A 113,862-nucleotide genomic window follows, 5' to 3' on the forward strand; every position below is an offset into this window, starting at 1 on the left:
CCCCCCCCCCCCCCCCCCAGGGGGTCATGAGCACGTCGGCGGCGGAATGACGCCGCGCTGCGGCAGCGGCGCTCGTGGATCTGGCTGCTGCACTTTCCTGCGTTACTGCACTTGCCCGCGCTTGACGCCGAAGCCGGGAATGTCGCACCGGCATGGCGATCCGCTGCGCAGCGGGCCCGCCGGGCAGGCCCCGCGCGAGGTCACGCACACGCCGCCGCGCGGCGGCCCCTGCCGCCAGCCTTGACGCGGCGGAGGCGGTCCGCCCCAGCCCGGAGGCGGGGGCGGAGGCGGGCGCCCCCAGCCGGGAGGAGGCGGAGGGGGCCGTCCCCAGCCGGGCGGCGGCCTGTCGTCCCAGCGATCGCCGCGGCGATCACCGTAATATTGCGCATCGGCGACGCCGGCCGACAGCAGGACGACAGCCGCTGCCGCAACAACAAACAATACAGAACGATGTCTCAACGGATCCCCCTGTGGCAATCCTTCGGCACAATACCTCGAACAACCAATGCGGATACCTGCCTGCCTGTTCCAAATAACACGTTCCGCCCGCATTATGACGTTTCCGGGGCGGACGCAACGTTTGGCGGAGTTTCCCCGCGCGAAAGCGACCTCGCGCGCGGGCGGCGACCGGCGCCCACCATAGCGATGCGCGCTTGCCTGTAGCTAACGCGCCCGATAAATCATAAGCATGGAAGCGTGAAAGCAAGACGATGAGCGACAAGGAAATCCCCCGTCAAACGGATGCCGCCGGCGAGGTCGCGGGTCCCGATCTGGCGCGGGGCGATCGGCTGCTGCGGCTGCTCGCGCTCGACGAAAACGACCTCGACGTGATCTCGGCCCATCTGCAGGATGCGCTCGTGCGGCGCGCCGACCTGCATTATTTCCCCACCGAGCGGCGCTTCGTGCTGGCCGTGCAGCGCTTCGACTGGGAGCGCGAGGCGAAAGCCCAGCCGCAACGGCGGCTGACCGCGCTGCATTTCGAACAGGTGCGTGCCGTGCGCCATCGCCATCTGGGCAAGGCGCCGGACGCCCTCCACACGCTTCTCGCCGTCTGTTTCGTGGAAGGCGAGAAGCCCTCGGGCGCCATTCTGCTGGAATTCGCCGACGGCGCGGCGATCATGCTTGACGTCGAGTGCATCGAGGCGCAACTGAAAGACCTTGGCCCGGTGTGGAACGTCGAGGCGCGACCGTCGCACGGACAAGTGGAGGGTGAGGATGCCGGTGAGGCTTGACACGCGCGCGGACGGGTTCGAGACGGCCTTCAGGTCATTGCTGGCGGCGAAACGGGAAGTCTCGGAAGACGTTGACGCCGTCGTGCGCGACATCATCGCCGATGTCGCCGCGCGTGGCGACGCCGCGCTCATCGACTACACCGCGCGCTTCGACGACCAGACGCTCACGCCCGCAACGCTCCGCATCGCGCCGGCCGAGATCGAGGCGGCGGTCGCCGCCTCCCCGCCCGAGGCGCTGGCGGCGCTCGAACTCGCCAGGGCGCGCATCGAGGCCTACCACCTCAGGCAGAAGCCGCAGGACGAGCGCTTCACCGATGCGGCGGGCGTGACCGCCGGCTGGCGCTGGACGGCCATCGAATCGGTGGGGCTTTACGTGCCGGGCGGCACCGCGAGCTATCCCTCGTCCGTGCTCATGAACGCCGTGCCGGCGCGCGTCGCCGGCGTGCCGCGCATCGTCATGGTCGTGCCGACACCCGGCGGGGCCGTCAACCCGCTGGTGCTGGCGGCGGCGCATGTCGCGGGCGTCGACGAGATCTACCGCATCGGCGGCGCGCAGGCGGTGGCCGCGCTCGCTCACGGAACGGAGACGATCGCGCCGGTGGCCAAGATCGTCGGACCAGGCAACGCCTATGTCGCCGCCGCCAAGCGGCGCGTGTTCGGGCTCGTGGGCATCGACATGATCGCCGGCCCCTCCGAAGTGCTCATCCTGGCAGACGCAGAAGCCAATCCAGAATGGGTCGCGGCCGACCTGCTCGCCCAGGCGGAGCACGATACCGCCGCCCAGTCCATCCTGATCACCGACAGCAAGGCGCTGGCGGAGGCGGTCGCTGAAGCCGTCGAGGGCCAGTTGCACACCCTGCCGCGCGCGGCCATCGCCCGCAAGAGCTGGGAGGATTTCGGCGCGATCATCCTCGCGCCCTCGCTCACTGATGCCATTCCGCTCGTCGACCGGATCGCGCCCGAACATCTCGAGATCGAGGCGCGGGACGCCGAGGAGCTGGCGGCACGGGTGCGCAATGCGGGCGCGATCTTCCTCGGCCAGTACACGCCCGAGGCGGTGGGCGACTACGTCGGCGGCCCCAACCACATCTTGCCGACGGCGCGCTCGGCGCGGTTCGCCTCGGGGCTCGGCGTGCTCGATTTCGTGAAGCGCACCTCCATCCTCCACTGCACCGCCGAGGCGCTGCGCGCCATCGGGCCGGCCGCGATCGCCCTGGGTGAAACGGAGGGGCTGCAGGCGCATGCCCGTTCCGTCGGCATCCGGCTCAATCTCTGACGGCCGGCACATGCGAACGGACGAGCCCATGAACCGAAAGGCAGGGTCGTGACCAGCGCGGACGACGACAATCGCCGGCGCCTCGTCGCCGTGACGCTCGACGAGGCGTCTCTGGGGCGCGGCAATCCGGATCAGGAGCACGAGCGCGCCATCGCCATCTGGGACATCGTGGAGGAGAATTCCTTCTCCGTCACCGGCCACGAGGGCGGCCCCTATGCGCTGCATCTGTCGCTCGTGGACCGCAAGCTGCTGCTGGAGATCCGGCTGGCCGACGGCTCGCCGGTGGTGGCGCATTTCCTGTCGCTGACGCCGTTCCGGCGCGTCATCAAGGACTACGAGCTGATCTGCGAAAGCTATTACGCCGCCATCCGCACCGCCACGCCCTCCCAGATCGAGGCCATCGACATGGGACGGCGCGGACTGCACGACGAGGCGTCGGAACTGCTGCGCGAGCGGCTCGCGGGCAAGGTCGACGTCGATTTCGACACCGCAAGGCGCCTGTTCACCCTGCTGTTCGCCCTGCACTGGAAAGGCTGACATGGGGGACGGGGACAAGGGCGGCGACGCCGTAGGATCCAAAACCCCTCCCGGCAACACGGCAGCAGCGCCGCGCCGCGTCCAGTCCGTCCTCTTCATGTGCGCGCTCAACGCGGTTCGCTCGCCCATGGCCGAGGGCCTCGCCCGCCACTACTTCGGCCGCTCGCTCTACGTCGCCTCGGCCGGCGTGCGGCCGGAGGAGGTCGACCCCTTCGCCCTCGCGGTCATGGAGGAGATCGGCATCGACATGAGCGGGCACAGGCCGCGGACGCTGCAGGAGCTGGAGGACACCGGCTTCGACCTCATCGTCACCCTGTCGCCGGAAGCCCATCATCAGGCCATGGAACTGACCCGCACCCTCGCCGTCGACGTCGAATACTGGCCGACCTTCGATCCCACCGCCGTGCAAGGCTCGCGGGAGCAGCGCCTCGACGCCTACCGCTCGGTGCGGGATGGGCTCACACAGCGCATCACCGAGCGTTTCGGCGGCTGAGGCACGGACGATCGGCAGAACGATATAAATATATCTTTATATACCGACTTGACCGGCCGATTTTATCTGCCATAGTGCCGCAGTCGTGGTTCTTCACGGCGGCGGACGTCACGCCTCCGCGGCCGTGGAGCCAAGAGGGAATCCGGTGAAGCAGCCTGTCGGTCAGGCGCTGAACCCGGAGCTGCACCCCGCAACTGTAAGCAGTGAGCATACGCCCAATTCGTGTCACTGATGGTTCCATCGGGAAGGCCGGGCGCGTGCGTTGACCTGCGAGCCAGGAGACCTGCCATGACGCAGCAACGTCCTCGGGCGGGGTCCCCGGTGGTCGCCGATCGCGGTGCTTCGCGGGCCTGTCCCGTGGAGTCGCTGCGCGCGTCCGCTCGGCCTTTTGCCCCCCAATTGAAGGGGTTTAGCCGATGTCTTCTTCTCCTGTTTCCGTGGGCGCCCTTGGCGTCCCCCGCATTGGTCCGCGCCGCGAGCTGAAAGCAGCGCTGGAAAACTACTGGTCCGGCAAGATCGGCCAGGATGACCTGATCGAAGCCGCCTCCGGCCTGCGCGCCGCGAGCTGGGCGCGCCAGCACGGCGCCGGCGTCACGCTCATTCCGTCGAACGACTTCTCGTTCTACGACCAGGTGCTCGACACGGCGGTCACGGTCGGGGCCATTCCCGAAGCCTATGGCTGGAAGGGCGGGCCGGTCGCGCTCGATACCTATTTCGCGCTCGCGCGCGGCACGCAGGGAGAACCGGAAGCCTGTGCCGTGCATGGAGAGGCGCACGCGCACGGCAGCTCTGCCGGCGGCCTGCCGGCGCTGGAGATGACCAAGTGGTTCGACACCAACTATCACTATCTGGTGCCGGAATTCGTGCGCGGCCAGACCTTCGAGCTCGCCTCGACCAAGGTCATCGACGAGTTCCGCGAGGCCAAGGCGCTCGGCTACCACACGCGCCCGGTGCTGGTCGGGCCGGTGACCTTCCTCAAGCTCGGCAAGAGCCGCGTTGAGGGCGTCGATCCGCTCACGCTGCTGCCGGGCCTGCTGCCGGTCTATGCCGAGATCCTGCGCCGCCTCTCCGCCCATGGCGCGGACTGGGTGCAGATCGACGAGCCGATTCTCGCGCTCGATCTCGACGACGCCGCCCGCGCGGCGATCGCCTCGGCCTACGAATTCTTCGCCCGCGCCGTGCCGGGCCTCAGGATCCAGTTGACGAGCTATTTCAACGCCTACAGCGACAACCTCGCCACCGCGCTCTCGCTGCCGGTGGCGGGTCTCCACCTCGACCTCGCGCGCGCGCCGCAAGAGCTCGACAGGGTGGTGTCGCAGGCTCCCGCCGGTCTGGTGCTGTCACTCGGCGTCATCGACGGCCGCAACGTCTGGCGCGCCGATCTGCCGGCGATCCTCGACCGCATCGAGCCCGTGGCGGCGCGGCGCGGCACCGATCACCTGATCGTCTCGACCTCGTGCTCGCTGCTGCACGTGCCCTACGACCTCGCTTACGAGACCGGCCTCGACGACGAGCTGAAGAGCTGGCTCGCCTTCGCCGCGCAGAAGCTCGACGAGCTCGTCGTCCTCGGCCGGGCGCTCTCGGAAGGCCGCGACGCCGTCAGGGACGAACTCGCCGCCGCCGGCGCCGCTGCCGCCTCACGGCGCACGTCGGCGCGTATCCACAACCCGCAGGTTGCCGCCCGTCTTGCCGCCGTCAGGCCCGAGGACAGCCGCCGCCAGCACCCCTTCCACGAGCGCCGCGAGGCGCAGCACCAGGCGCTGAACCTGCCGCTGTTCCCGACGACGACCATCGGCTCCTTCCCGCAGACGAGCGAGGTGCGCAAGGCGCGCGCCGCCCATACGCGCGGCGAGCTGGACGACGCCGGCTACGAGGCCTTCCTGCGCAAGGAGACGGAAAGCGCCGTGCGCTGGCAGGAGGAGATCGGCATCGACGTGCTGGTGCACGGCGAGTTCGAGCGCAACGACATGGTGCAGTACTTCGGCGAGCTGCTCGACGGCTACGCCTTCACCCGCAACGGCTGGGTGCAGAGCTACGGCTCGCGCTGCGTGCGGCCGCCGATCATCTTCGGCGACGTCTCGCGCCCGAAGCCCATGTCGGTGGAATGGACGGCCTATGCCCAGTCGCTGACGGACAAGCCCCTGAAGGGGATGCTCACCGGCCCGATCACCATGCTGCAATGGTCGTTCGTGCGCGATGACGTGCCGCGCGAGACGGTCAGCCGCCAGATCGCGCTGGCGCTGCGCGACGAGGTGGCGGATCTCGAGGCCGCCGGCATCCGGGTCATCCAGATCGACGAGCCGGCGATCCGCGAGGGCCTGCCGCTGCGCAAGGCCGACTGGCCGGCCTATCTCGCCTGGGCGGTGGAGAGCTTTCGTCTGTCGTCCTCGGGCGTGCGCGACGAGACGCAGATCCACACCCACATGTGCTACTCGGAGTTCAACGACATCATCGACGCCATCGGCGCGCTCGACGCCGACGTGATCTCCATCGAGACCTCGCGCTCGAAGATGGAGCTGCTCGACGCCTTCGTCGACTACCGCTATCCGAACGAGATCGGGCCGGGCGTGTACGACATCCACTCGCCGCGCGTGCCCACCACCGCCGAGATCGAGGAGCTGCTGCTCAAGGCGAGGGAAAGCCTCGCGCCAGAGCAGATCTGGGTCAACCCGGACTGCGGCCTGAAAACCCGCAAGTGGGAGGAGGTGCGCCCGGCGCTGGTCAATCTGGTGACGGCGGCCAAGCACCTGCGGGCGCAAGCGAGCGGGTAAAACTGCGCCGCAAGCGGGGCCGCCGGGCTACTCGGCGGCCTGTTCGCGCAGCTCGCGCGGGAGCGGGAAGAACACGCTCTCGTCGGCGGTCGAGACCTGCTCGACCGCCACCTCGAAGCGCTCGGCGAAGGCGTCGATGATCTCCTCGACCAGGATCTCGGGCGCGGAGGCGCCCGCCGTGAGCCCCAGCCGGCGGATGTCGCCGAACAGCGACCAGTCGATGTCCTCGGCCCGCAGGACGAGACGAGCGACCTTGCAGCCGGCCCGTTCCGCCACCTCGCGCAGGCGCTGGGAGTTGGAGGAATTGGGCGAGCCCACGACGATCATCGCGTCGACCTGCGGCGCCACCCGCTTCACCGCCTCCTGCCGGTTGGTGGTGGCGTAGCAGATGTCCTGCTTGTGCGGCGACACGATGTCCGAGAAGCGCTCCTTGAGCGCCGCGACGATGCCCGCCGTGTCGTCGACCGACAGCGTCGTCTGGGTGACGTAGGCGAGTTCCCTGCCGTCGGGCGGGACGATGCGGGCCACGTCCTCCACCGTCTCGATCAGCGTGATCGCGCCCTCGGGCAACTGGCCCATGGTACCGACGACCTCCGGATGGCCGGCGTGGCCGATGAGCACGATATGGCGGCCGCGCTTGTGGTGGATCTCGGCCTCGCGATGCACCTTGGTGACAAGCGGGCAGGTCGCGTCGATGGCGAAGAACCGCCGTTCGGTCGCCTCGGCCGGCACCGCCTTCGGCACGCCGTGGGCCGAAAAGATCACCGGCGCGTCCGTGTCCGGGATCTCGTCGAGCTCGTCCACGAAGACGGCGCCCTTGCGGCGCAGGCTCTCGACCACGTATTTGTTATGGACGATCTCGTGCCGGACATAGACGGGCGGGCCGTAGATCGCGAGCGCCTTCTCGACCGCGTCGATGGCGCGCACCACGCCGGCACAGAATCCGCGCGGGGCGCAGATCAGCACGTCCAGCGGCGGCTTGTCCGCGCTGCGGGCCTCGACGGACGAGATGTTGGCGACGGGCATCGGTCACTCTTCCCATTGACGCGGCGCAGTTCCGGAAGCTCAGGATGTGTGCGGCGATTGCGGGTTTCTGTCAAGTCGCTTGCGGATCCGCCCTGCCGGCCGGTACGGCGGGGAGCACGGCCGTCGTGCCGGATCGCAGGTCGCCGCCGGTGTAGACGCGCACGCAGTTGCGCCCTTCGTGCTTCGCCCGGTAAAGCGCGGCATCGGCGGCGCGCATCAGATCCTCCAGATCATAGCCGACGCGTTGCGTGGAGGCGACGCCGGCGCTGATGGTGACGTCGCGGACCGCCTCGCCCTCGCCCAGGCGATAGTCCTTCATGGTCCGCCTGATGCGCTCCATGATGCCGACGGCGTCGCGCTCCTGCGCCGTCTGCAGGATGCACAGGAACTCCTCCCCGCCGACGCGGAACAGGTGGTCCGTGGGGCGCAGCTTCAGCGTCGCGCGCTCGGCGAACACGCGCAGCACGGTGTCGCCGATGAAATGTCCGAACGTGTCGTTGATCTGCTTGAAGTGATCGAGATCGATGACGGCGACGCACACCGGCTGCCCGGTCATCGCCTGACGCCGCAGGATGCGCTCCGCATGCATGTTCAGCGCCCGCCTGTTGCCCAGCCCCGTGAGCGGATCGATCAGCGTCTGGGCCCGCTGCTCACCCTCGAGCCGCTCCTTGGTCAGCGAGAGCATGAGATAGGTTGCCGCCACATGACCCATGGTGCTCAGCAGCGTCAGCAGCGGCACCCACTCCGCGCCCGATGCATGCCCCATGCCCACCAGGGCGGCGACGTCGATCAGCCGGCGCGTGACGACCAGTATGCTGTTGACGCATATGATCGTGAACAGCGCCATGCGCGAGGGCAGATATTCGCCCCTGCCGCGCCACAGCTCCAGCGCCGCCAGCATCGAATAGATGAAGGGGATGAGCCCGACGGCCAGCACTCGCGCCTCGCCGCTGTCGTTGAATACCGTGACGATGACGAGCCAGACGACGCCGCCTGCCGCCGCGCGTCCCGCCAGCAAGGGCCGCCTCTCGAACAGGCGCATCGCCATCCAGGCCAGGCCGTAGGAGAAGAAGATCACCGTGTAGCCGAGATCGACGTATAACGGGTCGGCGTGGCGCGCGCCGCCGCCCATCAGGCCAAGCCCCAGCGCCCCCCCGGCATAGCTCGCGCCCAGGAACAGCAACTCGCGGTTGATGCGGTTGTTGAACCACGAAAACAGCAGCAGCAGGCCGAGCAGCAGGCCGAAAAGGACGACAACGACCCGCAGCGTGGTATCATCCAGTTGCATCGCACGCGTATCCTGCACGAAGAGGAAAGTACCAGTCTGCCCCGCCAAACCGAATCGTATATATCGCGCCAATGATGGCAACACGAAGCCATAAATGTCGCAACGTTATGACATTTATATCGCATCCGGATCGACCCGCAGTCCGGTGCGGCAGGTTCCGGAGACGATGCATCGGCCTACTCGCCCGCCTCCGACTGCGCGTGACGGAAGGGATGCGCCGGATAGACGCCGAGGATGCGCACCTCGCGGGAGAAGAACGCCAGTTCCTCCAGCGCCAGTTTCAGCGGCCGCTCGTCGGGATGGCCGTCGACCTCGGCGTAGAACTGGGTCGCGAAGAAGCGCCCTCCCACCATGTAGCTCTCCAGCTTGGTGAGGTTGAGACCGTTGGTGGCGAAGCCGCCCAGCGCCTTGTAGAGAGCGGCGGGCACGTTGCGCACGCGGAAGATGAAACTGGTGATGATCGGCCCCGCCGCGGGCGACGCCCACCGCGCGTCGCGCGCCAGCAGCACGAAGCGGGTGGTGTTGTTGCTTTCGTCCTCCACGTCCCGCCCCAGATTGACGAGGCCGTAGATGTCGCCGGCAAGCTGCGGCGCGAGCGCGGCCTGTGTCGGATCGTTCCACTCCGCCACCATGCGCGCCGCCCCCGCCGTGTCCTGGGCCACGACCGCCTTGAGGCCGAGCGAGCGGATGATCTGGCGGCACTGCCCGAGCGCGTGGATGTGGCTGTGCACGGTGGTTAGGGTTTCGCGCGTCGCCCCCTTGGGCGCGAGAAGCTGGAAGCGGATGGGCAGAAAATGCTCGCCCACGATATGCAGCCCCGATTCCGGCAGCAGATGGTGGATGTCCGCCACGCGCCCGGCGATGGAGTTCTCGATCGGGATCATGCCGAGCCCGGCCTCACCGGAGGAGATCGCGGCGAGCGCGTCCTCGAAGGTCGCGCACGCGAGCGGCGCCCAGTCCGGAAAGACCTCGTGAGCGGCGATGTGGGAGTTCGCCCCCGGCTCGCCCTGATACGAAATGACTTTGGGCGCCAGGTCGGCTTGCAGCACCTGATCGATCGACACGGTCATGAGAGATTGTTCCCTGTCAGAATGGCGCGGGCGCGGGCGCGGTCGAGGTCGGCGGGCGTGTCGACGCCCAGCGGCACGTCGTCGACGATCGCGACGTCGATGCGCATGCCGTTCTCCAGCGCCCGGAGCTGTTCGAGCTTCTCGCGTTCCTCCAGCGCGGAGGGTGCGAGCGACACGAAGCGGGCCAGCGCCGCGCGGCGATAGGCGTAGAGACCGATGTGGTGATAGAGCGGCCCCTCCCCCCACGGCGCGGTGGCGCGGGTGAAGTAGAGGGCGCGCAGCCGGCCGCCGGCCAGGGGGCTGCCCACCACTTTGACGACGCTCGGCGCGGTCCGCTCCTCCTCGCGCGTGATGAGCGCGGCGAGCGTGGCGATGTCGACGGCCGGGTCGCCGAGGGGGCCGAGCGCCGCACCGATGATTTTTGGATCGATGGTCGGCAGATCGCCCTGCACGTTGATGACGACATCGTGAATGCCGCGCGGGTCGATCGCCGCCACCGCCTCGTGAATCCGGTCGGAACCGGAAGGGTGATCGGCGCGCGTGAGGACCGCGCGCCCGTCCGCCGCCTCGACCGCATCGGCGACCGCCTGCGAATCAGTCGCCACGACGACGGGGCCGATGTCCGCTGCCTCGGCCCGGCGCAGCACGTGGACGATCATTGGCAGACCGCCGATATCCGCCAGCGGCTTGCCGGGCAGGCGGGAGGCTTCGAGGCGGGCGGGAATGACAACCAGGGGGGAGGGCATCGAACACCTTATGGATGCGGCAGCAGCAAGCTTGCCGCGCTTGCAGCGCAGAAACACCCTTGGCACACAATAATCAAGTGCCGCGAGGATTTTGTCGTTTATACGAGTTGCAAAGTAGCGGGCAAAACGGGTAAGCATGCGCTGTTGCGCGCGTGCGGGACCGGCAGGCCCCCGACGCCTATTGACATGTCGACCGGAGCCGTAGACCGATGGATTCATTCGAGCTCAACAAGATTGCCGGGGCGGTGCTCGGCACCCTTCTCTTCGTGATGGGCCTCGGCGTGCTTTCAAGCATCATCTTCAACCCGGTCATTCCGCTCGTTCCGGGCTACGATCTGCCGGGCGGCGAGGAAGGTGGCGCGGGCGCAGGCGCTCCCGCCGCTGCCGCGGTGGAGCCGATCTCGGTGCGCCTCGCCAGCGCCGACCCCGCGCGCGGCGAGAGGGCCATCGCCAAGTGCAGGGCCTGCCACAACTTCGCCGAGGGCGCCGGCTCCAAGGTCGGTCCGGATCTCTACGACGTCGTCAACCGCGACATCGGCTCAGTCGGCGGTTTCGGCTATTCCAACGCGATGAAGGCCCATGCCGAAGCGGGCGACAAGTGGACCTACGACGCGCTCGACCACTTCATCCAAAGCCCCAAGGCCTTCGCGCCCGGCACCATCATGGCGTTCGCCGGCGTGCCGAAGGCCGAGGAACGCGCCGACATCATTGCCTACCTGCGCACGCTCTCGGAGAGCCCCGCGCCCCTGCCCGAGCCGGAGGCCGCAGCACCTGCCGAGGGAGAGGACGCAGCCCCCACTGATGGCGAGCAACCGCAGCCGGCGCAGTAAGCCGGCGCCCCGGCGCCGACGACAGGGACGATGCTCCGGCCATGCCGGAGCATTCTTTTTTGGACAGGATCAGAAGCGGTCGAGCAGGCCAAAGCCGATCATCGCCGCCGTCAGCAGCGGGCGCCGCAGCCATCGCCCGCCCGGCAGCGGCGGCACCGGCAGGGCGGCGAGATGCCGGAAGCGCTCGTCGTCGCCCATGATGGCTTGGGCGACGATCCGCCCGGTATAGGGGCCGAGCATCACGCCCTGGCCGGAGAAGCCGGATGCGGCATAGAGTCCCACCTCCGGCCGACGCACGAACGGCAGGCGGGTCGCGGTGATGCCGAGCCGGCCGCCCCAGCCGTGAGCTATGGGCGCGTCCGCGAGCTGCGGATAGAGCCCGAGCATGCGACCGCGCACCCGGCGGGCGAAATCGTCGGGCAGGCTGTCGCCATAGCTCTCGCCGCCGCCGAAGATAATGCGGTCGTCGTCCGTGCGGCGGAAATAGTTGACCACGTAGCGCGTGTCGGACGCCGCGATCCTGCCGGACAGGACCGATCCCGCCAGCGCCGCCTCCAGCGGGGCGGTCGCGATCATGAAATTCACCAGCGGCATGACGTGGGCCGCCACGAGCTCCGACAGGGCGCCGAGCGATCCGTCGCCGGTCAGCAGCACCGATCGCGCCCGCACGGCACCGGCATCCGTGACCACGCGCCAGCTGCCGCCCTCGGGCGCGACGCGCACCACGCGCGAGCCCTCGTGAAGGCGCGCGCCCGCCTCCTCCGCCGCCCGCGCCAGACCACGCGTCAGCGCCAGCGGGTCGAGATGCCCGCCGTGGGGATTGAACACACCCCCGAAGGCGCCGCGCATGCGGGTGTACTTTTCGATTGCCGCCCCTTCCAGCACTTCGAGGCCGGCGACGCCGTAGCGGCGCGTCAGGTGCCCGGCCTCCTCTGCCAGCGCGCGGAAGTGGCGCGGCCGGTGGGCGATGGCGAGCAGCCCCGACCGGAAGCCGCAATCGATGGCATGCGCGCCGATCACCTCGTGCAGCCACAGCCGCGCCTCCTCGGCGATGTCCCACAGGGCGCGGGCGCGCTCATGGCCGACGCGCGCCTCCAGCCATGCCTGATCGCGCCGCTGGCCGGGATGCACCTGTCCGCCGTTGACGCCCGACGCGCCGCCGCCGACCTGCGCCGCCTCGACGACGCGCACGTCCGCGCCCGCCTGCGCCAGGGTCAGCGCCGCGCCGAGACCGGTGAAGCCCGCGCCGACGATGCAGACGTCGGCAGCGAGGTCGCCGGCGACGGCCGGCCGTGGCGCGGCCGTGTCCGGGCGCACCGCATAGAGGTTCGTGAGGGAGGAAGGGGCCATCGGCCGTCGGTCCGGAATGGGAGGGGCAGAAGGAAGGTATGCGTACCGGATGCCGGAGAAAAGGACCGGGGGCGACCACACCCCCTGCCCGGCTTACACGTTGAGCAGCAGGTATTCCCGCTCCCACGGGCTGATGACCTGCATGAAGGTCTCGTATTCGGTGCGCTTGACCGCCGAATAGGTCTTCACGAAGCTCTCGCCCAGGATCTCGATGAGCGGCTCGCATTCGCCGAGCTCGATCACCGCCTCCAGAATGCCGCGCGGCAGATCGAAGTCGAGGTTGTAGGCGGAGCCGGTGACCGGCTCGCCGGGCTGCAATCCCGCCTCGATGCCGAGATAGCCGCAGGCGAGTGTCGCCGCGACAGCGAGATAGGGATTGGCGTCCGACGAGGGCACCCGGTTCTCGACGCGCCGCGCGCCCGGATCGGACGGCGGGATGCGCAGGCCGGTGGTGCGGTTGTCGTAGCCCCAGCGCACGTTGATGGGCGCGGTCGAGTTGCGGGTCAGCCGGCGGTAGGAATTGACATAGGGCGCGAGCATCGACATCGCCGCCGGCAGATAGGTCTGCAGCCCGGCGATGAAGGAGAAGAACGCCGGCGAGGGCGTGCCGTCCTCGTTCGAGAACAGGTTGCGGCCGGTCTTCGTATCGATCACCGAGGTGTGGATGTGCATGGCGGAGCCCGGCTGGCGCGCGATGGGCTTGGCCATGAACGTGGCGTACATGTCGTGCTGCAGCGCCGCCTCGCGGATGGTACGCTTGAACAGGAATACCTGATCGGCGAGATCGAGCGGGTGGCCGTGGCGCAGGTTGATCTCCATCTGCCCCGCCCCCTCCTCGTGGATGAGCGCGTCGATGGCGAGGCCCTGCGCCTCGGAATAGTCGTAGATGTCCTCGAACAGGTCGTCGAACTCGTTCACCGCCGAGATGGAATAGGCCTGACGCCCGATCTCCGGCCGGCCCGAGCGGCCGATCGGCGGCTCCAGCGGATAGTCCGGATCGGTGTTGCGCTTGACGAGGTAGAACTCGATCTCGGGCGCGACCACGGGCTCCCAGCCGTTGCGGCGGTAGAAGTCGAGCACGCGCTTCAGCACCTGCCGGGGGGCGTTCTCCAGCGGGCGGCCGTCGCGGTGGTACGCGTCGAGAATGACCTGCGCCGTGGGGTCCGAGGCCCACGGCACCGCCGTGAGGGTCGAGAAATCCGGCCGCAGCACGAGATCGCCGTCGGCGGGCATCTCCTGCTGCAGCACCTCGTCCGGGTAGTCGCCGGCGATGGTCTGGTAGAAGATCGCGCCCGGCAGGCTCATCATCGGGTTGCCGAGGAACTTTTCCGCCGGCATCACCTTGCCGCGCGCCACGCCCGCCTGATTGGCGACGAAGCACTCGATCTCCTCGATGCCGCCGCGTTCCATGAAGGCGCGCGCCTCCTCGAGATCGGCCGCGCCGCGCAGCTTGCGGCCGAGCCTCTGTGATGTTTTCTTCCTCGTCATCCCTCACCCGATCCGCTCGTGTCGACAACCGCCGCTCCGCTCTTGCCGACAACCGCCGCGCAGCAGTAATCGCCGCGACGGCGGATCTGTCAATCATCTGACATCGATTCGCATGATCGTATGAAGGGAAGATGCACACACGATGCGCTTGCGACGAAAACGCAACACCAGTACCTTTCGGATGTTTCATGGTGGCGACCGGGCTTGTCGGCCTGCGCCCACAAGCTGAGGGCCGGCGCGCCGATGACAGTGGTTCGGACGGATGCACGCAAACGTGATTCGCTTGCGATCGGGGCGGTGCGCCGCGATTTCGCACCCTGGCTCGACCCTGCGGCGAAGCCGCTGATCCGCTACGAGCAGGTCACGAAGCGCTACGGCGATTTCGTCGCTGTGGATAACCTCACCCTCAATATCTACGAGCGCGAGTTCTTCTGCCTGCTCGGCCCGTCGGGCTGCGGCAAGACCACGCTGATGCGCATGCTCGCCGGCTTCGAGGAGCCGAGCGAGGGGCGCGTCATCCTCGGCGACCAGGTGGTGAACGGCATCCCGGCCTACCGGCGGCCGGTCAACATGATGTTCCAGTCCTACGCCCTGTTCCCGCACATGAACGTGGAGAAGAACATCGCCTTCGGGCTGGTGCAGGACGGCGTACCGAAGCGGGAGATCAACGACCGGGTGGCGGAGATCCTGCGCCTCGTCCAGCTCACGCCCTTCGCCGGGCGCAAGCCCGACCAGCTCTCCGGCGGCCAGCGCCAGCGCGTGGCGCTCGCCCGCGCCCTCGTCAAGCGCCCCAAGGTGCTGCTGCTCGACGAGCCGCTCGGCGCGCTCGACAAGAAGCTGCGCGAGGAAACCCAGTTCGAGCTGATGGACCTGCAGGTCAATCTCGGCATGACCTTCCTCGTCGTCACCCACGATCAGGAGGAGGCCATGGTGATGGCCGACCGCATCGCGGTGATGGACAAGGGCACCATCAAGCAGATCGCCCCGCCGGGCCAGGTCTACGAGCAGCCGGCGAGCCGCTATGTGGCCGAGTTCATCGGCGACGTGAACATCATCGAGGGCAAGGTCGCGTCCGCCGCCGACCGGCACCTCACCATCGAGCGCACCGACGGCGAGGGCGTCCTGCTGATCGAGGCGTCGGCCGAGGCGGTGACCGTCGGGCAGGAGGTCGCGGTCGCGCTGCGGCCGGAAAAGCTCGTGCTGCACCGCGAGCCGCCGGCCGGCGCGCCGAACGTGCTGTCCGGCGAGATCTGGGACATCGGCTATCTCGGCGACTGGACGATCTATCTGGTGCAGCTCGCCAGCGGCCAGATCGTGCGCGTGTCGCGCGCCAACGCCAGCCGCTTCGTCGAACAGCCGCTGACCTGGGACGACAAGGTGCACATCACCTTCGCGCCCGAGGCCGGCGTGCTGCTGACCCATTGAGGCGGAGGGCGCGGCCATGAGCGACACGCCAGTGGATGATGCCGGCAAGGCCCCGACGGCCGCCGTCCCGGCCCGGACGACGGCCGATGAAGCGCCCGCGGCGACCAAGCCGGGGCTCGTGGGCGCGCTGGTGCCGGCGCTGCCCTTCCTGTGGCTGCTGATCTTCTTCCTGACGCCGTTCGCCATCGTCTTCAAGATGTCGCTGTCGCAGCCGGCGACGGCGCAGCCGCCCTACGTGCCGGTGTTCGACTGGACACAGGGCCTCGCCGGCCTTCGGGACGCGCTCAGCCAGCTCAACTTCGACAATTTCGCCCTGCTGCTCGACGACTGGCTCTATATCGCCTCGGCGTTCTCGTCGCTCAGGATCGCGGCCATCTCGACCATCCTCCTGCTCCTCGTCGGTTTCCCCATGGCCTACGCCATGGCCAAGGCGCCCGACAGGCACAAGCCGGTGCTCCTGATGCTCGTCATCCTGCCGTTCTGGACGAGCTTTCTCATCCGCGTCTATGCGTGGATCGGCATCCTCAAGCCGGAGGGGCTGCTGAACACCGTGCTGCTCAGCGTCGGGGTGATTGACCGGCCGCTGCAGATCCTCAACACCGATACGGCGATCTTCATCGGCGTCGTCTACTCCTACCTGCCGTTCATGGTGCTGCCGCTCTACGCGACGCTGGAAAAGCTCGACTGGACACTGATCGAGGCGGCGCAGGATCTCGGCTGCCCGCCTTGGCGCGCTTTCTGGCAGGTGACCGTGCCGCTGGCGCTGCCCGGCATCGCGGCGGGCGCGCTGCTGTGCTTCATCCCCATCGTCGGCGAATACGTCATTCCGGAGCTCCTCGGCGGGCCGGACTCGCTGATGATCGGCAAGACGCTCTCGGACGAATTCTTCAGGAACCGCGACTGGCCGCTCGCGTCCGCCGTGGCGGTGGTGCTGCTGATCATGGTCATCGGCCCCGTCATGGTCTATCGCGAACTCGAAACCCGCCGGCTGGAGAAGGGCAGATGACGCGCCGCTGGACATTGTTCGACACCACGGCGCTGACCTTCGGCTTCGCCTTCCTCTACCTGCCGCTGCTGGTGCTGGTGGTCTATTCGTTCAACGCCTCGCAGCTCCTCAACGTCTGGGGCGGCTTTTCCGTGCGCTGGTACGTGGAACTGTGGCACGACACCGCCCTGCTCACCGCGGTGCGCAACTCGCTCGCCATCGCCGTGTTCTCGGCCGCGATCGCGACCTTCTTCGGCACGCTCGCCGCGCTCGCGCTGGTGCGCTACACGCGCTTCTGGGGCCGGCCGCTGTTCACCGGCATGGTCTATGCGCCGATGGTGATGCCGGAAGTCGTCACCGGCCTGTCGCTGCTGCTGTTCTTCGTCTCCGTCAGTGCCGAGCGCGGCTTCTGGACCGTGACGCTCGCCCACACCAGCTTCACCATGTGCTACGTGGCCGTCGTGGTGCAGTCGCGCCTCATCGCCTTCGACAGAAGCCTCGAAGAGGCGGCGCAGGACCTCGGCTGCCCGCCGGTGCGCACCTTCTTCACCATCACCCTGCCGCTGATCGCGCCTTCGGTGCTCGCCGGCTTCCTGCTCGCCTTCACGCTGTCGCTGGACGATGTGGTGATTGCGAGCTTCGTCACCGGCCCCGGCACCTCGACCCTGCCGATCGAGGTGTTCAACAAGGCCCGGCGCGGCCTCTCGCCCGAGATCAACGCCCTGTCGTCGCTGATGCTGCTCATCGTCACCGTGGTGGTGGTGACGTCGTCGCTGATCAGCAAGCGCGCGATGCTGCCGGCACGGTGACGGAACGACGCAAGGCGGCCACGATCCTGACGCAATCGTCGCTCAACATGTCATATTCTCCGCTATCCTGACATATTTTTCTTGACATTGCCCCAAATGTGGCTATTTTGAAGCCGTATTTTGTTTCTATGTCATTTTCATATTGATTGCCGCGATCGGTCTGATGGACCCGCGCGGGGGGCGAGGTTTTCATGAGCCAGACAGACATCGGCGATTCCCGGGTCAGAACATCGCAATGGGCCGATACGGGCATGCCCGGAAACACGCAGCCGGCGCCTGATATTCCGACCGGCACGGCCGAACATCTGTTCGGCGAAACGAAGCTGGTTCAGGTGCTGAAGGCAGCAACCAAGGAGGAGGCTGTCCGTCCTTCCGTCCGGGACCGGTGGCCCAAATGCTTCGGCGGGAAATCCAAGGACGATTTGGGCAAAAAGGCGGAGCATGCCGCGAAGCTCTTCGAGAGCATCCGGTACCACCGCGGCTACAAGGGCGAGACAACCGCCTATAACGCGCTCACGCTGTTGGCGAATATCCTGCGCAGCGCGAAGCCGGAAGCCCTCGCTGTCATCGACGCGAACGTTGATGATGGCGGCTCCAGCCGCACGTTCTCGCTGACAATCAGCGGCGAACGCTTCCAGTACAGCATCCCGGATCCCGGCGGGAACGCTACGGAGCGCGGCTATCTCGATCGGCTCCAAAATCTTGTGCAGGCTCATCGGGAGACTAAAAACGACCGCGATTACGCTTCCGGCAAGGATGCCAGCCAGCTCGCCAGCGCCCGGATGGGCAGGTACACGGCTTTCCATGATAAAAAGCAGCGCGCGTCGCTCAAGAACATAACCTTGTCGGTCCTGCATTCCTACGCGCCGACGCGCGACGTTTCATTGGCGCAAACCAAATTGGCGGAAGTCGACCACAAGCTGAAAACGCTGGTCCCCTGGCTCAACGGCTTGAGCCCGGACAAGAGGGCAAGTGAGTTGCGCGACCTTTTGACAGCGCTGGATCATAGTGGCGGCCCGACAACGACATTTGCAACCGAGGCGGGGAATTGTTTCGTCCGTCACGGCCTGCTGCCCCCCACCTATCGCGGCCCGGGCTCTCGGGACAAGGAGGGGAACGAGATCCCGCCCCCGCCGCCGGAAAGCCATAGTGCCGGCCAGTCGAAAGCTGTGGCGAAGCGCAACCACACGGCAACGCCCCTCGAGGCCTTCGGGCTCGACACGATTGCCGAGGAGACGGACGACGATCTGGACGACGCAGGGCGCTCGAATTCTTTTTCCGCTACCGCCACCACGCTGCCGCTTTCCGACAGCGACGGTTTCTCGTCCTCCGCTTTCGAAACGGACTCGGACACGGACGACGTGCCGCCCCCGCCACCGCTCGACCTGCCCGCCATGATCGGCTTCATCAGCAAAGGCGACGATCCCCATCGCTATACGGCCGCTGTGTTGGCAGAAATAGGCAGTTTGCAGTCCGAGTACGACACGGCGCTGGATGAGGCGCTGGGGAAAGCCCGCCAAGAGGCGGCGACGCGTGACGGCGCCCTGTCCACCGAGGAGGAGGATAATGTCCGGAACGCCGTCAATAGCCGCTTCGAGGACGGGTTCGAGGAGCTGTTCAAGCTGGTCAGCAATAGCCGCGTCAAGCTGCCCGCCGATGTCATCAAGCGTCTGAACGCGCTCTGGGCGCCGGTCGCCCCGCCGCTTCCGCCTGCCGTCCACGCGGAAAAATAGAGCAAAACGCAATAAATCTGAATCGCCATTTTGCTCTATCTATTTGTTTATGCATCATATTTATCCAAGAAACGGGACCCGTTTCTGGTTCGATGCAGTAATGCTGCCCCGCGACGGCGGACCGGAGCAGGGTTCGTCGTCGCGGAGCAACGGTCTCCCCTTCGTCATCCCGCACCATGACGGTTGCGGTTGCTGTCATGACGACGGCCGCATCGCCCGTGTGCCCCTGCGGCGCGCGGGCGATCGCGCTTGAAAGGGCATGCCCATGCGGCCTCCACCGGCCGACCCTCCGCCACAGGTGACGCAGCTGGATGGCGAATACGTCACTGAATTAACATAATTGGCGCATATCACGCAGTATTATTGCCGCATCCGGTTTGACTTTGGCGCGAATGTGGCTATGCTGCATTCATACTCTGTCTATCGTTTGATTTTTAATGTTCTTTTTGCGTCAGAATTGACGATCCGGCTGCGGCCGGGGAGGATGTTATGTCTATTGCAGGAACGGACCGTCATCTGTTTGGCCCGCAGTCGCTTTTCACGACGCTTGATGAGAGCCGTCCGGAAATGGCTTGGAAAACGCACTCGGGCCTTGGGCTATGGGACCGCATCCGGAAGTCGCCGGACCAGCAGCAGGCCAAGGAAAAGGCTCTCGGCGCGTTCCGGGCAACCGTGGTGCAGATGCAGGAATCGCCATTGTCCCTGATGCGGGCGGTGCTGGAGCACGCCAAAGTCGATGCGCTGCCGCTCATCAAGGCATCCTACGGTGATCTCAAGATCAAAATCGGCGATGAACTGTACACCGCGGGCGAGAAGCTCGCCTTCTCCATCGACGACAAGCCGGTATCGTTCGAGTATCCCGAGCTGGTGCTGTCCAGTCCCGCGACGGACGCAGCCGACAGGGCCGACGCTGAAAACTATGCGCTTGCCCACGCGATTTCCGCCCAGGCGGTGAAGCATGCGAAAAAGCCGGACATCGTGCGGATCGGCGCGCTTCGCGAGGCGATCTTCGGCGCTCTGCAGAGCACCGATGCAAAGGCTGGCGGCGCAGCGCGCGCGGACGCCATCGGCTTCGATCCCGCTGTCAGGCAGGCGCTGAACGACCTCGGGCTGACCACCTTCGTTGTCGGCATGCAGACCGACAAGACCGGCAGCAAGACCTTTGTCCTCGCGGATCTGTGGGACGATATGAAGGAGCATATTCCGAAGGCGCGCAAGGACGATGTGGCGCAGGCGATGGACAAGCTCGTGTTCCGCTACGCCCCCGGCGAACGCCTCCTCAATCTGACGGCCGCCTTGCGGGGGCTTGCCGATCCACAGAAGAGGGCCGATTTCCGCGCCGGCTACCGGACGGACGGCGGCAACACCTCCTTTCACTTTCGCCTCGGCAACAGGAAGATCGCGCTTCCTGCCGTTCCGGCGGATACTCAAACCAATGCCATCGTCCGCAAGATCGCCATCGACAGCATACGGGAACCGCTGTCCCGGTCGCCATTCGGGTCCGCGAGCCGTGATCTGATTTCCCGGCTGACCGATGCCGCCTTCCCCAAGGGGACATCGCCGGCGCCCGAAGCGCTCAGGGCGTTGAGCGACCCGTTGCAAGCGCTTCTGGAACTGGCCCGCACCCATCCGAAGAACGATGCGTGGGAGCAGGACGCGCGGCGGACGATCCTCGCGGTGGAACAGTTCATTGCGGAAAACATGCAGGACGGCCCGCAAAAGAGGACGCAGCTCGCGGCGCTGGAGGCCATTGCCGATCCCGATACCAGGCGGCCGAACCTGTTCGCCGGCTCGGAACACGGCAGGGCCGTGGACGCCGAAAGGGAAAAGGCCAGACACGCCCTGGCGAGGCAGATCGCCGAAAGCCATGCCAAAGCAAGCGGCATCACGCTCGCAGCGTCGGTGGACCATGTATCCTACGTCGCAAAGGATCGCGAGCTCGCCGGCAAACTTGCCGAAAAGCTCGGTGAGGCCGAATGGGGCATAAGGACGCGGGTCAACAGTGTCGCTCCGCAAGTGCAGATACAAAAGGTCCGCACCTCGATCCGCGATCAGACGGCCGCCCTCAGGAACGCCGACGCCACAACCGTGCCGACCGTCACCTTCGTCCGAAGGTTCGTCGGCAACGAACATGACGGCCGCGCCGGCCTCTTCGTGAACGGCGTAGCCGTCGCGTGGGCGCCCGCTTCCGACGCCGGCGCGCGGGACAGGGCTCCGTCGCCATCGACGATATCGGGGGCATCGAGGGCGACAACGGTTCCGCTCGGCGACGACGACAAAAGCCGGTCATCGTCGATCGCCGGTTTCACCGGCACGTCGGACCTTTCCGGAGGGCAGTCTCCGTCCATTTTCCGGGGCGTCTCGGGGGGATACGCCATCAGATGGGACAGCGAAGACGAGGATGAGGAACTGCCGCCCCCTCCTCCGCCACCCTCGCGGCCGTCGCTTCCGGAGTGAGCGCCATGCCTATCATCGGTGCTTCCCGGGGCCTTGGCTGACGAAATGTTAACGAGGCATGGACATTTCTGGTTGCTACACTGATAGAGTTGGATTCGTTCAGTGCCGTCAACCGGGAGACCGCCCTTGGTCCGTCGTTCTCGCACGCTCCTGCCGCCACCCGGCGCGCCGTCCCCGCTCGCGCCCGAGGCGCTGCGCCGCGCCGCCATTCTCGCCACCCGCCGCGACCTGCTCGGCCTGGGCGCCGGGATCGCCGGCGCGGCGCTCGTCGCCCACCTGCTGCCGGGCGCGGCCTTCGCGCAGGCAGAGGCGCCCGAACCGCCCCCGCCCGGCGAGGCGTTCGAGGCCCACGGCCTTTCCGCCTTCGGCGATCTGCAATTGCCGCCCGATTTCCCGCACTTCCCCTATGTCAACCCCGACGCCCCCATCGGCGGCCGGCTGGTGATGCGGGTGACGCAGGGCAGCTTCGATACGTTCAACACGCTCAACGCCTATGTTTTGCAGGGCGATGCGGCGGCGGGCATGGGCATGACCTTCGATTCGCTCATGGCCGGCTCGGGCGACGAGCCCGACGCCCTCTACGGCCTCGTGGCGCAATCGGTCGAGGTCAGCGCCGACCGCAGGCTCTACCGCTTCCGCACGCGCCCGCAGGCGCGTTTCCACGACGGCACCCCGATCACCGCCGCCGACGTCGTCTTCTCCTTCGACATCCTCAAGGAGAAGGGCCATCCCTCCTATCGCGCGATGCTGGCCGAAGCCGAGAGGGCCGACGCGGAGGCCGACGACGTCGTGGCCTTCCACCTGTCGGAAGAGCGCGGCCGCGACCTGCATCTCCTGATCGCCGCGCTGCCGATCTTCTCCAAGGCCTACTGGGAGGGCCGCAATTTCGCCGCCTCGACGCTGGAGGCGCCGCTCGGGTCCGGCGCCTACAAGGTGGGGCGCTTCGAGGTCGGCCGCTTCATCGAGTTCGACCGCGTCGACGACTACTGGGCGCGCGATCTCAACGTCAACGTCGGGCAGAACCGCTTCCGCACCGTCCGTTACGAATATTTTCGCGATGAGCAGGTGATGTTCGAGGCGTTCAAGTCCGGCATCATCAACTTCCACGAGGAATATACCGCGAGCACCTGGGCCAACGGCTACGACTTCGCCGCCTTCCGCGAGGGCCGCGTCCAGCGCGAGAAGATCGAGACCGAAGCCGCGCCCAACATTCAGGGCTGGTACTTCAACACCCGCCGCGAAAAATTCGCCGATCCGCGCGTGCGCGAGGCCATCGGGCTGGCGTTCGACTTCGAGTGGACGAACGCCAAGATCATGTACGGCTCCTACCGGCGCACGACATCGTTCTTCGAGCACACGCCGCTCAAGGCCGAGGGCCCGCCCTCGCCGGAGGAACTCGCCCTGCTGGAGCCGTTCCGCGGCGAGGTGCCGGACGAGGTGTTCGGCGAGCCGTTCGTGCCGCCGGTCTCCGACGGCTCGGGCAACGACCGCAACCTGCTGCGCCGCGCCTTCCAGCTGCTGACGGAGGCCGGGCTGAAACGCGAGGGCAACGCGCTGCGCCTGCCCGACGGCCGGCCGCTCGAGATCGAGTTTCTCGATTTCGCCACCCGGCTTCAGCCGCACGTCCAGCCGTTCCAGGCCAATCTCGACCGGCTCGGCATCAAAGCCACGTCGCGCATCGTCGACGCGTCGCAATATCAGGAACGGCTGAAGAACTACGACTACGACATCGTCAGCGTGGCGCGGCGCGGCAGCCTCTCGCCGGGGCCGGAGCTGCGCATCTTCTACGGCTCCCAGTCCGGCAAGACGCCGGGGGGCATGAACCTTGCCGGCATCGACAACCCGGTCATCGACGCGCTGATCGAGCGCATCGTGCGCGCCCAGACTCGCGACGAGATCACCGTGGCCGCCCGCGCGCTCGACCGGGTGCTGCGGGCCGGCCGCTACTGGGTGCCGGCCTGGTTCCGCCCCGACGACTGGTATGCCTTCTGGGACATCTTCTCCCGCCCCGATACGAGCCCACGCTTCGACTCCGGCGCGCCGGGCACGTGGTGGTTTGACGCCGACAAGGCGCAACGCATCGGCTGGAGGCGCTGAGCCGTGTTCGCCTATATCATCCGCCGCCTGGCGCTGATGGTGCCGACGATCTTCGGCATCATGCTGATTTCGTTCGTCATCATCCAGTTCGCGCCGGGCGGGCCGGTGGAGCGCATCATCGCCCAGTTGCAGGGCGCGGACGGCGGCGTGGCCGCGCGCATCGGCGGCGGGGGTGGCGACGGGGGGAGCGTCGGCGGCGGCGAGGGCGGCGGCCGCTATCGCGGCGCGCAGGGGCTCGATCCCGCCTTCATCGCCGACCTCGAGAAGCAGTTCGGCTTCGACAAGCCGGCCCACGAGCGCTTCGTCAAGATGATGACGGACTACGCCACGTTCAATTTCGGCAAGAGCTATTTTCGCGATGTCTCGGTGCTGCAGCTCATCGGCGAGAAACTGCCGGTGTCGATCACGCTCGGCCTGTGGATGACGCTGCTTTCCTACGCCGTCTCCATCCCGCTCGGCATCGCCAAGGCGGTGCGCGACGGCTCGCGCTTCGACGTGTGGACGTCGGGCGTGGTCATCGTCGGCTACGCCATCCCGTCCTTCCTGTTCGCGATCCTCCTGATCGTGTTCTTCGCCGGCGGCTCGTTCTGGCAGATCTTTCCGCTGCGCGGCCTCACGTCCGAGAATTTTTCGGAGCTGTCGCTCGCCGGCAAGGCGGCGGACTACCTGTGGCACATCGCGCTGCCCGTGCTGTCGATGGCGATCGGCGCCTTCGCCACCTCGACCCTGCTGACCAAAAACTCGTTCCTCGACGAGATCCGCAAGCAATACGTGCTCACCGCCCGCATGAAGGGGCTGACCGAGCGGCAGGTGCTTTACGGCCACGTGTTCCGCAACGCCATGCTGATCGTCATTGCCGGCTTTCCGGGCGCGTTCATCGGTGCGTTCTTCGCCGGCTCGCTGCTGATCGAGACCATCTTCTCGCTCGACGGGCTGGGGCTCCTGTCGTTCGAGTCGATCGTCAACCGCGACTATCCGGTGGTGTTCGCCAACCTGTTCATTTTTTCACTCCTTGGACTGGTGGTGAACCTCCTCTCCGACCTCACCTACACCTGGATCGATCCGCGTATCGATTTCGAGACGCGGGAGGTCTGAGATGACGGAAACCGTCACTCCCGCCGCCGCTCCCCCACCCCCGCCCCCGCCGACGAGGGGCGTCCTGCGCCTGTCGCCGCTCAACCGGCGCCGGCTGCGCAATTTTCGCGCCCACAAGCGCGGGTTCTGGTCGCTATGGATCTTTCTGGCGCTGTTCTTCGTCACGCTGGGCGCGGAGTTCATCGCCAACGACCGGCCAATCATCGCCGCCTACAGGGGCGAGATCCTGTTTCCGGTGTTCGTGGACTATCCGGAGGAGAAGTTCGGCGGCTTCCTGGCGCGCACCGACTACCGCGACCCCTTCATCGCCGACGAGATCGAGGCCAACGGCTGGACCGTCTGGCCGCTGATCCGCTTCTCCTACCGCACGCACAACCTCGCCATGCCGGTGCCCGCGCCCGCACCGCCGACATGGCTGTTGACCGACGAGCAATGCGGCGGCTCGTGCCGCGACATCGAATGGAACTGGCTCGGCACCGACGACCAGGGCCGCGACGTGCTGGCGCGGCTCATCTACGGCTTTCGCCTCTCCGTGCTGTTCGGCCTCATCCTCGCCGGCGTGTCGTCCGTGATCGGCATCTTCACCGGCGCCATCCAGGGCTATTTCGGCGGCTGGACCGACCTCGTGCTGCAGCGGGTGATCGAGATCTGGAACTCGATCCCCTCGCTCTACCTGCTGATCATCGTCTCGTCCATCATCACGCCCGGCTTCTTCGTGCTGCTCGGCATCCTGCTGCTGTTCTCGTGGGTGGCGCTCGTCGGCGTGGTGCGGGCCGAATTCCTGCGCGCGCGCAATTTCGAGTACGTCAACGCGGCGCGCGCGCTCGGCCTCTCCGACGCCACCATCATGTTCCGCCACGTGTTGCCCAACGCCATGGTGGCGACGCTGACCTTCCTGCCCTTCGTGCTCAACGGCTCTATCACCACGCTGACCTCGCTCGACTTTCTGGGCTTCGGCCTGCCGCCGGGCTCGCCTTCGCTGGGGGAACTCCTGGCGCAGGGCAAGGCCAACCTGCAGGCGCCGTGGCTCGGGCTCACCGGCTTCTTCGTCATCGCCCTGATGCTGTCGCTGCTGATCTTCATCGGCGAGGCGGTGCGCGACGCGTTCGATCCGCGCAAGACCTTCAACTGAGGAGAGACAGGCATGAGCACCCCGCTTCTCTCCGTGAAGAACCTTGCGGTCAACTTCCGCCAGGACGGGCGCGAGATCAAGGCCGTCCGCGGCGTATCCTTCGATCTTGCGGCCGGCGAGACGCTGGCGCTCGTCGGCGAATCCGGCTCCGGCAAGTCGGTGACGGCGCTCTCCGTCCTCAAGCTGCTGAACTATCCGGCGGCCTATCACCCGTCGGGCGAGGTGCTGTTCAAGGGCCGCGACCTGCTTCCCGCCACCGAGGACGAGCTGCGCCGGGTGCGCGGCAACGACATCACCATGGTGTTTCAGGAGCCGATGACCTCGCTGAACCCGCTGCACGTCATCTCGCGCCAGATCGGCGAGATCCTGAGCCTGCACAAGGGCATCACCGGGCAGGCGGCGCGCCGGCGCACGCTGGAGCTTTTGGAGCTCGTCGGCATCCGCGATGCGAAAAGCCGGCTCGACGCCTATCCGCACCAGCTCTCCGGCGGCCAGCGCCAGCGGGTGATGATCGCCATGGCGCTCGCCAACGAGCCCGACCTGCTGATCGCCGACGAGCCGACCACGGCGCTCGACGTCACCGTGCAGGCGCAGATTCTCGACCTCCTGGCGGAACTGAAGGCGCGGCTCAACATGTCGCTGCTGTTCATCACCCACGATCTCGGCATCGTGCGCAAGATCGCCGACCGGGTGTGCGTGATGACCGGCGGCGAGATCGTCGAGACCGGCCCCGTGGCCGAGGTGTTCGACCATCCGCAGCATGCGTATACGAAAAAACTGCTCGCCGCCGAGCCGAAGGGCGAGCCGCGGCCGGTGGCGGCCGATGCGCCGGTCGTGATGGAGGCGGGGCCGGTGAAGGTGTGGTTCCCGATCAAGACGGGCCTGTTCCGCCGCACCACCGGCCACGTGAAGGCGGTCGACGGCGTGTCGCTGACCGTGCGCGAGGGCGAGACGGTGGGCATCGTGGGCGAGTCGGGATCGGGCAAGACGACGCTGGGCCTCGCGCTGCTGCGCCTCATCCGCTCGGAAGGGCCCATCGTGTTCCTCGGCCAGCGCATCGATGGCCTCAAGCGCAAGGCGGTGAAGCCGCTGCGCCGCTCCATGCAGATCGTGTTCCAGGACCCCTACGGCTCGCTGTCGCCGCGCCTCTCCGTGGCCGAGATCGTCGCCGAGGGGCTCGGCGTGCAGCACGGGCGCCTCTCCGAGGACGAGCGGCGGGAGCGCGTGGCACGGGCGCTCGCCGATGTCGGGCTTGATCCCGCCAGCATGGACCGCTACCCGCACGAGTTCTCCGGCGGTCAGCGCCAGCGCATCGCCATCGCGCGCGCCGTGGTGCTGGAGCCGCGCTTCATCGTGCTCGACGAACCGACGTCCGCCCTCGACATGTCGGTGCAGGCGCAGATCGTCGACCTGCTGCGCGAGCTGCAGGGGACGCGAAAGCTCGCGTATCTCTTCATCAGCCACGACCTCAAGGTGGTGCGGGCGCTCTCCAACACCGTCATCGTGATGCAGAACGGCCAGGTCGTGGAGCAGGGGCCGGCACGGAGCCTCTTCGCCGATCCGCAGACGGAGTACACGCGCACGCTGTTCAAGGCCGCCTTTTCCACATCGGCGCGCGCGAATGGGCTGCCCGCGGCGCAAGCCACCTGACAGCAAGCGCAAAAAGGTTTATCCAACGCCGGACGATCAATCTCGAAGGAACTGTCATGGACGGCGTCACCCTTGTCGACCATCCGCTGGTGCAGCACAAACTCACCCTGATGCGCGACAAGACGCGCTCGACCAAGGGATTCCGGCAGTTGCTGCACGAAATCGGCATGCTGCTGTGCTACGAGGTGACGCGCGACCTGCCCACCGAACTGATCGATGTCGAGACGCCCATCGCCACCACCCGCTCGCCGGTGCTCGCGGGCAAGAAGCTCGTCTTCGCGCCGATCCTGCGGGCGGGCGTCGGCTTTCTCGACGCCATGCTCGACCTCGTGCCCTCGGCGCGCGTGGCGCACATCGGCCTCTACCGCGATCCCGAGACGCTGCAGGCGGTGGAATACTACTTCAAGGCGCCGGCCGACGTGGCGGACAGGCTCGTCATCGTCATCGACCCGATGCTCGCCACCGCCAATTCGGCCATCACCGCCATCGACCTGCTGAAGAAGCGCGGCGCGCGCGACCTGCGCTTCGTCTGCCTGCTCGCCGCGCCCGAGGGCATCCGGCGGCTGAGAGACGCGCACCCGGAAGTACGCATCTGGACGGCCGCCGTCGACGAGGGGCTGAACGACCACAGCTACATCGTCCCCGGCCTCGGCGACGCGGGCGATCGCATGTACGGCACGCGCTGACCGGTTTCCGGGCAGATCCGGATCGGACAATGAACACGATCGTTTATTCCAGAGAAAAATGCATTGAATCTGAATGGCTCTCTTTCTCGATCCATTTGTTGACGCATAAAATTGTTCCAGAAAGTGCACACTTTTTGGTTTGATGCTGTAGGCGAGTTCTGATCGAAATGAGATTGACACGCGTTAAATTAGATGATGCGACGGCAAAGTTTGGTCATCGCCCAACAACCGTCACGATTACGGTATCTGTATCGGGTCCCGATCTGTGCGGGTACTTGCCTGTGCGCGGCGATCGTACAACCTCCGGCCAACTATCCTTAGCCTTGTAAGGAATGCCATGTTTCCGAAGCCCCTGCCCCAGCTTATCCCCAACACCTACGACTATGAATCGCTGCCGCTGGTGAAGCCCACCGGCTTTCGCGAGTATGACGCACGCTGGCTGTTCCAGAAGGAACTCAACCTCATGGGCGTGCAGGCGCTGGGGCTCGGCCTCGGACAACTGCTCCACGAACTCGGCGTGAAGCCAGAGATCGTCACCGGCCACGATTTCCGCGGCTACTCGTCGTCGATCAAGTATGCGCTGATCGCCGGCCTGCTCGCGTCGGGTGTGAAGGTGAAGGACATCGGGCTTGCGCTCTCGCCCATGGCCTATTTCGCCCAGTTCGATCTCGACGTGCCCGCGGTGGCCATGGTCACGGCCTCGCACAACGACAACGGCTGGACCGGGGTGAAGATGGGCGCGGCGCGCCCCCTCACCTTCGGCCCCGACGAGATGAGCCGCCTCAAGGACATCGTGCTGAACGCGCGCTTCGAGACGCGCCCCGGCGGCGGCTATGAATTCGTCGAGGGTTTCGCACAGCGCTACATCGCCGATCTCACCAACCGGCCGAAGCTCACGCGCCAGCTCAAGGTCGTCGCGGCCTGTGGCAACGGCACGGCGGGCGCGTTCGCGCCGCAGGTGCTCGAGGGCATCGGCGCCGAGGTCGTGCCGCTCGATGTCGAGCTCGACCATTCCTTCCCGCGCTACAATCCCAACCCCGAAGACCTCAAGATGCTGCACGCCATCGCGGACGCCGTGCGGGAATCGGGCGCGGACGTGGGGCTCGGCTTCGACGGCGACGGCGACCGCTGCGGCGTCGTCGACAACGAGGGCGAGGAGATCTTCGCCGACAAGATCGGCGTCATGCTGGCGCGCGACCTCTCCACCCTGCACCCCGGCTCCACCTTCGTCGTGGACGTGAAGTCGACGGGCCTCTTCATCACCGATCCGGTGCTGCAGGCCAACGGTGTCGAGGCGGATTACTGGAAGACCGGCCACAGCTACATCAAGCGGCGGGTGAAGGAGCTCAACGCGCTGGCCGGCTTCGAGAAATCGGGCCACTTCTTCTTCAACGCCCCCGTGGGGCGCGGCTACGACGACGGCCTCGTGACCGCCATCGCCGTCTGCGACATGCTCGATCGCAATCCCACGAAGTCGATGGCCGACCTCTACCGCGACCTGCCGCGCACCTGGGGCACGCCGACCATGTCGCCCCATTGCGCCGACGAGATCAAGTACGACGTGGTCGAGCGCGTGACGCAGCGCTTCAAGGCTCTGCAGGCGCAGGGCGGAGAGGTCGCGGGCCAGCGCATCCGCGATCTCGTCACTGTGAACGGCGTGCGGGTGACGGCAGAGGACGGCACCTGGGGCCTCGTGCGCGCCTCCTCCAACAAGCCGGAACTCGTCGTGGTGATCGAAAGCCCGGTGTCGGAAGCGCGCACGCGCGAGATGTTCAAGGCCGTCGACGAGATCCTGCGCGAAAATCCGGAAGTGGGCGCCTACAACCAGACGTTCTGACCCCGCGACACGCGATGAACAGGGGGCGCGGGCGCAACACCCGTGCCCTTTTCATATGTGTCGGATCGCGTGTCATATCTTTCTGCAGCAACTTTTCATAAACTATCTGGACAAAATCGCGATTTGGGATTCTCATGGTCATGATTCGGAAAGATGCGGCACGTCTTGCGGATCATGCGTATCGTACCGGTTTCCCGAGGCTGGCCTTCTTGCAGGGCACGGCCTTTTCGGATTCCGGCGAGTCCGGGCAGCGCGGGCGCGGCATCGCCGCGACGCGCTCACAGGGGCCGGCCGGCTCGACGCCGGCGCGTTGTGGTCAGACGTTGGGGACTCCGAAGGGAGCATTGCATGGCGCGCGCGGAAGCGGCGAGCGTGCCCGTGCGCGCGGGCACGGTTCTGGGAGTGACGCGGTCAAGCGGGCACGCCGGCCATCACCATCTGGCGGTGATGGAACCGTGGCTGCGGCGGGCGGTCCCCATGCTGCTGACCGTGTTTCTCGGCTCCCTGCTCGTCGGCGCGATCCTGCACGGCGTCGACACGCGCAACGCCGCCCTTTCCGACGCCACGACCGAAATCGACCTCGTCGCAGCGCTTGCCGCGAGCGACATCACGCTCGGGATTGCCGCCCGGCAGCCGGAGGGGCAGGGGGGCGACGCGCCGACCCTGGCAGCCGTCGCCCGCGGTGTGATCGAACGGGCCGTTCCCGCCCGCTCGTTGGTGGGCAATCGCCTGCTCGCGGTGGCCGATGCGTCGGGCCGCATTGTCGCCGCCCACGCGGGCGAGTTCGTGGGGGTGCGGCTTGGCGAGATTCTGGGCCACCGGCAGCCGCTGACCACCTTCGCCGACCGTGCAGGCGTGCTGCGCATCCCGCTGGCGGGCGGCGAACCGGCGCTCGCCACCGTACGCAACCTGCCGGGCGGCGGGCAGGTCGCCGTCGTCCAGACCGAGGCCGACGCGCTCGCCAAATGGCGGGCCGACATCACCGGCCAGACCACCCTGCTCGCGGCTGCGGCCTTCGTGCTCATCGCCATGGCGATGGCCTATTTCATGCAGACGCGCCGGGCTCGGGCCGCCGAAGAGGTGTGCGAGCGGGTGCGCGAACGTGTCGACGCCGCGCTCGACCGCGGCCGCTGCGGGCTGTGGGACTGGGACATCGCCCGCGGCCGCCTCTACTGGTCGGACTCGATGTACGACATCCTCGGCTACCAGCGCCACGACGAGTTCATGTCGTTCGGCGAGATGAACCAGCTCGTCCACCCGGACGACGCCGACCTCTACGCCATGGCCGACATGATCGCCAGCAACCGCGCCGCAAGCATCGACCACGATTTCCGCATTCTCAACGCCGACGGCAAGTGGGTGTGGATCAAGGCGCGCGCGCAGCTTGTCGAGGACCGGGGCGACGGCCCGCACCTCGTCGGCATCGCGGTCGACATCACCGAGCAGCGCCGGCTCGCCGAGCAGACCGCCACCGCCGACATGCGCCTGCGCGAGGCGGTCGAGACCATCTCGGAAGCCTTCGTGCTGTGGGACGCGAACAACCGCCTCGTCACCTGCAACACGAAGTTCCAGCGCCTGCACGGCCTCTCGCCCGATGCGGCTGCGCCCGGCACGCCCTATGAGGAGCTGATGCGGCTCGGCACGCTGCCCCCGGTCAAGACCGAGCTCATGGACCAGCCCCGCCCGGCGACGGGGCGCGAGAGCGGCGCGCGCACCTTCGAGGCGCAGCTCACCGACGGACGCTGGCTGCAGATCAACGAGCGGCGCACCCGCGACGGCGGCTACGTGTCGGTCGGCACCGACATCACCACGCTCAAGAACCACGAGGAGAAGCTGCTGGAATCGGAGCGGCGGCTGATCGCCACCGTCGCCGATCTCAAGCGCTCGCGCCAGAAGCTCGAGACCCAGGCGCGCCAGCTCGCCGACCTCGCCGAGCGCTACCTCGAACAGAAGGCCGAGGCCGAGACGGCGAACCGCGCCAAGGCCGAATTTCTCGCCAACATGAGCCACGAGCTGCGCACGCCGCTCAACGCCATCATCGGCTTCTCCGAGCTGATGGAGAGCGGCATCTTCGGCGAGCTCGGCAACGAGAAATACCACGAATACTGCCGCGACATCCGCAGTAGCGGCAAATACCTGCTCGGCGTGATCAGCGACATCCTCGACATGTCGCGCATCGAGGCCGGGCGCATCAACCTGGAGCGGGAGGCGCTCGCCGTCGACAACGTGATGAGCGAGGCCGCCCGCGCCGTCGCCCGCGACGCCGAACTGAAGGGGCTGACGCTCACCGTCGAGACGCTGCCCGACACCGCCATCAACGCCGACGCCAAGGCGGTGAGCCAGATCCTGGGCCATATCCTGCGCAACGCCGTCAAGTTCACGCCCGAGGGCGGGCGCGTCACGCTGCGCGCACGCATCTCGGGCGCCAACGTGCACCTTTACGTGGAGGACACCGGCATCGGCATCCCGGCCGAGGCGTTGAAGAAGCTGGGGCGGCCGTTCGAGCAGGTGGAGACGGAGTTCGCCCGCAGCTACAAGGGGTCAGGGCTCGGGCTCGCCATCGCCCGCTCGCTGGCGGAGCTGCACGGCGGAGCGCTACGCATCCGCTCCAGCGTCGGCCATGGCACCGTGGTGATGGTCAGCCTGCCGGCGCATGCCGCCCGGCGGGCGGCAGCGTAGTGGAACGTCACGACAGAACCAATGCCCGAGATATATCTTGATTCAGATCCGGTATGTGTTAGTATTGTCTGCAGTGCTTTCTGAAAACTGAAAGAATATTATTTTTGTTTATTTATGATTCATATTTGGAGAATTAAGATGGGTGTTTTAAGTCTCCCCAAGCATGATCCTTTTATTTCCTGCGAGAGGTCTTATTTAACTTCAGATCCATCCGATACTATTGGAGTTCCCACGAAAATAGCCCGGTCCTTGCTGGATACCAGCGACGCATACAGCGCCTTCGGCGAGTCGATCATGGGCGGCGTGGCTCTCGCCCCTCTGGAAACGAAGGCCGCATACCGCACGGCCGCGCAGGACGGCCAGGTGATCGGCGCGACGATCCTGGGCATCGGCCCCGGCCTCGCCACCCGTGTGGTCGGGAAGGTGGGCGAGCTGGCGGGCAGCATCGCGGGTGCCGTCGCCGGTCTGCTTTTCGGCACAATAGCCTCGATCGCCAGCAAGGTCACGGGCGAGAACTACGGCAGCTTCAAGGAAGTCTTTCTGGACATGGTCAAGATATTCCGGGAGGGCACCGGACAGCTCGCCGGTATTCTTCCGGCCCTGGCGTCGGATGTGGTGATGCTGGTCGGCGCCGCCATCGGCTGGTGCGTCGGCAAGCCGATCGAGATGTACCGCGCGCGGCAACAGCCTTACACGGCCTGAATCAGCCTGAGCCGGTCGTAGAGCGGTCCACCGCCGAATGGTTCACCGCGCCGCGGGCGTGCGGATGTCCAGCGGGGCCGAGGCGCCTGCGGGTGCCGCCGGGCGCGGCGCCTGGGGCGCCGGAGACGGCACCGGCGCCACGGGCGCCTGCGGGGCGGGCGCCACCACGTAATACGCGCTCGATTCGTCGAAGCCGGCGACGCGCTCATTGGCGGCGGGCACGTTCGGGATGGCGTCGCCGGGGATGGTGACGGATTGTCCGCCCCGGCCGCCGCCGAGGCAATCGGCGCAGATGCCGCCCACGGCCTGGCGGGCGTTTCTTTCCCATTTGTCGAAGCGGCGCTGTTCCTCGTCGAGCGCTTGCAGGTTCGCCTCGCGATCGCGAATCTTCTGCTCGCGCCATTCCGGCGAGAACATCTCCGAACCGGGAGCGGCCGGAGAACCCGCCGGCACGCCATCCCCCGCGGCATGAGCCGCACCCGCCAGCAACACCACCGTCAGAACAGCGATAACCCTCACAATAGATCCCCCACCGTCACAAACGACATCAAGCTGCCGCCGGAACATGCGTCCGGCGAAAGCGCCTTTTCAATCCCTATTCTGGATAAACCCGCCATCATTAAGGCGCAAGGACCGATGTCCAGCACCTTATGCTACTATTAACGGCAGAGATGGCGGGGAACGACGCGAAATCCGTCAGACCGAAGGCCGCGTGCGGTCGGCGAGCAGGTCGCGGATTTCGGCGAGCAGCTTGATGTCGGCGGGATCCTCGGGCGCGGGTTCGGGCGCCTTGTTGCGCTCGGCCTGACGCTTCAGCTCGTTGATGGCCTTGACGACGAGGAACAGCACCCACGCCACGATCAGGAAGTTGATGGCCTGGGTGATGAAGCTGCCATAGGCGATCACCGCGCCTTGCGCGCGCGCCGCATCGAGCGAGGTTGCGGTCACCTCGCCGGAGAGGGGCAGGAAGTAGTTGGAGAAATCGACGCCGCCGCGCGTGATCCAGGCGATGATGGGCATGAACAGATCGCCCACGACCGATTCGACGATCCGGCTGAAAGCCGCACCGATGATCACGCCGATGGCGAGGTCAACAACATTGCCCTTGAGGGCGAATTCCCGGAATTCCTTCAACATTGACGACGCTCCTCGTGGCTCCCAAGAAAACGATGCTTCAAGAAAACGATGCTTCGATCAGTAGAGATAGATCCGAAACATCAATAATTGATAACGTTTTCCATGCGCTCGCGGCCCGTCAGTCTCCGAAGCGGGCGGCGATGGCGCGCGTGAGCCGCTCGCCTTCCGCGAGATAGCGGGCGATGGCGACCTCCGCGGCCGGCGTGCAGGTCCGGTAGGTGACGGCGAAGGCGCGATATCCCTGGTTGAAGGCGCCCGCTATCCGGGCGCGCGTCTCGGCGTCGCGCGCCTCGCTGTCCATCAGCGCCGCCATGCGCTTGCGCCACTGCGCCGCGTCGCCCGCGCCGCAGAGCGTGCGCAGGAACGCCAGCGAGCCCATCACCTCCGACAGACGCAGCAGCTCGCGCTCGTAGCCGGGCGGCGGCGTGCGGCCGGGTGTCCCGGCATCGGGTCCGCTTCCGGCGGAGGGCTGCTCGCGCGCGGGCGGCAGCGGTATCGGCTGGGCCGCCACCGCCACGGACCACAGAAGCGCGGCGAGCGGCGGCACCAGCCGCAACCGCACGGCGCGGCCGGCAAGATGCGAGCGCCGCGTGCAGCGGACGCGCGCATCCGCCGGTCGGGGAACGATCGGGGACAGGGGCGGGCTCAAACGTGCTGCCCGCCGTTGATGTGCAGCTCCGCCCCGGTGACGTAGGAGGAAGCCTCGGTGCACAGAAAGTAGATCGCCTTGGCGACTTCGTCCGGCGTGCCGAGGCGGCGCAGAGGGAAGGTCTCCGCCATCCGCTCGGTGCCCGGCGACAGGATGGACGTGTCGATCTCGCCCGGCGAAATGGCGTTGACGCGCACGCCGAGCGGGCCGAAATCCGCCGCCATCTCGCGCGTGAGCGCGGCGAGCGCGGCCTTCGACGTCGCGTAGGCGGCGCCGGCATAGGGGTGCACCCGCGATCCGGCAATGGAGGTGACGTTGACGACCGAGCCGCCCGCCCGGGTGAGTTCATCGACAAGGCCGCGCGCCAGCAGGGCGGACGAGAAGAAATTCACCTGGAACACGCGCTGCCAGTCCTCGATCGGCGTATCGAGGGTGTTGAGGCGCTGCCCACCCTCGCCCTTGGGCGAGATGCCGGCGTTGTTGACGAGCGCGTGCAGCACCCCGCCTTCGTCGGCGAGGCGGCGCTTCATCTCCGAAATGGCGGCGAGCGTCGACGAGACGTCGCCGAGATCGACCTGGATATGGTCCTCGGGCCCCATCTCCCACGGACAGGCTTCCGGAAAGGGATGACGCGAGCTGGTGATCACGCGCCACCCCGCGGCGGAGAAGCGCTTGACGGTGGCATGCCCGATGCCCCGGCTCGCGCCGGTGAGCAGCATGATGCGACGGCGGGCGTTGGTGTTCTGGGTCACGATCGACTCTCGAAATGTTCTGCGCGCGTGCGGCGGCGGATACACTACGCCCTCAAGGGCGCAGGGTCCACACCCGCCGCGAGCCGGCGCACGGCGAACTCGTCGACGGTCCTGCCCCGCAGCCCATGACGACGGGCCTGCGCCGCTGCGACCCCTTGTAATTATGCCGCTCCGGCGCGATAAGGACAGCCATGACGAAAGCGCCCAACACCCCCTCCTCCGCGGCCGCCGGCACCCTCGACGGCCTCCCTTTCGAGCAGGCGCTGGCCGAGCTCGAACAGATCGTCTCACGCCTCGAGCGCGGCGACGTGCCGCTTGAGGAATCGATCGCCATTTTCGAGCGCGGCGAGCAGCTCAAGAAGCACTGCGACGCCCTGCTGAAGAAAGCCGAGGCGCGGATCGAGAAGATCGCCGTATCCGCGTCGGGAGACGTGTCCGCGACCCCGCTCGACATCGAGGAATAGCGCCGTGCCGGCATCGGGCCGCTGCGGCATCAAGCCGAACAGTGTATACGCTGTTCGGAGAAACGGGATGCGAGGACAAGGAGATAGAGCGGCGATCCGATTCAGTTCGACCATCCGCCGCTCTATAATCTTTGACGAATGCGGACTGAAGGCTTATGCCTTGACGTTGCGCAAACCGGCGTCGGCGCAGGGGCGCCCCCCGTTCCCCTGCCCCGCGCGTTCGACGCGGCGCGTGTTCCCGGTAGCGCCGCGGTTTCGAGTGCGGCGTTTTGGAGTCTTGCGTTTTCGCGTTCTGCCGAGGTTGTCTCATTGTCCGTCCCTACGCCGCTTCTCGACACCATCCTGACGCCCGAAGACCTGCGCGCGCTGCCGGAGGCGTCGCTGCCGCAACTGGTCGACGAACTGCGCGCGGAGGTCATCGACGCGGTATCCGTCACCGGCGGACATCTCGGGGCGGGGCTTGGCGTCGTCGAACTGACGGCGGCGCTGCACTACATTTTCGATACGCCGCGCGACCGGCTGATCTGGGACGTCGGCCATCAGGCCTATCCGCACAAGATCCTCACCGGCCGGCGCGACCGCATCCGCTCGCTGCGCAAGGGCGGTGGCCTGTCGGGCTTCACCAAGCGCGGCGAGAGCCCCTACGATCCCTTCGGCGCGGGGCATTCCTCGACCTCGATCTCCGCCGGCCTCGGCATGGCGGCGGCGCGCGATCTGTCGGGCGGCGATCATCATGTCGTCTGCGTCATCGGCGACGGCGCCATGTCGGCCGGCATGGCCTACGAGGCGATGAACAACGCCGGTGCGCTCGGCGCGCGGCTCATTGTCATCCTCAACGACAACGACATGTCCATCGCGCCGCCGACCGGCGCGCTGTCGGCGCATCTGGCGCGCATCGTCTCCAGCGGCACCTACCGCTCGCTGCGCGAAACCGGCAAGCAGATCGTCAGCCGCCTGCCGCGCTTCTTCTACGAGAAGGCGCAACGCGCCGAGGAATACGCGCGCGGCTTCTGGGCCGGGGGGACGCTGTTCGAGGAGCTCGGCTTCTACTACGTCGGCCCCGTGGACGGCCACAACCTCGACCACCTGCTGCCCGTGCTGCGCAACGCCCGCAACGCCGAGAGCGGCCCCATCCTTGTGCATGTCGTGACGCAGAAGGGCAAGGGCTACGCCCCGGCCGAGGCGGCCGCCGACAAGTACCACGGGGTGAGCACGTTCGATGTCGTCACCGGCGCGCAGGCGAAACCCAAGGCCAACGCGCCCACCTATACGCGGGTGTTCGCCGACGCCCTCATCCGCGCCGCCGAGAGCGACGACAGGGTCGTCGCCGTCACCGCCGCCATGCCCTCCGGCACCGGGCTCGACCTGTTCGGCCAGGCGTTTCCCGAGCGCACCTACGATGTCGGCATCGCCGAGCAGCATGCGGTGACCTTTGCCGCCGGCCTGGCGACGGAAGGCTACAAGCCGTTCTGCGCCATCTACTCGACGTTCCTGCAGCGCGCCTACGACCAGGTGGTGCACGACGTGGCGATCCAGAATCTGCCGGTGCGCTTCGCCATCGACCGCGCCGGGCTCGTGGGCGCGGACGGCCCGACGCATGCGGGCTCGTTCGACATCGCCTATCTCGGCTGCCTGCCCAACATGGTGCTGATGGCGGCCGCCGACGAGGCGGAGCTCGTGCATATGGTGGCGACCGCCGCAGCCTATGACGCCGGCCCCATCGCGCTGCGCTATCCGCGCGGCGAAGGCGTGGGCGTCGAGCTGCCCGAGCGGGGCGAGATCCTGCCCATCGGCAAGGGCCGCGTGGTGCGCGAGGGCACGCGCGTGGCGCTGCTGTCGCTCGGCACGCGGCTCGCCGAGGCGCAGGCGGCCGCCGACCAGCTCGAGGCGCGCGGCCTCTCCACCACGGTGGCGGACGCGCGCTTCGCCAAGCCGCTCGATCTCGGCCTCATTCGCCGTCTGGCGCGCGAGCACGAATGCCTCATCACCATCGAGGAAGGCTCGCAGGGCGGCTTCGGCGCCTTCGTGCTGCACGCGCTGGCGCAGGAGGGGCTGCTCGATCAGGGCCTCAAGGTGCGCACCATGACGCTGCCCGACACCTTCATCGAGCACGACAAGCCCGAGCGGATGTACGCCGATGCCGGGCTCAATGCAGCCGGGATCGTCGACATGGTGTTCGCGGCACTCGGCAATACGGCCGCCGCGCCGGCGCTCAGGGCGTGAATGTCCGACAAGCGCAGGGCGGATATCGTGCTGGTGGAGCGCGGTTTCTTCGATAGCCGCGCCCGGGCGCAGGCCGCCATCGAGGCGGGCGGCGTCACGGTGGACGGCACGCCGCTGCGCAAGGCGTCCCAACCCATCGCGCCCGACGCCGTCATCGCGGCGCAAGCGCCGCACCCGTGGGTGTCGCGCGGCGGCGTGAAGCTTGCCGCGGCGCTCGACGCCTTCGGCATTGATCCGGCGGGCGCACGGGCGCTCGACGTCGGCGCCTCCACCGGCGGCTTCACGCAGGTGCTGCTGGCGCGCGGCGCGGCGCATGTGCATGCCGTCGATGTCGGCCACGGGCAATTGCATCCGCTGGTCGCCGGCGATCCGCGCGTGACCGTGCTGGAGGGCACCGACGCGCGCCGTCTCGCGGAACGCGGCCTCGGGCCGTTCGACGTATTGACCGTCGATGTCAGCTTCATTTCGCTGAGGCTGGTGCTGCCGCCGGTCGCGCCCCTGCTCGCGCCGGGCGCGGCGCTGGTCACGCTCATCAAGCCGCAGTTCGAGGCCGGGCGCGACCATCTCCACAAGGGCATCGTGCGCGACGAGGCGGCGCACGTGCGTGTGTGTACGGACATCCGCGCCCATGTCGAGAGCCTCGGCTTCACCGTCGCCGGCGTGATCCCCTCGCCGATCGCGGGCGGCGACGGCAACCGGGAGTTTCTGCTCGGAGCCCGCCTGTCATGATGCAGGAAGGCACACGGACCCTGACCATCGACCGGCTCGGCGCGCGCGGCGACGGCATCGCCGACACGCCGGCCGGCCCCGTCTACGTGCCTTACGCCCTGCCCGGAGAGGTCGTGCGCGTGGGCCTGCCCGCGCCCGACCCGCTCGATGGGCGCGCGGCGCGCTCGTCGCACGGACGGGTGGAAGCGCGCGCCGCCTTCATTGCCGTCGAGACGCCCTCACCGGCGCGGCGCGAGCCCGAATGCGCGCTCTTCATGCGCTGCGGCGGCTGCGCCACCCAGCACATGGCTGAGGCGGCCTACCGCGCATGGAAGCGCGACAGCGTCGTCACCGCACTGGCGCGCGCGCATGTCGACGCCGCCGTCGCGCCGCTGGTGGACGCGCACGGGACGGGACGCCGGCGGGTGACGTTCCACGCCAGGCGCAAGGACGGCTTCGACGCGGTCGGCTTCATGGCCGCGCGCAGCCACACCCTCATTCCGATCGACCATTGCCCGGTGCTCGATCCGGCGCTCGGCCACGCGCCGCCGGCGGCGCTCGATCTGGCGCGCCTGCTGCTGCCCAAGGGCAAGCCGCTCGACATCCAGGTGACAGCGACCACCGGCGGCCTCGACATCGACGTGCGCGGCTACGGCCCGGCGAGCGAGGCCGACCGCCGCGCCCTGACGCGGGCCGCCGAGCGCCTCGATCTGGCGCGGCTCTCGCTGCACGGCGATCGGATCGTCGAACGGCGCGCGCCCGCCATCTCCATGGGCAATGGGCTCGTCGTGCCGCCGGCCGGCGGCTTCCTGCAGGCGACGGCGCTGGGCGAGGAGACGCTGGCGCGCCTCGTCATGGAGGCTTGCGCCGAGGCGCCGCGGCGCATCCGCCGCGCCGCCGATCTCTTCGCCGGCTGCGGCCCCTTCACGCTGCGGCTCGCCGAGATCGCCGACGTGCACGCGGTGGAGAGCGCCGCCCCGGCGCTCGCCGCGCTCGACCGCGCCTTCCGGTCGACGCCCGGCCTGCGCCGCATCACCACCGAGACGCGCGACCTCTTCCGCCGCCCGCTGCTGCCGCTCGAACTCAACACCTACGACGCCGTCGTGTTCGACCCGCCCCGCGCGGGCGCTGAAGCGCAGGCGCGCGAACTCGCCAAATCGACGGTGCCGCTCGTGATCGCCGTCTCGTGCGATGCCGGCGCGTTCGCGCGCGACGCGAAAATCCTGCTCGACGGCGGCTACGCCCCCGCGCGCATCACCCCGGTCGATCAGTTCCGCCATTCGGCCCATGTCGAGACGGTGGGCGTGTTCGTGCGGCCGGGCACGGGAAAGCGGAGGCGGTAGGCGGAGACCGCAAAGGAAATGGCGGACCCCGTGATCCGCCATCGACATTCAGGATGCGGCTATAGAGCATGTCATCGTTTCACGGAAACGCTGACATGCTCTTTCGGATTCTCTTTCGGATTTTGGACGAATTCTGATCAATCAGATGATTCCATCTGATCGGAACGCACTCTAGAGCGGGATGCGATCAGGTTGAATCGTCATCCCGCTCTAAAATCTATATTTTACCGCAACTTGCGTTCAATTCGATGGATCGACTTGAACGCAAACTGCTCTAGAATCGCCCGCCGCTGAACAGCTTGCTGATCCACGAGCCCGTGTCTTCGCGCGGCTCCAGCCCCCTGCCGGCGAGCAGCGTGTAGGCGTCCTTGTACCAGGGGCTGTCCGGGAAGTTGTGGCCGAGCACGGCCGCGGCCGTCTGCGCCTCGCTGAAGATGCCGAGCGCGGCGTAGGCTTCGGTCAGGCGCATCAGCGCCTCCTCCACCGAACGCGTGGTCTGGTACTGCGCCACGACCGTGCGGAAGCGGTTGATGGCCGCCGTGTAGTTGCGGCGCCTCAGATAGAAACGGCCGATCTCCATCTCGTGGCCGGCGAGCTGGTCGCGCACGACCTGCACCTTGAACTTGGCGTCGGCGGCGTATTCGGAGCTGGGATAGCGCTGGATCAGGGTATCGAATGCCACGATGGCGCGCTGCGTCGCGGCCTGATCGCGGGTGACGTCCGGCACCTGCTTGTAATAGGACATCGCCAGCAGATACTGCGCGTAGGCGGCGTCCTGCGTGTTGGGATAGAGCGTCGTGTAGCGCATGGCGCTGTTGGCCGAATCGTCATACCGGGCGCCCTCGTAGGCGGCGTAGGTCTGCATGATCAGCGACTTCTGCGCCCATTGCGTGCCGGGATTCTGCCGGTTGATGGTGTCGAACGCCTTGTAGGCGCCTTCGAAATCGCCCGAGGCCGAGCGCGCCAGCCCGTCGTTGTAGAGCTCTTCGGCAGGGGTCACCGGAACGATCTCCGGCTTGTAGGTCTCGCTCCTGTCGAAGGGGTTGATCGATTTCAGCGTGTCGCAGCCCGCCACCCCGCCGAGGCAAACGGCGACCAGCACAAGGCGCGGCCAGGGTGCGGCGAAGTTCGCAGCCGCGCTTCTCGCTTTACCTGCCATGCCGCCTGCGGAAGACAAATGCGAAACGACCCTGGTGGAACACAGCATGGAAGGAAAACGCATCCCTCGTCAGTCCTCTCAGATGGCGCGAGGGACGACATTACCCCCAACCACAGGCTGTTTACCCCAAACACCCCCGATCGGCCAAGCACCTTGTGTGCATAGCCATCCATCACGCATGGTATTTCAGGTCAGGTCTGGCGCGTAGGCCGGAACCGCAACGCCCGTACCGAGTTCGGCATAGCCGAACTCGCGGCGCGGGGCATGCGCATCCACGATCGCATAATTCGCCCGATCGCGGAACAGCGCCTCGAGCACCGCCACGTTCATGCGGTGACCGGCGCAATAGGAACGGTATTCGCCCTGCAGGGGGTATCCGGCGAGGGCGAGGTCGCCGACGGCGTCAAGCATCTTGTGGCGGACGAATTCGTCGGCATAGCGCAGCCCGTCCGGGTTGACGATGCCGTCGTCGGCGATGGCGACGGAGTTCTCCAGGGACGAGCCCTGGGCCAGCCCCATCTTGCGCAGCTTCTCGACGTCGCGCAGGAAGCCGAACGTGCGGGCGCGGCTGATCTCGCCGCAGAAGGTGTCCGCGTTGAGGTCGACGATCTTGCGCTGGCGGCCGATGACAGCCGAATCGAAATCGATCTCGACATCGAGCCGCAAACCGCGCTCGAACGGCCGCAGCTCGGAGAAACCGCGCCCGTGCTCGATGCGCACGGGACGCAGCACCTTGACGTAACGCCGCGCGGCCTGCTGCCGGGCGATGCCGGCGTTCACGATGGCCTCGACGAAGCAGGCGGCGCTGCCGTCCAGGATCGGCATCTCGGGGCCGTCGACCTCCGCCAGGACGTTGTCGACGCCCAGGCCCGAGAGTGCGGCCATCAGGTGCTCCACGGTCGATACCGAACCGCTCTCCTTGTCGCCGAGGACGGTGCACAGTTCCGTGGTGCTGACATGGACGTAGCGGGCGTCGATCAGACGCTGGCGGTCGCCGGGCAGGCCCGTCCGCAGGAAAACGACACCGTGGTTGGCGCGCGCGGGATGAAGAACGAGTCTCGCAGGTTGGCCGGAATGAACGCCCACCCCGGTGAGCGCAATGGCCGTGCGTAGCGTCGTTTGCCTGCTGGCCTTCATCGATGTCTGTTCCCGGACCGTGTACTGCATGGCGGCGTCGACCCGATCCTGCCCGACGTGCCCTGAGCCGGGGATCCGGCGCCCGCAGGCACTGGCGATCTCGTTTCCGACTCACTGTGTGTGGCCAAAATAGTCACCTCACTGTATGGGCGCCAATCACGCTTTCTTACCGTCTGTTACATTGCACAAAATCAGATAAACCATTTAAAAAACAAATATTTACTCTTCATTAACACTTTCCGGCCGGCCCCATCCCGCTGGCGTCAATTATGGCGCAAAAGTGTCTTCTTGCCTCCTCTTCCGGCATTTTGTGCGCGGTTTTGGCGCTCTTGCGCCGTCCACCCACAGGAACATCCGCACAAATGGCAGCGGGGCCTTACGGCCCCGCTGTGGACAACCTCGGAAATTGTGAACGGATGGGCCTGTTCAATTCGCTTGACGGCGAAGAAACGCCGGAATCTCAAGCTGTTCGTCGTCGATTGTTGCATTGCGAAGAGACGCGGCGGCAGGCCGCTGCGGCTGTGATTCGGGACCCGGCTGGCGGAATGCCGGCGGCTGGGCCGGGGCCTGCTGCTGCACCGGCACCTGGGCGGGCTGCTGCGGGCGCGCTTCCGGCGCGCGTTGCGGCTGCGGCTGCGGCGCTGGCTCGTCCCGGCGTCCGAGGCCCACGGAGGCGAGCCGCTGGAGCAGCGACAGGCGCTGGCGCGGATCGTTGCTCCCCTGTCCCTGCGGCGCGTGCTGCGGCGCCTCGCCGCGGCTGGCGCGGATCTGGTTCTGCGCCGGCAGGGGCAACTCGTCGACGCGCGGCATCCGGGCAGGGCGCACAGTCTGCTCGGCACGCGGCGGCAGGAAATGCTCGGGCATCGGCTCGTGCTGGGCCGGGGCGGCGTGCACCTCGGCGACGGGCGCAGCGGCGACCCCCGGACGCGGCGGGGCCTGCTCGAACACAACGTCGTGCCGGCCGACCGCCGGCGCCTGTCCGGGCACGGCGGCGTAGGACGCGGCCTGCGCGGCGGCCGATCCAGCCGCATGCACGGGCGCGGCAATGGATGCGCCAGCCTGCGGTGCAGCCTGCTGCGCGGCCAGAGCCGGCGCGCCCGCGCCTTGCACGGCCCGCAGGCGCGCTTCGGAGCGCAGGCGCTCGGCGACTTCCGCGATGCGCTGTTCGGTCGCAGTCACGTCCTGGGTGCTGCCGGCGACGATCGGCTCGATGCCCGTCGCGACCACGGAGACGCGGATGATGCCCTCGAGCGCCGGATCGAAGGTGGCGCCCAGGATGATGTTGGCGTCGGAATCGACTTCCTCGCGGATGCGGGTCGCGGCCTCGTCCACCTCGTAGAGGGTGAGGTCGTTGCCGCCGGTGATGGAGATGAGCAGCCCGCGCGCGCCCTTCATGGACACGTCGTCGAGCAGCGGGTTGGCGATGGCCGCCTCAGCCGCCGTGAGCGCACGCTTCTCGCCCGAGGCCTCGCCGGTGCCCATCATCGCCTTGCCCATGCCGCGCATGATCGAGCGCACGTCGGCGAAGTCGAGGTTGATGAGGCCCTCCTTCACCATCAGGTCGGTGATGCAGGCGACGCCCGAGTAGAGCACCTGGTCGGCGAGCGAGAAGGCGTCGGCGAAGGTGGTTTTTTCGTTGGCGACGCGGAAGAGGTTCTGATTCGGGATGACGATCAGCGTATCGACCGCCTTCTGCAGTTCCTGGATGCCGACGTCGGCCACGCGCATGCGGCGCGCGCCCTCGAACTGGAACGGCTTCGTCACCACGCCGACGGTGAGGATGCCCATCTCGCGCGCCGCCTGGGCGATGACCGGCGCCGCGCCCGTGCCCGTGCCGCCGCCCATGCCGGCGGTGATGAACACCATATGCGCGCCCGAGAGGTTGTCGCGGATCTCCTCGATCACCTCCTCGGCGGCGGCGCGGCCGATGTCGGGCTGCGAGCCCGCGCCCAGGCCCTCGGTCACCTGGGTGCCCATCTGGATGATGCGCTCGCAGCGCGAGCTGGTGAGCGCCTGGGCATCGGTGTTGGCGCAGACGAACTCGACCCCTTGCAGGCCGGATTCGATCATGTTGTTCACGGCGTTGCCGCCGGCTCCGCCGACGCCGAAAACCGTGATGTGGGGCTTCAGTTCCCGGATATCCGGAGCTTGCAGGTTGATCGCCATGTTCCTTGGCCTCTTCTCATCAATCGGCGCCCGGCTGCGCGCCCCTCCAAAAATTCAAGACAAGGCGGCCGCCGCACCGCCGCCTACTCTTAATGCCGACGCTCCCGGTCTTCGGCCGGTCGCGTGCGGGCTTTGCTCACACGCCGCACGGGCTTCCGTTTCTCAATGAGCCACGCTCATCGGGAAACGGCATCAAAAACTATCGCGGATCCAGCGCCCGACACGGGTGAAGTATCCGTCCGTGCCCGTCCTGAGGCCGTAGCCCGAGGAGCGCGGCTCGAAGTGCTCCACATGCGCCATCTGCGGATAGACCAGCAGGCCGACGGAAGCAGAGAACGCAGGCCCCTTCGCCGCTTCCGGCAGACCCTTGATGCCGAGCGGCCGGCCGATGCGCACCTGGCCGGTGCCCTTCTCGCCGACGAGAATGCGCCGCGCCAGTTCGGGAAGCCCCGTCAACTGGCTGGCGCCGCCCGTCAGGATGACCCGCCGTCCGGCTTCCGCCGCAAACCCCGCCTCGCGCAGTCGCCCGCGCGCCAGTTCGAGAATCTCCTCGACCCGCGGCTTGATGATGCGCACCAGGTGCGACTTCGGCACGTGGTTGGGCACATCCTGCTCGCTGTCGTCGACCTGCGGCACGGAGATGATCTCCCGCTCGTCGGACGGTGACGAGATCGCCGCGCCGTAGAGCGTCTTCAGCCGCTCCGCCGCCGACACGCGCGTGGACAGCCCGCGCGCGATGTCCATGGTCACGTGGTGGCCGCCGACCGCGAACGCGTCCGCATGCACGAGATGGCCGCCGGCAAAAACGCCCATGCTGGTCGTCCCCCCGCCCAGATCGATCAGCACCGCGCCCATCTCCGCCTCGTCGTCCACGAGCGCCGACAGGCCGGAGGCGTAGGGCGTCGACACCACCGCCTCGATGTCGAGATGGCAGCGCTCCACGGCGAGCATCAGGTTGCGCACCGCGCCTGCATCGGCGTTGACGACATGCATGTCGACGCCGAGCTTCTCGCCGATCATCCCGGCGGGATCGAGCAGGCCGCGCTGGCCGTCGAGCGAGAAGCCGGTGGGCAGCGCGTGCAGCACCGCCCGCCCCGGACGCGTCGCGTGGGCGGAGGCAGCGTCGAGCACGCGCCCGACATCGCCCGTAGTCACCGCGCCGCCGCGCACCGCGACATGGGCCGCGAAGCGCTGCGAGGCGAGACGCCCGCCGGTGAGGTTGACGATGACCGACTGCAGCTCGACCTTGGCCATCCGCTCGGCCGCGTCCACCGCGTGGCGGATGGCGCGCTCGGCGGCGTCGAGATCGACCACGATCCCGCCCTTCAGGCCCATGGAGCGCTGGTGGCCGATGCCCAGAACCCGCGCCAGATGGGTGCGGCCGCGCAGCACCTCCGTCTCGTTGACCGGGTTCAGCTGGGCGATCAGGCACACGATCTTGTTGGTGCCGACATCGAGCACCGACAGGGTGGCGCTCTTGCGCGCCGACAGCGGCCGCATCCGCGGCGTCAGCCCTGGGGTCAGGCGATTGCCGAAGGAGCTCATGTTTCGGGTGCCTTCCGCTTGGCAGTTTTCTTCCGGGCTTCGATCATCGCCGCCGCGCCCTCCTCGGAAAGGCGCATGGCGATGCGGTCGCTCTGGCGCATGTCGATGGCGATCAGGTCCTTGTTCAGCACCTTCTCGCGCCGCTCCAGATCGATGAGCCGCGCCATGGCCACGACCGGCTCGATCTCCGGCAGGCGCACGATCAGGTCGTTGTCGAACTTGATGTCCCACCGTCGGCCGGACACCAGAATGCCGGCGCGGATGCGCGGGGCCAGCGGCCCCGCCGCCGCCACGATGTCGATGTATTCCTGCGCGCGTGTGTTGGCGCCCTCGCCGGCCACGAAGGGCAGGCGCGAGAAGCGGGGATCGGTCATCAGGTCGATGACGGTGCCGTCGGCGGCGATCACGAACACCTCGCCGTTGCGCTGCCACAGCGCCTGCGGCTCCCGCTCGACGATGGCGATCGAGAGCGCGTCGGGATAGAGCTTGCTCACCGAGGCCTGGCGGATCATCGGCACGGATTCGAGACGCCGGCGCACCTCGCCCGCGTCGAGGAAGGCGAGCGAGCGCAGCGGGCCGACCCCGGCCGCCGCCAGCACCTCGCTCTCGCGCAGCTCGACCATGCCGGCGATATGCACCTCCTTGATGCCGAGCCCGAAGAAACGCGCCACCGCGTCGTGCGGCTCCCCGTAGGCGGCGCGGAACGCGTCGAGGTGCCCGCCGCGCGAGGCGCCGTAGACCGCGACCACCGCGAAGAACGCCACCATGAGGCCGGACCCCGCGCCGCGCGGCAGGTATCGCGCCGCCCGGTCAAGCGTCGTCTGGCGCAGGGCGCGGCGCTCACTGGCGGCGGCGCGCTGCGCCTCCGTCCGTTTCCGCGAAAAAAACTTGCCACCAGCCATCGATAAAGCCCGAAAATGGAACCCCGGCCAATGCCGGCATTGGGGAAGTGCTCCGGTGACGCGGCGCTGCGGCGAAAGCCCCTGAAAACAGTTCCACGACGCAGCGCGCACCGTTAACGATGACTCTTCCGCCTTTTGGTAAATATTTGGTTTAAGGAGAGCCCCGCAGCGCCCTCGCAGCGCGATTTTCTGCAGCCCGAGGGCGGTTCGCCCCTCCGTTCGCCAGCGCGAAAACGGGCGCTATCTCAAAATGTTGCCGGCCGGCCCTTGCAGCGGGCCGCAAGCCCTGCGCGCGCACTGCCCGCTGACGCCGCAGCGCCGGCCGGTTAACGGGCGATATTATCCCCAGCGTTAAGATCGGACGCGGCAGCGGGGATGCCGACGCGGCGGATTTCCCATTGCAGGCTTATTCCCGAATGCTCACGGACCCTTCGGCGGACTTCTTCGCCCAACGCCTCAATATCGGCCGCGCTCGCGCCGCCCAGGTTGACGAGGAAATTGCAATGCATTTCGGACACCTGCGCGGCGCCGATTCGCAGGCCGCGGCAGCCGGCGGCGTCCACCAGCTCCCACGCCTTGGCGCCCGGCGGATTGGTGAAGGTCGAGCCGCCGGTGCGGGTGCTGACGGGCTGCGTCGCCGAGCGGGTCTCGGTGATGGCGTTCATGCGCGCCAGGATGTCCGCCGGATCGCCCGGCGCGCCGCGAAACAGCGCCTCGGTGAAGATGAGATCGTCCGCCGCCGTATGGCGATAGGTGAAGCCCATGTCGGCGTGCGTCAGCGTCACGCGTTCGCCCGTGCGGTCGAGTGCCTGCGCCCCCACCAGCACCTGCGCCACGTCGCCGCCGTAGGCGCCGCCGTTCATGCGCAGCGCGCCGCCGACGGTGCCGGGAATGCCGCGCAGGAACGCCAGCCCGTCGATGCCCGCCTCCGCGGCCGCGCGCGCTACCTTCACATCGGCGGCCGCCGCACCGGCACGCACATGATACGCCGGCTCGACGGCAATCGCCGAAAATCCCTTGCCGAGCCGCACCACCGCGCCGGGCACGCCGCCGTCACGCACCAGGAGGTTCGAGCCCAGCCCGATGGTCAGCACCGGCACGTCCGCGGGCAGATGGCGCAGGAACAGCGCCAGGTCATCGGCATCATGGGGCGTGAACAGCAGCTGCGCCGGCCCGCCGGTGCGGAACCACGTCAGCGGCGCGAGCGGCGCGTTGGCGGCGAGCACCCCCCTGAGCCCGATGCCGGCGAGCGCCGCGCCGATGTCGGGAAAGGTCATGCGGGCTCGTCCAGCGCCGCGAGTTCGCCCGGCAGCGCGTAGGCCCAGGCCGTGATGCTGCCCGCGCCCAGAAACACCACGTAGTCGCCGGGCGAGACGACTTCCCGCACGCGCGCGGCGAGGCCCTCCGGCCCGTCGATGGCGATGACCTCGCGATGGCCGCGGGCTCTGAGGCCGGCGACGAGATCATCGCGCGAGGCGCCTTCGATCGGGGCTTCGCCCGCCGCGTAGACCGGCGCCACGAACACCGTGTCGGCGTCGTTGAAGCAGGTGCAGAAGTCGCTGAAGAGCGACTGCAGGCGGGTATAACGATGCGGCTGCATCACCGCCACCACCCGCCCCTGGGTCGAGGAGCGCGCTGCCCGCAGCACGGCGGCGATCTCCACCGGATGGTGGCCGTAATCGTCGAAAACCGCCACGCCGTTCCACTCGCCGGTGCGGGTGAAGCGCCGCTTGACGCCGCTGAAGCCGCCGATCGCCTTGACGATGGCGTCGGGCTGCATGCCGAGCTCGAAGGCGACGGCGATGGCCGCCGTGGCGTTCAGGGCATTGTGCAGGCCCGGCATCGGCAGCACGAGATCGTCGATGACGGTCGCCGCATTCGACTGCCGGTCGCGGATCAGCACCGTGAAGCGGCTTTTCCCGCCGGAAAGGTCGAGGTCGAGCAGGCGCACGTCCGCCTGCGGGTTCTGGCCGTAGGTGATGACGCGCCGGTCCTCGATGGCACCGACGAGGCCCTGCACCACCGGATGATCGATGCACATCACCGCGAAGCCGTAGAACGGCAGGTTCTCGACGAAAGCGCGGAAGGCGTCCTTGACCGCCTCATAGGTGCCGAAATGGTCGAGGTGCTCGGGGTCGATGTTGGTGACCACCGCCACATCGGCGGGCAGCTTGAGGAAGGTGCCGTCGGACTCGTCCGCCTCCACCACCATCCAGTCGCCGGCGCCGAGCCGCGCGTTCGTGCCATAGGCGTTGATGATGCCGCCGTTGATGACGGTCGGGTCGAAGCCGCCGCCGTCGAGAAGCGTCGCGACGAGCGATGTCGTCGTGGTCTTGCCGTGGGTGCCGGCAATCGCCACGCAGGTCTTGAGGCGCATCAGCTCGGCCAGCATTTCGGCGCGGCGCACGACGGGCAGACGGCGCAGACGCGCCTCGGCGAGTTCGGGATTGTCGCGCTTGATGGCGGTCGACACCACCACGACCTCGGCCTCGCCCAGATGCTCCGGCGCGTGGCCGACGAAGACGTTCGCACCCTTCTCGCGCAGGCGCCTGACGTTGGCGTTGTCGCTGGCGTCCGACCCCTGCACCGTGTAGCCGAGGTTGAGCAGCACCTCGGCGATGCCCGACATGCCGATGCCACCGATGCCGATGAAATGGATGGGGCCAAGCTCGCGCGGCAGTTTCATGAACCGCTTTCCTTCATGTCTGTGACGCCGACTAGAGCATATCAGCGTTTCACGGAAACGCTGATATGCTCTAACTCTTTGATTTTGAGCGAATTCTTATCGATCAAATGATTCCATTCGATCGGAAAGCGCTCTGTTGCTTTTGCCCGTCTTGCGCGTCCGTTTCAACGATTCGCGGGCGACCATTCGCCGCGCGCGACCTTGAAGACCTGATCGGCGAGCCGCTCCGCCGCGTCGGGATAGCCGACGGTGCGTGCCGCGATCGCCTCCCGATGCAGCGACGCCGGATCGTCGAAAACCGCCTTCAGCGCGTCCGCCAGCCATTGCGGCGAGAAATCCTTCTGCGCCACGGCGGTGGCGGCGCTGACGCGCGCCAGCACGGCGGCGTTGGCCGCCTGGTCCTGATCGAGCGAACCCGGCAGCGGCACCAGGACGGAGGGGCGGCCGATCACGGCGAGTTCCGCGACCGTCGAGGCCCCGGCACGGCCGATGACGAGCTGCGCCGCCGCGATCCGCGCCGGCAGGTCGATGAAGAACGAATCGACCTCCGCCGCCACGCCGAGCCGCGCATAGGCCGCGCGCACGCGCTCCAGATCCTCCTTGCGCGCCTGCTGCACAATGGCGAGCCGCTGGCGCAGGTGATCGGGCAGCAGTTCGACGGCGTCGGGCACGACATCGCTCATCACCCGCGCCCCCTGGCTGCCGCCGGTGACGACGAGATGCAGCACACCGCTTGCGTCGAGCGGCTGGAAGGGCGCTTTCGCCGCCTCGATCACGGCCGGGCGCACCGGATTGCCGACATGGGCCACGCGATCCTTCGCACCCTTCGGCAATTTGCCGACATGCGGAAAGCCGGTGGCGATCAGCGTCGCCCAGTTGCTCAGCAGCAGATTGGCGCGCCCCAGCACGGCGTTCTGCTCGTGCACCACGATGGGCACCCGCAGCATGCCCGCAGCGAGCAGCGGCGGGACGGTCGGATAGCCGCCGAAGCCCACGATCACCACCGGCCGGCGCGCCCTGATGGCGCTGTAGGCGGCGAAGAAGCCGCGCGCCAGCGTGAAGACCGCCTTCACGGCGGTGAGGGGCGAGCGCCCCGAAGGGGTCGCGGCCGGAAATTCGATGATGTCGTCGGCGGGGAACCGGTCGGCGAAGCGGGCGGCGCGCGTGTCGGTGGCCAGCACCACGGAAAGGCCGCGCGCCCTCAGCGCCACGGCGAGCGATTCGGCGGGGAACAGGTGGCCGCCGGTGCCGCCGGCCGCGACGATGACGAGCGGCGGCTTCGCGGGCGCGTCAGCCATTATAGCCATCCGCCGGAATGCCGCGATCGAGGATCGCCGCGCGGGGACGCTTGCGGGTGAGCGCGATCAGGAAGCCCATGGCCAGCGCCAGTGACCACAGCGACGAGCCGCCGTAGGAGACGAACGGCAGCGTCATGCCCTTGGCGGGCAGCAGGTGTACGTTCACCATCATGTTGATGCAGGCCTGCACGCCGAACAGCGTCACGAGCCCGGTCGCCGCCAGCCGGCAGAACGGGTCCTCGTTGCGTTGCGCCAGCGACAGGCTGCGCAGCACGATGACGGCGAACAGCAGCACCAGCCCGATGCATACGGCGATGCCGAATTCCTCCGCCGTGGCGGCGAAGATGAAGTCGGTATGCGCATCCGGCAGGATGCGCTTGACCGTGCCCTCGCCCGGCCCCTTGCCGAGCCAGCTTCCCTGCGCGAAGGCGTCGAGCGCGGTGTTCACCTGGAAGCTGTCGCCCGACGCGGGGTCGAGGAAGCGCTCGATGCGCGCCCGCACGTGGCCGACGAACTCATAGGCCGCGACGAGCCCCAGCAGGCTGACGCCGCCGATGCCCAGCACCCAGAACATGTGCAGCCCCGCCGTGAAGAACAGGCAGGCCCAGACGATGGTCACCAGCATGGTCTGGCCGATGTCGGGCTGGAGGATGAGCGGCACGATGGTGACGGGCAGCATCAGCATCGCAAACCACGTGCCGGGCATGTCCTTGCGCCGGTTGCCCTCGGCGAACAGCCAAGCGGTGAGCACCACGAAGGCGGGCTTGACGAATTCCGACGGCTGCAGGGTGAACCCGCCGAGCACGAACCAGCGCCGCGAGCCCTTGACCTCGGGCCCCATGTAGAGCGCCAGCAATATCAGGACCATGCCGCCGACATAGGTGAGCAGCGCCACCCGGCGTACGTAGCGCGGCGGCAGCATCGATATCCCGATCAGGATGAGAATGCCGGGAATGAGATAGAACACCTGCCGGTTGACGAAATGGAAGTCCGGCAGGCCGAGCCGCTCGGCGACCGGCGGGCCGCCGCCCATCAGGAAGACGAGGCCTGCGACCATCAGCACGCCGATGGTGACCAGCGTCAACCGGTCGACGGTCCACAGCCATTCACCCGCATAAGTGCGTTCCGCGCGCGATGCCATCGTCAATCCCCGTAGCATCAAACCAAAAAGCGTGCGTGCTTCTTGGAAAAGTTTGATGCGTTAAAGCGCGTTCCGATCAAATGGAATCATTCGATCGATCAGAATTCGCTCAAAATCAAAGGATTAGATCGTGTCAGCGTTTCCATGAAACGATGACACGGTCTAACATACAGACAGAGCGGCATGCCGCTCAAACCGGCGTCACCTCAGGCAACGCCCGCACGGCCTCGCGAAAACGATCGCCGCGCACCTCGAAATTCGGGAACTGGTCATAGGATGCGCAGGCCGGCGACAGCAGCACGACTGCTTCCTCCTGCGCCTCACCCACACCGTCGCCCCCCGCCGCCCGCGCCGCGTCCAGCACCGCCTGATCGAGGGTGCCGCTCACGGTGTAGGGCACCACGCCGTCGAGGGTGCGGGCAAAGTCGGCACTCGATTCACCGATGAGGTAAGCATGGATGATTTTTGGGAAATATTCCGTTAACGGGGCGATGCCGCCCTCCTTCGCACGTCCGCCGGTGATCCAGAAGATGCGCTCGAACGAGCCCAGCGCCTTCGCCGCCGCATCGGCGTTGGTGGCCTTCGAATCGTTGACGAACAGCACCTGCCCGGCGCGCCCCACCGCCTCCATGCGGTGCGCCAGGCCCGGAAAGGTGGCAAGACCGCGTGCCGCCACGTCATCCGCCACGCCGGCAGCCGTCACTGCGGCGAAGGCGGCCGCTGCGTTCTGCGCGTTGTGGCGGCCGCGCAGCGAGCCGATGCCGGCGAGGTCCGCCACTTCCGCGCCGTCGCGCAGAAGACGCGTACCCGCGACGGAAAACCCCCGGGCGAGCGTGCGCTCGGCGCTCAACGGCACCACGCGCCCGCCCGCCTCCTCGATACGCCGGGCGATGCGAAGGGCGATTTCCCGCGACCAGTCGTCGTCCACGCCGACGATGGCGATGCGGGAGGCGGCGACGAGCCGCTCCTTGATGCTGGCGTAGTGCGCCATCGAGCCGTGACGGTCGATGTGGTCCGGCGTCAGGTTCAGCAGGATGCCCACCGTGGGATCGAGCGAGGGCGCGAGGTCGATCTGGAACGACGAGCACTCCACGACATGCACCCGCCCCGCGGCCGGCGGCGCCAGCGACAGGATGGCGGTGCCGATATTGCCGCCGAGCTGCACGTCGTGTCCGGCCTCGCGCAGGATATGCGCGATGAGCGCCGTCGTCGTGGACTTGCCGTTGGTGCCGGTGATGGCGACGAGGGGCGCGTCGGGTGCGACGAGCCGCCGCTCGCGGACGAACAGCTCGATGTCGCCGATGATCTCGATGCCGGCCGAGCGGGCGAGGAATACCGACCAGTGCGGCTCGGGATGGGTGAGCGGCACGCCGGGCGACAGCACCAGCGCATCGACGCCGTGCCAGTCGGCCGCGCGCAGATCCGCGACCGCGACGCCCGCCGCGCGGGCGGCCTCGCGGCCTTTCTCGCCGTCGTCCCAGGCGGTCACGCTCGCGCCGCCGGCGATGAGCGCCTGCGCGGTGGCAAGGCCCGAGCCGCCGAGGCCGAAAACGAAGACGCGCTTGCCCTTGAACGACGTGACGGGGGTCATCTCATCTCAGCTTCCGGATTTATCTCAACTTCAAAGTGGAGAGGCCGACGAGCGCCAGCACCACGGCGATGATCCAGAAGCGGATCACGACCTGCGGCTCGGTCCAGCCCAGTTGCTCGAAATGGTGGTGGATGGGCGCCATCTTGAACACCCGCTTGCCGGTGAGCTTGAAGGAGGCGACCTGCACGATCACCGAGAGCGCCTCCAGCACGAAGAGGCCGCCGACGATGGCGAGCACGATCTCGTGCTTCACCGCCACCGCGATGGCGCCGAGCATGCCGCCGAGCGCGAGCGACCCGGTGTCGCCCATGAAGATCTGGGCCGGCGGCGCGTTGAACCACAGGAAGCCGATCCCCGCCCCGATCACCGCGCCGCACAGCACCGCGAGCTCGCCCGCGCCGGGCACGAAGTTGATCTGGAGATAGTTGGAAAAGATCGCGTTGCCGACGAGATAGGCGATGAAGCCGAAGGTCGCGGCGGCGATCATCACCGGCACGATGGCGAGCCCGTCGAGGCCGTCGGTGAGGTTCACCGCGTTGCCCGCGCCCACGATCACGAAAGCGCCGAACACCGCGAAGAACAGGCCGAGATCGATCAGGAAATCCTTGAAGAAGGGAATGGCGACGGAGGTCGCGAGCAGTTCGCGCGCCGGCGGCAGCGCATCGCGGCTGATGAGGATGATGGCGATGGTGGCGGAAAGACCGATCAGCCCTTCGATCGTCAGCCGGATGCGGCCGGAAAAGCCCTTGTGCGACTGCTTCGTGACCTTGAGGTAATCGTCGTAGAAGCCGATGGCGCCGAAGCCCAGCGTCACGGCGAGCACCACCCACACATAGGCGTTCGAGAGATTGGCCCACAGCAGCGCGGAGACGAGCACGCCCGAGAGGATCATGAGCCCGCCCATGGTCGGCGTGCCCTTCTTGGCGAGGTGCGACTGCGGCCCGTCCGAGCGGATGGGCTGGCCCTTGCCCTGCCGCACCCTGAGCGAGGCGATGATGGCGGGCCCGAACAGGAAGACGAAGAACATCGCCGTGGCGGTCGCCGCGCCCGTGCGGAACGTGATGTAGCGAAACACGTTGAGCGCAGGCACGGAGGCGCTCAATTCCGCGAGCCAGATAAACATGCTCTTCTCGTCTCCGAAGTAGCCGCAAAGCAGCCGTACGAACGATCCGGGAGCGGATCACGGGCAGGATCAGTCGGCAGCGCCGACCGCCGGGAAACGGCTCTTGAACGCGGCGACGATGCGCGAGACCCTCGTGCCGTTCGAGCCCTTCACCATCACGACGTCGCCCGCCCGGATCGCGCGCAAAACCTGTTCCTCCAGTCCCTGCGCGGTCTCGGCATACGCCCCGCGCACCTCGGGCGCAAGGGTGCGCCACAGATGATGCATGCCGGACCCGGCCGCGAACACGAGATCGATGTCGTTTTCCACAATCGGTGCGTTGAGCGAGGCATGCAGCTCGCCGCTGTCAGGCCCGAGCTCGAGCATGTCCGCGAGCACCGCGATGCGCCGCCCGCGCAGGCCCACCGCCGCCTGCCCCAGCGTGTCGAGCGCCGCCGTCATCGAGGTGGGATTGGCATTGTAGCTCTCGTCGATGAGCAGGAACTCGCCCCCCGGCGCGCCGAGGCGCACGCGCTCGCCGCGGCCGACGGGCGGCGTCAGTTCACCGAGCGCCAGCGCGGCGAGCGCCAGATCGCCGCCCACGGCGTGCACCGCCGCCAGAACCGCAAGGCTGTTCAACGCGATATGCCGGCCCGGCGAGCCGATGCGATAGACCACGGGGGCGCCGAACACCTGCGCCTCCACCACCGACAGCTCGGGCTTGAGCACGATCTTGATCCCGCGCACGTCCGCCTTCGGATGCTCGCCGAAGGTGATGATTCGCCCCGCGCGCGAGGCCAGCACATGGGCCTTGAGGCGCTCGAACTGATCGTTGTCGCGGTTGAGCACCGCGACGCCGCCGGGCTCCAGTCCCGAGAAGATCTCGCCCTTGGCGTCGGCTATCGCGGCGACCGAGGGGAAATATTCCAGGTGCACCTGCCCCACCGTGGTGACGATGGCCACCTGCGGGCGCACGAGGTGCGACAGCGGCGCGACCTCGCCCGGCGCGTTCATGCCGATCTCGAAGATGCCGAAGCGCGTGCCGCGCGGCATGCGCGCCAGCGACAGCGGCACGCCCCAATGGTTGTTGTAGGAGGCGACGGAGGCATGGGTGCGCCCCTGCCGCCCGAGCGCGAGCCGCAGCGCCTCCTTGGTGCTGGTCTTGCCGACCGATCCCGTGACCGCGATCACCCGCGCGCGGCTGCGCGCCCGCGCCGCCGCGCCGAGACCGTGCAGCGCCTCCAGCACGTCCCGGACCACGTAGAGCGGGCCGCCGTTCACCAGCGAGGCGGCGTGCGCCTCGTCGATGACGGCCGCCGCCGCGCCCTTCGCCAGCGCCTGCTGGACATAGGCGTGGCCGTCGCTGTTCTCGCCCCTGATGGCGAGGAACAGGTCCCCCGGCGCGAGCGTGCGCGTATCGATCGACACGCCCGTCACCCGGTCCGGCAGCGCGTTGGCGACGCGGGCGTTGAGCGCGGTGACGAGGTCGAGAGGCGACCAAAGCACCTCCGCCTGCCGGTCGACAGGGGGCGGCGCGATGGAGGAAACGGATCCTGTGGCCGGTATCGTCATGATGTCAGCTCCGCGGCTGCGGCGAGCACCGCCTCGTGGTCGGAAAAGGGAAGAGTGGTCTGGCCGACGATCTGGCCGGTTTCATGGCCCTTGCCCGCCACCACGAGGACGTCCCCGGCCGCGAGCAGCCGGACGGCGTGGCGAATCGCCTCGAACCGGTCGCCGATCTCGCTCACCTGCCCCCTGCCCGCGACCGCCCCGGCGCCGGCGAGCACCTGCGCCCGGATGGCGGCCGGTTCCTCGGAACGCGGGTTGTCGTCGGTGACGATGGCGATGTCGGCCTTGCTTGCAGCGATCGCGCCCATCAGCGGGCGCTTGCCCGCATCGCGGTCGCCGCCGGCGCCGAATACCGCCACGAGCCGGCCGGAAGCATAGCCGCGCAGCGTGTCGAGAACGGAGGCGAGCGCATCCGGCTTGTGCGCGTAGTCCACCACGACGAGCGCGCCGTTGACCTCCGCCACCCGTTCGAGCCGTCCCTTGACGCCCGCGAGCGTCTCGAGCGCATCGAACACGCGGCCGGCCTCCCCGCCCGCCGCCAGCGCGAGCCCCGCCGCGACGAGCGCGTTCGAGGCCTGGAAGTCGCCCGCGAGCGGCAGCAGCACGTCACGCGTGCGCCCGCGATGGCGGATGCGCAGACGCTGGGCGAAGCCCTCGCGCGCGGCGCTCTCCAGCGTGATATCCGCCCCGGCCGTGCCGATGCTGACGAGCGGCAGGCGCCGCCGCGTCGCGATGTCCGCCACGCGCGCGGCCTCGGGCGAATCGGCGTTGATCACGGCCGCTGCGCCGTCGGGCAGCAGCTCCGAAAACAGCCGCAGCTTGGCCGCGAGGTAGGATTCGACGTCCGGATGATAGTCGAGATGGTCGCGGCCCAGATTGGTGAACGCCGCAGCCGTGAGCCGCACGCCGTCGAGGCGATGCTGGTCGAGACCGTGGGAGGAGGCTTCGAGCGCCAGGTGCGTGATGCCCTCATGGGCCAGGCCGTCGAGCGTCCGGTGCAGGCTGATGCTGTCCGGCGTCGTCAGCGAACCGTAGACCGCCCCCGACGGCGCGACGACGCCGATGGTGCCGAGGCTCGCCGCCTGATGGCCGAGCACTGAAAAGATCTGACGCGTGAAATCGGCGACGGAACTCTTGCCGCTGGTGCCCGTCACCGCGACGAGCGTTGCGGGCTGGCGCGGGAAAAACCGGGCCGCCGCCAGCGCCACGCTGGCGCGCACGTTCGCAACCCGCACGAAGGCCACCGTCTCCGGCAGGTCGTCCGGGCGAGGCCCCTCGCCGACGATCGCGACCGCCCCGCGCCGCGCCGCGTCCTGCGCGAAGGCAAGGCCGTCGAGCCTGGCGCCGGGCACGGCGAAGAACGCATCGCCCGGCCCGACGCGCCGCGAATCGAGCTGCAGGCCGGACACCGCGATATCCGGCGCGCCCGCTTCAGGCAGCAGGCTGGCCAGCGAGACCGGCGAGGACAGGGTCATGTCAGCGGCATCCCTCTGCCTGTAGTGCGATCCACCTCGTGCCCATTCTACCGCATGCCCCAAGATTTACCGTGTGCCCCAGACCTACCGCGTGCCCCAGACCTACCGCGTGCCCCAAGCGCCGAGCCGCGCCATGGTGGGGAACGGGTTGACCGGCTCCTCGAAGCGCGGCGGCAGGCCGAGCAGCGGCGCCACGCGCGTCATGATCTTGCCCGTCGTCACGCCGGCGTTCCAGGCAGCGGTCGCGTAACCATAGCTTTCCGGCGTTGCCTGCGGTTCGTCATAGACGGTGAGGAACAGGTATTTCGGATCGTCCGCCGGCATCACGGTCATGAAGGTGGTGAAGTTCTTGTTCTTCGCGTAGCGGCCGTTGATGACCTTGTCCGCGGTGCCCGTCTTGCCGCCGATGAAGTAGCCCGGCACGTCGGCCTTGCGCGCCGAGCCCTTCACCGCGTTGAGGCGCATGACGAAGCGCATGGCCTCGCTCGTCTCGGGCTTGATGACCTGCGGCGCGTTCGCCCGCGCCTCCTGCTCGGAACGCCTGAGGAAGGTCGGGTTGACGAACTGCCCGCCGTTCAGCAGCGCGCCCACGGCCGCCGCCGCCTGCATCGGCGCCACCGCGAGGCCGTGGCCGTAGGAGATGGTGATGGTGTTCAGCTCGCCCCAGTTGGGCGGCAGCAGCGGCGCGGAGCTCTCCGGCATCTCGGTGCGCATGCGGTCGAGCTGGCCCATCTTCTTGAGAAACGCCTTGTGCGCCGGCACGCCCTGCTGCAGGGCGATGCGCGCGGTGCCGATGTTCGACGAATAGATGAAAATTTCCGGCACGTTGAGAATGCGGTTCTTGCCGTGATAATCCTTGATGGTGAAGCGGCCGTAGCGCAGGCCGCCGCGCGCGTCGTAGGTGGAGTTGATGGTCGCCTTGCCCGAATCGAGGCCCATGGCGATGGTCAGCGCCTTGAAGGTCGAGCCCATCTCGAACACGCCGACGATCATGCGGTTGATGCGGTCTTCCTTGAGCGCGTCGACGGGGTTGTTGGGGTCGTAGTCCGGCAACGAGACCAGCGACACCACCTCGCCGGTGTTGACGTCGAGGATGAGCGAGGCGGCCGCCTTGGCCTTGAAGTAGGCCATGCCCTTCATCAGCTCGTCCCGCGCGGCCGCCGTGGCGCGCAGGTCGAGCGAAAGCTGCACCGGCTCCAGATCGTCGGCCGAACGGGCGAAGCCGTAGCCGGCGAGCGCCTTGAGGCCCTGGTTGTCCATGTATTTCTCGATGCCGGCGATGCCCTCGTTGTCGACGTTGGCGAAGCCCAGCACGTGCGCGCCCACCGGCCCGTTGGGATAGACGCGCTTGTTCTCCGGCACGAAGCCGACGCCGGGGATGCCGAGCCGGTGCACCTCCGCCTGCTGGCGCGGCGTGATCTGGCGCTTGACCCACACGAAGCCTCTGTTCGTGCTGAGCTTCTCGCGCAGCTCGCGCGCGTCGAGACCGGGCAGCACCGCCGTCAGCAGCTCCGTCGCCTCGTCGGCGTCGATGATGTTGCGCGGCTCGGCGAAGACGGACACGGTCTTGATGTCGGTGGCCAGCACGACGCCGTTGCGGTCGAGGATATCGGGCCGCGCGGCCGCGACCGTGTTGCCGCCGCGCAGTTCGCCCGGCAGCTTCGGATGCATCGCCATCCACGACAGGCGGCCGATGAGGGCCGCGAACAGCACCACGAAGAACACCCCGACCAGCGTCACGCGCTGGGCGGAGCGATCGGCGCGCATGCGGAACAGGTCGCGCACGAAGTGCCACACGCGGGCGCGGCGGGAGGGCCGAAGCTGCCCCTCCTCCTCATGCACGGGCGCGTATTCCGGCAACGCGCGCCCCGCCGCATTCTCCGTCCTGTTCCCGTCTTCGCCGTTCATCTCGCCCATCCGCCACTCCCGTCCCGGAATGCCCGCACCCGCGGATCACTGCCGTGATCGCTCCTTCTCCTCAAGGGATCGCTCCTCAAGGGGTTGCCGTCGCCGACCGGCTGACACCGGCCGCCGGCGTGTTGGTCGGGGCCCCGAGGCCCAGCGCCTCCAGCTTGGCGCCGATAGAGTCGACCTTCGGCTGGCGCTCGGGAATGTCGCCGAAACGCACGATCTGATTGATCTTGAGCGGCTGCAGATCGAGATACTGGTCCGACAGCACCGCGATCCTATCCGGGCGCACGTGGAACTGCCAGTCGGCGCGCGAGGCGGCGATGGCGTCCTTCTCGCGCTGGATCTGCGCCTTCAGCTTCGACAGCTTCTCGGCATAGAAGATCGACTCGTACTTGATCGAGTAGGCGTAGCCGGCCGAACCGAGCAACGCCACCACGGCCAGCACATGCAACAGACGCACCAGCATCAGCGCCCCCTCCTGCGCGTGCGCCGCTCGGGCAGCGCCGCGAGCGACATCACGGTTTCATCCACTTCCCGCGCCGGCGCGGCGAGGCGCTCGGCCGCCCGCAGCTTGGCGGAGCGCGCGCGCGGATTGCGCGCGCATTCGGCCTCCGTCGGCGTCACCACGCCGCGCGACACGAGCCTGAAGGTCGGCGCCTGCGTCCCCTCCTCGGGCAGGTGGCGCGAGCCTCCGCCCGATCGGGCGGAGCGGCGCGCCAGAAACTGCTTGACGATGCGGTCCTCCAGCGAATGGAACGTCACCACCACGAGCCGTCCGCCGGGCTTGAGGAGGCGCTCGGCCGCGTGCAGCGCCCGGGTCAGCTCGCCCAGCTCGTCGTTGACGTAGATGCGCAGCGCCTGAAACGTCCGCGTCGCCGGGTGCGGGCCGTGGGGGTCGGCGCGCACCACGCCCGCCACCAGCTCCGCGAGTTCGGCCGTCGTCGCGATGGGCGCCTGCGCGCGCCGCTCCACGATGGCGCGCGCCACGAAGCGCGAGCGGCGCTCCTCGCCGAAATTGTAGATGATGTCGGCCAAAAGCGCCTCGTCGGCCGTGTTGACCACGTCGGCGGCGCTCTCGCCGGCCTGCTCCATGCGCATGTCGAGCGGGCCGTCGAAGCGCAGCGAGAAGCCGCGCTCGGCCTCGTCGATCTGCATGGAGGACACGCCGATGTCGAGCACCACGCCGTCGACGGCGTCACAGCCCTGCGCCCGGGCGGCGGCTTCCATCTCGCCGAAGACCGTCTCGACCAGTGCGAGGCGCCCGCCGGACGCCGCCACGAGCTCCCTGCCCGCCGCGATGGCGGAAGGGTCGCGGTCGAGCGCGATCACCCGCGTGCCGGCCCGCTCCAGGATCGCCGCGGTATAGCCGCCGGCGCCGAACGTGCCGTCGAGATAGACGCCGCCGGCGCGCGGATCGAGGGCGGCGAGGACCTCGTCCAGAAGCACGGGAACATGACGGGCCGGTCCGCCTGCGACGCCGGCCGGGCCGTCGTCGCGACCCGTCATCGTTCCCGTGCCTCCGAAGCCAAACCTCGCGAAACCATGCCAGCCTCTCCCAAAGACCGTTTCAGGGCACGCACCCGCTCGCGCGCCTCCTCCAGATGCCCGCGGAACGCCGACGGCTCCCAGAGCTGGAACTTGTGGCCGAGCCCGACGAAGGTCACCGAGTCGCCAAGCCCCGCATGGGCCTTCAGCCCGTCGGTCAGCGCCACGCGCCCTTCCGCGTCCACCTTCAGGATCTCGCTCGTGCCGAGCAGCGCCGTCGACAGGAAATCGCGCTCGTCCGAATAGGGCGCGAGCCGCGACAGCAGCCCGTCGATCTCCCGCAGCAGGGCGTTGCCGCCCGCATCGAGCGCCGGCGCATCGAGCGCCGGATGCACGTAGAGCCCCTCGAACCCGTCCCGCGCCAGGACCGCCCGGAACGGCGCCGGTATCGACACCCGCCCCTTGGCATCCAGCCGGTTGGTGAAGTTGGAAACGAACCGATCCATCGCACCCAGATCCGCCGATATCCCGACCCGCCGCCGCGCGCCCGAACGCCGCAAGCTCAGGCGCCGCAACGGCACCGGCCTGGCCGCCCCCGGTCCGGCCGCCGCCGGCTTTCGGGTGCAGACGCCGGATGGGACCCGCCGGAAATGGGACATCTTGGGATATCATGGGACAATATGGCCGTCAATGGAATCACGGCCACCATGGCCGGTGCTTCCGCCTCCATCTCAACCGGGTTAGGGTTAACGAACCGTTCAGGCAGCGTTCATTTCGGCGTGATCCCGAGAAATAAAAAAATAAAGCCGCGGCGGGCCGGGAAGTGTTCCGGATGCCCGCCGCGGCTTTCGATGTCAGTCGGCCTGTAAGCCGGGTTCTGTATGGCGGAGGCCTCGCGGCCCCGCGTGACGGCCATTCATCTGGGACGGCTGTTGCCAGCCGCCTCTAGCAACCAACCCGGACGACCGGCGCGGAAACGCGCCTGACCCTGCTGCCGAGGCCGCGGGGTCCGTCGTCCCTATTCGGTTTTGCTCCCGGTGGGGTTTACCCTGCCGCTGCCGTTGCCGGCCGCGCGGTGCGCTCTTACCGCACCCTTTCACCCTTGCCCCGGACGCATCCGGGGCGGTTTGCTTTCTGTGGCACTTTCCCTGGGGTCGCCCCCGCCGGACGTTATCCGGCACCGTGTTTCCGTGGAGCCCGGACTTTCCTCTGCCCTCACGGACAGCGGCCGTCCGGCCGGCTGACGATCTCGGGATAAGGTCGCGCGCCGCCGTGGTCAAGTGCGGCGCGCGCGGCGCATCATTCGACGCGGGTCTTGCCGTCGCCGGCGGGCGCTGCCGTCGCCGCCAGCTCCGTGCCGAGGCTGGCGATGATGGTGCGCACCTTGGCGCAATAGGCCAGATTGGCGCGGCTGGGACGCTTGGCATAGTGGCCGCTCTGGTAGCGCATCACCGTGCCGCAGGTATCGCCGTTCGCCAGCCGATACGCCTGCCCGAGATATTTCATGCCGTATTTGATGTTGGTCTCGGGGTTCATCAAGCCCTTGGCCGATCCACTGTAGCCGACGCCACGCGCCGTTCTGTGCTTGATCTGCATCAGGCCGAGCGCGCCCGCGTTGCTCACGTGCGGCTGGTAGCGGCTCTCGACGCGCACCACCGCGTCGCCGAGCGCGAAGGGGATGCCGTTGGCGGCGGCGTGCTGGGCGATCAGCGCCCGGTAGCGCTCGCGCGAGGCGGCCTGATAGCCGAGCGCCTGGCGGGAGCGGGGGGAAGAGGAGCGCGCGGAGGAGGAGCGCGCGGAGGAGGAGTGCGCGGCCTTGCCGGCGTTTTCCGCCAGATTCGGCGGGGCGATCGTGTCAGGGGCAATGCTGGCCGGCTTCTTGCGCACGGAGCGCTTGCGGGGCGCCTTCGCCGCCCCGGTTTGCGCGCTTTTGCCATCCGCGGGCTTGACCGCATCGGCCGGCGCCGGCGCGGATGTGGCCGCCCTGGCCCGCTCGCTGGCGAAAAAACTGTAGATATCGGTATTGGCCAATGCCTGAGTGGAAGAGGTTCCCAGCGCGCCGGCCATGACGGCGGTCAACGCGATTATCCGTACACTTCTCAAACGACTGCTCCTCGACCGGACCGCCGCTGCGACCTTTCCGGCCCCGCGGCGACGCCGGCATAACCCGCCGCCAGCACGCGCTCGCGCCGGCATGACTTCTACCCAACCACCGTGGAGACAACGCTTTCGAACCGGTCCCGCACCCGCCGTCGACATTCCGCTGGCAGGCAAAGCAGTGCCGTCGCCGATTCCAATATCGATGCCATCGCGCCCAGAAGAGCGCGCAACGAAACCAATCGACGCCGAATCCTCGACAGTCTCCACAGGCCCCCAGGCCGCTAGGGGTGGCACTCTCATAGGGGAAATAAGGCAAACTTCTGACGAAATAACTATTCGCGTATTCGCGTAGACTTAATCCGTTATCGATATAGCCGACTACATGAAATTTAGGATTTATTATCCATTAGTTTCTTGTATTTTTCATGTGAATGAAGAATTGGGTATGCGGCAAAAAATTGACGAGCCGCATATCCTCCCTCGGACAGGTCGAATAAGCTCCCCATATGGTCGATTTCCGCTGCCGGGCGTCTCGCGGCGCGGGGCGGGAACCGTCTTTTCAAGCATAGAGGTGATGGCGATGAAGGGAATTCGGCTCGTGAGTCTCGCCGCCGCCGGCGCGCTGGCGTTCTCGCTCGCGGCGTGCAGCACGACGAATCCGCGTGACCGGGCGGTCGGCGGCGCACTCATCGGTGGCGCCACCGGCGCCGTGGTCGGCGGCGTGGCCACCGGGCGGGCCGGCGGCGCGCTGGCGGGCGGCGCGATCGGTGCGGCGAGCGGCGCGATCATCGGCCACGCCACCGCGCCGCGACGCTGAACACCGCAGGCAGGTGAGGCCGCGGCGCTTGAAGAAACCCGCACGCTCCCGGTCGAAGACCGCGAGCGTGCGTATGGCGCGGCCGTTTGCGGCCCTGCGGCCGAGGCGGTATAGGAAAACTCCCGTATCGCACAACGGCCAGCAAGCATGAGCGCCCGCCTCGTCCCGGACAGTCCCGTCGCCTCGAAGGTGTTCCCCTCGCCCAACCACGGCGAAAGGCGCGGCGCGACAGAAGGCGCCGCGCGCCGGCCCGACATCCTGTTGCTGCACTACACGGACATGGCCGATTCGGGTGAGGCGCTGAACCGGCTGTGCGATGCGACGTCGCAGGTCTCGGCGCATTACTTCGTGTTCGAGAACGGCCGCGTGCTCCAGCTCGTGCCCGAATCGCGCCGCGCCTGGCACGCGGGCGAGGCGGTGTGGGACGGCGAGCGCGACATCAACTCGGCCTCCATCGGCATCGAGATCGCCCACCCCGGCCATTTTCGCGATGCCGCCCCGCCGGAGTCCATGCCGCCCTTTCCGCCGGCGCAGATCGAGGCCGTGATCGCGCTGGCGCAGGACATCATCGCCCGCTGGGGCATCCGGACGGACAGGGTGCTGGCCCATTCCGACGTCGCGCCCCTGCGCAAGCGCGATCCCGGCGAGGCCTTCCCGTGGGAAGAGCTGGCGCGCGCCGGCGTGGGCCATTGGGTGACGCCCGCGCCCCTGCGCGGCGGCCGGTTCCTGTCGCCGGGAGAGCGGGGCCAGCCCATCGAGGCGCTGCAGGCCATGCTCGGGCTCTACGGCTACGGCCTCGACGTCGACGGGGTCTACAACCCCGAGACCGAGGCGGTGGTGCGCGCCTTCCAGCGCCATTTCCGGCCGGAGCGGGTCGACGGCATCGCCGACGCCTCCACCATCACGACGCTGCGCGACCTCATCGCTTCAAGGACTTGAGAGCGCTTCGCTTTTTCAGCGCTCACGCGCCGCGCGAGCTCGATGCCCTATCGGAACGGCGGCTCGTCGAAGCTGCGCAGCTTGCGCGAGTGCAGCGAGTGGAGCTGGCTGCGCAGCAGGTCGAGCGCGGCGAGGCCGATGCGCAGGTGCTGTCCCACCGCCCGCTCGTAGAACGCGTTGGCCGCGCCCGGCAGCTTGATCTCGCCGTGCAGCGGCTTGTCCGACACGCACAGCAGCGTGCCGTAGGGCACGCGCAGCCGGTAGCCCTGGGCGGCGATGGTGCCGCTCTCCATGTCCACCGCGATGGCGCGCGACAGGTTGATCAGCCGCCGCTCCTGCGACCAGCGCAGCTCCCAGTTGCGGTCGTCGTAGGTAACGACGGTGCCGGTGCGCAGGCGCCTTTTCAGCGCGTCGCCCTTGTCGCCGGTGACGGTCGCGGCCGCCTCCTGCAGCGCCACCTGCACTTCCGCCAGCGCCGGGATGGGGATTTCCGGCGGCACGGCGCGGTCGAGGATGTTGTCCTGCCGCAGATAGGCGTGCGCCAGCACGTAGTCGCCGATGGACTGCGACTGGCGCAGCCCGCCGCAATGGCCGATCATCAGCCAGCAATGCGGCCGCAGCACCGCCAGATGATCGGTGATGTTCTTGGCGTTCGCCGGCCCCACGCCGATGTTGACGAGGGTCGTGCCGTGGCCGTCCTCGGCCACGAGGTGGTAGGCCGGCATCTGGAAGCGGTGCCACGCCACGCCGGCTGCGAGCGCAATCGCCTCGTCCTCGGGCGTGCCGCGCGCGATGACGGTGTTGCCCGGCAGCACAAGGCGCAGGTAGCGGCCGCTTTCCCGCAGCAGCTCCAGGCCGATGCGGACGAACTGGTCGACATAGCGGTGGTAGTTGGTCAGCAGGATCCAGGGCTGGACCTGGCGCCAGTCCGAGCCGGTGTAGTGCACGAGGCGGCGCAGCGAGAAGTCGACGCGCGCGCCGTCGAAGAGCGACAGCGGCAGCGGGCGGGCCGGGTCGTGCTCCCACAGGCCGTCCGCCACCTCGTCACCCACCTCGGTGAGGTTGGGCACCGGGAAATGGCTGGCCAGCTCCGCCGCGGTCCCGCCGATCCCGGCGAGTTCATCGCCGCGCTCGACGACGTAAGGATAGGGGATCTCCTGCTGCCCGCGCCCCACCAGGACGCGGGCGTCGAAATCGCGCATCAGGTGGCCGAGTTGCTCGGTGAGATAGGGGCGGAACGCCTCCGGCTGGGTGATGGTGGTGGCGTAGCCGCCGGCGCGCTGGAATTTCGCATAGGCGCGCGCGCTGACGGGAATCGATCCCTCCGGCTCATAGACCACGCGCAGTTCGGGATAGCAGAACGCGGCGCGCGCCGCCGCATCGGGCAGAACCTTGTGGCGCACGAAGGCGTCGAGCGCCTGGCGCTGCGCCGCCAGCGCGGCGTCGTGCAGGACGGCGAGCCGGTCCACCGCCTCGTCCGCACTCGCGCAGGGCACGAAATCCGCGCCCGCTCCGGCGCTGACAGTGGCCATTGGCCGCTCCTTCTCCAAATGGCCCCCAGGCGCGGCACGCTCCCCGAGAACGCTCCTCCGGCGCCTCCCTCCGGCCGTGCTCACCTGCTGATGCCTCCGGGCTCTCCCGGCAGCACGAACAACTGGCCCGGATAGATCCGGTCCGGATTGCGAATCTGCTCCTGATTCGCGTCGTAGATGACCGTATAGCGCACCCCGCGTCCATAGACGCGGCGGCTGATGCGCCACAGGGTGTCGCCGCGCTCGACACGCACCGCGCGCACCTCGGGCACGACGACGACGTGCGAGCCGTCATCCGCCTCGCGCGGCCCCGGCGCCCCGGCGGTGGCCGACGGCTCCTCCAGCGGCGCTTCCGGCATCGAGAACGGCACTTCCGCCCGCGACAGCACCTTGCCGTCGTCCGGCGTCACCTGATCGAGCCGGACGTGGTAGTCGCCGGGCGGGATGCCCGAATCGATCCGGAACGACACCCCGGCCCCGTCGGAGGCCGTGCCCTGGGCAAGGAACGTGTCGTTGAGATAGAGCCGCACCGACGAGCCCGGCGGGGCCTGCCCGGATACGTAGAGCCTGCCCGCCTCCGCCTCGACGGTGGCGATCACGACATTGTCAGGCGGCGCGGCGGCCGTTGCGGGCGCGGGCGTTTCGGCCGGCGCGGCGGTGCTGTCGTCCCCCGGCGCGGCCTGGGCGATGACGTCGGCTTCCGGCGTGCCGTTCAGCTCGCGGGCGACGACGCCGCCGCTCGACAGCAGGGCCGTGGGCTTGTCCGGCTCGGTCAGCGCCACCACCGGCGGCGAGGTGCGGTCGGGTGACAGCACCACCGTCACCGACTGCTGCGACACCGTGTCCGCCCCATCCTCGCCGACCTCGCGCAGCGTCAGTTCGTGATCGCCCGGCGGCAGCGCCGGCGGCGTCAGGGCGAACGTGCCCGATTCGGGCACATCGACCTTGTCGTGCACCCGGCCGTCGACGAGCAGTTCCAGCGTCTTGCCGGGCGTGGCGCGGCCGGCGATCACCGAATCGCCCTCCGGGCTCACGCGCACGACGTCGAAGGCGGGCGGCGCCGCGCCGTCCGCCGGAGCGGCGGACGGGTCGCGGGCGGCATCCGCTCCGGTCCCGGAGGCGGTGGCCGGCGCGGTGGCCGCGACGGAGCCCGGCGGCGGGGCCGCCGTGCCGGGGGCAACGGCGGGCCGACCGGCGGGCGGGGCGGAGGTCACGGCGGCATCGCGCGGCGGCAGGCCGAACACAACGACCGCCCCCGTCAGCAAAGCCGCGCCGACAGCGATGAGCGCCAGTTGTATATTTTTCGACGTGGCCATTCCACGCAGCCCTTTCCGCATGAAACAGGATACTACCAGCGGTTATATACCGCCGCCCGACATTTGTCGCGTGACGACGAAAGCCATGTCACAAAAAAGGTTTATCGTGACATCCGCAACATGGGATCGAGCTTCCGGGCCGGGGCCGGGAGAGGACGCCGGGGATCGCGAACATAGCGTCTTGACCCGATCCCGGCGGCAGTTCACATCTTCCGGCATGAGCATGATTCGATCCATCTGCGTCTACTGCGGCTCGTCCAACGGCAGCGACCCGGTCTTCACCGAGGAAGCCGTCGCTCTTGGCACGGCCATGGCCAAATCCGGCATCCGGCTAATCTACGGCGGCGGCAGCATCGGCCTCATGGGCGCAACCGCCCGCGCCGTGCTGGAGGCGGGCGGCGAGGTCACCGGCATCATTCCCGACTTCCTCAAGCAGCGCGAGAGCCTGCTGAAGGACGTTCAGGAAACGATCATCGTCCCCGACATGCACACCCGCAAGCGGCTGATGTTCGAGCGTGCCGACGCGTTCGTCGCGCTTCCGGGCGGGATCGGCACGCTCGAGGAGCTCGTCGAGCAACTCACCTGGGCCCAGCTCGGCCGCCACAAGAAGCCGATCCTCATCCTCGACAGCCAGGGCTTCTGGCGTCCACTGCTGTCGCTGTTCGCCCACATGAATCTCGCGGGCTTCATCCGCCCGGGTCTCGACATCGCCTATCTCGTGGCGGAGAAGGCGCAGGACGTCGTGCCGATGCTCATCACCGCCGCGCGCCGCGCCGCCGAGACCGAGGCCGCCCCGGAAGCAGCCGCCATCGGCCAGCGGTTCTGAATCAGGCGAGAGCACCGGTTCTGATTCCATCGGAACCGGTGCTCTCGATTCCATATTTTTCCGCAACTTGCATTCGATTTGACGGTCAAATTGACTGCAAACTGCTATGTCTCCCAGCTCGTGGTGCCGTCCTTGTTGTCGATCAGGGTGATTCCCTGATCGGCGAGTTCCTTGCGGATACGGTCCGCCTCGGCCCAGTTCTTCTGCGCGCGGGCGACGGCGCGGGCGGCGATGGCCGCCTCGATGGCCGCAGCGTCGGGCGCGTCGCTGCGGGCGGTCTTGACGAACGGCGACAGGTCTATCCCCAGCAGGCCCACGCCGGCCTTCAGCTCCGCCAGCCTGCCGGCCGACTTGAGACCGTGCAGCACGGTGATCGCCTTCGGCGTGTTGAGGTCGTCGGCCAGCGCCTCCAGCAGTTCATCCGGCGGCGCATCGGCGGCGTCGACCCCCGCCAGCGCCTGGGCCCAGCCGCCGAGCACGGCCGCACTCTCCTCCAGCCCCTTCACCGTCCAGTCGATGGGCTGGCGATAGTGGGTGCGCAGCATGGCGAAGCGCAGCACCGCGCCGGGCCACGCGCGGCCGCCGAACACGTCCTTCTCCAAGAGGTCGTTGATGGTGATGAAGTTGCCGAGCGACTTCGACATCTTCTCGCCCTCCACCTGCAGCAGCCCGTTGTGCAGCCAGTAGTTGGCCATGCGCGGCGTATCGAGCGCGCAGCAGGTCTGGGCGATCTCGTTCTCGTGGTGCGGGAACACCAGATCGATGCCGCCGGCGTGGATGTCGAAGGTCTCGGCGGCGGCGGGATCGTCGCAGCGCAGCCGGCCCGAGAAATTCTCGATGAGATGGCGCCAGCTCATGGCCGAGCACTCGATGTGCCAGCCCGGCCGGCCCGGCCGCGCGATGCCGCCGGGGCTCGGCCACGCCGGCTCGTGTTCGTTCGAGGGCTTCCACAGCACGAAATCCATCGCGTCGCGCTTGTAGGGCGCGACATCGACGCGTGCGCCCGCCAGCATGTCGTCGAGCGAGCGGCGCGCCAGCGCGCCGTAGCGCGGCAGCCTGTGGCCCGGCGCCTGCGCCGCCGCCTCCATGGCCGGTACCGAGAACAGCACGTGGTCCTGCGCCACATAGGCGAAGCCGCGCGCGATCAGCCGCTCGATCAGGTCGCGCATCTCGGCGATATGCTCGGTGGCGCGCGGCTCGACGCTCGGCTCGATGACGCCCAGCGCCGCGGTGTCCTTGCGGTACTGCGCTTCCGTCGTCGTGGTGACGCGGCGGATCGCCTCGTTCAGCGGCAGATCGGGGAAATCGCGTCCCGCGCGGGCGTTGATCTTGTCGTCGACGTCGGTGAAGTTGCGCACGTAGGTCACCGCCCCCGCGCCATAGACATGGCGCAGCAGGCGGAACACCATGTCGAAAACGATCACCGGGCGCGCGTTGCCGATATGGGCGTAGTCGTAGACGGTCGGGCCGCAGACATACATGCGCACCGCGCCCGGATCGACGGGAACGAAGTCCTCCTTGGTGCGGGTGAGCGTATTGTAGAACCTCAGTCCCAATGACCTGTCCGGCTCGCGCGACATCCGTCGTTCCTCGTTAGAAGATTTCACGGAAACGGTGAAACCCTCTTCCCTTCCCTTTGAGCGCATTCCGGTCGATCGGAAAGCGCTCCGGCACCGGGACGGCGCGCCGGCCTCCATGAGACAGGGCGGCCCCGGCCGGTCCTCGCACGCGGCCTGTCGCGCTCCCTGTCACAGGACATGCGCCGGGGGCATTCGTATGCGAACGCGGTATTTGCCTTGCGCGCGCGAATCCGTCAAGAGTAGCGGCAAGGCGGCGGGATCCCCTCCCCGCGGCTGCCGGTGTCGCGTCATTCAAACTTTCTTCATCCTCCCCAGCCAATATGGGACCGCGCGCCGGGCGTAGCAGCGGCGATCCGCTCCCGCAATCGATTCCTGAATGCAGCAGACGACCATGATTCGCACGATCTCCGCCTTCGCGCTCGCGTCGGCGCTCATCCTTGCCGCGGCCGTCGCCGGTCCTTCGCTCGCCGGCGGGACCGACCCGGATGGCAAGCCCACTTTCCTGATCTCGGCCCGGGACGGCTACGGCGTGGCGGAGTGCCTGACGCGCGGCGACGCGTGCTCGGTTCAGGTGGCCAACGCCTGGTGCGTGGCGCAGGGCTATCATCACGCGTCCGACCTGCGCGTCATGGAGGCCAAGGACAGCCGGACGCTCACCGACGCGATCGCCATCACCTGCGACCACTGACGTTCTCGGCCCGCTGCGTCCGTCCCGCACCGGGACGGAGCCGCCCGGTTGACGGGAGCGGCGGTTTTGGCGATTTTGCCGCGCTGAATGCGGCCCGATCCGTCACGCGGGTGACGTGTCGTCCGAAGCATGTGTCAGCCATTGTCCGGGGGAGATTTCCGTGAAGCCATCTTCGACCATCCGCGCAGATCTGCGCAGCAAGTTTCGTCGGCCTGCCGCCCGCACCACGGTTGCGCTCGCGGCAGCGGCCGGCGCCGCGCTGACGGTTGCGGCGTGCAACACCACCCAGAACGCCCCTGTCCAGGCCGATGGCACGGTCTACGCCGCGCCGCTCGACACCGCCGCGTTGTCGCAGCATTCCTGCGGCACGCCGATCGTCGCCTATCGCAACCTCATCGACCGTGACGTGCGCACCGGCTTCCTCAGCCAGTCGGTCTACGACCGGATCGCGCCGCAGCTCGCCAGCGCCGCCGCCACCTGCATCGCCGGCAACGATGCAGCCGCGATCGCCTCGCTCAACGCCACCAAGCGCCAGTTCGGCTATCCGGTCTGATCCTCTACCGGAGCATTTTCGCTCGAAAACGCTATGGAGGGAATGCCGCGCGCACGAAGCCGGCGACATAGGCCGGCATGATGTCGGGGTCGACGTCGGCGGGCGACCTCACGAGGCGGACGCCGGCGAGTTCCGGCTCCGCCTCTCCGGCGATGAAGGCCTCGATGCGCTGGCGCAGCACCGGCGCCGGGAGCGGCGAACGCGCCTCCTTGAGCAGCGCCGTGCGCGGACCGTCGATCACGGCGGTGAACCCCGGCGCGAAGGAAACATCGGCCGGCCCGAGGCCTGTCTCCTCCAGCAGTTCGCGGCGGATGGAAGCGCCGACGTCGACGCTGCCGTCGGCGCGCACGTCCTCGAGGTCGAGGCTGCCGCCGGGAAAGTAGGCCCGCCCGCCGTTGGCGGTATGCGCCGCCATCTCGCCGAGCACGATGGTGCCGTCCGCCGCGCGCAGCACGGCCGCGCCGAAGCAGTTGCCGACGTCGGGCTCGGGAAATCCGAAATCCATCATGGCGAGGAAGCTGGCATAATCCGCCGCGCGAAACCGCACGTCGAGAACCTCGCCGTCGAGGGCGCGGCGCGTGCACACCAGCACGACGCCGTTGAACAGCGCGGGCTTCAGCATGCGCCGCCGGTCCCAGTTCGCGGCGATACGGGCGCGGTTGCGCTCGGCCCACGGCCATGGCCCGGCCTCAAGCGTGGCGTCGACGCGCCACACGGGAACGATCCGCACGAGAACTCCGTTCAAAGCACGATCTTTTCCGAAACGGATACCGCCTTTCGGAAAAGATTGTGCGACAGCGGCAAGGCTGGCGGGGATAGACCGGCCGGGATGACGCGCCGGAAGCGAATCCTCCCGCCCGATGGTCACACGGCCTCGGCGCGGAAGCGCTGCGACGGCTCGACGATCTCCTCCTGGGCCGCGATCAGCGCGATCTCGGTCGCGCCGAGCTCCACCGTCCTGCGCAGCAGCCCGTGGATCGATGCCGCCGCAGCCTCCACCGCCGCCGCAGCCGAGCGGCTCTTGAGATAGTGCACGAAGAACAGCGCCGCCGTAACGTCGCCACCGCCGCTGACGGTGATCGGCAGGCGCGGCGTGCGCACGCGATGCAGCTGCCCGCCCTCCGAGGCGATGAGGTCGATGCTGCCCTCCGGCGTCTCGCGGGAGAGGAACGAGGTGACGAGCACCACGCGCGGCCCCCGGTCGTGAACGGCGGCGATGGCCTCGCGCGCCGCGTCCAGCGAGTTCACCGTGCGGCCCGTCAGGTGCTCCAGCTCGAAATGGTTGGGCGTGATGATGTCGGCCGCCGGCAGCGCGTGGTCACGCATGAACTCGGGAATGCCGGGGCGCACGAACACGCCGCGGTCGACGTCGCCGATGACCGGATCGCAGCAATAGATCGCATCGGGATTCGCAGCCCGCACCCTTGTCACCGTCGACAGGATGGCCGCGCCGATGTCGGCCGATCCCATGTAGCCCGACAGCACGCCGTCGCACCGGCCGAGCACGCCGCGCTCGGTGATGCCCTCGACGAGATCCTCGATGGAATGGCCGTCGAACACCCGCCCCTTCCACGAGCCATAGCCGGTATGGTTCGAGAACTGCACCGTATGGATCGGCCACACCTCGACGCCGAGCCGCTGCATCGGGAAGATCGCCGCCGCATTTCCGACATGGCCGTAAGCGACATGGGACTGGATGGAGAGTACGTTCATACTGGTTGGAATCCCTTCTGGTGATGCTCCGTACGCGGCCGGCGGCGGCAACCGCCGGAAAACCGGAGGCAAAGTTTTTACGCCCATGGTCCATTCTTCGCAATCCCCCGGCAATCCCGGGGCAATCCTCCTGCGCAACCCCCCGCGTTTTCCGCCACCATGAGCGCAACCGGCACACGAGACCCGACATCATCGCATCATGACCATCGCTTCCTTCGTCGAGACGATCATCGCCTTCACCCGCGATAATGCCGCCTGGGCCGCACCGGTGGTGTTCGCGGTGGCGTTCGCCGAGTCGTTCGCCTTCCTGTCGCTGCTGGTGCCGGGATGGGCGATCCTGATCGGGGTTGGCGCGCTGATCGGCGCCGCGGGCATCGACTTCTGGCCGGTGTGGGCCGCGGCGGCGGCCGGTGCCGCGGCCGGCGACTGGATATCCTATTGGGTCGGATACCGTTTCAAGGACAGCGCCACGCAGGTGTGGCCGCTGTCGCGCCATCCGCAGATGGTGGAGCGCGGGCGCGCGTTCTTCGGACGCTTCGGCGTCTGGAGCATCGTGATCGGCCGGTTCTTCGGCCCGCTGCGCGCCGTGGTGCCGCTCATCGCGGGCATCTTCGGCATGCGGCAGATCCCGTTCCAGCTCGCCAACGTCGCGTCCGCGCTGGTGTGGGCCTTCGTGCTGCTCGCCCCGACGGCGGCGGTGCTGCGCCATTTCCTCGGCTGACCGGCGGCCCGCCTGCACCCCGGACATACCGCTTCTGCACGAAGTGTTGCTGCGCGTCACTGGCATGACGCGCCGGTTAAGCGTATGGAAGAATGCATCAGGCGCAGGGCGCACGCGGCCCGCGCCGGTCAGACCGTATGGATTTGCGGCCGTTCGCGTGGATCGGACGGCGAGAGCGGATGCGTGCACGCAGGGCTCGAAAGGAGACATGCTCGATGGACGCCAGATCCCCCGCCTCCGGAAAGACCGATCCCGTCAGCACCCCCGTGCCCTGGCGGCCGGACCGTTGCGACCGGGTCGCGCTCGTGCTGCAGGGCGGCGGCGCGCTCGGCGCATACCAGGGCGGCGTCTACGAGGCCCTGCACGAAGCCGGGCTCGAGCCGGACTGGGTGTCCGGCGTCTCCATCGGCGCGGTCAACGCCGCCATCATCGCCGGCAACCCGCCCGGGCAGCGCCTGGCGAAGCTGCGCACCTTCTGGGAACGCATCACGGAACGCCGGATATGGTTCTGGCTGCCGGAAGGAGACATCTACCGGCAGGCCCACAACGCGGCGAACGCGGCGCTCACCTACCTGTTCGGCGTGTCCGGATTCTTCAAGCCGCATGTGCCGGGTCCGCTCTTCAGCCCGGCGGGCGCGCCCACGGCCACGAGCTTCTACGACACCACGCCCCTCAAGGAGACGCTGGAGGACCTGGTCGACTTCTCGCTCATCAACGAGCAGAAGCTGCGCTTCGCGGTGGGCGCCGTCAACGTGCTGACGGGCAACTTCACCTATTTCGACAACGCGTATGAGGAAATCGCCGCCGAGCACGTCATGGCCTCCGGCTCGCTGCCGCCGATGCTGCCGATGGAGAAGGTCGGCACGGATTTCTACTGGGACGGCGGCGTCGTCTCGAACACGCCGCTGCAGCATCTGCTCGACCAGTCCGACCACCTCAACTCGCTGGTCTTCCAGGTGGATCTGTACAGCGCCCGCGGCCCCCTGCCGCGCGACATCTTCGATGTGCTGGAGCGGCAGAAGGACATCATGTATTCCTCGCGCACCCGCTACACCACCGATGTCTACCGCCGGCTGCACGAGTGGAAGACGCGCCTCTACGCAGTGCTCGAAAAGGTGCCGGACGAGTTCCTCACCGACGACGAGCGCTACCTGCGCCACCAGCTCAGCGACCTGCCCGAGATCACCATCCTGCACCTCATCTACCAGCAGAAGGCCTATGAGGGGCACGCCAAGGACTACGAATTCTCCGACACCTCGATGCGCGAGCACTGGAACAGCGGCTATGAGGACACGCGGCGCACCCTGAAACAGCGCGAGTGGCTCGAAATGCCCCCGCCCGGCGCGGGCATCGTGGTGCACGACGTACACCACAAGTACACCGCCTGACCGGAAGCAGAGCAGGCCGGCTGGCGCGGCGGACAGAGAATCCGAGTCGGTGCCGGCGCGCTATCCCTTTGCTTGCGCATCAAATTTATCCAAGAAACAGGACCCATTTCCTGGTTTGATGCTTTAGCGCGCGGCGGGCGCGCTGAGCCCCGACCCGGCGGCGGGCGCGGCCGGCGCGGGGGCGGCGGTCTCCGCCTGCAGGCGCGAGGGCACCCGGTGCTGCTCGGACGGCGGCGGCGGCACGTGCGACCCGCCCTCGAGCACGCCCGGCGGCAGTCTGCGGGCACAACCGGCAAGGGCCGCGGCAGCAAGGATGGCGATGACTAGCGCCGTTCCGGTTCTCTTCATGATGTCTCCTCGACTGCCGGCGGCGCGGTGGGCCGCGATTCCCGATCAATAGATGACGTCCGGCCCGGAATTTACAGCATTTTTCAGCCAAGGCGAGTGCCGGCGTGTCACGTCCGTGTGCGCCCGTGCACCACCGCCGTTCCCGTGCCCGCCCGCGTGGCCTGCATCTATCGCTTGACCATTATTGCTTGACCGTGCCGCGCGCGCGGCGGTAACAGATTTCTTCGGCCCGCGCGGCATCGATCGTCGCACCGCCGGCCGGCACCACCGCCAGATCGCTATGGCAAGATCGCTACGGCAAGATCGCTACGGAAAGACCGCTCATGGCGCGCATCGTGCTCATCGATAACTACGATTCCTTCACCTGGAATCTGGTTCATCTCATCGGCTCGGCCGGCGCCGATATCGCCGTGCACCGCAACGACGCCATCACCGTCGAGGGACTGCACGCGCTCTCGCCCGACGCCATCGTGCTCTCGCCCGGCCCCTGCACGCCGAACGAGGCCGGCATCTGCCTCGACCTCATCGCCCGGCTCGGCGCCGAGATCCCGCTGTTCGGCGTCTGCCTCGGCATGCAGGCCATGGGGCAGGCCTATGGTGGCGCGGTGGTGCGCGCACCCCATCCCATGCACGGCAAGCTCTCGGACGTGCAACACAGCGGCGAGGGCCTGTTTCGCGGCATCAACGGGCCGTTCCAGGCCACGCGCTATCACTCGCTGATCGTGGCACGCGACACGCTGCCCGACACGCTTGCGGTGACGGCGGAAGCGGACGGGCTCATCATGGCGCTGTCGCACAGGGAGCTGCCGGTGTACGGCGTGCAGTTCCATCCGGAGAGCATTCTCTCGGAGCACGGCACGACGATCGTGCGCAATTTTCTGGACCTCGCCGCCAACTGGAACGCCCGGCACCGCGCGCTTGCGCCGGCCTGACCGCCCTCCGGCGCCAATCAACCATCGGGACTGCTGACTCGGGACTGCTGACATGGATGCTTTCAAGCCCTTCATCGCCAAGGTCGCCGCCGGCGCTTCGCTCAGCCGGGAAGAGGCGCGCGCGGCCTTCGACACGCTGCTGTCGGGCGAGGTGACGCCGGCCCAGGGCGGCGGCTTCCTCATGGCGCTCAGGGTGCGCGGCGAGAGCATCGACGAGATCACCGGCGCGGTCGAGGCGCTGCGCGCGCGCATGCTGAAGGTGGACGCGCCGGCGGACGCCGTGGACATCGTCGGCACCGGCGGCGACAATTCGGGCAGCTACAATGTCTCGACGCTCGCGGCCATCGTCACGGCGGCGGCGGGCGTGCCGGTGGCCAAGCACGGCAACCGCGCGGCGTCGTCGAAGTCGGGCGCGGCGGACGTGCTGCTGGCACTCGGCGTCCAGCTCAGCAACGATCCGGCCGCCATCGCCCGTGCCATCCGCGAGGCGGGGGTGGGCTTCATGTTCGCGCCCAACCACCATGCGTCGATGCGCCATGTCGCGCCCGTGCGGGTGGAGCTCGGCACGCGCACGCTGTTCAACATCATCGGCCCGCTGTCGAACCCGGCCGGCGTGCGCCGGCAGGTGCTCGGCGTCTATTCGTCGTCGCTGCTCGCGCCGCTCGCCGAGGTGCTGCGCGCGCTCGGGTCGGAGCGCGTCTGGCTCGTGCACGGCCGCGACGGCCTCGACGAGCTCTCCACCGCCGCCCCTTCCGATGTCGTGGCGCTGGAGAACGGCGGGATCCGCAGCTTCACCCTCTCCGCCGCGGAGGCAGGCCTCGCGCCCGCGCGGCCCGAGGACCTGCGCGGCGGCGACCCCGCCCACAACGCGCAGGCCCTGCGCGACGTGCTCGCGGGCGCCAAGACGCCCTACCGCGACATCGCCGTGCTCAACGCGGCGGCGGCCCTCGTGGTGGCCGGCAAGGCGGACGACATCGCGCAGGGCGCGCGCATCGCGGAAAGCGCGATCGATTCGGGCAAGGCGCGCGCCGCGCTCGACAAGCTCGTCGCCATCACCAACGACGGAACGCCGGCATGAGCGACATTCTCGCCCGCATCGAAGCCTACAAGCGCGAGGAGATCGCCGCCGCCAAGGCCGCCGTGCCCCAGGGCGAGATCGAACGGCGCGCGGCCGCGGCGCCACCGCCGCGCGGCTTCGTCGCCGCCATCTCCCGCCACCTCGAGGACGGGCGGCCGGCACTGATCGCCGAGATCAAGAAGGCGAGCCCCTCCAAGGGGCTGATCCGCGCCGACTTCGACCCGCCCCAGCTCGCCCGCGCCTACGCCAGGGGCGGCGCGACTTGCCTGTCCGTGCTTACCGACGGGCCGTCGTTCCAGGGCGATCCGGCGTACCTGTCGGCGGCGCGCGAGGCGTCCCCCCTGCCCGTGCTGCGCAAGGATTTTCTCTACGATCCCTATCAGGTGTACGAGGCGCGCGCCTGGGGCGCGGACTGCATCCTGATCATTCTCGCCGGCGTCGACGACGCCACCGCGCGCCTGCTCGCCGCCACCGCCCGCGACGTCGGCATCGACGTGCTGGCGGAAGTGCACGACGAGGCGGAGTGTGAGCGCGCGCTCGCGCTCGACACGCCGCTCATCGGCGTCAACAACCGCAACCTGCGCACGTTCGAGACCTCGCTCGCGGTGAGCGAGCGGCTGGCACAGCGCGTGCCCGACGACCGCATCGTGGTGGGCGAAAGCGGCATCTTCACCCATGCCGACGTGACGCGGCTGCGGGCTGCGGGCATCGACACCTTTCTCGTCGGCGAGAGCCTGATGCGCCATGCGGACGTGGAGGCAGCGACGCACGCGCTGCTGTTCGGCGGGCCCGAGAGCCCCCGAAATTGACACAAAGCGTGATCGAAAGTCATCAGCCGCCCGGAAAATGGGCGCGAATCCTGCCGGATGTGTCGGGCGGGGCGCGTATTCGTTGACAATGAATCGGAAACTTCTATGTTCCGCCCGAGGATGTGGGGTGTTCCCCATCCAGGGTTGGGCTGTCATGCCCCGCGCCGCCGTTGGAGATTGCTATTCCATCTCCCGGCGCCTCTTTAACGGAATGCAATGTCGTTTTCGGAACTCGGTCTGAGCGAGAAGGTGTTGGAAGCGGTCGCGGCCGCGGGCTACACTTCACCCACACCCATTCAGGCGCAAGCCATTCCGCCCGCGCTGGCGCGGCGCGACGTGCTGGGCATCGCCCAGACGGGCACCGGCAAGACGGCCGCCTTCACGCTGCCCATGCTCAACCGGCTGGAAACCGGCCGCGCCCGGGCGCGCATGCCGCGCACGCTCATTCTGGAACCGACGCGCGAACTCGCCGCCCAGGTCGAGGAGAGCTTCGTCAAGCTCGGCGCCAACCACAAGCTCTCGGTGGCGCTTCTGATCGGCGGCGTGTCCTTCGCCGATCAGGACGCCAAGATCACCCGCGGCGTCGACGTGCTCATCGCCACGCCCGGCCGGCTGCTCGACCATTTCGAGCGCGGCAAGCTGCTGCTCACCGGCATCGAGGTGCTCGTCATCGACGAGGCCGACCGCATGCTGGATATGGGCTTCATCCCCGACATCGAGCGCATCTGCAAGATGGTGCCGTTCACGCGTCAGACGCTGTTCTTCTCGGCCACCATGCCGCCCGAGATCCAGCGCCTCACGGAGGCCTTCCTCTCGAACCCGGTGAAGGTCGAGGTGGCGCGCCCGGCATCGACCGCGAGCACCATCACCCAGCGGCTCGTCGCGTCCGGCGCCGAGGCGCACAGCAAGCGCGATGTGCTGCGCCGGCTCATCCGCAACGCGCAGGATCTGCAGAACGCCATCATCTTCTGCAACCGCAAGCGCGACGTGGCGATCCTCTACCGGTCGCTGGAGAAGCACGGCTTCAACGTCGTGGCGCTGCACGGCGACATGGACCAGCTCTCGCGCATGCAGGCGCTCGACAAGTTCCGCAACGGCGGCGCATCGCTGCTCGTCGCGAGCGACGTCGCCGCGCGCGGCCTCGATATTCCCGAGGTCAGCCACGTGTTCAACTTCGACGTGCCCTTCCATCCGGAGGACTACGTGCACCGCATCGGCCGCACCGGCCGCGCCGGGCGCGCGGGATACGCCGCCTCCATCGTCACCAGCCACGACGTCAAGGCGCTGGCGGCCATCGAGGCGCTGACCGGCAAGTCCATCGAATGGGACGGCCCGACACTCGACGAACTCCTCGCCGAGCAGCCCGATCTCGACCATTCCGAGCCCCGCCGGGAGCGCAGACGCGGCGCCTCGCGTGGCGAGGGACGCGACAGGCGGGACCGGCGCGAGCCCCGCGCCGACCGGCGCACGCCGCGCGCCGAGGAAGCGCGCGGCAGCAGCAATGCCTCACGGGAGCGGCCGGCCCGTCATGAACCGGTGCGCGCCGGAGACCGCCCCGTTCACAGCCGCGCGCGGCACGACGACGACCTGCCCGTGGTCGGCTTCGGTGATCACATCCCGGCGTTCCTGCTGCAGAAGGTCGTGCTGGGTCCGCCGTCCGACAACCTCGACCCGGACGAGTTCGACGATATCGAGCCGCCGGTGACGGACGACGCCACCGCGCAGGAAGCCTCCGACAAGGCGCAGGCGCGCGAGTCCGGCCCCGCTCGCAAGCGCAGCCGCAAGAAGCGGACCATCGACATCACCACACCCGCGGACAGCCGGGACGCGACCGCGCCGCAGCCCCCCGCGGAGGCGGCAGCACCCGAGCCCAAAGCCGCACCAGAGCCGCAGCCCGAGCCCGCGGCCGAAACGCCGGCGCCCGCCGCCCCCGAGGCGGCGGAGGAGCAGCCGGCGAAGCCGGCGCGCCGCACCCGCAAGAAGGCGGCAGCCGAGGCAGCGCCGGCGGCACAGGAGGCTCCGGCAACGCCCGCGAGAAAGCGCACCAGGAAGGCGGCCCCCAAAGCCGAGGCCGAGGCCGGGGCGACGCCGGCCGCTCCGGAGGCGGGGAACGCGGATGAGCCCGCGCCGGCCGACGACGCGGCGGCCCCGGTGAAACCCGCGCGGGCGCGCAAGCCCAGAAGTACCTCGACCAAGACCACCTCGTCCAAGACCACATCCAAGACAGCGGCGACTTCCGAAGCGGCTTCCGCCGAACCGGCACACGAACCGGCAGCGGAAGCTGCACCCGTCGAGAAGCCGGCCCGCAAGCGCGCGACGCGGCAAAAGGCCGCGACCGCCGAGGCCGGGGCGCAGGAGAAGCCCGCGACCCGCAGGCCGCGCAAAAAGGCAGCGGCCGAAACCGGGCAGGGAACCGCCGACGCAGCCGGCACGGACGAGGGGTCGTCCACGCCGTCGGCGGACGGCCTGTCACTCGCCGGCGCCCAACCGTCGGACGCCTGATCCGGACGGTTGCGATGCGCTTCACCGGTCCCCTCATCGAAGGGCGGCTCGTGCGCCGCTACAAGCGCTTCCTCGCCGATGTCGAGGTGGGCGGCGAAGTCGTCACCGCCCATTGCGCCAATCCGGGCGCGATGCTCGGGCTGACCGCGCCCGGCAACCGCGTCTGGCTGTCGCGCTCCGCCAACATCAATCGCAAGCTGCCGCTCTCCTGGGAGATGGTCGAGGCCCGGTTCGGCAGCGAGCCGCGCATCGTCGGCATCAACACCGCCCATCCCAACACCGTTGCGGCGGAGGCGATCGGCCTCGGCCTGATACCGGAACTGGCCGGCTACGCATCGCTGCGGCGCGAGGTGCGCTACGGCAACGGCCGCTACGGCACGGCGAGCCGCGTCGATATCCTGCTGGAGGCGCCGGACCGCCCGCCCTGCTACGTGGAGGTCAAGAACGTCCACCTGATGCGCCGCCCCGGCCTCGCGGAGTTTCCCGATTCGGTGACGGCGCGCGGGGCGCGCCATCTCGAGGAGCTCGGGGACGTGGTGGAGGCAGGCAGCCGCGCGGTGATGCTCTTCGTCATCCAGATGCCAGCGGACGGCTTCGCGCTCGCGGCCGATATCGACCCCGTCTACGCCGCGGGCCATGCCCGCGCGGCGGCGCGCGGCGTCGAAAGCATCGCCTACGCCTGCCTGCTGGAGCCGGGCGGCGAAGCGGTCGCCGCCGGCATCACGATCGCGGGAGCGGTGCCCTTCGCCGTCTGACCGGCACGGTCCTTCCCGAAAGCAGCTCCGTCAGCCGAGCGTATAGACGGCGTTGAGGCGCGTGCGGGTGATCTCCCGGTAGCGATGGCTTCTCAGCAGCGCATGCAGATCCGTCTGCCAGCGGCTCTCGCTGTTCTCGAGGATGACGAGGCGCGGCAGCAGGCGCTCGGGCGCGGTTGCGAGGAACGGCTCCAGAATGAGGTCCTCCGCCCCCTGCACGTCGAGCTTGATGGCGTCGACATGATCGAAGCGCTCGTCGCGGATGACGTCGAGCATGGTTTTCGCCGGCACGCGCAGGGTCGGCGCATTGGCCGAACCGACGATACGGATGCTCGCCTGGCCGATGTTGGACGGATCGAGGAACAGCGTCACCTCGCCGGCGCGGTCGGCGAGCGCGCAGGCGATCGCCTTGACGGTGCCGAAGCGGTTGACGCCGATGTTCCACACCAGGCGGTCGAAGATCTCCGGCTGCGGCTCGATGGCGAGGATGCGCGCCCGCCCGCGCGCGTGGGCAGCGGCATGCAGCGCGTAGAAGCCGGCGTTGGCGCCGACGTCGAGAAACACGAAATCGTCCCCGATGTAGCGGCGCAGGATCGCCAGTTCCTCGGCGTCGAAATACTGCGGCGTGAACAGCACCTTCTTTTCGGAGATGTTGTTGTAGGGCTTGATGCGCATCTTCGCGCCGAGCGCCTCGATGTCGAGCGGCCGGCCGGCGAGGCTGCGCAGCACGAGATTGCGCAGGAAGAACGCCGCCCGCCGCCCCGTCCAGGTATCGGGCAGGGTGCCCGTCAGCGACAGGGCCGCGCGGACGAAGCGCGAGGGCGCGTAGGCGCCGAAAGGCGCCGCTTCCGAGGGCAGGGCTTGAGAGATCACGTCTGTCACCATGATCCGATCATTACACGGCGCAAGGCGCCTATGCCAGTCCCAGAGCGCCTGTCCTGCGGCCGGAATCGCCGATCGACCGGAATTCGCTCAAAAGACGACGAATCGCGCCGGCCGGTCCGCCGGCGCCCATCGTCATAAGACTTGCATGCTGCGCAGTCTCGCTTACATTGGAAAGCCTGTTTTACGGAGTTCGAACAGGTTTCTCATGAACGAATTCGACGCTGCTGTGGTCTCACGCCGGTCCAGCGACATCATCATCTACGGATCGGACGCCTTCGTTGGCATGCGCAAGGCGGGGCAGGCGGCGGCCGACTGCCTCGATCGGCTCACGGACCTCATCAGGCCGGGCGTGACCACGGCGGAGATCGACGCGTTCGTGTTCGAATATGGCGAGTCGCGCGGCTATCTGCCGGCGACCCTGCTCTATCGCGGCTACCGCTACTCGTGCTGCACGTCGGTCAATCACGTCGTCTGCCACGGGCAGCCCAACGACAAGCCGCTGAAGGAGGGCGACATCGTCAATGTCGACGTGACCTTCATCGTCGACGGCTGGTACGGCGATTCGAACCGCATGTATTTCGCCGGCGAAGTCTCGCGCAAGGCGCAGCGGCTCGTCGAAGTGACCTATGAAGCCCTGATGCGCGGCATCGCGGAGGTGAAGCCTGGCGCCACGCTCGGCGATGTCGGCGCCGCCATCCAGGAGTTCGCCGAGGGCGAGCGCTGCTCGGTGGTACGGGATTTCTGCGGCCACGGCGTGGGGCGCTCGTTCCACGAGGCGCCGAGCGTGCTGCACTACGGCCGGCGCGGCGAGGGCGTGCGGCTGCAGCCGGGCATGATCTTCACCGTCGAGCCGATGATCAATCTCGGCCGTCCGCACGTCAAGGTGCTGCCGGACGGCTGGACCGCGGTCACCCGCGACCGGTCGCTCACGGCGCAGTTCGAGCACACGCTGGGCGTGACCGAGGACGGCTGCGAGGTCTTCACCTATTCCCTGGCTGGCCGGCATCATCCGCCGTTTTCCGCAGGCGGCTGACCACCCCCTGCCGCTTCGGGACGTCCCCGCGGGCGCGCGTACATTCACGACAGACAATGTGTTATTCGGGTATCCTGCTTTCATCCTGATCAGAGCACCTTTTCATGACCGGGCGGGACAAGTCCGACGACGCACCGCATTTCCACGGCCACCGCGACAGGTTGCGCAAGCGGTTCCGCGAGGCAGGCGCCGATGCGCTCGCCGATTACGAGCTGCTGGAGCTGGTGCTGTTCCGCTCCATTCCGCGCCGTGACGTCAAGCCGATCGCCAAGGACCTGATCCGGCGTTTCGGCAGTTTCGCCGAAGTGCTCGCCGCGCCCGAAAACCTGCTGCAGGAGACGGCGAGCATCAGTGCGGGCGTGATCGCCGACATCAAGCTGATCGAGGCCGCCGCCGTCCGCATGACGCGCGGCGCCATCGCGCGCCGCTCGGTGCTCGATTCGTGGACGGCGGTGCTCGACTACTGCCGCGCCAGCATGGCCTTCGCCGAGAAGGAGCAGTTCCGCGTGCTGTTCCTCGACAAGCGCAACCAGCTCATCGCCGACGAGGTGCAGCAGACGGGCACCGTGGACCACACCCCCGTCTACCCGCGCGAGGTGGTCAAGCGGGCGCTGGAGCTGTCGGCAAGCGCGATCGTGCTCGTCCACAACCATCCCTCCGGCGACCCCGCCCCTTCATCGGCGGACATCCGCATGACGCGCGAGATCGTCGACATCGCGACGCCGTTCGGCATCGCGGTGCACGACCACGTAATCGTCGGCCGCAGCGGCCACGCGAGCCTGCGCGGGCTCGGGGTGATGTAGGAGCCGTCAGGCGATCTCGGCCGTTCCGACCAGCGCGCGCGTGACGGGCGCGATTTCCCCTTTGAGCGCTTCGGCGTCGAAATCCGAGGTCGCGACGAGATCGACGATCCGGGAGGCCAGCAGTACGAAGGCGTCCCGCACGGCAGTTTCCGGCTCGCCGTCGATGCCGAGCGTGCGCAGGACATAGCGGCCGCACTGGTCGGGCGCGTTCCAGGGGCCGGTGGCATAGGCTTCCGACGGCACGATGCCGAGGAAAAGATCGTTGAGGCGCCGGGCCTCCTGCGAAAGCCAGTCCGCGAATGTGTCGCGGTTTTCGAGCTGGCCGAGCAAGTCGCGCACAAACTCGTGCACGATACGATCGACAACGCGCGCCGCGTTGAGCCAGATCCGGCCGCTCGCCCCAAGCCGCAGCACCTGCAGGAGCGGGTCCTCCTCCTCGCGGTCCGGATTATCGTTGTGGGTACTCACCATTTCTCCCTTCGTCCGGCCGACGTCATGCGTTTGGCAATACGGCCATATCGACATGGTGCTTGCCATCCTCATCGACGGTTATGCCCAACACCAGAAACCGCGTGTTTGGCGCAAGGATGATCTCATTTTCAGCCGGATTCAGACTGAACGGCTTGGCCGGCACGCCCCTGACGCCCTCCGTGACGTGCAGGTGCAGCTGGATGGGCATGAAGCCGAAACGGCTGGCAGATGCCTCGCCATACGAGGTGCTGGTGAACGGCGGATCCTGCAGCACCGTGCCCGCAAGTTTGTCGAACGCGCCCTCGGGGAAGCTGGAACTCGATTCCAGGGCGCGATGCAGGGTTATGTTCTTCGGCAGCTCGACAGCGACCGCATCGAAGGCTGCGCGCGCCGCCGCAATACGCCGGGTTACGTCGGCAGGTTCAGCATTGGAGCGATCCGCTTTCCAGAGTGTATACACGGCCAATCCGGCGATGGCCTCCGGCGTCTCCGCCCCGGCCCGCAAGGCCGCATTAGCCACACTATAAAGCCCGCCCGTATAGTCCTCAAGTATGCTCACGTGGGCCTCATCCGCTTTGACGGCATCCTCGAAAGCCTTCAGTCTCTGATATTCCGCAGAGTCTCTTTTCGCCGTCGTCAGCTCGGGATGCTCCCCCTTCGTGTCTTTGTATTCGCTGTATTTGTCGAATTCCGCCTCGGTTTTTCCGGCCACCAACCTCTCTTCGAGGTGAGATTCGTCGTAGAGAACGGTAAACGTAGCCGGCGCGTATTCCTCGTTCGTGTCCACAAAACGGCGGGGCTCTCCATTCTCACCCGACACGCCGAGATCGGAAAAACGCCCCTTGACGCCGTCAACCTCCCCCACTTTCAGGTAGAGGCCCGCTTTTTCCTGCCAATCCTTGATCCTGTCGGTCGGAATGGCCCCCGCCCGGCTGGCGATGTCCGATATGAACTGGGAGAACGCCGGCTTTGCCGTCGTCGATGTCGCCGACGTACCGGCTGACCTGTGCGCCGCCATACGCTGCCCGTAAAGTTTCTTCGCCTCCGTCCGCAGGTAGCTCACTTCCTTGTAGTTGAGTTTCGCTTCATTCCCCTCGGCAAAAGCCGCATCTACCCGGCTCAGAAACTCCCTGCATCTGGGGGATTGCGTACCGATACCCTGCTTCAGGATCCGGATGAGATCTTCCTTGCTGCCGGCCAGCCACAACACCTCTCTTTTTGTATTTCCCGGCGTTGCGGCAAGATGGCCGACAGAACCATCCGCCTCGCCTCGGAACCGAACCAGCGTGCGCTCGTCCGATTCCAGGGCTGGTCTCCGGAAGAAAGCCGCATTGGTCGTCCAGGCACTGTCCCTGAAACTGGTCATGACAACATCCGCACGCGAGAAATCTTTGCATAATAAAGATGATTGTATGGCGATCGGTCGTATTTTACAAATTAATATTGTCAAATAAATTCCATATGGATATTATTATTCGCTTATAATTTTCGAATATTTTTATATATTTTGAATTTATACATAGTATAATGCAATCTATGTTAAATATAACTAAGTTCTATTCCATTTTTTATTGTGGCGACTTCACGGCACCGCCGCATTTCAAGACGTGTGTCGTGGCCTGACGGCGGAGGCGAGCCTCACCAATAGGTGCGCTCCCAGAACGCCAACTCGACGCTCTCTTCCCCGCGCCACGGCGCCAGCAGGTCTTCCGCCCGCGTGCGGCGGCTGTCGGCGATAACGTCGAGCGGGTCAAGGTAGCGGGTCTCATCGTTGCCGCACGCGTCATGCAGGCCGCGCGGCAACCCCCGCCCGCGACAGCACCTCAGCTAGGGAGATGGCGAAGATCCACATCCTCGATGACAGCCACACGGCCATCGCTTACCGTTGAGAACGCTTCTCGCCTTTCGATTGCGGTGTCGGGATTGGGAGCGCCGGCCACTGAAGATGAGTTAATGCGGCTAACGTCGTAAACGGCCATCACCACGTTCAGGCGTCAGGCCATTCACGCAAGGTCCCTTTCCTTGGACAAGGAGCCCTTCCGGCGTTTGCTCTGCGGCCCTTTCTTTGGCGTGCAAACTGTTGTGCCACCTTCCACCATTTGCACCGCGGCAACGATCTCTTGGGCCGAAAAGCTGCCTGTTTTTAGCCTGCTGATTATATGCTGTGCCGCCATGTGCCCCAACTCATAAGCCGGCGAACGGATTGTAGTAAGGACCGGTTCTGTATATTTCCAGAATTCGAATGCATTGAATCCGGTTATCTTGATATCCTCGGGCACCCTAATTCCAATGCTCTTGAGGTAAAGCATCGCAGCGATGCCTATCTGGTCCTGCATGGCCATGAAAGCATCCGGCAATTCGTTCTGCTCGATATAGGCCGCCACGGCTTTCTGAGTCGCTTCGAAACGTCCGTCACCGCAGTGGATGATGGGAGGCTGCGGGAGTCCTGCATTCTTGGCGACCGACTTTACACCGGACACACGCTCGGAGTTCGCCGGCCAGTCGGTCGAGGGAACAAGCAAAGCCAGGCGCTCGCACCCGTTGTCTATCATATGCTGGGCCAGCGTTTCCGCCCCACCGTATTCATCGGCCCGCACAATGAGCATGTCGGCCGGTATCCGCTGAAGCCTTTCGTGAAACAGAACAATGGGTTGGCCCACAGACTGGAGCACTTTGATGTCATGCATCCGCTCCTCGTAGGGGCCGGAAAGGATCGCACATATCGCATCGGTCGACCTGTTCTGGATCGACAGGGCGGATGCCAGGTTTCTCTGCATGACGCCTTGAAGGACGATGCTGTAGCCTTCACTGTTCAGGCCATTGCTGAGGCCCGATACGATATGCGCATGGGCCGGATGCATCAGAAACTCCGGCGAGGTATCGACAATGATTAGACCGACGGCAAAATTTGCCGAATGCCGCAAAGCTCGCGCACCAATATTGGGGCGATATTTGAGCTTTGCGATGGCTTCCTCGACGCGGAGCCTCGTCTCCGGGCTCATTTTCGAGTACTTTCCGGTCACGACGTTTGAGACGGTCGTCGCTGATACACCAGCCAACTCCGCCACGTCCAATATGGTCACGGACGGGTCGCTGTCTCGCATGAACAGATTCCACTCCTTGTGAAAATGAAGCGTCCACCGTCAAACCGTTGGGACACGCTCAGCGGCTGGTGGACGCTCCTATTAGGATATCAGCTTGTGTAAAGTCAAACTGTCTGGCCCCACGTTCTGTCAAGCCAAAGACCCAGTCCAGCCGGATCGTGGCGCATCACAGCCTCGGGGTAGAGCTCAAGCTTATCAGCCACCAGAGGCCGGAAGTCCATCATGGGAAAAACATCCCGCTCGAGATCCACGCCGGGCGCGATTTCAACGATCTGCCACCCCTCGCCCGTCAGCTTTAGCACGACACGCTCTGTGATCACGGTAACCGACTGACCACGCGACAGCGCCTGTCTTCCGTTCAGCGTTACCTGCTCGACTGCCGAAACGAACTTCTTGATTTTCCCTTCATTCTCAATGATCAGCTTCCCGTCTTCGACCCTCTCGCGCAGCCCGTGGGCACTGAACAGACCGCAGAAGTGAAGGTTCTTGGTTTTGTGCGTGATATCGATGAAACCGCCACATCCCATGATCCGACCGGAAAATTTGCTCACATTGATGTTTCCTAGCTGATCGATCTGGGCAATGCCCAGGAACGTTGCATCGAGCAATCCGCCATCATACACGTCAAACATCTCGGTGGCGTCCAAGATGGCGTCGGGGTTCTTGTGGGCACCGAAAGACGGCTGCTGATCAGGTAAGCCGTTAAACACACCATGCTCGGTGGTGACGGTGACCGCATTCTCCCGATCGGACTCATGAAGAATCTTCGGCAGGTCAGCCCCCAGACCAACTCCGAGATTGATGAGCCAACCCTTTCGCAGGCACCCGGCGGCACGCTGTAGGATAGCCCGCTCCGGGCCCGGCATATCGAAGCTGCGGGGCAGGATTCCCCTTACCTCTCCGCTGACCGTGGGGTCGTAAATGGAGGCAGCCGATTGCGGGGCGGAGGGCGCCAGGACCACGCCGTCAATGAGGGCGCCTGGAATCTTCACCAGCTTTGGATCGAGCGTGCCTTTGGCAACAACGCGATCAACCTGCACGAACACCTTTCCAGCACTCGCTTTTGTGGCCAGCGCGAGATTGAACGAACCTAGCGTTTGTGGCTCCCGATCAAAGGCTATGTTTCCGATCTCGTCTGCAGTAGAGGCCTTCAGGAAGGTCACATCCAGCGGAATAGACGGATAAAAAATAAAGTCCTCGTCATTGAACTTGATGCGGTGCGCGAAATTTTCTGTTGTAACTTCATTGAGCCGTCCGCCCTCCTCAGCAGGATCGACAAAGGTTCCAAGACCGACCTTGGTCAACAATCCAGGCCTGCCTGCACCGATTTCACGCAGCAGTGCATACAATGCTCCCATCGGAACGTTCCAGGCCTTCACAACGTTTCTTTTCACAAGATCAACGATCGGAGAGCCCTGATAGATCGGGTAGCTTGCGGCCACGATCTCCATCAGAAGCCCCTCATGGGCAAGGCGGTCCAATCCCGTTCCCGGTCCGAGACTCGACGTGCAAGGAAGGAATGCTTTGATGCCGTGGGGACGACCTTCTTCCAGGAATCTTTTCTCGACGCCGCTCAGCAGCACATCCGGAACAAGGATCGAGGCATTTCCAGGAATTGCAAGCCTGGCACCTGGTCCGACATACGTTGCCACTTCCTCCACGGTAATAAGCTTGCTCATTCCTGATTCCTTCCTCGGTTGCGTGCCGAACAACCCGCCGTGCGCAGCTGGGAGTTCCGCACGGCGGATGAAAATAAGCAGTGACAAGCACCATGTTTAACGTTATATAAAAAAAAATCCAGATCGAATTATGATCGAAGGGAACGTTATAGAAGACCACGGGAGAATGATGCCTTGCGCTCAAACAGCCCTCAACATAGCTTTGATGGTGCGGGTCATGACGCGCCTGTCGAACGGCCCTGGCAAGCGCGGGTGGGAAAAACCTTGCCGGCATACTCTGCCCTTACCCAGTTTGTGGTACCCGTAGCGCTGGTTGCGGTTTGGATATTTACCACTGGTGCCCAGCTGGCAGATCCCATTTTCGTTCCATCACCCGCCGATATATGGCGCTCAATGCAGCAGATGGCGCCGCAGCTTCCCGAAGCGCTGGCGTCAAGCGTCACCATGACATTGGTAGGTTTCTTAGGCGGAAGCTTGCTTGGGCTCGGGTTGGGGTTATTCATCGTTTACAGCAAAATCGCAAGAGAGTTGCTGAGCGTCATTCTCGATTTTCTACGCCCCGTACCGACGTTCGCGCTTATCCCGCTCTTCGTCCTTTGGTTTGGCCTGGGACGGATGCCTCAGATCGCCATCATCATGTTCGGCACCTCGATCCTCATCGGTCTGGTGACAATCGAGGCAGTCAAAAACGTGCCCCCTATATACATCAAGGCTGCCCTTACGCTTGGCGCCAGACGGATGCTGATCTATCGAACCATAATCCTGCCTGCGATCTTTCCGCATCTGATGGGAGCGGTGCGGGCTGCCGCAGCGGGAGCATGGGGGCGCAACGTCGCGGCAGAATATATTGGTGCTCAGACGGGCCTTGGTTATCTCATGATCATCCGGTCCCAGTACCTGGATACAGCTGCGATCATCGGGATCATCATCATCTACGCATTGTTGGCCGTGGCTCTGGATGCCGTGATCGTGGCTGTGCAAAAGCCGCTTACCAAATGGACACAACGCAACACACAGGTGGGGGCAGTCGCAATCGTTCTCGGATCAAAATGAAAACAACAGAGGGTAACACTATGAAAATTCCGGCATTGAGATTAATTCTGTCATTGATGCTACTAGTGTTTAGTTCAACAACATACGTCTTCTCTCAAGACGTAAAGACTGTCAGGATCGGTATACCGCCCTTCTTCGACTATCAGATATGGGCTGTGGCTCGCGAACTCGGCCTCGACGCAGAGCAGGGCATCTCCATCGAGCCGGTCAGCGTCAATTCGGGTGCCAACGGCGTTGCGGCATTGAGACAGGGAAGCCTGGATCTCGCAGCTTCCTCGCAGGTAGGCGCTTTCCCATTCTTTAAACAGGTGCCAGACCTCAGAACATGGATCGTGCTTGATCAGTTCAAGGGTTTCATCGTGGTCGGGCGCACAGGAAGCGCCGAAACTTACGCCTCTCTCGTAGGCAAGCTCACGCCAGAAGAGGCCAAGAAACAGGTTCTCGAATCTTTTCGCGGCAAGACGTTCGTCGTGAATCCGACGAACTTTCTTCCCCTGGTAAAGGCCGCGTTGGATCAGGCAGGTATGACGCTCGACGACGTAAAGGTCGCGGAGTTTCCCGATGATGCGAAGGCAGCACTCGCCTTCGAAACAGGGGTGGGCGACTACTACATGGGCAGTCTTCCTCAAGAAGCAAAGCTTCTCAGTCAGCCAGATAGATATACGGCCGCGGGTGGCCACGAAGTACTGGGACCGGCGGGATTGTGGTTCTCATCGACTGTTGGCCTTGCACCGTGGATCGAACAGAATCAGGAGACAGTGATGAAACTGACGGCGATTGCCTATCGGACCATCCGCTATCTCCACGAGCAGCCGGAGCGCACCGTTCCCATTTGGACCAAACTCATAAACGCGCACGCCGCAGCTTCGTTTACCGATGATGAGGTGAAGAACATTTTGACCCTTCTCTACCATCCAACGGCTGAGGAGGCTGCGGAAACGTTCTTCAACCCTGACTCGGATGTTTACTGGAAAAACTCTATCGATTATTATTCACGCCAGAATGCGGAGAATCTTCCATCCGATTTTTCATCGGGAAAATACAATATAGAAGAAGAAATGTTTAAAAATTTTATAAAACGAGATGACCTTGTTTCATGGGTTAACTCACCTCTCAAGTGAAACTCTAGGCAACTGTGGGATCCATATGCAATCGCCGCCCAAGATAGAGATCGATAACGTTGGGGTTTCTTTTGGCAGTCACCGGATCTTCAACGACATCCGAATGGAGATATCGAAAGGTGAAATCGTTTGCCTGATCGGAGCCAGCGGTTGCGGAAAATCGACGTTGCTCAATGCGGTTGCCGGGCTGGTCGGCCTGTCATCGGGGCAGATACGCATCGACGGCAAGCCAATCACCGGCCCGGGAGCCGACAGGGTGATGGTGTTTCAAGATGACGCCGTTTTTCCATGGATGCGCGTTCGCGCCAACGTGGAGTACGGCCTCCAGATAAAAGGCCTATCCAAGAACGCGATCGCCAAACGCGTTCAGGAGGTTCTTTCGATGGTCGAACTCGAAGCTGTGCCGAATGCCTTTCCACGCGAGTTGTCCGGAGGCATGAGAAAACGCGTCGACTTGGCCCGTGCCCTTGCGGTTAATCCCCAGGTTTTACTCATGGATGAACCGTATGGCGCCCTGGATGCCATGACAAAGGAAAAACTTCAGATTCACTTTCTCAACATTTGCGAACAAACTCAGATGACTTCGATGTTCGTTACGCACGACCTTGAGGAAGCTCTGTTTTTGGGAGATCGTGTCGTTGTTCTTGGCCGCAATCCTGGGCGAATCGCTGCGATTCTCGACGTTCCATTTTCCCATCCACGGACCAGCGACCTGAAGCGCGAACCGGAGTTTCAGAACCTTCGGGGCGAGCTCAGCCGGCTGATAATTTAGACGGCAGAGGTAGATCAACTTGACTATCTGGACGAGACTCCTACTTCCGATCGTCATACTGCTGGTTTGGGCCTGGGTTAGCAGCCAACGCTACGTGAGGCCGCTTTTCCTCCCCTCTCCTGCCGACATTTACAATTCCTTCCTAGTTCTCCTGCCATCGCTTCCAGAGGCAATTGCCGCAAGCACGACCATGACGCTAAGCGGGTTTCTTATTGGAACAGCGGTGGGTCTCGCTAGCGGGCTTCTCATGGCCTACAGCGCGACCGCGCGATTTATCCTGGCGGGAACGCTCAGCGTTGTCCGCCCGGTTCCGGTGTTTGCGCTTATTCCTCTATTCGTGCTGTGGTTCGGTATCGGGATGACACCGCAAATCACGCTTATCGCGGTCGGAACGTCCCTGATAATAGGTTTGGCTACCATAGAGGCCATAAAAAACGTTCCGTCGATTTACGTTCAGGCGAGTCTTGTCCTGGGAGCGAGTCGCTCGAGGATTTATTCCTCGGTAATCGTTCCCGCAATTCTGCCACACATGCTCGGCGCTGTACGCGCTGCCGCCGCAGCGGCTTGGGGGCTCGATGTTGCCGCAGAGTTCATCGGCGCACAGGCCGGGCTCGGACGTCTCCTCATTGTGCGCCAAGAGTACCTTGATACGTCCTCGATGATGGTCATCATCATTATCTACAGTCTTCTGGCCGTTCTCCTCGATAAGGCGCTTCAGTTCATCGAGGTGCCGCTGATGCGATGGACGGAGCGCAACAACCAAAGCGGAGCGGTGGGTGCGATCATTGGCGCGGACTCTTGATAGTCCTACGCGCACAGAGACAACTCAGCCGCGAGCGTAAGATATCTGCTTGGAGTAAACCATCATGACAGGAGCCCACTACGATCTTGTTATACGTGGCGGAACCGTCGCGACCGCAGCGGATGTGTTCCAGTCTGACATTGGGGTCAAAGATGAGAAGATCGTTGCTTTGGGATACAGGCTGGGCAAGGGCGATAGAGAGGTCGATGCGACGGGACGACTTGTGCTGCCTGGTGGCGTGGACACACATGCACACATCGAGCAGCGCACCGCCACCGGAATCATGAACGCGGATACCTGGCAAAGCGCAACCATCGCTGCGGCCTATGGCGGAACGACAACCGTCATATCCTTCGTAGCCCAGAACGGAGCCGCAGATGTGGAAAAGGCCGCGACCGATTATTTGGCTCTGGCAAAGGCAGGGGCTGTCATCGACTACGCATTCCACCTGATTGTCTCTGATCCAAGCTCGGCCGTCCTGCAGCAACTACCAGCGCTGCTCACGGGCGGCTATGGCTCCATCAAGGCCTTTATGACCTATGACAGTCTGCGTCTGGATGACGAGCAGATGCTCGATCTGCTGGCGGTAGCGCGGGGTGGCGGAGCCATGGTGTGTGTACACGCTGAAAACCACGGCATGATCTCCTGGGCTGGCAGGCGTCTTGCCGAGCGTGGCCATACAATTCCCAAGTATCATGCTTTTAGCCATCCGCGGGCGTCGGAGGCCGAGGCATTCAACCGTATTATCGCTTTGGCTTCGCTCGTGGACCAGCCGATCATGATCTTCCATGTCTCGACACGCGAAGGTGTAGACGTCATTCGTCATGCAAGGGGCCAGGGTTGTAAGGTCTTCGCGGAGACTTGCCCACAATACCTATTCCTTACCGCCGATGATCTGGATCGGCCGGGTATCGAGGGTGCGAAATGGATTTGTTCGCCACCCTTGCGGACCAGAGACGACCAAGAAGCTCTTTGGCAGGGATTGGCGCTTGGCGATCTACAGGTCGTATCTTCGGATCACGCACCTTATACGTTCGATGACCGGGGCAAACTAATGGCTGGCCCGGAGCCCTCATTCAAGCAGGTTCCAAACGGCCTTCCAGGTCTCCAATGGCGTCTCCCCCTGATGTTCGACGCAATGGTTTCGAAGAACCGACTGGGTTTGATGAAGTTCGTTGAACTGACGTCCACAGCGCCGGCTCGTCTCTACAATCTCGCCGGAAAGGGTTCCGTTGCCATTGGAGCCGATGCTGACTTGTGCATATGGGAGCCGGACAGGCAAGTTAGACTGTCGGAAGCCGCGATACATGACCGTTCCGGCTACTCTCCCTATCTTGAGCGCACTGTCACCGGCTGGCCTGTCCAGGTTATCAGACGAGGCAGAGTGATCGTTGAGAATGACCGAATGCTTGCAGAAGCCGGAACCGGCCGCTTCCTCCCGAGAAGCGGAGGCGACGCAGCAACGCCTAACCGTTGATGATCCCTGCTGGAGTGCGTTCCCTGCACCGGACAGCTGGCTACCAAGTTTGAGCTTTGATGAACCAGTGGGGACAAACTCCCAGGAGAGTGCGCTCGGAGCAATGAATGAGGGAGGATCTTGTCGCCATGCAGATAATCGCTATGGCACCAACCCCGGCGGCTGACCCCCGCCGAAACCAACACGCCGGTCGGAGACGGCCCTTCCAGAAATCCGCGCTCGGTCGTCAGCGCTCCAACACCACCCGTCTCAATACGTGGTTGTCCGGCAGCAACATCCGCTCCTGTAATCTCGCCGTATAATGATCATTTTTATCAATATCATTAGTCGTAAAAGCCAGGAGACACACGAATATCATGGATAGAGTTAATATCATGATGATATATTACCAACGCATTCTCTCGTTCTATTATGCGTCTCAGCTTGTTCATTGATTCAAAAGTTGTAACAGGACCAGCACGCGGAGTTCCTGTCATGATATTTTTTTCCAGATTTTCGCGCTGGGGAATGACGCCTGCCGGAAGCACCACTGTACCGGTCTTTGGCAGACGTACCACCAGCGCCTGCTCACCCCGGGTGTGTGAGGGACAGAACAAAATCTCAACTGTTTTGTCACCGAAGAGATCCAGATCCTCGTCATGCAACTCGTGAATGTTCAGCTTGCGAGTAGGCAGGATTTCCACGTCATTATAGCTCTTCATATATCTCTTGTCCGGCCACCAAGCATCCTGGAGTTCCCGAAACTGGAGAATGAACTTCGCATCGGGAAACAGACTGATCCCACCGCAATGATCATACATCAAGCATGACAAAACAACATAATCGATGTCGCCTGGCTTGATCCCGATCGTCTCGAGCTGACGATCGGCAGCCTGTTCAGGCAGCATCGCCGGTTCCAGAGCCTTTGCTCTATCGCCCCAATGAGCATCGGCATCCCGCGCGATGTTTGGGTGAAGGCCGGTTTCGAACAGAACCCTGCCTTTGGGATGGTCAATCAGGAAGAACAGCGTGGGAACCCGGATCTTGCGCCCCATATTGTACATGAAGGTCATGATCCCCTGGTCATAGCTCAACATCCCGCCGACAAAGCAGTAAAGCCTCATATGTTGATGTCCTCAGCTTGTGGGGATATGGCTTGAAAGCTAGGTAAAACGTTGCTCATCGCGTTAGCTAGCCAATCAGCCAACCACCATCTACCGGAAGGATCGCCCCCGTGGTGAAACTGGATTGATCCGATGCGAGAAAGACGGCCGCCGCCGCAACCTCCGCTGACCTACCGAAGCGCCCCATCGGGTGACGCGCCACAGATCGCGCTTTCGCGGCGCCAGGATCCTCCTGCCGTGCAAATGAGCGTTGAAGCAAGGGCGTGTCGATGGCCGCGGGAACCAATGCATTGGCCCGTACACCGGAAGTTGCATAATCAAGCGCGAGCGACCTCGTCATGCTGATCACCGCTCCCTTGGACGCGACATAGGAGGCGTTGCCGCGCCCACCCGAAAGTGCAAGCTGCGACGCGACAGTGATGATGGAACCTCTTTGCGCTGACAGGAAATAGGGAAGCACCGCCTTGCACCAGAGGAAGGTTCCTTTGACGTTTACGGAGAAGACTTCGTCCCAGGTTTCGTCGCTCGTCGCGGTCGCGATGCCTCCTTTTGAGATGGCCGCCGCCGTCACCAGGCAATCGAGTCTCGACCAGCGACCATGGACGGCGCGGGCCGTCTCCTCGGCTAAGGCAGGGTCGTCAACTGACCCTACGACTGTGATTCCGTTGGAATCGTCACTGATTTCACTCGCCGCCTGGATAAGCAGCTCCTGATCGCGGTCCACCATTGCAACCCTTGCACCTTCCGCGATGAAACGAGCGGCGATCGCCTTGCCTATTCCGGATGCCGCCCCCGTGACGACACAGGTCATTCCTTCAAGGTTCACATGCCTTCTCCTGCCAAATTGAACGTCGAATATAAAAATGCATACTTTCGTTCACTGATCAACTTTAACGTTAAAAAAAATCGTGCTACGTTGGAATTATCATGGACGCAGACCGTCGCCCAGAAGGAGACGCATGAATGGATGGGGCAAGTGCCGCGGAGGCGCCGAACCTGCTGGCTGAAATGATCGGAGACAGCATCGATCGATTGGTAAACCTCGATATCAGTGGCTATGGAGTCATCGACCATCTGCACGCGGCCGCTCGCATGCTGTGCGGTCGGCCCGTTTCCCAGGAAGCCGCGCTTCGATTGAGGCAGCGCGTGGGGAAAGGGGATTACTTTTTTGTCTCGGCCGGGTGGATCCTGCCCGGCTTCTATCCCTACGGAGAAACGGATGGGCCGATCGGAGCGGCCACATTGGGACGTTCTCTTGGGTTGGCGTTTGGCGCCCGCATGGTGCTGCTGACGGAACCAACCCTGGTTGGAATGATGACTTCCACGTGCCGCGCAGCTGGGTTGAACGTTATAACTGAAGCTGACCTCGAACAAGCCAGCCGACCTCCTCACCCGCAAAATCTGTATTGCATCGTTCTTCCCTTTCCGATCGACGAAGAAAGTGCCGTGTCGGAAGCTGCGCGCCTTTTTGACAGGTACCAGCCAAAAGCGATCATTGCTGTCGAGAAGAATGGCCCCAATCACAAAGGACGCTACAGTATGGTCGACGGCTCGGACAATTCCGACTGCGTGGCCAAAGCGGCTCGTCTTTTTGAAGAGGCTGCGCGACGCGGCGTGTTAACGATCGGAATTGGTGATAGAGGAAACGAGATCGGATTTGGAGCCATAGCGGAAGTTCCACGCCATATTCTTCCCTTTGGTGAAGACGCCACCGATACGACTGTCGTCGACGTGCTCGTGACGGCGGCTGTATCTAACTGGGGCGCCAGCGCTATCGCGGCAAATCTGGCCGTCCTTCTGGACAACCCCGAGCTCCTGCATAACCCTCGGACCGAAGCGCGAATGCTTGAAAGTTGTATTGCTGCCGGAGGAATAGACGGATTCATGTGCCGGCCCGTCCCTTTTACCGACGGGATGACGGCTGACACGCATGTCGCGGTCAACACATTGCTGAACGAAATGGTCAGAGCGCCGGCAGCACGGTTGCCGTCTCTTTTTTCGACCCCGACGCATAGGCGGTAACGTACCCATACGGGCCAACAGGAGAAAGGTTTCATGGTCAAAAAAGATATGCTTTATGAAGACATTGAGCTAGGATCCGTCTTCTATTCCGAAAGCAGAACGGTAACAAAACAAGACATACTTGATTTTGCAAGGGTAACCGGTGACGATCATCCCCTACATGTTGATGAAGAATTCTGTCAGAAAGCGGGATACAATTCTCTTATTGCTCATGGATTGTTTAGCGTCGCCTTGATGGAAGGGTTAAAGAATAAACTCAAGATCTACGAGCATACCTCGATTGGCTCCCTTGGCTGGAACAACATTCGCTTCATCAAGCCGTTGTTTCCGGGGGATACGGTCCATCTCCAGATTACATTCTCGAAAAAACGGAAGAGCAAAAAGCCAGGACGAGGTGTCGTTTCAGAGGAGATCCGCGTAATAAATCAGAATAATGAGATCATATGCGAAGGAGAGCATACGACATTACTAATGTCGGAATTGTAAAATATTATAATTTATAATTCCACATTGCAACATATGGAATAGAGAAGCGACAATCATAAGAGCCGCGGTGCCGACTGGAGGTATATCTATGGACCTGGGACTGAAGGGCAAAACCGCGATGGTTCTTGGTGCCGGAGGCGGGTTGGGGGGTGCCATTGCCGTCAGCCTGGCTGCAGAAGGGGCTCATGTTGCGATTAGCGACATCGATAGCGAGTCGCTCCACAGATCCGCCGAGAAGATCAGGCACGCAGGATCGGAAGCGCTGATCTGCCCATTCGATCTTGCGGATCTTTCTGCGATGGATCAACAGGTGGCCGCTGTCGAGCAGCGCTTCGGTGGTATTGATATTCTTATCAACAATACAGGCGGGCCACCTCCAACACCTGTTGCAGGGCAGGCCCCGTCGATCTGGATCAAGAATTTCGAAATGATGATCCTTTCGGTGATAGCACTTACCGATCGAGTATTGCCGGGCATGCGTAAGCGGCGGTGGGGCCGCGTTGTCACGAGCACCTCATCCGGCGTGATTTCGCCGATACCAAATCTCGGCATTTCAAATGCATTAAGGCTGTCGCTCGTCGGATGGTCGAAGACGCTTGCCGCGGAAGTGGGGCGTGATGGTGTAACGGTCAACATAATCCTTCCCGGGCGCATAGCGACCGATCGCATCAGATTTCTCGATGAGCAAAAAGCCAAGCGGGAAGGACGCAGCGTGGAAGAAGTGGCCGCCGAGTCAGTCAAGGCCATTCCTTGTGGGGCGTTATGGCGCCCCGCAGGAGTACGCCGACGCAGCCGCATTTCTGGCGAGCGAGCGCGCCTCTTTCATAACCGGCTCCGTCATCCGCGTCGATGGCGGCATGATTACCAGCATCTGATTGGAGGCGAAAATGACCCTCGACACCTCAGCGAGCGGGGTATTCCCCATTGCTCCTACTCCATTTCTTTCCGACGGTCGCGTTGATGAGAAGTCCGTCGACCAGCTGATCGAGGCCTATCGTCACGCCGGCGCGACAGGAGCAACCGTCCTCGGAATAATGGGTGAAGCGCCCAAGCTTGAGCCGGAGGAATCGATTGCCATTGCAGAGCGTTTTGCAAAGGGGATGGGGAGCCTTCCGGTGATTGTCGGCGTCTCGGCTCCAGGTTTTGCGGCCATGCGTCGGCTGGCGCGCGAAGCGATGGAAAAGGGGGCGGCGGGGGTGATGATTGCCCCGCAACCCAATCTTCGGACCGACGCCCAGATCGTCGGCTATTATCGTCAGGCAGTGGAGGCGATTGGCGCCGACATGCCGTTCGTTATCCAGGACTACCCGTTGACATTGACTGTGCAGATGACCCCAGACGTCATCCGACAGATTGTCATGGATCATCCGTCGTGCGTAATGCTCAAGCACGAGGATTGGCCGGGGCTCGATAAAATATCTGCCTTGCGGGCCTTCCAGGCGGAAGGAACCATGCGACAGATATCCATTCTGACCGGGAATGGCGGGCTCTTCTTGGATTTCGAGATGGAACGCGGCGCCGATGGTGCGATGACGGGATATGCGTTTCCCGAAATGCTGGTCGACGTTGTACGTCTTCAGAAGGCCGGCGATCGCGAGGCCGCCCACGATCTCTTCGACGCGCATCTCCCCTTGATTCGCTATGAGCAGCAGCTGGGAATTGGGCTGGCAGTCCGCAAATATACGCTGATGCGGCGCGGCATCATTGCATCGGATACCCAGCGCAAGCCCGGCGCGAGTCTTTCTGAAACCGGAAGGCGGGAAGTGGACTATCTTGTCTCCCGACTGAGCTCGCACCTGCCAGACAGGGCAATCCTGTAGGGCCAGTCCCCTATCCACCGGCGATCACTGCCGTCTCGCAACACTTCAATGAAACCGCAAGGAGAGCGCTATGCCGTTCGAAGCCTTTTCGGCAGACAAAATATTCCCATCGCCTGCACCCATGTCGCCGGCAACCATGACCAGGAGCGCCAATATCCTTCATATTTCCGGCCAGGTTTCTCAGGATGTCTCAGGAAAGACCATTGGTATCGACGATGTCGCGGCACAAACCAATCAGGTCATCGACAACATAGAGGCGCTTCTTGCCGAAAAGGGCGGAACATTGGATGACATCTGCAAGGTGACGATCTTCCTCACTTCTCGCGAACACTTGGCTGCTGTCATGGACGTACGGCGCAGGAGGTTTACAGCCCCGTACCCGGCAGCATCAGCCATCGTGGTCGCCGCTCTGGCAAATCCCGAATGGCTTGTCGAGATCGAGGCGATGGCCGCCCTCGCGTAGAGCTGCTAGAGTATCGTCGTTTTTCTCCGAATCATGAAAATTCTCTATCTCTTTGTTTTTGATGCAATTCCGGACGCAAAAGCGGTACCCGCTCTTGCTGGAACTGCCCTAGCCCTAGGTGTCCTCTCGCAGACGCCGTATCGTGCCCTTCCGCCGCAAGCCATTGCGACGGTTTCCGTTTCGGACACCACGTCGCATATCCTCTCTAACCGGAAGGAAATACCTATCCATGTCCTATCGAGGATTGCGCAAGGGCATGACAAGCTACGGAGACAAAGGGTTCTCGCTGTATCTTCGCAAGGCATTTATCAAGGCGGCCGGCTATTCCGACGACGCGTTGGAGAGGCCGATCATCGGCATCACCAACACGGGCAGCGACTTCAATCCGTGTCATGGAAACGCGTTTCAGCTCATAGAGGCGGTTAAGCGCGGCGTCATGCTGTCGGGCGCGCTACCAATGGTATTTCCAACCATTAGCATTCACGAATCCTTCGCGCATCCGACCAGCATGCTGCTCCGCAATCTGATGGCCATGGACACCGAGGAGATGACCCGGGCCCAGCCCATGGACGCGTTGGTCATCATCGGTGGCTGCGACAAGACGTTGCCGGCCCAGATCATGGGTGCGATCAGCGTTGATCTCCCGACAATCATTGTTCCGGTCGGTCCGATGGTGGTGGGGTATCATCGTGGCGAAACGCTCGGTGCGTGCACGGATTGCCGTAGACTACGGATTGCCGTAGACTCTGGTCGAAATTTCGCGCGGGAGACATGGATGAGGTCGAGATAGACTTGGAGCGCGCGGCATCCGCATCAATACACGCAATCCTGCCGGCCTTGTACTGCGCGATTTCCGACAGATCGCGCAGCGGATTATATCGCGCGGGTGGCACATTAAGCTCCAGATCGACAGTCGCGATATAACGGATGCAGCTCGGATGGCCGCCGAAATCGGAATTCCGATCGTCATCGGTCATTTTGGTTTTCCTGATCTTTCGGCAGGCCCGGATGGCGAGGATTTCGCGGCGATGGTCGACATCGCCGCCCGAGGCGGGTGCCTGGTGAAAATGTCGGCACCTTATCGACTGCGTGGTTTATCGCATTATGAGGTTCTTGACCCGTTCATCCGGCGCCTCGTGGAGGAAGCCTCCGATGCGCTGCTCTGGGGGCTGGACTGGCCCCATACGGAGTGCTCCGGCCTTATGCCGGACGATGGCGAACTTGTTGAACTCGTCGAAAGCTGGTTGCAGCAAAGCGAGCTGCGTCGGAAGGTGCTGGTGGAAAACGCCGCAGCATTCTATTGGGGAGACGAGGAGTGGACCGACATATCCCGATCCGACGCTGAACTATAGCAGTCATTCATTTAATCTGAGGGAGGGTATTTTCCAGACTTCCGATGACTGAGACCGGCCGAAGCTGTTCGGGGTTATAGAACCGGGTCATAGCGAGCAGGTACTACCGCAATGACCAGGAATCAGGTCAGAATACGCACTCCTCGAACGCCGGCTCGACGCTCTCCTGCCAGCGCCCGCGCCACAGCGCCAGCAGGTCTTCCGCCTGGGTGCGGCCGCTGTCGGCGATGGCGTCGAGCGGATCGAGGTAGCGGCCCTCGTCGCCGCCGTTCGCGTCATGCAGCGCCCGCGCCGCAAGCCCCGCCCGCGACAGCGCCAGCACCTGGCGCGCGAGATCGCGCAGCGGGCGTCCGCGGACGGTGGCGGCAAGCCCCTCGCGCGGCACGGCGTCGCGCAGGGCCTGCCGCTCTTCCGCCGTCCAGCCGCGCACGAGATCCCACGCCGCGTCGAGCGCGTTGCCGTCGTAGAGCAGCCCCACCCAGAATGCGGGCAGCGCCAGCAGCATCGGCACCGGCCCCGCATCCGCGCCGCGCATTTCCAGAAACTGCTTCAGCCGCACCTCGGGGAAAACCGTCGACAGATGGTTCGCCCAGTCGGACAGGGTGGCGCGTTCGCCTTCGAGCTCCGGCATCCGGCCGGTCAGCAGGTCGCGGAACGAGCGGCCCGCGACATCGTGATAGGTATCGCCGCGCTTGACGAAATAGGTCGGGACGTCGAGCACCCAGTCGACATAGCGCTCGAAGCCCATCCCGTCCTCGAAGGCGAAGGCGAGCATGCCGGTGCGGTCGCCGTCCGTGTCGCGCCAGATGTCGGAGCGCGCCGATAGCAGGCCGTTCGGCCGCCCATCCGTGAAGGGCGAATTGGCGAAGAGCGCGGTCGCGAGCGGCTGCAGGGCGAGGCTGACGCGCAGCTTCTTCACCATGTCCGCCTCGCTGGCGAAATCGAGATTGACCTGCACGGTCGCGGTGCGGAACATCATGTCGAGGCCGAGTTGGCCGACCTTCGGCATGTAGTCGGCCATGATGCGGTAGCGCCCCTTGGGCATCGCCGGGGTCTGCGCGCGTGTCCACAGCGGGCTCATGCCGAGGGTGAGAAAGGAGATGCCAAGCCCCTCCGCCACCGCCTTCACCTCCGCGAGATGGCGCAGAAGCTCGTCCCGCGTCTCGTGGACGGAGCGCAGCGGCGCGCCCGAGAGCTCGAACTGCCCGCCCGGCTCCAGCGAGACCGCGCCGCCCCCGCCCTCGTCGGTCAGGCCGATGGGCAGTCCCGCCTCGGTGATCGGTTGCCAGCCCGTCCGCTCGGTGAGGCCGTCGAGCAGCGCGCGGATGCCGTTGGCGCCCGCATAGGGCACGGGTTCGTGCGTACCGGTGTGGAACGGGATCTTCTCGTGTTCCGTACCGAGCCGCCAGGCCTCCGCCGGCCGGCAGCCGCGTGCGAGATAATCCACCAGTTCCCGATGCGACTCAATCGGCGTCGGATCGGATGAATCGCGCGCCATGCAGCGTCACCTCGACAGCGGGGCGGGAGCACTAGGGTGCAACCGGAAAGACGGGAGATACTGCATAATCCGAACCGCAGCGCCGCGCAACACGCACGCCGGGGCGCGAGCTGGCGCGAGGGCCGCAACAGCCGCGCAAGCTACCGCTGGCATGGTGGCTCCCGAGCGGCCGGTGCGGACAGCGGCACGCCCCTGCGAAGGGCGAGCTTGTCCATATCCGTCCGCGTGGCGTACAAGCAGGAGTGGCCGATGCGATGCGGTTGACGCAGGTGCGCCGGCGGACGCACGCCGGGAGGTGCGGCCCCTCGCGGACCGGTTTCCACAACGGATTGCGTCTCATCGGCAATCATGCTCCGGAAGGGGACGACTTTTCGTTGAATCGCCATCTCACTCCATCCATTTGTTGACGCATGATCCCGAAGCCGGTTCCCCTCCCGGAATCATGCTCTGGCCACGAACATGCTGCAAGACGGCAGCACGCAGCCCATTCACGAAAAGGCGAGACGACTACAATGCCGGAAGCTTCCAAACAGCTCCTTCACCTCGTATTCGGCGGTGAACTCACCGATATCGACGGCACGGAGTTCCGCGACCTCAGCAAGCTCGACATCGTCGGCATCTACCCCAATTACGCCGCCGCGCACGCGGCCTGGAAGGCCAAGGCGCAGCAGAGCGTCGACAACGCCCATGTCCGCTATTTCGTGGTGCACCTGCATCGCCTGCTCGATCCGGACGCCACCGCGTGAGGCGCGCCGGGTGACCGCTTTTCGAACCTGCGCTCTTCAGGCCCGCGCACCGGCACCATGGCACTGCTGAAACGGATCGCCCGCTCGCGGCCCGTGCAGGCGACGCTCGGCGCGTTGCTGGCGGGATACTTGCGCCTCGTGCGCGCCACGAGCCGGGTGGTGACGGAGCCCGCCGATCTCTACGAGAAGGCAGGCCCCGTCATGCCGGTCATCGTGGCGATGTGGCACGGCCAGCACTTCATGGTGCCGTTCGCGCGCCGGCCGCAGGACCCGGCCGCGGCGCTCGTGTCGCGCCACGGCGACGGCGAGTTCAACGCGCTGGCGCTGCAGCGGCTCGGCATCCGGCCCATCCGGGGCTCCGGCGCGCGCGAGCGGGCGCGCATGCACGAGAAGGGCGGTGTCGCCGCACTTCGGGAACTTCTGCGCGCGCTCAAGGGGGGCGAGCTCGTCGTGCTCACTGCCGACGTGCCCAAGGTATCGCGCCGCTGCGGTCCGGGAATCGTGCTGCTCGCCCGGCTCTCGGGGCGGCCGATCGTGCCCGTCGCGGTGGTGTCGAACCGGCGCATCGATTTCGGGAGCTGGGACCGCGCCTCCATCGGCCTGCCGTTCGGGCGCATCGCCATGGTGGTCGGCGAACCGCTGTTCGTGCCCGCCGATGCGGACGAGGCCGCGCTCGAGGCGGTGCGCGCCGCGACGCAACAATCGCTGGACGCGGTGCACGCGCGCGCGTATGCCATGGTGAATTCCATCGATCCGGGAGGGCCGGAATCGCCTGCGCGGGAGTCGCCTGCACACCTGAAACCGTCTGCACACCCGGAGCCGGATCCGGCCGGATCGAAACAGACTGACCGGTGAATCCGTCTCTTGAACCCGTCTCTTGCCGAAGATCGAGAGAACGCATCATCCGGCCGGCTTGCGGTGCGAGAGAGACCGGAACCAGCTCTGGCGGACGCAAGGCAAGCCTTTCAGTCAAGACAGCCCTCCCATCATGAACGATGTTATCCCCTGGCCCCTCACGCTCTACCGCCTCGCTACGACGGCGCTGACGCCGTTCATCGGCGGGCTCCTGGCGTGGCGCGCGCACAAGGGCAAGGAGGACCGGGCCCGCAGCGGCGAGCGGCGCGGCCATCCGGGACGCGAACGCCCCCCCGGCCGCCTGGCCTGGATGCACGGCGCGAGCGTGGGGGAAACCGTCTCCCTGCTGCCGATCGTCGACCGGCTGACGCGCCAGGGCTTCACCGTGCTCGTCACCTCCGGCACCGTGACCTCGGCGCGGCTGCTGGCGGAACGGCTTCCCGCCCGCTCGCTGCATCAGTTCGTGCCGCTCGACGTGCCGGGCTACGTGCGCCGGTTCCTCGATCACTGGCGACCGGATCTCGTTCTCATCGCCGAATCGGAGATCTGGCCCAACGCGTTGATCGAGATCAGGCAGCGCGGTATCCCGGCGCTGCTGCTCAACGCGCGCATGTCGGAGCGCTCGTTCCGCCGCTGGCAGCGCCTGCCGCGGACGGCGGCGGGCGTGCTGCAGTTCTTCGATCTCTGCCTGGCGCAATCCGAGACCGACGGCGAGCGGCTGGAACGGCTCGGCGCGCCGCGCGTCGTCGTCGCCGGCAACATCAAGTATGACGTGCCCGCCCCGCCCGCCAACCCGGCGACGGTGGCGACGCTGTCGGCCATCGTCGGCGAGCGGCCGGTCTGGGTTGCGGCGAGCACGCATCCTGGCGAGGAGGATCTCGTCCTGCGCGCCCATCGCATGCTGGCGCGCGAGCGTCCCGGCCTGCTGACGATCGTCGTGCCGCGCCATCCCGAGCGCGGGCAGGAAGTGGCGGACATCGCTACCGGCTTCGGGCTGACCGCGAGCCTGCGCTCGCGCGGCGACCTGCCCGACCGGGGCGACGACGTGCATATCGGCGACACGATCGGCGAGCTCGGGCTGTTCTACCGGCTCGCGCCGATCGCCTTCATCGGCGGCTCTCTGGTACCGCGCGGCGGCCAGAACCCCATCGAGCCCGCGAAGCTCGGCGCAACCATCATCCACGGGCCGCACGTGCGCAATTTCGCCGACGTCTACGAGGCGCTCGACCGCCAGAACGGCGACGGCGTGTCGGGCGCGTGCCCCGTCGAAGACGCGCGGACGCTGGCAGGCGCCGTGCATGCCCTGCTCGACCATCCCGCCCACGCCAGGGCGATGGCGCGGGCGGCCGCCCAGACGGTGACGGCGATGGGCGGCGCGGTCGAGCGCACCATGCAGGCCATCACCCCCTATATCCTGCACATGCACCTGAACGGACGCTGAGGGGAAGGCCGCCGGAGCTGGAACCGAAACAGGGCATCGGCGATTGTGGATCATCCCGCCCGCCGGGAGAACCGCCGTCACCGCCCCCGCCCGCCGGGACGGACCATCGAGGACTTTATCATGCACGCTCCCGCGTTCTGGTGGCCCATGCCTCCCCTATTGGTGGCGCGTCTGCTGCAACCGTTCGGCGCGGTCTATGGCGCAATCACGGCACAGCGCATGGCGGGCGCGGGATACAGGCCGGCCCGTCCGGTCATCTGCGTCGGCAATTTCACAGCGGGCGGCGCCGGCAAGACCCCGACCGCCATCGCGCTCGCCGAGCGCCTGCGGGACATGGGCCATGCGCCGGCATTCCTCACGCGCGGATACGGCGGCCGGCTGCGCGGACCCGTCCTGCTCGGCAACGGCGAGGAAGCGGACGACGGCTTCACCCACGTCGATGTTGGCGACGAGGCGCTGCTGCTGGCCCGGCGCGCACCGGTCATGGTGGCGCGCGACCGCCGGGCGGGCGTCGAGGCGCTCGTCGACGCGGGCGTGCCGGTGGACGTCGTCATCATGGACGACGGCCTGCAGAACCCGTCTCTCATCAAGACGCTGAGCTTCGCCGTGGTCGACGGCCAGACCGGCATCGGCAACGGGCTGTGCCTCCCCGCCGGCCCGCTGCGCGCGCCGCTGTCGCGCCAGTTGCCGCATGTCGACGCGCTGATCGTCATCGGCGAGGGCGCGGCCGGCGAGACGGTGGCGCACGCCGCCCACGCGCTGGGCAAACCCGTGTTCGCGGCCCGGCTCGCCCCCGACCCCGACGCTGCGCGGCTGGTGCGGGGCGAGCGGGTGCTCGCCTTCGCCGGCATCGGGCGGCCGCAGAAGTTCTTCGACATGCTGGAGGAAATCGGTGCCGAGGTGGTCGTTGCCAAGGCGTTCGGGGACCACGTACCCTTCACGCCCGGTCAGATCGCGGCCATCGAGGACGAGGCCCTGCGCGATGACCTGCTGCCGGTCACCACGGAAAAGGATGCAGTGCGGTTTGCGACGCTCACCGTCGCGCCGCAGCTTCGCGCCTCGCTCGCCGTGGTGCCGGTGCAGATCGAATTCGAGGACGAGGAGGGATTGAGCGCCTTCCTCGCGGCGGCACTCGCCGGGGCCGCTCCGGCCCGGTCGCCCTGAGGACCGGACGCGGGCGTTCCGATCGTGTCAGCGTTTTCTTAAAACGATGACACGATCGGAACGCGCTCTAGGCCCCCGGCGTGTCGTTGCCGGAGGTCCTGTGCGGCAGCTTGCCGAGTTGGGTCAGGCGCTGACGGACGACCTCCGGCGAGGCATAGGCCTCCTGCAGGTCGACGCTCCAGTAGCGGAGGTCGTCCAGCGCGATCGGCTGGCCGGTGACGGCGCAACGCACGAAAGCGCCCGGCCGCACCACGCGAAAATCGCCGTCGAGATACTGGACCGACGCCTCTCCTCCACCGGAAAAACGAAAATCGTGGCGGTTCATGATCCTGCGTGTTCCATGTCGAAATCGATGTCAGCCGGCATTATACGATCATCTGCGCGGCCGGCGTCAATCCTGCTGGCCTTCCTGCCCGCCGAAAAGGCTCGGCTGGGCGCCCGCTTCCGCCCCCGGCTCCGCCTGCCGGCGCCGGCGCGCGCCGCGCCGGGGCGCTCCCGGGCCATCGTCTGCGCCCTCGGCCACGACGCGCACGGCGCCGTCGGTGAACACCACGTCGAGCGCCATGCCTTCCGCCACCGCCGCCCGCACCCGCACCGGATGCCCCGCCTCGTCGAGCACCAGCGCATAGCCGCGCGCCAGCACCCCCTTGTGGCTCAGGCTTTCCACAAGCTTCCACAGGTTGTCCACACGCGTCCGGCGGACCGAAAGCGCTGCCTCATAGGCGTTGGCGAGGCGGATGCCCGCAGTTGTCAGCCGGTCTGCGCGATCGGCGATGCGCAGCCGCACCGGCTGCGGCGACAGCCGCGAGGCGGCGCGCGCCAGCAGCGCGGAGCGCCGTTCGAGCCCGTGGGAAAAGCCCGTCGCGAGGCCGCGCGCGGCGGCACGCCAGCGCGCCCGCGCCCGCTCCAGCAGCACGAGCGGCGACAGGCGGGCGAGCTTCTGCCCGGCGATGGAGAGCCGCGTCCCATGGCGGCGAACGCCGAGGCCCAGCGCATGCTGCAGCCTCCCGCCGGCGAGGTCGAGCCGCTGGCGCGGCAGGGCCAGCAGATTCTCGCCCGACGGCAGCGCCCGCGCCAGCGCCCTGAGCTCGCTCGCGCGCCTGTCCTGCAACCGCGACGTCGCGCCCCGGTGCCGGCGGGCGAGATCGGCGAGCGTCGCCATGAGGTCGAGCCGCACCGGCACCGCCTTCTCGGCCGCGCCCGTGGGAGTGGGCGCGCGCAGGTCGGCGGTGAGGTCGATCAGCGTCCAGTCGGTCTCGTGGCCGATGGCCGAAATCAGCGGAATGGCGCTCGCGGCGGCCGCACGCACGACGATTTCCTCGTTGAACGACCACAGATCCTCCAGCGAGCCGCCACCGCGCGCCACGATCAGCACGTCCGGACGCGGCACCGGGCCGTCGAGGGCGAGGGCGTTGAAGCCGTGAATGGCCGCCGCCACTTCCGCTGCGCTCGTCTCGCCCTGCACGCGCACAGGCCACACCAGCACGCGGCGCGGGAAGCGCTCGCCGAGGCGGTGCAGGATGTCGCGGATCACTGCGCCGGTAGGCGAGGTGACGACGCCGATGACCTTGGGCAGGAACGGCAGCGGGCGCTTGCGCGCCTCGTCGAAGAGGCCCTCGGCGGCGAGTTTTCTGCGCCGCTCCTCCAGGATGGCCATGAGCGCGCCGACACCGGCGGGCTCCAGGCTTTCGATGACGATCTGATAGCGCGAGGAGGCCGGAAAGGTAGTGATGCGCCCGACCGCGATCACCTCCATGCCCTCCTCCGGGCGGATCCTGAGCCGCTGGAACACGCCCCTCCAGATCACGGCGTCGATGCGCGCGCTCTCGTCCTTGAGGCCGAAATAGGCGTGACCGGAGGAATGCGGGCCGCGATAGCCGGTGATCTCGCCGCGCAGGCGCACATGGCCGAAGGCGTCCTCCAGCGTGCGCTTCAGCGCGCCCGACAGCGCGCTGACGGTCCATTCCTGCGCGTTGGAAGCAGGCGTTTCGGCTTCGATCGTTTCAAGGGGCGTGCGACTCATGGGCGTGCGACTCATGGAGGCCACTTTAGGAGAACGCCGCGCCCGCGTCATCCGATATGGCATCGCGCGATATGGCATCGTGACGGACATCGTGTTAAACGCACGCTTCCATCGACGGGAGAAGGCGAAGAGAGGGCCGCATGAACATTCTGCTGCTGGGATCGGGCGGGCGCGAGCATGCGCTGGCATGGGCCATCGCCAAAAGCCCGCGCACCGACAGGCTGTTCATCGCCCCCGGCAATCCCGGCACGGCGCAGGTCGGCGCGAATGTCGCGCTCGACATCGCCGATCACGCGGCGGTCATCGCCTTCTGCCGCGAGAACGCCATCGGCCTCGTCGTCGTCGGCCCGGAGGCGCCGCTGGTTGCGGGCATTGTCGACGATCTGGCCGAGGCCGGCATTCCCGCCTTCGGCCCGCGCAAGGCGGCCGCCCAGCTCGAAGGTTCGAAAAGCTTCACCAAGGCCCTGTGCGACGAATTCGACATCCCCACCGCCGCCTATGCCCGCTTCACCGAGGCCGAGCCGGCGCTGCGCTACGTGCGCGGGCGCGGCGCGCCCATCGTCGTCAAGGCGGACGGGCTTGCCGCCGGCAAGGGCGTCGTCGTGGCGGAAACAGTGGAGCAGGCCGAGGAGGCCGTGCGCCTCGTCTTCTCCGGCCAGTTCGGCGCGGCCGGCGCCGCCGTCGTCATCGAGGATTTCCTCGATGGCGAGGAAGCGAGTTTCTTTGCCCTGAGCGACGGCGAGACCGCGGTTCCGCTCGCCTCGGCCCAGGATCACAAGCGCGCGTTCGACGGCGACAAGGGCCCCAACACCGGCGGCATGGGCGCCTATTCCCCGGCTCCGGTGGTGACGCCCGAAATCGCCCGCCGCGTCGTGGACGAGATCATCAACCCGACGGTGGCGGGCCTGAGGGCACGCGGCAGGCCCTATGTCGGCGTGCTCTACGCCGGGCTAATGATTGGGGCGGAGGGGCCGAAACTCATCGAATACAATGCCCGTTTCGGCGATCCGGAATGCCAGGTGCTGCTGCCGCGCCTTGAAAGCGATCTCGTCGAGCTGCTGCTCGCCAGCGTCGAGGGGCGGCTCAAGGACGTGCGGCCGAGGTGGCGCGACGATGCGGCGCTCACCGTCGTGCTGGCGGCGCAGGGCTACCCCGGCGACGTCAGGAAAGGCAGCGTGATCAGGAACATCGATGCGGCCGAGGCTGTCGAGGGCGTGACCGTCTTCCACGCCGGCACACGGGCGGAAGGCGGCGCCATCCTCGCCAACGGCGGGCGGGTGCTGAACGTCACCGCCCTCGCCCCCACCATCGGCGAGGCGCGCGCGCGCGCCTACGAGGCGGTGGCGCGCATCGACTGGCCGGAGGGCTTTTGCCGCTCCGATATCGGCTGGCGGGCGATTGGGCGCGTGACATGACACACTGCCTGGGTTAAACCGCTGGCGTCCCTTCTTGATATATGGAAACCGTTTCCTGCCATGTCCGTTTCTGCGAATTCCGGGTCTGAGAACCAGAAACCGCAAAAGCTGCTCGCCCGCCAGCCGCGCGGCTTCGCCGACCGTGGACCGGCCGATATCGCCGCCACCGAGCGCATGCTGGCCCATATCCGCGAGACCTATGAGCTTTACGGTTTCGACGCGGTCGAGACCCCGTTCGTGGAATACACCGACGCGCTGGGCAAATTCCTGCCCGATCAGGACCGGCCGAACGAGGGCGTGTTCTCGTTCCAGGACGACGACGAGCAATGGCTGTCGCTGCGCTACGATCTGACGGCCCCCCTCGCCCGCCACGTGGCGGAGAACTACGACACCCTGCCCAAGCCCTACCGCAGCTATCGCGCCGGCTGGGTTTTTCGCAACGAGAAGCCGGGGCCGGGACGCTTCCGCCAGTTCATGCAGTTCGACGCCGACACCGTGGGCGCGGCCTCCGTCTCGGCCGACGCGGAAATCTGCATGATGGCGGCCGATACGCTGGAGCGCGTCGGCATCGCCCGCGGTGCCTATGCCGTGAAGATCAACAACCGCAAGGTGTTAGACGGCGTGCTGGAGGCCATCGGACTTGGCGACGACGTGCACGCCGCTAGGCGCCTGACGGTGCTGCGCGCCATCGACAAGCTCGACCGGCTCGGGCCAGACGGCGTGGCGCTGCTGCTCGGCGAGGGCCGCAAGGACGAGAGCGGCGATTTCACCAAGGGCGCCGGCCTCGATCCGGCCCAGATCGCGCGCGTGCTCGCCTTCACCGCCGCGCGCGGCGCGAGCGCCGGGGAGACGCTCGGTAATCTCGAAAAGGTGGTGGGGGGTTCGGGTCGCGGTCTCGAGGGTGTTGCCGAACTGCGCGAGATCGCGGCGCTGGTGGCTGCTGCGGGCTACGACGACGGGCGCCTCGCCATCGACCCCGCGGTGGTGCGCGGCCTCGAATATTACACCGGCCCGGTCTACGAGGCGGAGCTGACGTTCACCGTTGCGGGCGAGGACGGCCAGCCGGTGCGCTTCGGCTCGATCGGCGGCGGCGGCCGCTACGACGGGCTCGTCGCCCGCTTCCGGGGCGAGCCGGTGCCGGCCACGGGCTTCTCCATCGGCGTATCGCGGTTGCTCGCGGCGCTCAAGATCGTCGGCAGCCCCATCGTGCAGGGGGCGGCGCCGCCCGGACCGGTCGTGGTGCTGGTGCTCGACCGCGACGAGATCGCCCATTACCAGCGCCTCGTGACGCGGCTGCGCGAGGCGGGAATCCGGGCCGAACTCTATCTCGGCTCCTCCGGCCTCAAGGCGCAGATGAAATACGCCGACCGGCGCCAGAGCCCGGCCGTCGTCATCCAGGGTTCGAACGAGCGGGCCGAGGGCACCGTGCAGATCAAGGATCTCGTCGCGGGCGCCGAGCAGGCGGCGCACGCGGGGCAGGACCTCGACAACGCTGCCTACAAGGCGCAGCGTCTGGCGCAGTTTTCGGTGAGCGAATCCGAGCTGGTGGAGGCCGTGCGCGGCGTATTGGCGCGCCAGGGCGGCTGACGGTCGAGAGGGCAACATGACACAGGCATCGAAAAAAGCCACCGACCGGGCGGGCGCGCTGCTGTCGCTCTTCGCGCGCGAAGGCTATCGGCGCATCGAGCCCTCGGTGCTGCAGCCGGTCGATGTGTTCCTCGACCTCTCGGGCGAGGACATCCGCCGCCATATGTTTTTGACGCAGGATTCCGACGGCAACGAGCTTTGCCTGCGGCCGGACTACACCATCCCGGTGAGCCGCGACTACCTCGCCTCGCGC

99 protein-coding genes, 1 other RNA gene, 3 pseudogenes and 1 riboswitch (1 of these 104 only partly in view) are annotated in these 113,862 nt (G+C 66.4%); of the genes and pseudogenes, 56 read left to right on the forward strand and 47 right to left on the reverse strand.

From position 1 onward, the window contains the following. The first annotated feature begins 710 nt into the window (after nt 1-710). The 5 genes from ACUSIJ_RS17075 (at nt 711) to metE (ending at nt 6,309) form a co-directional block, all read left to right on the forward strand. Nucleotides 711-1,232, forward strand: coding sequence for a DUF2948 family protein (locus ACUSIJ_RS17075; protein WP_449309624.1), 522 nt, complete (start codon nt 711-713; stop codon nt 1,230-1,232). Continuing rightward, nucleotides 1,216-2,508, forward strand: coding sequence for a histidinol dehydrogenase (gene hisD, locus ACUSIJ_RS17080; protein WP_449309625.1), 1,293 nt, complete (start codon nt 1,216-1,218; stop codon nt 2,506-2,508). The genes ACUSIJ_RS17075 and hisD overlap by 17 nt, the downstream gene beginning before the upstream one ends. Nucleotides 2,509-2,556: 48 nt before the next feature. After that, nucleotides 2,557-3,045, forward strand: a complete 489-nt coding sequence (locus ACUSIJ_RS17085) for a UPF0262 family protein (RefSeq protein WP_449309626.1) — start codon at nt 2,557-2,559, stop codon at nt 3,043-3,045. A 1-nt stretch (nt 3,046) separates the two neighbouring features. Beyond that, a complete protein-coding gene (locus ACUSIJ_RS17090; RefSeq protein WP_449309627.1) occupies nt 3,047-3,538 on the forward strand; it encodes an arsenate reductase ArsC in 492 nt (163 codons plus the stop codon). A 69-nt stretch (nt 3,539-3,607) separates the two neighbouring features. Beyond that, nucleotides 3,608-3,843, forward strand: a riboswitch (cobalamin riboswitch). 111 nt (nt 3,844-3,954) lie between these two features. Beyond that, on the forward strand, nt 3,955-6,309 hold the full coding sequence (metE, locus tag ACUSIJ_RS17095; protein WP_449309628.1) for a 5-methyltetrahydropteroyltriglutamate--homocysteine S-methyltransferase: 2,355 nt from the start codon (nt 3,955-3,957) through the stop codon (nt 6,307-6,309). 27 nt (nt 6,310-6,336) lie between these two features. Here metE and ispH read toward each other — a convergent pair whose 3' ends face one another. The 4 genes from ispH to ACUSIJ_RS17115 form a co-directional block, all read right to left on the reverse strand. Beyond that, complete coding sequence (gene ispH, locus ACUSIJ_RS17100; protein WP_449309629.1) at nt 6,337-7,335, reverse strand: 4-hydroxy-3-methylbut-2-enyl diphosphate reductase; 999 nt, start codon at nt 7,333-7,335, stop codon at nt 6,337-6,339. A 70-nt stretch (nt 7,336-7,405) separates the two neighbouring features. Continuing rightward, nucleotides 7,406-8,623 (reverse strand): GGDEF domain-containing protein, encoded by a 1,218-nt coding sequence (locus ACUSIJ_RS17105; protein ID WP_449309630.1) that lies wholly within the window; start codon nt 8,621-8,623, stop codon nt 7,406-7,408. Between the two features lie 176 nt (nt 8,624-8,799). Then, nucleotides 8,800-9,693 (reverse strand): prephenate dehydratase, encoded by an 894-nt coding sequence (locus ACUSIJ_RS17110; protein WP_449309631.1) that lies wholly within the window; start codon nt 9,691-9,693, stop codon nt 8,800-8,802. Beyond that, a complete protein-coding gene (locus ACUSIJ_RS17115) occupies nt 9,690-10,439 on the reverse strand; it encodes a 3-deoxy-manno-octulosonate cytidylyltransferase (RefSeq protein WP_449309632.1) in 750 nt (249 codons plus the stop codon). The genes ACUSIJ_RS17110 and ACUSIJ_RS17115 overlap by 4 nt, the downstream gene beginning before the upstream one ends. A 209-nt stretch (nt 10,440-10,648) precedes the next feature. On the opposite strand from ACUSIJ_RS17115, the gene ACUSIJ_RS17120 reads away from it, so the two are divergent. After that, nucleotides 10,649-11,269 carry a c-type cytochrome gene (locus ACUSIJ_RS17120; RefSeq protein WP_449309633.1) on the forward strand — a complete coding sequence of 207 codons (621 nt, stop codon included), beginning with the start codon at nt 10,649-10,651 and terminating at the stop codon, nt 11,267-11,269. A 69-nt stretch (nt 11,270-11,338) separates the two neighbouring features. Here the strand turns inward: ACUSIJ_RS17120 and ACUSIJ_RS17125 are convergent, their stop codons facing one another. Both ACUSIJ_RS17125 and ACUSIJ_RS17130 read right to left on the reverse strand, forming a co-directional pair. Beyond that, the gene (locus tag ACUSIJ_RS17125) at nt 11,339-12,619 is read right to left on the reverse strand and encodes an NAD(P)/FAD-dependent oxidoreductase (protein WP_449309634.1); all 1,281 of its coding nucleotides are present in this window, start codon (nt 12,617-12,619) and stop codon (nt 11,339-11,341) included. A gap of 93 nt (nt 12,620-12,712) precedes the next feature. Next, entirely contained in the window at nt 12,713-14,107 is a 1,395-nt protein-coding gene (locus ACUSIJ_RS17130; RefSeq protein WP_449309635.1) for a glutamine synthetase family protein, read from the reverse strand. Between the two features lie 243 nt (nt 14,108-14,350). Between ACUSIJ_RS17130 and ACUSIJ_RS17135 the strand changes: the two genes are divergently transcribed. From ACUSIJ_RS17135 to ACUSIJ_RS17145, 3 genes are read left to right on the forward strand one after another with little or no spacing between them, the layout of a single operon-like run. Then, nucleotides 14,351-15,532: an ABC transporter ATP-binding protein gene (locus ACUSIJ_RS17135; protein ID WP_449309636.1), complete on the forward strand. Its 1,182-nt coding sequence runs from the start codon at nt 14,351-14,353 to the stop codon at nt 15,530-15,532. Nucleotides 15,533-15,548: 16 nt separating this feature from the next. Next, nucleotides 15,549-16,538 (forward strand): ABC transporter permease, encoded by a 990-nt coding sequence (locus ACUSIJ_RS17140; RefSeq protein ID WP_449309637.1) that lies wholly within the window; start codon nt 15,549-15,551, stop codon nt 16,536-16,538. Beyond that, nucleotides 16,535-17,326, forward strand: coding sequence for an ABC transporter permease (locus ACUSIJ_RS17145; RefSeq protein WP_449309638.1), 792 nt, complete (start codon nt 16,535-16,537; stop codon nt 17,324-17,326). The genes ACUSIJ_RS17140 and ACUSIJ_RS17145 overlap by 4 nt, the downstream gene beginning before the upstream one ends. Here ACUSIJ_RS17145 and ACUSIJ_RS17150 read toward each other — a convergent pair. Beyond that, entirely contained in the window at nt 17,295-17,534 is a 240-nt protein-coding gene (locus tag ACUSIJ_RS17150) for a hypothetical protein (protein WP_449309639.1), read from the reverse strand. The two genes, ACUSIJ_RS17145 and ACUSIJ_RS17150, sit on opposite strands and share 32 nt — an antisense overlap. Here ACUSIJ_RS17150 and ACUSIJ_RS17155 point away from each other — a divergent pair. The 10 genes from ACUSIJ_RS17155 (at nt 17,518) to ACUSIJ_RS17200 (ending at nt 33,394) form a co-directional block, all read left to right on the forward strand. Beyond that, a complete protein-coding gene (locus tag ACUSIJ_RS17155) occupies nt 17,518-19,059 on the forward strand; it encodes a hypothetical protein (protein ID WP_449309640.1) in 1,542 nt (513 codons plus the stop codon). The two genes, ACUSIJ_RS17150 and ACUSIJ_RS17155, sit on opposite strands and share 17 nt — an antisense overlap. 567 nt (nt 19,060-19,626) lie before the next feature. Next, nucleotides 19,627-21,516 (forward strand): hypothetical protein, encoded by a 1,890-nt coding sequence (locus ACUSIJ_RS17160; RefSeq protein ID WP_449309641.1) that lies wholly within the window; start codon nt 19,627-19,629, stop codon nt 21,514-21,516. Nucleotides 21,517-21,723: 207 nt separating this feature from the next. Then, nucleotides 21,724-23,613 (forward strand): extracellular solute-binding protein, encoded by a 1,890-nt coding sequence (locus ACUSIJ_RS17165; RefSeq protein WP_449309763.1) that lies wholly within the window; start codon nt 21,724-21,726, stop codon nt 23,611-23,613. 3 nt (nt 23,614-23,616) lie between these two features. Further along, on the forward strand, nt 23,617-24,708 hold the full coding sequence (locus ACUSIJ_RS17170; protein ID WP_449309642.1) for a microcin C ABC transporter permease YejB: 1,092 nt from the start codon (nt 23,617-23,619) through the stop codon (nt 24,706-24,708). A gap of 1 nt (nt 24,709) precedes the next feature. Beyond that, complete coding sequence (locus ACUSIJ_RS17175) at nt 24,710-25,840, forward strand: ABC transporter permease (protein ID WP_449309643.1); 1,131 nt, start codon at nt 24,710-24,712, stop codon at nt 25,838-25,840. A 12-nt stretch (nt 25,841-25,852) separates the two neighbouring features. Beyond that, nucleotides 25,853-27,490 carry an ABC transporter ATP-binding protein gene (locus ACUSIJ_RS17180; RefSeq protein ID WP_449309644.1) on the forward strand — a complete coding sequence of 546 codons (1,638 nt, stop codon included), beginning with the start codon at nt 25,853-25,855 and terminating at the stop codon, nt 27,488-27,490. A 56-nt stretch (nt 27,491-27,546) separates the two neighbouring features. Then, nucleotides 27,547-28,176: a uracil phosphoribosyltransferase gene (gene upp, locus ACUSIJ_RS17185; RefSeq protein WP_449309645.1), complete on the forward strand. Its 630-nt coding sequence runs from the start codon at nt 27,547-27,549 to the stop codon at nt 28,174-28,176. 337 nt (nt 28,177-28,513) lie between these two features. Further along, nucleotides 28,514-30,013: a phosphomannomutase/phosphoglucomutase gene (locus ACUSIJ_RS17190; protein ID WP_449309646.1), complete on the forward strand. Its 1,500-nt coding sequence runs from the start codon at nt 28,514-28,516 to the stop codon at nt 30,011-30,013. Between the two features lie 348 nt (nt 30,014-30,361). Continuing rightward, on the forward strand, nt 30,362-32,692 hold the full coding sequence (locus tag ACUSIJ_RS17195; RefSeq protein WP_449309647.1) for a PAS domain-containing sensor histidine kinase: 2,331 nt from the start codon (nt 30,362-30,364) through the stop codon (nt 32,690-32,692). Between the two features lie 249 nt (nt 32,693-32,941). Further along, nucleotides 32,942-33,394 carry a hypothetical protein gene (locus ACUSIJ_RS17200; protein ID WP_449309648.1) on the forward strand — a complete coding sequence of 151 codons (453 nt, stop codon included), beginning with the start codon at nt 32,942-32,944 and terminating at the stop codon, nt 33,392-33,394. A gap of 42 nt (nt 33,395-33,436) precedes the next feature. On the opposite strand, the gene ACUSIJ_RS17205 is transcribed toward ACUSIJ_RS17200, so the two are convergent. From ACUSIJ_RS17205 to ACUSIJ_RS17220, 4 genes are all read right to left on the reverse strand, one after another. Beyond that, nucleotides 33,437-33,913 (reverse strand): hypothetical protein, encoded by a 477-nt coding sequence (locus tag ACUSIJ_RS17205; RefSeq protein ID WP_449309649.1) that lies wholly within the window; start codon nt 33,911-33,913, stop codon nt 33,437-33,439. A gap of 177 nt (nt 33,914-34,090) precedes the next feature. Continuing rightward, the gene (gene mscL, locus ACUSIJ_RS17210) at nt 34,091-34,531 is read right to left on the reverse strand and encodes a large conductance mechanosensitive channel protein MscL (protein ID WP_449309650.1); all 441 of its coding nucleotides are present in this window, start codon (nt 34,529-34,531) and stop codon (nt 34,091-34,093) included. Nucleotides 34,532-34,649: 118 nt separating this feature from the next. Beyond that, nucleotides 34,650-35,180 carry a TIGR02301 family protein gene (locus ACUSIJ_RS17215; RefSeq protein ID WP_449309651.1) on the reverse strand — a complete coding sequence of 177 codons (531 nt, stop codon included), beginning with the start codon at nt 35,178-35,180 and terminating at the stop codon, nt 34,650-34,652. Beyond that, nucleotides 35,177-35,899 (reverse strand): SDR family NAD(P)-dependent oxidoreductase, encoded by a 723-nt coding sequence (locus ACUSIJ_RS17220; RefSeq protein ID WP_449309764.1) that lies wholly within the window; start codon nt 35,897-35,899, stop codon nt 35,177-35,179. Before ACUSIJ_RS17220 ends, ACUSIJ_RS17215 begins: the two co-directional genes overlap by 4 nt. A 224-nt stretch (nt 35,900-36,123) precedes the next feature. Between ACUSIJ_RS17220 and ACUSIJ_RS17225 the strand changes: the two genes are divergently transcribed. The 4 genes from ACUSIJ_RS17225 (at nt 36,124) to ACUSIJ_RS17240 (ending at nt 40,670) form a co-directional block, all read left to right on the forward strand. Beyond that, nucleotides 36,124-36,396: an exodeoxyribonuclease VII small subunit gene (locus ACUSIJ_RS17225; protein ID WP_449309652.1), complete on the forward strand. Its 273-nt coding sequence runs from the start codon at nt 36,124-36,126 to the stop codon at nt 36,394-36,396. Between the two features lie 309 nt (nt 36,397-36,705). Continuing rightward, nucleotides 36,706-38,619, forward strand: coding sequence for a 1-deoxy-D-xylulose-5-phosphate synthase (gene dxs / locus ACUSIJ_RS17230; RefSeq protein WP_449309653.1), 1,914 nt, complete (start codon nt 36,706-36,708; stop codon nt 38,617-38,619). Further along, entirely contained in the window at nt 38,620-39,348 is a 729-nt protein-coding gene (locus ACUSIJ_RS17235) for a TlyA family RNA methyltransferase (protein WP_449309654.1), read from the forward strand. Then, on the forward strand, nt 39,345-40,670 hold the full coding sequence (locus ACUSIJ_RS17240) for a class I SAM-dependent RNA methyltransferase (RefSeq protein WP_449309655.1): 1,326 nt from the start codon (nt 39,345-39,347) through the stop codon (nt 40,668-40,670). The genes ACUSIJ_RS17235 and ACUSIJ_RS17240 overlap by 4 nt, the downstream gene beginning before the upstream one ends. Nucleotides 40,671-40,944: 274 nt before the next feature. Here ACUSIJ_RS17240 and ACUSIJ_RS17245 read toward each other — a convergent pair whose 3' ends face one another. From ACUSIJ_RS17245 to ACUSIJ_RS17335, 19 genes are all read right to left on the reverse strand, one after another. Beyond that, nucleotides 40,945-41,829 (reverse strand): outer membrane protein assembly factor BamD, encoded by an 885-nt coding sequence (locus tag ACUSIJ_RS17245; RefSeq protein WP_449309656.1) that lies wholly within the window; start codon nt 41,827-41,829, stop codon nt 40,945-40,947. A 186-nt stretch (nt 41,830-42,015) separates the two neighbouring features. Further along, the gene (gene lpxC / locus ACUSIJ_RS17250) at nt 42,016-42,966 is read right to left on the reverse strand and encodes a UDP-3-O-acyl-N-acetylglucosamine deacetylase (RefSeq protein WP_449309657.1); all 951 of its coding nucleotides are present in this window, start codon (nt 42,964-42,966) and stop codon (nt 42,016-42,018) included. A gap of 426 nt (nt 42,967-43,392) precedes the next feature. Next, complete coding sequence (gene ftsZ, locus ACUSIJ_RS17255) at nt 43,393-45,132, reverse strand: cell division protein FtsZ (RefSeq protein WP_449309658.1); 1,740 nt, start codon at nt 45,130-45,132, stop codon at nt 43,393-43,395. 192 nt (nt 45,133-45,324) lie between these two features. Then, nucleotides 45,325-46,677 (reverse strand): cell division protein FtsA, encoded by a 1,353-nt coding sequence (ftsA, locus tag ACUSIJ_RS17260; protein WP_449309659.1) that lies wholly within the window; start codon nt 46,675-46,677, stop codon nt 45,325-45,327. Next, entirely contained in the window at nt 46,674-47,579 is a 906-nt protein-coding gene (locus ACUSIJ_RS17265; RefSeq protein ID WP_449309660.1) for a cell division protein FtsQ/DivIB, read from the reverse strand. Before ACUSIJ_RS17265 ends, ftsA begins: the two co-directional genes overlap by 4 nt. A 326-nt stretch (nt 47,580-47,905) precedes the next feature. Further along, entirely contained in the window at nt 47,906-48,856 is a 951-nt protein-coding gene (gene murB / locus ACUSIJ_RS17270; protein WP_449309661.1) for a UDP-N-acetylmuramate dehydrogenase, read from the reverse strand. Next, nucleotides 48,853-50,265: a UDP-N-acetylmuramate--L-alanine ligase gene (gene murC / locus ACUSIJ_RS17275; protein WP_449309662.1), complete on the reverse strand. Its 1,413-nt coding sequence runs from the start codon at nt 50,263-50,265 to the stop codon at nt 48,853-48,855. The genes murB and murC overlap by 4 nt, the downstream gene beginning before the upstream one ends. A gap of 164 nt (nt 50,266-50,429) precedes the next feature. Then, on the reverse strand, nt 50,430-51,563 hold the full coding sequence (gene murG / locus ACUSIJ_RS17280; RefSeq protein WP_449309663.1) for an undecaprenyldiphospho-muramoylpentapeptide beta-N-acetylglucosaminyltransferase: 1,134 nt from the start codon (nt 51,561-51,563) through the stop codon (nt 50,430-50,432). After that, nucleotides 51,556-52,704, reverse strand: a complete 1,149-nt coding sequence (locus ACUSIJ_RS17285) for an FtsW/RodA/SpoVE family cell cycle protein (protein ID WP_449309664.1) — start codon at nt 52,702-52,704, stop codon at nt 51,556-51,558. Before ACUSIJ_RS17285 ends, murG begins: the two co-directional genes overlap by 8 nt. A gap of 190 nt (nt 52,705-52,894) precedes the next feature. Further along, entirely contained in the window at nt 52,895-54,295 is a 1,401-nt protein-coding gene (gene murD / locus ACUSIJ_RS17290; RefSeq protein ID WP_449309665.1) for a UDP-N-acetylmuramoyl-L-alanine--D-glutamate ligase, read from the reverse strand. Nucleotides 54,296-54,314: 19 nt separating this feature from the next. Beyond that, nucleotides 54,315-55,418 carry a phospho-N-acetylmuramoyl-pentapeptide-transferase gene (mraY, locus tag ACUSIJ_RS17295; protein WP_449309666.1) on the reverse strand — a complete coding sequence of 368 codons (1,104 nt, stop codon included), beginning with the start codon at nt 55,416-55,418 and terminating at the stop codon, nt 54,315-54,317. A gap of 69 nt (nt 55,419-55,487) precedes the next feature. Continuing rightward, nucleotides 55,488-56,969: a UDP-N-acetylmuramoylalanyl-D-glutamyl-2,6-diaminopimelate--D-alanyl-D-alanine ligase gene (locus ACUSIJ_RS17300; RefSeq protein ID WP_449309667.1), complete on the reverse strand. Its 1,482-nt coding sequence runs from the start codon at nt 56,967-56,969 to the stop codon at nt 55,488-55,490. Continuing rightward, nucleotides 56,966-58,435, reverse strand: coding sequence for a UDP-N-acetylmuramoyl-L-alanyl-D-glutamate--2,6-diaminopimelate ligase (locus ACUSIJ_RS17305; protein WP_449309765.1), 1,470 nt, complete (start codon nt 58,433-58,435; stop codon nt 56,966-56,968). Before ACUSIJ_RS17305 ends, ACUSIJ_RS17300 begins: the two co-directional genes overlap by 4 nt. 108 nt (nt 58,436-58,543) lie before the next feature. Then, nucleotides 58,544-60,349, reverse strand: a complete 1,806-nt coding sequence (locus ACUSIJ_RS17310) for a peptidoglycan D,D-transpeptidase FtsI family protein (protein WP_449309766.1) — start codon at nt 60,347-60,349, stop codon at nt 58,544-58,546. A gap of 85 nt (nt 60,350-60,434) precedes the next feature. Continuing rightward, nucleotides 60,435-60,818 carry a cell division protein FtsL gene (ftsL, locus tag ACUSIJ_RS17315; protein WP_449309668.1) on the reverse strand — a complete coding sequence of 128 codons (384 nt, stop codon included), beginning with the start codon at nt 60,816-60,818 and terminating at the stop codon, nt 60,435-60,437. Further along, nucleotides 60,818-61,858, reverse strand: a complete 1,041-nt coding sequence (rsmH, locus tag ACUSIJ_RS17320; protein ID WP_449309669.1) for a 16S rRNA (cytosine(1402)-N(4))-methyltransferase RsmH — start codon at nt 61,856-61,858, stop codon at nt 60,818-60,820. The genes ftsL and rsmH overlap by 1 nt, the downstream gene beginning before the upstream one ends. Next, a complete protein-coding gene (locus ACUSIJ_RS17325; RefSeq protein WP_449309670.1) occupies nt 61,855-62,343 on the reverse strand; it encodes a division/cell wall cluster transcriptional repressor MraZ in 489 nt (162 codons plus the stop codon). Before ACUSIJ_RS17325 ends, rsmH begins: the two co-directional genes overlap by 4 nt. A 344-nt stretch (nt 62,344-62,687) precedes the next feature. Next, an RNA gene (gene rnpB, locus ACUSIJ_RS17330) (RNase P RNA component class A) lies at nt 62,688-63,081 on the reverse strand. Nucleotides 63,082-63,136: 55 nt separating this feature from the next. Continuing rightward, nucleotides 63,137-63,916: a lytic transglycosylase domain-containing protein gene (locus ACUSIJ_RS17335; RefSeq protein WP_449309671.1), complete on the reverse strand. Its 780-nt coding sequence runs from the start codon at nt 63,914-63,916 to the stop codon at nt 63,137-63,139. Between the two features lie 601 nt (nt 63,917-64,517). On the opposite strand from ACUSIJ_RS17335, the gene ACUSIJ_RS17340 reads away from it, so the two are divergent. Continuing rightward, a complete protein-coding gene (locus ACUSIJ_RS17340) occupies nt 64,518-64,754 on the forward strand; it encodes a glycine zipper domain-containing protein (RefSeq protein WP_449309672.1) in 237 nt (78 codons plus the stop codon). Nucleotides 64,755-64,901: 147 nt separating this feature from the next. Beyond that, nucleotides 64,902-65,693, forward strand: coding sequence for a peptidoglycan recognition protein family protein (locus ACUSIJ_RS17345; protein ID WP_449309673.1), 792 nt, complete (start codon nt 64,902-64,904; stop codon nt 65,691-65,693). A 47-nt stretch (nt 65,694-65,740) separates the two neighbouring features. On the opposite strand, the gene ACUSIJ_RS17350 is transcribed toward ACUSIJ_RS17345, so the two are convergent. After that, nucleotides 65,741-67,225 (reverse strand): AMP nucleosidase, encoded by a 1,485-nt coding sequence (locus tag ACUSIJ_RS17350; RefSeq protein ID WP_449309674.1) that lies wholly within the window; start codon nt 67,223-67,225, stop codon nt 65,741-65,743. 80 nt (nt 67,226-67,305) lie between these two features. Beyond that, entirely contained in the window at nt 67,306-68,541 is a 1,236-nt protein-coding gene (locus tag ACUSIJ_RS17355; protein WP_449309675.1) for a LysM peptidoglycan-binding domain-containing protein, read from the reverse strand. 217 nt (nt 68,542-68,758) lie between these two features. On the opposite strand from ACUSIJ_RS17355, the gene ACUSIJ_RS17360 reads away from it, so the two are divergent. Next, nucleotides 68,759-69,367 carry an LOG family protein gene (locus ACUSIJ_RS17360; RefSeq protein ID WP_449309676.1) on the forward strand — a complete coding sequence of 203 codons (609 nt, stop codon included), beginning with the start codon at nt 68,759-68,761 and terminating at the stop codon, nt 69,365-69,367. A gap of 104 nt (nt 69,368-69,471) precedes the next feature. On the opposite strand, the gene cysS is transcribed toward ACUSIJ_RS17360, so the two are convergent. Continuing rightward, nucleotides 69,472-70,923: a cysteine--tRNA ligase gene (cysS, locus tag ACUSIJ_RS17365; RefSeq protein ID WP_449309767.1), complete on the reverse strand. Its 1,452-nt coding sequence runs from the start codon at nt 70,921-70,923 to the stop codon at nt 69,472-69,474. 415 nt (nt 70,924-71,338) lie between these two features. Here cysS and ACUSIJ_RS17370 point away from each other — a divergent pair, with 415 nt between their 5' ends. Together ACUSIJ_RS17370 and ACUSIJ_RS17375 are read left to right on the forward strand one after the other, a co-directional pair. Then, nucleotides 71,339-71,635 carry a hypothetical protein gene (locus ACUSIJ_RS17370; protein WP_449309677.1) on the forward strand — a complete coding sequence of 99 codons (297 nt, stop codon included), beginning with the start codon at nt 71,339-71,341 and terminating at the stop codon, nt 71,633-71,635. A gap of 160 nt (nt 71,636-71,795) precedes the next feature. After that, nucleotides 71,796-72,188 carry a hypothetical protein gene (locus ACUSIJ_RS17375; protein WP_449309678.1) on the forward strand — a complete coding sequence of 131 codons (393 nt, stop codon included), beginning with the start codon at nt 71,796-71,798 and terminating at the stop codon, nt 72,186-72,188. A 31-nt stretch (nt 72,189-72,219) separates the two neighbouring features. Here the strand turns inward: ACUSIJ_RS17375 and ACUSIJ_RS17380 are convergent, their stop codons facing one another. Both ACUSIJ_RS17380 and pdxY read right to left on the reverse strand, forming a co-directional pair. Next, nucleotides 72,220-72,933, reverse strand: coding sequence for an NUDIX hydrolase (locus ACUSIJ_RS17380; RefSeq protein WP_449309679.1), 714 nt, complete (start codon nt 72,931-72,933; stop codon nt 72,220-72,222). A 119-nt stretch (nt 72,934-73,052) separates the two neighbouring features. After that, nucleotides 73,053-73,901, reverse strand: coding sequence for a pyridoxal kinase PdxY (pdxY, locus tag ACUSIJ_RS17385; protein WP_449309680.1), 849 nt, complete (start codon nt 73,899-73,901; stop codon nt 73,053-73,055). Between the two features lie 205 nt (nt 73,902-74,106). Between pdxY and ACUSIJ_RS17390 the strand changes: the two genes are divergently transcribed. Beyond that, nucleotides 74,107-74,622 (forward strand): DedA family protein, encoded by a 516-nt coding sequence (locus ACUSIJ_RS17390; protein WP_449309768.1) that lies wholly within the window; start codon nt 74,107-74,109, stop codon nt 74,620-74,622. A gap of 215 nt (nt 74,623-74,837) precedes the next feature. Beyond that, a complete protein-coding gene (locus ACUSIJ_RS17395) occupies nt 74,838-76,010 on the forward strand; it encodes a patatin-like phospholipase family protein (RefSeq protein WP_449309681.1) in 1,173 nt (390 codons plus the stop codon). Between the two features lie 123 nt (nt 76,011-76,133). Here ACUSIJ_RS17395 and ACUSIJ_RS17400 read toward each other — a convergent pair whose 3' ends face one another. After that, nucleotides 76,134-76,358, reverse strand: a complete 225-nt coding sequence (locus ACUSIJ_RS17400) for a hypothetical protein (protein ID WP_449309682.1) — start codon at nt 76,356-76,358, stop codon at nt 76,134-76,136. A 323-nt stretch (nt 76,359-76,681) separates the two neighbouring features. Between ACUSIJ_RS17400 and ACUSIJ_RS17405 the strand changes: the two genes are divergently transcribed. The 5 genes and pseudogenes from ACUSIJ_RS17405 to sfsA all read left to right on the forward strand — a co-directional run bounded on the left by ACUSIJ_RS17405 (nt 76,682) and on the right by sfsA (nt 82,434). Further along, nucleotides 76,682-77,290: an anthranilate synthase component II gene (locus ACUSIJ_RS17405; protein WP_449309683.1), complete on the forward strand. Its 609-nt coding sequence runs from the start codon at nt 76,682-76,684 to the stop codon at nt 77,288-77,290. A gap of 52 nt (nt 77,291-77,342) precedes the next feature. Next, nucleotides 77,343-78,368 carry an anthranilate phosphoribosyltransferase gene (gene trpD / locus ACUSIJ_RS17410; RefSeq protein ID WP_449309684.1) on the forward strand — a complete coding sequence of 342 codons (1,026 nt, stop codon included), beginning with the start codon at nt 77,343-77,345 and terminating at the stop codon, nt 78,366-78,368. Further along, on the forward strand, nt 78,365-79,177 hold the full coding sequence (gene trpC / locus ACUSIJ_RS17415; RefSeq protein WP_449309685.1) for an indole-3-glycerol phosphate synthase TrpC: 813 nt from the start codon (nt 78,365-78,367) through the stop codon (nt 79,175-79,177). Before trpD ends, trpC begins: the two co-directional genes overlap by 4 nt. A 216-nt stretch (nt 79,178-79,393) precedes the next feature. Next, nucleotides 79,394-80,836 (forward strand): annotated as a pseudogene (locus ACUSIJ_RS17420) (DEAD/DEAH box helicase); the annotation flags it as partial. Nucleotides 80,837-81,693: 857 nt separating this feature from the next. After that, complete coding sequence (gene sfsA / locus ACUSIJ_RS17425; RefSeq protein WP_449309686.1) at nt 81,694-82,434, forward strand: DNA/RNA nuclease SfsA; 741 nt, start codon at nt 81,694-81,696, stop codon at nt 82,432-82,434. A gap of 30 nt (nt 82,435-82,464) precedes the next feature. On the opposite strand, the gene ACUSIJ_RS17430 is transcribed toward sfsA, so the two are convergent. After that, nucleotides 82,465-83,319: an FkbM family methyltransferase gene (locus ACUSIJ_RS17430; RefSeq protein ID WP_449309687.1), complete on the reverse strand. Its 855-nt coding sequence runs from the start codon at nt 83,317-83,319 to the stop codon at nt 82,465-82,467. A gap of 205 nt (nt 83,320-83,524) precedes the next feature. On the opposite strand from ACUSIJ_RS17430, the gene map reads away from it, so the two are divergent. Together map and radC are read left to right on the forward strand one after the other, a co-directional pair. Further along, complete coding sequence (map, locus tag ACUSIJ_RS17435) at nt 83,525-84,352, forward strand: type I methionyl aminopeptidase (RefSeq protein WP_449309688.1); 828 nt, start codon at nt 83,525-83,527, stop codon at nt 84,350-84,352. A 104-nt stretch (nt 84,353-84,456) separates the two neighbouring features. Continuing rightward, nucleotides 84,457-85,155: a RadC family protein gene (radC, locus tag ACUSIJ_RS17440; protein ID WP_449309689.1), complete on the forward strand. Its 699-nt coding sequence runs from the start codon at nt 84,457-84,459 to the stop codon at nt 85,153-85,155. A gap of 6 nt (nt 85,156-85,161) precedes the next feature. On the opposite strand, the gene ACUSIJ_RS17445 is transcribed toward radC, so the two are convergent. The 5 genes from ACUSIJ_RS17445 to ACUSIJ_RS17465 all read right to left on the reverse strand — a co-directional run bounded on the left by ACUSIJ_RS17445 (nt 85,162) and on the right by ACUSIJ_RS17465 (nt 90,409). Further along, the gene (locus tag ACUSIJ_RS17445; protein WP_449309690.1) at nt 85,162-85,626 is read right to left on the reverse strand and encodes a hypothetical protein; all 465 of its coding nucleotides are present in this window, start codon (nt 85,624-85,626) and stop codon (nt 85,162-85,164) included. A 22-nt stretch (nt 85,627-85,648) separates the two neighbouring features. Then, nucleotides 85,649-86,992 carry an ADP-ribosyltransferase gene (locus tag ACUSIJ_RS17450; protein WP_449309691.1) on the reverse strand — a complete coding sequence of 448 codons (1,344 nt, stop codon included), beginning with the start codon at nt 86,990-86,992 and terminating at the stop codon, nt 85,649-85,651. A 272-nt stretch (nt 86,993-87,264) separates the two neighbouring features. Continuing rightward, entirely contained in the window at nt 87,265-87,429 is a 165-nt protein-coding gene (locus ACUSIJ_RS17455) for a hypothetical protein (RefSeq protein WP_449309692.1), read from the reverse strand. A gap of 200 nt (nt 87,430-87,629) precedes the next feature. Beyond that, nucleotides 87,630-88,730, reverse strand: a complete 1,101-nt coding sequence (locus ACUSIJ_RS17460) for a LacI family DNA-binding transcriptional regulator (protein WP_449309693.1) — start codon at nt 88,728-88,730, stop codon at nt 87,630-87,632. A gap of 104 nt (nt 88,731-88,834) precedes the next feature. Next, a complete protein-coding gene (locus tag ACUSIJ_RS17465) occupies nt 88,835-90,409 on the reverse strand; it encodes a CoA-transferase (protein WP_449309694.1) in 1,575 nt (524 codons plus the stop codon). 174 nt (nt 90,410-90,583) lie between these two features. On the opposite strand from ACUSIJ_RS17465, the gene ACUSIJ_RS17470 reads away from it, so the two are divergent. The 5 genes from ACUSIJ_RS17470 (at nt 90,584) to hydA (ending at nt 95,634) form a co-directional block, all read left to right on the forward strand. Continuing rightward, a complete protein-coding gene (locus ACUSIJ_RS17470; RefSeq protein WP_449309695.1) occupies nt 90,584-91,462 on the forward strand; it encodes an ABC transporter permease in 879 nt (292 codons plus the stop codon). Nucleotides 91,463-91,482: 20 nt separating this feature from the next. Further along, entirely contained in the window at nt 91,483-92,583 is a 1,101-nt protein-coding gene (locus tag ACUSIJ_RS17475; RefSeq protein ID WP_449309696.1) for an ABC transporter substrate-binding protein, read from the forward strand. Nucleotides 92,584-92,608: 25 nt separating this feature from the next. Beyond that, the gene (locus tag ACUSIJ_RS17480) at nt 92,609-93,355 is read left to right on the forward strand and encodes an ABC transporter ATP-binding protein (protein ID WP_449309697.1); all 747 of its coding nucleotides are present in this window, start codon (nt 92,609-92,611) and stop codon (nt 93,353-93,355) included. A gap of 190 nt (nt 93,356-93,545) precedes the next feature. After that, nucleotides 93,546-94,157 (forward strand): ABC transporter permease, encoded by a 612-nt coding sequence (locus ACUSIJ_RS17485; RefSeq protein ID WP_449309769.1) that lies wholly within the window; start codon nt 93,546-93,548, stop codon nt 94,155-94,157. Nucleotides 94,158-94,221: 64 nt separating this feature from the next. Next, nucleotides 94,222-95,634 (forward strand): dihydropyrimidinase, encoded by a 1,413-nt coding sequence (gene hydA, locus ACUSIJ_RS17490; RefSeq protein ID WP_449309698.1) that lies wholly within the window; start codon nt 94,222-94,224, stop codon nt 95,632-95,634. A 323-nt stretch (nt 95,635-95,957) separates the two neighbouring features. Here the strand turns inward: hydA and ACUSIJ_RS17495 are convergent, their stop codons facing one another. Together ACUSIJ_RS17495 and ACUSIJ_RS17500 are read right to left on the reverse strand one after the other, a co-directional pair. Then, on the reverse strand, nt 95,958-96,737 hold the full coding sequence (locus ACUSIJ_RS17495; protein WP_449309699.1) for an N-acyl homoserine lactonase family protein: 780 nt from the start codon (nt 96,735-96,737) through the stop codon (nt 95,958-95,960). Nucleotides 96,738-96,804: 67 nt separating this feature from the next. After that, entirely contained in the window at nt 96,805-97,563 is a 759-nt protein-coding gene (locus ACUSIJ_RS17500; protein WP_449309700.1) for an SDR family oxidoreductase, read from the reverse strand. 137 nt (nt 97,564-97,700) lie between these two features. On the opposite strand from ACUSIJ_RS17500, the gene ACUSIJ_RS17505 reads away from it, so the two are divergent. The 7 genes and pseudogenes from ACUSIJ_RS17505 to ACUSIJ_RS17535 all read left to right on the forward strand — a co-directional run bounded on the left by ACUSIJ_RS17505 (nt 97,701) and on the right by ACUSIJ_RS17535 (nt 102,880). Then, nucleotides 97,701-98,759 (forward strand): glutamate cyclase domain-containing protein, encoded by a 1,059-nt coding sequence (locus ACUSIJ_RS17505; RefSeq protein ID WP_449309701.1) that lies wholly within the window; start codon nt 97,701-97,703, stop codon nt 98,757-98,759. A 33-nt stretch (nt 98,760-98,792) separates the two neighbouring features. Then, nucleotides 98,793-99,245 (forward strand): MaoC family dehydratase, encoded by a 453-nt coding sequence (locus ACUSIJ_RS17510; RefSeq protein WP_449309702.1) that lies wholly within the window; start codon nt 98,793-98,795, stop codon nt 99,243-99,245. 88 nt (nt 99,246-99,333) lie between these two features. Continuing rightward, nucleotides 99,334-100,120 (forward strand): annotated as a pseudogene (locus tag ACUSIJ_RS17515) (SDR family oxidoreductase). Nucleotides 100,121-100,132: 12 nt separating this feature from the next. Next, nucleotides 100,133-101,065 carry a dihydrodipicolinate synthase family protein gene (locus tag ACUSIJ_RS17520; RefSeq protein ID WP_449309703.1) on the forward strand — a complete coding sequence of 311 codons (933 nt, stop codon included), beginning with the start codon at nt 100,133-100,135 and terminating at the stop codon, nt 101,063-101,065. Nucleotides 101,066-101,135: 70 nt separating this feature from the next. Continuing rightward, a complete protein-coding gene (locus ACUSIJ_RS17525) occupies nt 101,136-101,528 on the forward strand; it encodes a RidA family protein (RefSeq protein ID WP_449309704.1) in 393 nt (130 codons plus the stop codon). A 229-nt stretch (nt 101,529-101,757) separates the two neighbouring features. Further along, nucleotides 101,758-102,320: pseudogene (locus ACUSIJ_RS17530) on the forward strand (dihydroxy-acid dehydratase domain-containing protein); the annotation flags it as partial. A 50-nt stretch (nt 102,321-102,370) separates the two neighbouring features. Next, nucleotides 102,371-102,880 (forward strand): amidohydrolase family protein, encoded by a 510-nt coding sequence (locus ACUSIJ_RS17535; RefSeq protein ID WP_449309770.1) that lies wholly within the window; start codon nt 102,371-102,373, stop codon nt 102,878-102,880. 127 nt (nt 102,881-103,007) lie between these two features. On the opposite strand, the gene ACUSIJ_RS17540 is transcribed toward ACUSIJ_RS17535, so the two are convergent. Then, a complete protein-coding gene (locus ACUSIJ_RS17540; protein ID WP_449309705.1) occupies nt 103,008-104,378 on the reverse strand; it encodes a glutamate--cysteine ligase in 1,371 nt (456 codons plus the stop codon). Nucleotides 104,379-104,890: 512 nt separating this feature from the next. Here ACUSIJ_RS17540 and ACUSIJ_RS17545 point away from each other — a divergent pair. The 4 genes from ACUSIJ_RS17545 (at nt 104,891) to lpxK (ending at nt 108,584) form a co-directional block, all read left to right on the forward strand. Beyond that, a complete protein-coding gene (locus ACUSIJ_RS17545; protein WP_449309706.1) occupies nt 104,891-105,124 on the forward strand; it encodes a DUF4170 domain-containing protein in 234 nt (77 codons plus the stop codon). A gap of 57 nt (nt 105,125-105,181) precedes the next feature. Continuing rightward, nucleotides 105,182-105,979, forward strand: a complete 798-nt coding sequence (locus tag ACUSIJ_RS17550) for a lysophospholipid acyltransferase family protein (RefSeq protein WP_449309707.1) — start codon at nt 105,182-105,184, stop codon at nt 105,977-105,979. A 133-nt stretch (nt 105,980-106,112) separates the two neighbouring features. Beyond that, nucleotides 106,113-107,420, forward strand: a complete 1,308-nt coding sequence (locus tag ACUSIJ_RS17555) for a 3-deoxy-D-manno-octulosonic acid transferase (protein WP_449309708.1) — start codon at nt 106,113-106,115, stop codon at nt 107,418-107,420. A 120-nt stretch (nt 107,421-107,540) separates the two neighbouring features. After that, nucleotides 107,541-108,584, forward strand: a complete 1,044-nt coding sequence (gene lpxK, locus ACUSIJ_RS17560; RefSeq protein ID WP_449309709.1) for a tetraacyldisaccharide 4'-kinase — start codon at nt 107,541-107,543, stop codon at nt 108,582-108,584. A gap of 67 nt (nt 108,585-108,651) precedes the next feature. Here lpxK and ACUSIJ_RS17565 read toward each other — a convergent pair whose 3' ends face one another. After that, on the reverse strand, nt 108,652-108,909 hold the full coding sequence (locus ACUSIJ_RS17565; RefSeq protein ID WP_449309710.1) for a DUF2093 domain-containing protein: 258 nt from the start codon (nt 108,907-108,909) through the stop codon (nt 108,652-108,654). A 66-nt stretch (nt 108,910-108,975) separates the two neighbouring features. Next, nucleotides 108,976-110,607 carry an exodeoxyribonuclease VII large subunit gene (xseA, locus tag ACUSIJ_RS17570; protein ID WP_449309711.1) on the reverse strand — a complete coding sequence of 544 codons (1,632 nt, stop codon included), beginning with the start codon at nt 110,605-110,607 and terminating at the stop codon, nt 108,976-108,978. Between the two features lie 140 nt (nt 110,608-110,747). On the opposite strand from xseA, the gene purD reads away from it, so the two are divergent. The 3 genes in view from purD to ACUSIJ_RS17585 are tightly spaced (at most 60 nt apart) and all read left to right on the forward strand, a layout consistent with a single transcriptional unit that may run on beyond the window. Further along, nucleotides 110,748-112,022 carry a phosphoribosylamine--glycine ligase gene (gene purD, locus ACUSIJ_RS17575; RefSeq protein WP_449309712.1) on the forward strand — a complete coding sequence of 425 codons (1,275 nt, stop codon included), beginning with the start codon at nt 110,748-110,750 and terminating at the stop codon, nt 112,020-112,022. A 60-nt stretch (nt 112,023-112,082) separates the two neighbouring features. Further along, nucleotides 112,083-113,609 (forward strand): histidine--tRNA ligase, encoded by a 1,527-nt coding sequence (gene hisS, locus ACUSIJ_RS17580; protein WP_449309713.1) that lies wholly within the window; start codon nt 112,083-112,085, stop codon nt 113,607-113,609. A 16-nt stretch (nt 113,610-113,625) separates the two neighbouring features. Further along, nucleotides 113,626-113,862: the 5' portion of an ATP phosphoribosyltransferase regulatory subunit gene (locus tag ACUSIJ_RS17585; protein WP_449309714.1), read on the forward strand. The gene runs 906 nt beyond the window's last position; the window shows 237 of its 1,143 coding nt (coding positions 1-237); it begins with the start codon at nt 113,626-113,628; its stop codon lies off the right edge, out of view.

The sequence above is a fragment of the Pseudochelatococcus sp. B33 genome (assembly GCF_053570585.1).

Bases quoted from the DNA above. Each gene is read 5' to 3' on its own strand.
- ACUSIJ_RS17075 (WP_449309624.1), top strand. From the start codon at position 711: ATGAGCGACAAGGAAATCCCCCGTCAAACGGATGCCGCCGGCGAGGTC.
- hisD (WP_449309625.1), top strand. From the start codon at position 1,216: ATGCCGGTGAGGCTTGACACGCGCGCGGACGGGTTCGAGACGGCCTTC.
- ACUSIJ_RS17090 (WP_449309627.1), top strand. From the start codon at position 3,047: ATGGGGGACGGGGACAAGGGCGGCGACGCCGTAGGATCCAAAACCCCT.
- metE (WP_449309628.1), top strand. From the start codon at position 3,955: ATGTCTTCTTCTCCTGTTTCCGTGGGCGCCCTTGGCGTCCCCCGCATT.
- ispH (WP_449309629.1), bottom strand. From the start codon at position 7,335: ATGCCCGTCGCCAACATCTCGTCCGTCGAGGCCCGCAGCGCGGACAAG.
- ACUSIJ_RS17105 (WP_449309630.1), bottom strand. From the start codon at position 8,623: ATGCAACTGGATGATACCACGCTGCGGGTCGTTGTCGTCCTTTTCGGC.
- ACUSIJ_RS17110 (WP_449309631.1), bottom strand. From the start codon at position 9,693: ATGACCGTGTCGATCGATCAGGTGCTGCAAGCCGACCTGGCGCCCAAA.
- ACUSIJ_RS17115 (WP_449309632.1), bottom strand. From the start codon at position 10,439: ATGCCCTCCCCCCTGGTTGTCATTCCCGCCCGCCTCGAAGCCTCCCGC.
- ACUSIJ_RS17120 (WP_449309633.1), top strand. From the start codon at position 10,649: ATGGATTCATTCGAGCTCAACAAGATTGCCGGGGCGGTGCTCGGCACC.
- ACUSIJ_RS17125 (WP_449309634.1), bottom strand. From the start codon at position 12,619: ATGGCCCCTTCCTCCCTCACGAACCTCTATGCGGTGCGCCCGGACACG.
- ACUSIJ_RS17130 (WP_449309635.1), bottom strand. From the start codon at position 14,107: ATGACGAGGAAGAAAACATCACAGAGGCTCGGCCGCAAGCTGCGCGGC.
- ACUSIJ_RS17135 (WP_449309636.1), top strand. From the start codon at position 14,351: ATGACAGTGGTTCGGACGGATGCACGCAAACGTGATTCGCTTGCGATC.
- ACUSIJ_RS17140 (WP_449309637.1), top strand. From the start codon at position 15,549: ATGAGCGACACGCCAGTGGATGATGCCGGCAAGGCCCCGACGGCCGCC.
- ACUSIJ_RS17145 (WP_449309638.1), top strand. From the start codon at position 16,535: ATGACGCGCCGCTGGACATTGTTCGACACCACGGCGCTGACCTTCGGC.
- ACUSIJ_RS17155 (WP_449309640.1), top strand. From the start codon at position 17,518: ATGAGCCAGACAGACATCGGCGATTCCCGGGTCAGAACATCGCAATGG.
- ACUSIJ_RS17150 (WP_449309639.1), bottom strand. From the start codon at position 17,534: ATGTCTGTCTGGCTCATGAAAACCTCGCCCCCCGCGCGGGTCCATCAG.
- ACUSIJ_RS17160 (WP_449309641.1), top strand. From the start codon at position 19,627: ATGGCTTGGAAAACGCACTCGGGCCTTGGGCTATGGGACCGCATCCGG.
- ACUSIJ_RS17175 (WP_449309643.1), top strand. From the start codon at position 24,710: ATGACGGAAACCGTCACTCCCGCCGCCGCTCCCCCACCCCCGCCCCCG.
- ACUSIJ_RS17180 (WP_449309644.1), top strand. From the start codon at position 25,853: ATGAGCACCCCGCTTCTCTCCGTGAAGAACCTTGCGGTCAACTTCCGC.
- upp (WP_449309645.1), top strand. From the start codon at position 27,547: ATGGACGGCGTCACCCTTGTCGACCATCCGCTGGTGCAGCACAAACTC.
- ACUSIJ_RS17190 (WP_449309646.1), top strand. From the start codon at position 28,514: ATGTTTCCGAAGCCCCTGCCCCAGCTTATCCCCAACACCTACGACTAT.
- ACUSIJ_RS17195 (WP_449309647.1), top strand. From the start codon at position 30,362: ATGGCGCGCGCGGAAGCGGCGAGCGTGCCCGTGCGCGCGGGCACGGTT.
- mscL (WP_449309650.1), bottom strand. From the start codon at position 34,531: ATGTTGAAGGAATTCCGGGAATTCGCCCTCAAGGGCAATGTTGTTGAC.
- ACUSIJ_RS17220 (WP_449309764.1), bottom strand. From the start codon at position 35,899: ATGCTGCTCACCGGCGCGAGCCGGGGCATCGGGCATGCCACCGTCAAG.
- ACUSIJ_RS17225 (WP_449309652.1), top strand. From the start codon at position 36,124: ATGACGAAAGCGCCCAACACCCCCTCCTCCGCGGCCGCCGGCACCCTC.
- ACUSIJ_RS17235 (WP_449309654.1), top strand. From the start codon at position 38,620: ATGTCCGACAAGCGCAGGGCGGATATCGTGCTGGTGGAGCGCGGTTTC.
- ACUSIJ_RS17240 (WP_449309655.1), top strand. From the start codon at position 39,345: ATGATGCAGGAAGGCACACGGACCCTGACCATCGACCGGCTCGGCGCG.
- ACUSIJ_RS17245 (WP_449309656.1), bottom strand. From the start codon at position 41,829: ATGGCAGGTAAAGCGAGAAGCGCGGCTGCGAACTTCGCCGCACCCTGG.
- lpxC (WP_449309657.1), bottom strand. From the start codon at position 42,966: ATGAAGGCCAGCAGGCAAACGACGCTACGCACGGCCATTGCGCTCACC.
- ftsZ (WP_449309658.1), bottom strand. From the start codon at position 45,132: ATGGCGATCAACCTGCAAGCTCCGGATATCCGGGAACTGAAGCCCCAC.
- ftsA (WP_449309659.1), bottom strand. From the start codon at position 46,677: ATGAGCTCCTTCGGCAATCGCCTGACCCCAGGGCTGACGCCGCGGATG.
- ACUSIJ_RS17265 (WP_449309660.1), bottom strand. From the start codon at position 47,579: ATGGCTGGTGGCAAGTTTTTTTCGCGGAAACGGACGGAGGCGCAGCGC.
- murB (WP_449309661.1), bottom strand. From the start codon at position 48,856: ATGACCTTTCCCGACATCGGCGCGGCGCTCGCCGGCATCGGGCTCAGG.
- murC (WP_449309662.1), bottom strand. From the start codon at position 50,265: ATGAAACTGCCGCGCGAGCTTGGCCCCATCCATTTCATCGGCATCGGT.
- murG (WP_449309663.1), bottom strand. From the start codon at position 51,563: ATGGCTGACGCGCCCGCGAAGCCGCCGCTCGTCATCGTCGCGGCCGGC.
- ACUSIJ_RS17285 (WP_449309664.1), bottom strand. From the start codon at position 52,704: ATGGCATCGCGCGCGGAACGCACTTATGCGGGTGAATGGCTGTGGACC.
- murD (WP_449309665.1), bottom strand. From the start codon at position 54,295: ATGACCCCCGTCACGTCGTTCAAGGGCAAGCGCGTCTTCGTTTTCGGC.
- mraY (WP_449309666.1), bottom strand. From the start codon at position 55,418: ATGTTTATCTGGCTCGCGGAATTGAGCGCCTCCGTGCCTGCGCTCAAC.
- ACUSIJ_RS17300 (WP_449309667.1), bottom strand. From the start codon at position 56,969: ATGACGATACCGGCCACAGGATCCGTTTCCTCCATCGCGCCGCCCCCT.
- ACUSIJ_RS17310 (WP_449309766.1), bottom strand. From the start codon at position 60,349: ATGAACGGCGAAGACGGGAACAGGACGGAGAATGCGGCGGGGCGCGCG.
- ftsL (WP_449309668.1), bottom strand. From the start codon at position 60,818: ATGCTGGTGCGTCTGTTGCATGTGCTGGCCGTGGTGGCGTTGCTCGGT.
- rsmH (WP_449309669.1), bottom strand. From the start codon at position 61,858: ATGACGGGTCGCGACGACGGCCCGGCCGGCGTCGCAGGCGGACCGGCC.
- ACUSIJ_RS17325 (WP_449309670.1), bottom strand. From the start codon at position 62,343: ATGGATCGGTTCGTTTCCAACTTCACCAACCGGCTGGATGCCAAGGGG.
- ACUSIJ_RS17340 (WP_449309672.1), top strand. From the start codon at position 64,518: ATGAAGGGAATTCGGCTCGTGAGTCTCGCCGCCGCCGGCGCGCTGGCG.
- ACUSIJ_RS17345 (WP_449309673.1), top strand. From the start codon at position 64,902: ATGAGCGCCCGCCTCGTCCCGGACAGTCCCGTCGCCTCGAAGGTGTTC.
- ACUSIJ_RS17350 (WP_449309674.1), bottom strand. From the start codon at position 67,225: ATGGCCACTGTCAGCGCCGGAGCGGGCGCGGATTTCGTGCCCTGCGCG.
- ACUSIJ_RS17355 (WP_449309675.1), bottom strand. From the start codon at position 68,541: ATGGCCACGTCGAAAAATATACAACTGGCGCTCATCGCTGTCGGCGCG.
- ACUSIJ_RS17360 (WP_449309676.1), top strand. From the start codon at position 68,759: ATGAGCATGATTCGATCCATCTGCGTCTACTGCGGCTCGTCCAACGGC.
- ACUSIJ_RS17370 (WP_449309677.1), top strand. From the start codon at position 71,339: ATGATTCGCACGATCTCCGCCTTCGCGCTCGCGTCGGCGCTCATCCTT.
- pdxY (WP_449309680.1), bottom strand. From the start codon at position 73,901: ATGAACGTACTCTCCATCCAGTCCCATGTCGCTTACGGCCATGTCGGA.
- ACUSIJ_RS17395 (WP_449309681.1), top strand. From the start codon at position 74,838: ATGGACGCCAGATCCCCCGCCTCCGGAAAGACCGATCCCGTCAGCACC.
- ACUSIJ_RS17400 (WP_449309682.1), bottom strand. From the start codon at position 76,358: ATGAAGAGAACCGGAACGGCGCTAGTCATCGCCATCCTTGCTGCCGCG.
- ACUSIJ_RS17405 (WP_449309683.1), top strand. From the start codon at position 76,682: ATGGCGCGCATCGTGCTCATCGATAACTACGATTCCTTCACCTGGAAT.
- trpD (WP_449309684.1), top strand. From the start codon at position 77,343: ATGGATGCTTTCAAGCCCTTCATCGCCAAGGTCGCCGCCGGCGCTTCG.
- trpC (WP_449309685.1), top strand. From the start codon at position 78,365: ATGAGCGACATTCTCGCCCGCATCGAAGCCTACAAGCGCGAGGAGATC.
- sfsA (WP_449309686.1), top strand. From the start codon at position 81,694: ATGCGCTTCACCGGTCCCCTCATCGAAGGGCGGCTCGTGCGCCGCTAC.
- ACUSIJ_RS17430 (WP_449309687.1), bottom strand. From the start codon at position 83,319: ATGGTGACAGACGTGATCTCTCAAGCCCTGCCCTCGGAAGCGGCGCCT.
- map (WP_449309688.1), top strand. From the start codon at position 83,525: ATGAACGAATTCGACGCTGCTGTGGTCTCACGCCGGTCCAGCGACATC.
- radC (WP_449309689.1), top strand. From the start codon at position 84,457: ATGACCGGGCGGGACAAGTCCGACGACGCACCGCATTTCCACGGCCAC.
- ACUSIJ_RS17445 (WP_449309690.1), bottom strand. From the start codon at position 85,626: ATGGTGAGTACCCACAACGATAATCCGGACCGCGAGGAGGAGGACCCG.
- ACUSIJ_RS17450 (WP_449309691.1), bottom strand. From the start codon at position 86,992: ATGACCAGTTTCAGGGACAGTGCCTGGACGACCAATGCGGCTTTCTTC.
- ACUSIJ_RS17460 (WP_449309693.1), bottom strand. From the start codon at position 88,730: ATGCGAGACAGCGACCCGTCCGTGACCATATTGGACGTGGCGGAGTTG.
- ACUSIJ_RS17465 (WP_449309694.1), bottom strand. From the start codon at position 90,409: ATGAGCAAGCTTATTACCGTGGAGGAAGTGGCAACGTATGTCGGACCA.
- ACUSIJ_RS17475 (WP_449309696.1), top strand. From the start codon at position 91,483: ATGAAAATTCCGGCATTGAGATTAATTCTGTCATTGATGCTACTAGTG.
- ACUSIJ_RS17480 (WP_449309697.1), top strand. From the start codon at position 92,609: ATGCAATCGCCGCCCAAGATAGAGATCGATAACGTTGGGGTTTCTTTT.
- ACUSIJ_RS17485 (WP_449309769.1), top strand. From the start codon at position 93,546: ATGACGCTAAGCGGGTTTCTTATTGGAACAGCGGTGGGTCTCGCTAGC.
- hydA (WP_449309698.1), top strand. From the start codon at position 94,222: ATGACAGGAGCCCACTACGATCTTGTTATACGTGGCGGAACCGTCGCG.
- ACUSIJ_RS17495 (WP_449309699.1), bottom strand. From the start codon at position 96,737: ATGAGGCTTTACTGCTTTGTCGGCGGGATGTTGAGCTATGACCAGGGG.
- ACUSIJ_RS17505 (WP_449309701.1), top strand. From the start codon at position 97,701: ATGGATGGGGCAAGTGCCGCGGAGGCGCCGAACCTGCTGGCTGAAATG.
- ACUSIJ_RS17510 (WP_449309702.1), top strand. From the start codon at position 98,793: ATGGTCAAAAAAGATATGCTTTATGAAGACATTGAGCTAGGATCCGTC.
- ACUSIJ_RS17520 (WP_449309703.1), top strand. From the start codon at position 100,133: ATGACCCTCGACACCTCAGCGAGCGGGGTATTCCCCATTGCTCCTACT.
- ACUSIJ_RS17525 (WP_449309704.1), top strand. From the start codon at position 101,136: ATGCCGTTCGAAGCCTTTTCGGCAGACAAAATATTCCCATCGCCTGCA.
- ACUSIJ_RS17540 (WP_449309705.1), bottom strand. From the start codon at position 104,378: ATGGCGCGCGATTCATCCGATCCGACGCCGATTGAGTCGCATCGGGAA.
- ACUSIJ_RS17545 (WP_449309706.1), top strand. From the start codon at position 104,891: ATGCCGGAAGCTTCCAAACAGCTCCTTCACCTCGTATTCGGCGGTGAA.
- ACUSIJ_RS17550 (WP_449309707.1), top strand. From the start codon at position 105,182: ATGGCACTGCTGAAACGGATCGCCCGCTCGCGGCCCGTGCAGGCGACG.
- ACUSIJ_RS17555 (WP_449309708.1), top strand. From the start codon at position 106,113: ATGAACGATGTTATCCCCTGGCCCCTCACGCTCTACCGCCTCGCTACG.
- lpxK (WP_449309709.1), top strand. From the start codon at position 107,541: ATGCACGCTCCCGCGTTCTGGTGGCCCATGCCTCCCCTATTGGTGGCG.
- ACUSIJ_RS17565 (WP_449309710.1), bottom strand. From the start codon at position 108,909: ATGAACCGCCACGATTTTCGTTTTTCCGGTGGAGGAGAGGCGTCGGTC.
- xseA (WP_449309711.1), bottom strand. From the start codon at position 110,607: ATGAGTCGCACGCCCCTTGAAACGATCGAAGCCGAAACGCCTGCTTCC.
- purD (WP_449309712.1), top strand. From the start codon at position 110,748: ATGAACATTCTGCTGCTGGGATCGGGCGGGCGCGAGCATGCGCTGGCA.
- hisS (WP_449309713.1), top strand. From the start codon at position 112,083: ATGTCCGTTTCTGCGAATTCCGGGTCTGAGAACCAGAAACCGCAAAAG.